The organism is Rhodococcus pseudokoreensis, from assembly GCF_017068395.1.
Classification (GTDB): domain Bacteria; phylum Actinomycetota; class Actinomycetes; order Mycobacteriales; family Mycobacteriaceae; genus Rhodococcus_F; species Rhodococcus_F pseudokoreensis.
This window is the reverse complement of sequence record NZ_CP070619.1, coordinates 1,371,379-1,485,363: the sequence shown is the minus strand read 5'-3', so window position 1 is coordinate 1,485,363 and position 113,985 is coordinate 1,371,379. Positions and strand designations below refer to the sequence as shown.

The following is a 113,985-nucleotide window of genomic DNA, read 5'->3' as shown; positions in this document are numbered from 1 at the left end:
TCACGACAAGTGTCTACCCAGAGCGGGCACGTCGGCGAGGGTCCGCAGCAAGTCGTTGAGATGAGTGCACGACGCCGTCCCCGAAATCAACGACGGTATCGTCCGCCGGGCATCGGATGCTGGTATACCGATAATGTTCTGCACGGCCGCGGCCGCCGCAGGACACTCGAGATAAGGCAAGACCCTCGGCGTGGCGATCGCTTCGATTATTTCGTCTGTGGCGGAATCGACTATCGCCCGTAAGTCGTATTCGTGAATCACAGTCTCTGTCCCGGTTCCGTCGGTGTGGCTGTCGCGGAACGACGCGTCGACCCTCCATCCTCGGATGTCTCTGATGACATCGGTTCGTCGTACCCGGCGAACTGCGTGGTGGTCCAACGACGGAACCTGATGCGATGCTGCTGCGTCCTGGTCCTCGAGCGCAGGTACGACAGGTCCGTGTGGAATCGGGATCGTCCCAGACCGAGCAAGCTCGAGATCGACGGTCCCGCCTCGGCGCCATCCCATGCATACGCCGATGCGGTCGAGGTTGGGTTGCTCGCGAACCTGGGCGTCCGTGACTGTAGTGGAATAGCCGGACACGATCAGGGCGACCGGAAGGTCGTCGAGCAGCTGAGCGGTGATCGAGCCGGGTTGTGCTACAGCGGATTCGGCAACTGCTTTCCGGAATCCTCGACGCAGACCTGTTCCCACGAGTCGATGGACCTCCGGCGACGAGTGCGGCACCACTACGGATACGACGATCCCGTCACGCTTCGACATCGTGATGGTGAACGACGCTTCGGAAATCATTTCATGACCGTCTCGACCAGTGAGGAGATCGCGTCCCCTGCACGTGAACTGAACGTGATCGGGCGGGTCTTGAACATGGAGGACGTCGATGCTCGTTGTGCGCCGAATCGAGCCCTCGGCTCGCGGTGGCAGCGCTGCCCGCGGGTGCCCCTCAGTAGCAATTCCGGTGGGCAGCATATTTACTCCTCGGTGGGGTAAGGCGTCGGACGGAGTCGATCGATCGACTGCTCGGTGGGTGTCGACCGTAGCGTCAGAGGGATGGGTCGATGACTGCCTTGATGACCGTTCCGGTGCGGATCGCGTCCAACGCCGCGCCTGCGTCGTCGATGGAGAATCGGTGGGTGACCAGGCTCGACAACGGCACGGTGTCCTGACACCGTGCGACCAGCTGCACGGTGCTGTAATAGTGCTTGGGTTTCGGGAATGTTGCCCCATTGATCTGGACATTCTTTGTGGTGAGCAGTCGAGGCGACACGGGGATCGTTCCCATCGCACCCCACAGCCCGAGGACGATGTAGCGGCCGTGCTGCCCGACGAGGTCGATACCTTCGGGGAAGGCATCGAGGATTCCCGCCGCCTCGACGACTACATCCGGCCCGGACGGCCCGGTCAGGGCATAGATGTCTTCGATGCGTTGCTCGGCGGACGACTCCGTGAGAGAAACTGTCGCTGTCGCGCCGAGGCCTCGTGCAGTCTCCAGGCGCTTCTCGTTTCCGTCGATCACGATGATCTCGCCGGCCCCGGACAATGATGCGACCAACACCGCCGACAGCCCCACCGGGCCTGCGCCCTGAATGACCACGGATTGGTTGTACCGCAACCCACCTGCCTGCTCGAACCCGCGCAGCGCTGTCGGCAATGCGCAACCTAAAGCGGCCAGGGCCTCCGGTTCGACATGATTGGGTACACGAAAGAAGGCCATCCCGGGCGGCAGCCAGGCGAAGTCTGCGTAACTGCCCCAGTTGGGTAGGTCTGCCTTCTCGAAGAACCGAGAATTCTCGCACGGAGTGTTGTCGAGAATTGTGCACGAATAACATCTGTGGCACAGAGCGATCGGCGCCCAGTACACCACATCACCCGCTTCAACCGGTACTCCGGCGTAATCCGTGGTGATGTCGACGCCGAGCTTCTCGATCCTGCCGACGCCCTCATGGCCGAGGACGATCGGGAACGGCATCACGCCGGCATCACCGGTAACGATGTGGGCGTCGCTGCCGCACACTCCGCCGACCACAACACGGACCAGCACCCCTGTCGGTGCGGGCTCGGGAACATTGACCTCCCAGGTCTCGATATTATTGGGGCCGACGAGGACAGCCGCTCGGGCGGTGGACATGATGGGCTCGCTTTCTCGCGGATAATGATTCAGAGGCGGCGCAGCGCAACGTCACCGTGATCGTCGACAAGATACGACCTCAATCGTGCGGTTCAGCAGTGGCGAAGCCGCCGTATCGGCCCTGGAAGAAGATGAGTGGTGACTCGGGAGTGTCGAGTTCGAGGTGGTGCACGCGGCCGACGACGATGTGGTGATCCCCCGCGTCGTGCACGTCGGTTATCTCGCAGTCGATCCACGCCAGGGAGCCCAGAATTCGGGGCATTCCCGATGGTGTCGGAGTCCAGTCGACGTCGGTGAACTTGTCGTCGCTCTTGCGGGACAGGTTGCGGCACACATGCTGTTGGTCCGCTCTCAGTACGTTCGCACAGAACCGCTTGGCGGCACGAATTTTCGGAAATGTGGACGACGACTTGCCCGGAAGAAAGCCCACCAGAGGCGGATCCAGCGAAACCGAGGTGAACGATCCCACTGCCATACCGACGGGGCGCCCCTCGATGTCTGCTGCTGTCACCGCAACCACTCCTGTAGGGAAGTGACCGAGGATGTCGCGGAACTGTCGAGGATCGATCACGCGGTCGTCGTCCAAGACCGACGAAGCCTTCGAGTTCATTGCGTGCTTTCCAATCGTCCTTTGATCGTCAACGCTGCGTCCGCACGCGGTGACTGTGAGGATGTGGATGCAACTTTGCCGTCGACCCACCGGGGTGTGATATGCGTCGCCTCTCTGCAGCTTGCCGGAACCGTCAGGCTTGTGTCAACCCCATTGTTGATAGAATCCACACTCATGTAGATGGAGTTGATGGGGTCCGGCTGTGATCACCACGGTGCTCGTTGCAGCGCAGACATATACACAACTCGGGAAACCGGCGGTCGCGATTTCCCGAGTTGTGCGATCATGGATTCCGTCTTGCGCCCGAGGCCGCCCTTCCCTCGAGGCCCGTTCTCGCAGTCGATCGCGCGGGTAGGGCGGGCCGAGCAGTCGTCAGCTGACGGCCACGGTTTCGTGAGCTCCCTCGACGGGGATGTGCGGAACAACTTCCGTCGCGAAAAGGCGGAGGGACTCCACCCAGGGTGCGGGGTCGTCCAGGGCGTCGTGGGTGTTGACGGCAATCTGGCCGTATCTGAAACCTGCCAGGTCGAAAGTCTTCTCGATCTTGGCGATAACCGTTTCGGGGCTTCCGCAGAGCCAGACGTGGTCTGCGAGGTAGTCCAAGTCGACATCATCGATATCGACCTTGTGATCGGCGTCGTCGATGAATCCCTGCAGAATCCGGTACTTCTGGTACACCGGCATCAAATACTTCTTCCAGGCATACCCGATCGCTCCGTTCTTTGCCTTTTCTTTCGCCTCTTCGTCTGTTCTGGCGACGAACACGTCGCGTGCGATCTTGAATTTGGATCCCTGCGCCGTGGCACCGACGGATTGGCACGCATCCGAGTACGTCTTCCACTGAGACCTGAGCAGCTCCGACCCGCCATAGAAGGAAATTGGGGTCCAGCCGCGTTCGCCGGCGAGTCGATGTGACGGTGAGTTCTTACTCAGACCGGTCACTGCGATCTCGAGGCCGTCTGCGCCACCATGAGGGGAATGGTCGGCGGTCAGGTGGTACTCCTCGCCTTCCCTGGTTTTGAACGAGCCGTGCGATGCGACGCTACCCGGGTCGATCTGGGCGTCGAGCCGCGATGCCTTGTAGTACTTGCCTTCGAAGTCGAACGGCTCCTGACGCCAGACCTTGTCCATCACCTCGAGCCCTTCCATCAGTCGCGGATGGGCTTCGGACAGGTCGCCTGGCTGGCCCCGAAGGACGGCCTCATTCTCCCACGAGCCGGCACCGACGCCGAGGAAGTAGCGGTCTTCGAGCAGCTGCGAGGTGTAGCCGACCTGTACGGCGAGGGTTGACGGGTTGTGTAGCGGCACGATGTGCGCCATAGGGGCGAAACGCATCCGCTTGGTGATCTGCGCAGCAGCGACGATCAGAAGCTCAGGATTGGGAATGTTCTCCCACGCCTGCATGCCGTGCTCCCCGACCATGAAGTCGCGGTAGCCGAACTTGTCGGCTGCAGCCGCAAGCAACAGTGAGTAATCGAAGGTTTCTTTGTCCTTGCGTCCCGGGCGCATGTAGGGGGTGTGAAAGATTCCGCATTCCATGTTTGTTCTCCTAGTATTTCGCCATCATGTGTGAGCATTTGCAGGGTGGGATCGAAAGGTCCGTGCTGTCTGGTGCGGCGCCTCCAAAGGCAAATATGGACCTCTTCTATTGAGCGAGCGTCAGCCTCGGTGACAACGCTGGTGGAGGCCATGCCGTCTGAAAATGTGTTTCGCCGACTCGGCCCGACGACAGGGTGGCTGTGGTGTGGGAAAGTTGTGCAGGAAGGGGGAGCGGTAGCCACAGTCGCGCACGATCTCGGCCAGATCGGCGCAGATGTCTGCTGTGCTCGCACGTCCGTCGTTGCGTCTCGCTACAATCACTGTGCCGTAGCCATTTTCGGCGACTGCATCCAGTGCTGCTGTGGCGACTCCTGTCGACAAGTGTGGTGCAGGATCAACCTCTCGCTCGAAACACACCAGGGGATTGGCGGTAGGAGGCGAGGAATCTATTGAGTACGCCACATACTCGACATCGGAAACATCGCTGCGATAGCCGACACAGTGAACGTGTCCGTACTCAGAATTCCGTATGACCGCGAACTGAGTTTGCAAGTGTAGTTCCGTCGTGCGCCGGTATTCGACGAGCTCCTCGATCGAGACAATTGCGACATCGTGCGCGTCGGCGAAACGCTCGGCTTCGGCAGTGTCGGCGATCAAGGTGGGATCGTCCTCGGAGACGAGTGCGGTGAATGCGCCGGCTCGATGAAGTCCTGCCGCAGCTGCCAGGTCAACAGCCGCTTCTGCCGGGCCTCGGCGGGCGAGCACACCCCCGGAGGCTGTTCGGGCAGGAAGGACATGTCCTGGTCTGGTGAATGCGTTGGCAGCTCTGGAGCTGTCGGCCAGTAACCGCAGGGTGTGTGCCCTGTCGGCTGCAGAAATGCCGGTACCGGGTGCGACGGCGTCGATGCTCACCGTGTATTCGGTATCTGCGTCCGTCTTGTCGGCGCCGACCATGGGGGCGAGTTCGAGGCGGTCACACCCGCTGCCGGTCAGCGCTGCGCATACGAGGCCTGAACCGTATCGCACCAGGAACGAGACGGATTCCACGGTCGACTTCTCGGCCGCAATCAGAAGGTGTGCGTCGTCGGTGGGGTTCGCGCCCGTGAGGACCACTGGCCGTCCCGCGTATAGCTCGGACGTTGCCCGCCGAACACGGGTGGTCGGAGAGTCCATCTTTGGCCTCGATTCTTGCGATGGCGTGTGCACTGTGATGAGCGTCGCAAAGATTCTGCGACGTGTCAACATCAACGTAGACATTGGCGTGACTTTGTCGGTATTAGCTTCTGCCCGTTGATGGTCGATACTGTTCGGGCGCTGCGTGAGGCATGAAAGGGCGGTGACCGGCGCGCCCCGTAGTGACACGAGGTGGCACGAGAGTCATTGGTGAGCAAGCGGATTGCCTAAACACTGCCCGCACCGCCGTTGTTTGTGGGCGAGAACGAGCGGCTTGCAACGCCGTCGGGCAAGAGGTATTCCGTTCGGGCGAAGCGGAATCCGAGTATCGACCGAGTGTCAGGGGCTCGATGTATTCAGGTGGACCCGATTCGAGCACATCTCGAAGGGTGGATAGTTGTCGAGGACGAAGGTCGAAGGTGGCTGCAGCGCAGCGTTGTTGACATGTTCAATGTCGAACGTGGATCGCGCCGAGCGAAATTGCAAGGACCGCAGCATGTTCAGCTCTTGGGCCTAGTACGAAGGGGGTGCGAGTCGATTCGAAGGAGCGGCCTGATCGTTGCCGCAGCGCGTTGGCGTCCCGGTTCGCGCTTCCGTATCCGCGACGTAGTGAACGTCCGCTTGTGAAGCATCGACCATCGACTGCCCGCTGGGCGCCCCCCATGCTTTCGGTCGCCCGCGAGCGTGGTCCGTGTGGCCCTGCGAGAAACATTCTCCCACTTCGTTGGCGCGTTCGACTCCTTTCGTCGGGCGCCTGGGTGACCTACCCACGGCGCGCTGATGGTCGTATGAACAGTAATAACGGTACCAGGTTCCGAAAAGATTTGGTGACCCAGCTCTCAACTGATTCCTGGACGCGGGTCGGTATGCTCGATTCACCATGACGAACCGCGGCAATGCACGAGGGCGTCCTCGTCGAAGTTCACGACTCGAGATTGAGCAGCGTGCAATCGAGTTGTTCCTGCGGGACGGCTATTCGAGTACCAGCATCGAGGCGATCGCAGTCGCCTGCGGCATCAGCAAGACGACCTATTTTCGCTATTACGGGTCCAAGTCCGAACTGGTCTGGTGGGTCTTCGACGAGTACATCCGCGCCACGGAGGATGCCCTGAACTCGGCGGACCTCCAACTTCCGGTAATGGCAGCGATCCGTCAGGCCGTGATGGAAGCCACCGGCGGGGTAGCTGATGACGAGGGCACCTGGATGAGGCGGTTCGAGCTACTCGACACCACTCCGGAGTTGAAAGACGGCGAAGCTGCCCACTGGCAAGCATGGGGGGAGGCAATCAGTCGCTATGTAGCCGCGAGAACAGGCTTGCGTGCAATCGACGTCGTGCCCTCTGCTGTCGGCGGCGCTTTGCAAGCGGCGTATCTCGCCGGCTTCCGGGAGAGTTCGGCAACTGGCGAGTCGTCCACACAAACACTGGCGCGGCTCGATGCGACGTTTGCACTGATCAGCCAGCCTCTGCAGGCCTGCATTGATCTCGAGCAAGCCCGCCCGGCACAAGTGGGGTAGGCGACCCCTTGTTGGGTCTACTACTGGACCGCAGGAAATCGAGGGCTCGGACGGAGTCGCCCCGCATTTGCGCATTCAACACCATAGTTGACACCCGGCTTTAGGTGGTCGTTCACCGCGCTGCCTGGCGGTGAGAAGTGCGCGTCATCGAACGCCAGATCTCGAGAACGGGCGGCTGAGTCGAGCGATTCTCGTAATTCGAAGTGCACGGGAATCTACGCGCGCGGGGCGGATTCGAATATGCAGATCTTCGTGGCGCGGATCTGCGCGACGCGAATCTGACCGAAGCGGACCTTAGCGGTGCAGACCTGAGTGGCGCCGACTTGACCGGCGCCCAACTCGGTGGAACGGGCCTCGCCGAGATCAATTCGAAGAGCACAGGCTGAGAGTCCTCACAAAAGGTTCGAGTAGGCGCGGGGGCTCCGTCCCTGACCGAGGAAGCTACGGTCCCACCACAGCCGACGCGTGGCTGTCAGGACGCCCGGACGAGTTCGGCACGCATCTGGGTGAACAGAAACAACCCTGGGCGTCGGGAGATCTGCTCGTACTCGCGTGCGACGTCGTCCATGAACGCGGGGACGGCGGCGTCGTCGAGGTGTGAGGTCCAGTCGGTGGATCCGACGGTGCACCACCGCACGAATTCTTCCCGGGAACCGAAGTCCCATTCGACGTCCCGCACGACGAGGTCGGTGGTGTCGAGTCCTGCTGTCTTCGCGAGTCCGCGGAATGTCGCGGGCTCGACGTGGATGTACGGCGCCGTGAAGTCGGTGAAGAACTCCGCCCAGCGTGGGCGCGCCGAGATGGTCATCATCACGTCTTCGACGCTGGTCCGTCGACCGGCGCACACCATCTGGACGATCACCCGGCCACCGCCCACCACGCTGCGGGCGATCGCGGCCAACGCCACCTGCAGGTCGGGAACCCAGTGCAGCGCGTTGAACGACACCGCGACGTCGAACTCGCCGTCGAACGGAAGGTCGCGAGCGTCCGCGCTGCGGAACTCGGCGCGGGCCCCGTCCGGCACCGCCCTCGATTCTGCCTTCGCGATCATCCGCGGGGAGGCGTCCACTCCGACCACCGCACCGCCGGGGAGTCGCTCGGCGATCCGGAGCGTGACGAACCCATCGCCGCACCCCACGTCCAGCACCCGTTCAGTGCCGGCGAGGTCGAGATCGGCGATCGACTGCTCCGCGACGGCACGCTGCAATGCGCCGACGTCGGCGTAGCCTTCACCGTCCCAGTCGACCACGACGGCCTGCGGTTTTCTCAGGCTCCCTGGTGGTGCGGGCTCGAGTGCGCGCCGCCCCCGGATCGCGCGATGGACGCGCGGACGCGGGCCGTGGCCTGCCAGATCTGGGTGCTGTCGTGCACGCTGATAACCGTAATGCCCTGTTCACGGGCATTTTGAATCGCCTGCGCGTCCTGGGGCGAGCCCACTCCGTCGAGGACGTCCTCGGTGACAATCGCGCAGAGCGCGGGGCCGTCCAGCTTCCGGACAGGCTCGAGTCCGTGGACGACCATCCACTGCTTGACCATCGCCCAGTGCGACACCTCTTTGTACCGGGTGGGGTTTCCGATGAAGAGAACCCGACGGGAGCGGCGGGCGCGAGCGATATCGATGTGCGTGACGGTAGCCATGGCGGAGGGTTCCTGTCCGTTGCGGGATTCCGTACTGTCAATCCCCACTCGCACCGGTTTCGTTACGCCCCCGCCCCAGGAAGTTCGACGATCCCGCATACGTGAGTGCGAAAGAGTGCTCGAACACGCTTTGCCACTCACGTATGCGGGGCCGTCAGCTCCCGAACGGGCTGCCCGACGAGCCTCCGCCGCCCGGCCCGGACGTGTCGGTGACGGTGACGGTGGTGGGGTCCTCTGTGCCGTTGGTCAGCGGCGGAGCGGTGCCCCACTGCTCGAAAGACGGAATGCTCGAGCAGGACCATTGCACCGTGTACTCGCCGGGCTCGACGGTGGCCCGCAGTTCGCCGTCGTCGCCCCCCATCACCACGGTAGGCCCGGCGATGGCGGCGGGAACGGTTCCGTCGCCGGGGAGGGTGTTCAGCACACACACCACGGCGCCAGGGACGTCGTACGCGACGTCCATGACTATCGCGTTGCCCTCGACGGCGATATTTACGGAGAGGTCTTCGGGTGCCGCGGATGCCGTGGGTGCGGCGAGTAGACCCACGCCGGTGACTGCGGCGGCAATTCCTACGGTTCGTGCGATCGTGACCTTCATCGGTGCATCCTTCCGGACTGCTCGGTTGCCGGTTTTGAATACGAGCCAGGAGCCACCCGGGAGTATCGCACCTCCAACCCCGATCCGCTGGGACGCGAAAGGTGGAACACTGCTGGTCTGGGAGTTCTCAGCGTGTCGATCCGGCACCCGGTGATAGAAGGAGACGGCGAAGTGCTCGGACGGAAGAACTACACGCAGGACGAGATCGACCACGCCGAGGCGTCCGTCGCGGAGCAACTCGCCGCGTACACGTCGCTGACGGGAGCGATCGCGGGCGAGGTCACGGGCAAGAAGGTCTTCGCCGCACTGGAGGACTTCGAGCCCCTGTTCTTCGGCAACATGATCCTCGCGCTGGACCGCTACTTCGTCCACCGGGTGCGGGCGGTGACGGGCAAGGACGCGAACCCGCTCAACGAAGTCGAGATCATTGCCGACTCGTTGATGAACAACGGCGGCGTCCTGCGCGGCATCAACGTCCTCGCGTACGTTCCCGCCAAGTCCGTTCTGAAGCTCGAGATCGGCGACCGGATCCGGGTGAGCGCCGACGACTTCACACGTTTGTCGGCAGCGTTCTTCGCGGAGCTGCGGTCGCGGTTCCTGGAATGAGCGTCTGGTTCACGTCCGACCTACACCTTCGGCACGCCCGACTGGTGGAGATCCGGGGCTTCGACGCGGAGATCGACGCGCACGACGAATCCATTCTCGACGCGATGGGCGCCGCCGTCGGGAGCGGGGATCAACTGTGGATACTCGGCGACATCACCGTCGGAGGTAAGGCCGCCGAGGACTGGGCGCTCCGCGCGCTGGACGAGTTCGCGCGGACACGGAACGTCGAACTGCATCTGATCCCCGGCAATCACGACTCGTGCCACCCGATGGCGAACCGCAACAGCCACCTCAGGCAGCGGGTCTTCCTGGACACATTCGCGTCGGTGCAGCTGTTCGCGCGACGGAAGGTCGCCGGCCGCACGGTGCTGCTGTCCCACTTCCCGTACACCGGCGACCACACCGATGAGGACCGGGGCGTGAAGTACCGCCTGCAGGACGGGGGAGACTGGTTGCTGCACGGGCACACTCACCAATCCGCCGTGCTGGACCCCGCCGTTCATCCGCGGCAGATCCACGTCGGCTGGGACAGCTGGCGCAGACCCGTCCACGTCGACGAGATCGCGGAGATCATCGAATCCGACTCGCCGTCTCGGTGAGCGGTGTGGCTTCGGCGCGATAGGTGCGCGGTGCCGATCCGTGCGTGGCCTTGAACAGCCGGGAGAAGTGGGCGGCGTCGGCGAAACCCCAGCGGGCACCGATGGCCGAGACGGGCAGTTCGCGGTACCGGGGGTCGGCGAGATCCCGACGGCACTGCTCGAGGCGGCGGCGCCGAATCCATCCGCTGACCGTGTCGCCCTCGGCCTCGAACATCTTCTGCAGGTGTCGCACCGAGATGTGATGGGCGGTCGCGATCGACTGCAGATCCAGTTCCCGGTCGGCGAGCCGCTCGTCGATGAACGCGGTGACCCGGGCCTGCAGTTCGTCCCCGCGCGACCGCGGAATCAGCCCGTCGGCGAGGTGGAGTTGCTCCGCGAACGCCGCCGCGACGAGGTCGAGGACGGCATCGCCGAGATGCAGCGCGACGGTGGGGGAGGCGTCGGCGATCTGCTCGCCGAGCCCGCGCAACAGGGGCGTGACGACGGCGCCGAGCCCCTGCCTGCCCGACACCCGGCGCGCGGTGAGCTGCGCGATGCCGTCGGGCGGAACGCGCAGGAGGTTCCGGGGGAACATCACGACCAGCATCCGGAACCGGTCGTCGAACGACAGCTGATACGGACGGGTCGTGTCGTAGATCGCGAAGTCGCCCGGGGTGAGCGCAGCTTCCCGACCGTCCTGGGCGAGGACGCAGCAGCCGCCCACCTGCAGTCCGAGCTTGAAGTAGTCCGGGTTGGCGGCGCGGATCGTCCGCGGCGTGCGCCGAATGACGTGCGGGGCGGCCGTGACCTCACTGATCCGGACCGCCCCGACCGTCGCGCCGCGCACCACGCCGCGGAAGTCGTCGTGGTCCGCCGACGTCATCTCGAGGGGGACGAACGCGTCGCTCACCGACTCGCGGAACTCGTCGAACGACACAAGACGCTGTTCCCCGGGACGGATGAGACTGCTCACGGCCATCACCTGCTCGACACGGCTAGCTGCGTTTGACGGCTTCGCGGGCGGCGGTGCCCGACGCCATCTTCTCCAGCAACCCGATCAGGACGACCCGTTCCGACGGTGTCAGCGTCTCGGTCCACGTCTGCTCGCGCTTGTTGTGCGCCGTGTACGTGCTGACGATGGCCTCGCGCCCGGCGTCCGTCAGTTCGAGATCGACGGCCCGCCGGTCGCCGGCGGACGGTCGCCGAGTCACGAGCCCGTCGCGCTCGAGCGTGTTCACCAGGGCCGACACCGCAGACCTGCTCATCCCCGACAGCGACGCCACCCGCTTGGCCTCGCACGGTCCGGCGAGCCACAACACGAACAGCACCCGGAACCCCGGCCAACTCCACCCGCTCGGCCGGTGGACCGTCGCCTCGAGGTCGTAGACGAGGGCGCTCGTCACCCGGTGCAGAGCGAGAACCAGCCGCATCGACACCGGATCGACCTCGGGCAACTCGTCCACGGTCTTGCCCACCGCGAAGTCCATGAAGGACAGGAAGTCCAAAGTGCTCTGGTCGGTCGTTTCCTCGGGCATGGGTTCAGAGTAGCGCCGAAACGGACATGGTCAAAGCCTTGATCAACCTGCACCCGTGAGTACTTACTAACGTCGGGCGGTTAACAAGCACTCACAGGCCGCGGGCGGCAGTACCGGCGTCGACGGGCAGGACGATGCCGCTGATGTGCGCGCTGCCCTCGGCGCCGAGGAACAGCACGACGCGGGTGATCTCGGCGGCGTCCAGCCACGGCACGGGCTGGGCGTGCAGGCTGCGGAACACCGGTTCCACATCCTCCGCGGCGGGTGCCTCCAGATCGGGACGCATCATCCGGTAGAGGGCGTCGTTGTGGATCATCGGTGTCGAGATATTGCCCGGCGCAATCGCATTCACGGTGATGCCGTGCGGGGCGAGATCGAGTGCGGCGCTCTTGGTGAGCCCGATGACGCCCCACTTCGACGCCGCGTACGCCGCCATGTTGGTGCTTCCGGCGCGGCCCAGCATCGATGAGATGGTGACGATCCGGCCGTATCCCCGCCGGATCATGCCGGGTGCCACCGCCCCTACCGTGTTGAAGACGCCGGTGAGGTTGGACCCGATCGCCTCCGACCACTGTTCCTGCGTGAGCGACTGCACCGGGGCGGCCACGGAGACGCCGGCATTCGCGACCGCGATGTCGATCCGCCCGAACTCGGACTCCGCCTCCGCGACGAGTGCGTCCATCGCGGCCCGGTCGGCGGTGTCCGCCTTGGCGGTGAGGCACCGGCGGCCGGCGGCGCGCACCAGTTCGGCGGTCTCGTCGAGGTCGGCGGCGGTGGCCAGGGGATAGTTCACCGCCGCGCTGTCCTCGCAGCGGTCGCACAGCACGATGTCTGCCCCGCGTTCCGCCAGCGCGACGGCGTGGCTGCGCCCCTGGCCGCGGGCGCCGCCGGTGATCAGGGCGACTCGCCCCTGGAAGTCGTTCATCGTCTTCTCTCCTGTCCGGGCGGATCAGCGCAGCTTGATGCTGCCGCCGTCCGCCATCAGTGTCTGGCCGGTCATGTATCGGGAATCGTCGGACGCGAGGAACACGGCGACGGGCGCGATGTCGGTCTCGGGGTCGCCGATGCGCTGCAGTGGAACCTTCGCGACGGACGCGGCGGCGCGGTCGGGGAACTGTTCCTGCCAGGCGAGGACGCCCTCGGTCGCGGCGAACGGGCAGATCACGTTGACCCGGATCTGATCGGCCGCCCATTCGTTGGCCGCCACCCGGCTCACCCCGCGAATCGCTTCCTTCGCGGCGGCGTAGGACGTCTGGGTGGGCATCCCGTCGAGTCCGGACCCGGACGCGAAGTTGATCACCGAACCCTTCGCCGCCTTCAACTGCTCGTAACAGGCCTGCATCAGGTGCACCACCGGATAGAACCCGGTCTGGAACGAGAGGTCGAACATCTCCTGGGTGTGGTCGATCAGCGACGCCTGACGCGACGCGTGGGCGTTGTTGACCAGCACGTCCACCGATCCGAACGCTGCGACGGCGGCGTCCCGGATCTGCTCGGCGGACTCGCGCCGGGAAATGTCGGCGTTCAGGAAACGGGCGGCCGGTCCGAGTTCCAGCTCGAGTTCCCGGCCGTGTTTGTCGTCGATGTCGACGAATAAGACGTTCGCGCCCTCGCGGACGAACACCGTCGTGACGGCCCGTCCGATGCCGCCGGCGCCGCCGGTCACGATCGCCGTCTTACCCTGCAGCCTCATCGTGCGCTCCTTCTGTGATCGCGGTTCAGGCACCGGCGAGGTCGCCGGTCGCGAGCGCGGCCTTCTCCAGTTCGGCGACGCTGAACGCCGCGTAGTTCTCGTACGGTCCGCGACCGGCGAAGTACGGTGTGAGGAGGCCGTCGAGCTCCTCGGGTGAGAATGCGGAACCCGCTGCGTCGAAGCGGTTCTCGACCTTCGGTGCCTCCATGAGCGCGACCATCTTGCCGTAGACGACGAACACCTGCCCGGTGATCTCGTCGGCGGCGGGGGAGGCCAGGTAGTGGACGAGGGTGGCGACCCGTTCGGGGGACAGCGGGTCGAGGTCCGCGTCGCCCGGGTTCGCGCCGAATGCGCCGGCGGTCATGGCCGTCCTGGCGCGCGGGCAGATCGCGTTGGCCCGGACCCCGTAGCGGGACAGGCCCTGCGCCGTCGACAGTGTGAGTGCGGTGATTCCGGCCTTCGCGGCCGAGTAGTTGGGCTGTCCCGCCGATCCGAACAGGAACGCCTCCGACGACGTGTTGACGACCCGCCCGTACACCGGACCGCCGGCGGCCTTGCTCGCCTCGCGCCAGTGCACGGCCGCGGCGCGGGACGTGGCGGCGTGGCCCTTGAGGTGGACGCGGATGACGTCGTCCCAGTCGGATTCGGTGAGGTTGAAAATCATCTTGTCGCGCAGGATTCCGGCGTTGTTGACGAGGATGTCCATCGATCCGAACGCGCGGACGGCCTCGTCGACGAGGCGTGCGCCCAGCGCCCAGTCGGAGACGTCACCGGTGACGGCGACGGCCCGGCCGCCGGCCGCCGTGATCTCCGAGGCGACCTCGTGTGCACCGTCGCCCATGTCGTTGACGACGACCGCGGCTCCGGCGGCCGCGAGTGCGAGGGCTTCGGCCCGGCCGAGGCCTGCGCCTGCGCCGGTGACGACGGCGGTGCGTCCGGTGAGGCTGAGTGATTCCGTCATGGGAACTCCTGATCCGCGAAGAGAAAATTAGATTTCATTCTAGTTGTATCGCATGAACTACTGATCAGTCACTATCTTGGCGCAATAACGTGAAGGAATGTTTTCTACTATTCGCGCCGATTCGCGTCGCCGGGCACCGGCTGCGGGCAGGTCCCGGTGAGTGGGAATTGTGGTCGGCGTCACTGGGCGCCGTGCCAGGTTGGGCGTGCTGATCCACTCGAATCCCCCGGAGCCACATATGCATAACATGCCCCTGTCCCCAGGTGAGGCGGAGCGCGCACCGCTCTCACGCGGGAAGTCGTTCGCCCTCCTGGCCCTGATCATCCTGCTGGTCGAGGTCATCCCGCTCGCCTACAACTTCGTCACCCCGGCGCTGCCGGAGATCGCGAAACACTTCGGCACCGCGAACGTCGGCTGGGTGATCACGATCGTCACGCTCGTGCTCGCCGCCTCGACTCCGCTCGTCGGCAAACTCGGCGACATCTACGGCAAGAAGCGGATGATGCTCGTGTCGGCCGCGGTATTCGGCGCCGGATCGCTCCTCGGTGCGCTGGCCCCCACATTCGAGCTGTTCCTCGTGGGCCGCGGCCTCCAGGGTGCGGGCATGGCGATCCTCGTGCTCGCCTACGGGCTGATCCGCGACATCCTGCCGCCGTCGATCATTCCCGTGGCGGTGGGATTCGTCGCCACGGGCATGGGCGCCAGCACCATCCTCGGCCCGATCATCGGCGGCTATCTCATCGATCACTTCGGCTACACCGGCGTGTTCTGGGCGCAACTTGTCCACGTGGCGGTCGTCGGCATCGCGGTCGCGGTCTTCGTGCCGGAGACCACCCTGCGTACCCGGTCGAAGCTCGACGTGCTCGGTGCGGTCATCCTCGGACTCGGCGCCTTCGTGCTGCTGTTCGGCATCGGCAAGGCCGCGACCTGGGGATACACGGATCCGCAGACAATTCTGTGCGTGGGCGGCGGTCTTGCCATTCTCGCCGCCTGGCTGGTCTACGAACGCACGCCGAAGGAACCGCTCATCGACCTGCAGATGCTCCGGCACGGCCCCGTCGCGAAAACCCTGGCGGCCAGCGGTTTCGTCCAGTTCGTCCTCGTGAGCCATTCGATGCTCATCCCGATGTTCGTGATGACCGATCCCGGCCTCGGTCTCGGCTACGGATTCGGTGTCACCGCCCTCGCCGTGGCCGTCTACACCGTCCCCACCGGCATCGTGTCGATGATCGCCGGTCCCGTCGGCGGGTACTTCACCCGGCGCATCGGCCCCGCGCCGGTTCTGGTGTTCGGCGGCGCCGCGCTGTCGCTCGGGTCGGTCCTGCTCGCCACCCTGCACGATTCGACCGCACAGATGATGTTCGGGCAGTTGGTGATCGGCCTCGGGCTCGGCTCCGCGACGGCGACGTTGCCGAACCTCATCATGCGCACCGTGCCCGCGCAGACGCAGGGGATCGCCGGCGGGATGCTGAACCTGTCGGGCTCGCTGGGCAGTGCGATCGGCAGCCAGATGATGATCGCCATCGTCGCGATCCCCGGCGTCGTGCTGGTGGGCCGCGCCGCGCAGTACTCGGAGAAGGGATTCGTCTACGCATTCTTCGCGCTGGCGGTCTCCGGTCTGCTGGCCGCGGTGATGGGACTTCTCCTCACCCGCAACAAGATCGAGCGCCCGGCCGCCGCGGCCGCACCCAAGTCGGAGATGGTCGCCTGACCGTCGCCCCCCGCACGAGGACGAGGCCCGCAGCACCTGCGGGCCTCGTTTCGGTGCAGCCGAAGCCGTGCTCAGTCGCGTACCCCCGCGGCCAGCAGGGTGCGCGCCTCCTCGCGACCGTCGAGGAGGCGATTGATCCGGCGGGTCACCTTCCATTCGCCGTCGATCTTGGCGAGCTCCCACCGGTTTGCGGTGATCCGGTGGACCCGGAACCCGGCGTCGTCGTGAATGATCAACTGCGACTTGCACGTCGCCACCGCGGTGTCGCCGTCGACGCGTACGTGCCCGGGCTCGAGCATGTGCGCGCAGCCTCCGCCGATCCAGCCCTGATGTGCCTGCGACTGCACCATCGCCGTGATGGCCGCATGCCCGCGCATCACCCCGGTGTCGACGTCGTACACGCCGTCCTCGGTCCACAGACGCGCGACGGCGTCGGCCGAGCCGCTGTCGATGGCGGGGCCGTAGGCGGTCATCAGTTCGAGGATGGCGAGCTTGTCCTCGAGCGTGGTGACGCGTTCGGCGAGAGTGCGGACGAGTTCTTCGGTGCCGGTCATGGGCGGATCCTGTCTTCGGTCGTGGTGCGGAAGGAGAGGCCGAGGGTGTCGCCCAGCTGCCGGAGGGCCTCCAGTTGCTCGCAGTAGTGGGCTGCGCTGGTGGACGCGAGGGTGGCGCTGACGACGGTGGTGCCGGCCTCGCGACGTTTTTCGAGGGAGCGCGCCACGGCGTCGGGGGAGCCGATCGGATCGAGCGGTGCGCCTGCGCTGAGGACCACCTCGAAATTCGCGGGGACGTCGACCCGGGCGAGGAGCGCGCACAACTCGTCGAGCGGCAGACCGAACGGCACCCAGCCGTCGCCGAGCGTCGTCGCGCGGCGCAGGGACCGCAGTGTCCGTCCCCCGATCCACAGCGGGACTCGCGGCTGGACGGCGTGCGGTTCGACGACGACGCCGTCGAAGTCGTAGAACGGGCCGTGGTACTCGGGCCGGGATTGCGAGAGGGACGCACGCAGCGCGGCGAGGGCGTCGTCGGCGCGGGCGCCCCGGTCGTCGAAACGCGCGCCGAGCAGGTCGAATTCCTCGCGCAGGCTGCCCACGCCCAGCCCCAGTACGAGCCGGCCGCCGCTGACGACGTCGAGCGTGCCGTAGCGCTTGGCGATCTCGAGGGGGTGGTGATAGCCGAGCACGAGAACCTGCGTGGCGAGGCGGATGGCCGTCGTGTGGGCGGCGAGGAAGCCGAGGGTCGCGAGCGGGTCCCAGTAGGTGCCGCCGCGGTCCACGGCGACGTCGGTGGGGACGGCGACGTGCTCGCTGCAGGTGAGGTGGTGGTAGCCGAGGCGGTCGGCGGTCCGGGCGATCGCGGTCAACTCCGCGATGCCGGCGCTGCGTTCCCAGTTCGCGCGGACGGCGGGGTGCGCGATGACGATGGGCGGCGCGATTCCTATGTGCATCAGTTCGTAACTCCGCTCTCGGGGTCGTCTGTCGTCACCGTTGTAGTGGAGGCGCCCCGTGGGGTGCGCGGGCATTCCCGGTGACCGGACGCGGCGGTTGTCCGATTCCTTCCCCGCGGCGGGCGCGGCTGTTATTATTTTAAGAATTCATTTCAGTTTTTGTCGGGCGCATGCGTGTGACCAGGATATTTGGAGGCGTCGATGACTGTCGTCGATTCGGATGATGCACTGTCGGTACCCGCTGCGAAGAAGGATCTGCCGCCGTCGATGGTGGAACGGATGACGCTGATCCTCGACGCGTTCGACGGCCGGACGTCGCGCCTGACGCTCGAAGAGGTGGCGTGCCGCACCCGGCTGCCGCGGTCCACCGTGCACCGCATCCTCGACCAGCTGGTCCGTCTCGACTGGGTCGACCACGCCAGCTTCGGCTACTGCCTCGGGCGGCGGGCGATGGGGCTCGGCGGCGGCGACAACGGGCACAGCCAGGTCCGGGCCGCGGCGGCCCCGCTGCTGCACGAGCTGCACATGCAGACCGGGATGGTGGTGCACCTGGCCGTGCTGGACGGCGCGGAGAGCGTGTACCTGGACAAGGTCGGCGGGCGGATGGCCGCGAGCCTGCCGTCCCGCGTGGGCGGGCGCGTGCCCGCCTACACGACGGCGGGCGGCAAGGCGATGCTCGCGTGGGTCGACCCGGAGCAGGTGGACGGCATGTACGGGCCGCGGCTCACCCGGAGCACGGACCGCACGATCACCGAACTGTCCACGCTGCATCAGGAGCTCAACCGGATCCGGCAGCGCCGCGGACTCGCCTTCGAGCGCGGGGAGGCGGTGCGCGGAATCGGGTGCGTCGGAGTCGCGGTCCGCAGTGCCGACGGGCCGGTGGCCGGCATCTCGCTGTGCGGAGACGCGCGCACCGTCCAACTCGAGCGCGTCGCCCCGCTCGTCGTCGACGCCGCCCGGGAGGTCACCCGGACGCTGCACCCCGAACTGGGAACGCCCCGTCGCGGCCGCCGGACCCCGGAGATCCCCGACAGCTCGTGGTCGACCGAGACCCTCGACCAGCTCCTCGCGGTGCAGTCGGGTCAGTGGCTCTAGTTCCTGTGAGTGGTTGACGAGTCCCTGGACTCGTTACGCGCGCACGGGCAGCGGAGCGGCACCGAGACCGAAACCGCCCCGGAAGAACACCATCGGGCGCTCCTCGCAGACCGATTCGAGTTCCCGGACGCGTCCGATCACGACGTCGTGATCGCCGGCGGTGTGCACCGACTGCACGTCCGCGTGCACGCGGACGAGGACCCCGGGCAGCGACGGCGTCGACCACCGCGACGGCTCCCACGCGAGCCCGTCGAACTTGGCACCCCGGCTCGAACCGAACCGGGCACAGAGGTCCGTCTGGTCCTCGCGCAGCACGTTGATCGTGAACCGCCCCGACCGCCGGATGCGCGGCCACGCCCGCCCGCGGTGATCGGCGCAGAACAGGATCAGCGGCGGCTCCAGCGACACCGACGCGAACGACTGGCACGTGAAGCCCACCGGGCCCTCCGCGTCGAGCCCCGTCACGACCGTCACGCCGCTGGCGAATTGTCCGAGGGCCCGGCGCATCTCGTCCGGTGACGGTGCGTCCGGGTGTGCCGCGGTTTTGCTTCCGGCCGGTTCGGTTGCCATCAGACCGCCTCCGATTGCTCTGCGTCGCCGACCGTTTCGGCGATCGACCCCGAGGCTAGGGGCGCCCCCGAGGTGTCACGAGATGCCGTCTCGGTCAGTGGAAGTCCCCGCCCCGACCGTGCCCGGGCGGGGCGGTGTCTCGCTGACCGGGATCGCTCCTGTCCGAGCCGGGAACACGCTGGCAACGTGATCGACCATGACGACTGACTCGAGTTACGAGGGCACCCTGAAGGAGCTGAAGACCGACCTCGGCGTGCTTCGCTACCACGAGGCCGGCGACGGCCCGCCGCTTCTGCTGCTGCACGGCTCCGGCCCCGGCGTGACGGGGTGGCGCAACTTCCGCGGCAACCTCGGCGTCTTCGCCGAGCACTTCCGCACCTTCATCCTGGAGTTCCCGGGATTCGGGGTCAGCGACGACTTCGGCGGTCACCCGATGCTCACCGCGGGCGACGCGGTGCTCCGCTTCCTCGACGGGCTCGGACTCGACGAGGTGGCGGTGCTCGGAAACTCGATGGGCGGCATCGTCGGCACCCAGTTCGCCATCGCACACCCCGAGCGGGTCGCCAAGTTGATCACCATCGGCGGCATCGGCAGGAACCTCTTCAGCCCCGGTCCCGGCGAGGGCATCAACCTCCTGATGGAATTCACGGACGACCCGACCCGGGAACGACTGATCGCGTGGCTGCACTCGATGGTGTTCGACCCCGCCATGGTCACCGAGGAACTGATCGAGGAACGCTGGACGCAGGCCACCGACCCCGAGACCCTCGCCAGCGCCCGCAAGATGTACAGCAAGGCCGCGTTCGAGGCCGGCGCCAAGGCGGCACTCGAGTCCGACGCGACCCCGTACTGGGCCCAACTGCACAAGGTGACGGCGCCGACGCTGCTCACGTGGGGTCGCGACGACCGGGTCAGCCCGCTGGACATGGCGATCATCCCGATGCGGTCGATCCCGCGGGCGGAACTGCACGTGTTCCCGAACTGCGGGCACTGGGCGATGATCGAGCAGAAGACGGCGTTCGAGAGTGCCGTCCTCGCCTTCCTCCTCCGCAAGGACGGCAGCGGACGATGAGCGGCACCGCAGAAAACTTCGACACCACAGTCGATTTCCTCGTCGTCGGCAGCGGTGGCGGCGGCATGGCCGCGGCGATCACCGCGGCCCACCGCGGGATCGACACCCTCGTCATCGACAAGGGCGCGACGTTCGGCGGATCCACCGCCATCTCCGGCGGCGGCATCTGGATACCCAACGCCCCGACGCTGCGCGCGAAGGGCGTCGTCGACTCCCGCGAGTCGATCCGCCGCTACCTCGACATCATCACCGAGGGCACCGTCGCCGCCGACCGCCTCGACGCGTTCGTCGACAAGGGTCCCGAGCTGATGGAACTCCTCGACCGCAGCCCGCACATGAAGCTGTACTGGGTGAAGGGCTACTCCGACTACCACCCGGAATACGAGGGCGGACGGCCGCTCGGACGCACCATCGAATGCATGCCCTTCGACACCCGGGCGCTGAAGGAGGACGAGCAGTTCCAGCGTCCCAACAGCATGAAAGGTCCGCTGGGCCTGTGGGTCACGTCCAAGGACTACCACGACCTCGCCATGGTCAAGCGCACCTGGAAGGGCCGCAAGGCGTCGCTGGTGGCGGCGTGGCGGGTGGCGTCCAACGTGGTCCGTCGACGCCACATGGCGACCGGTGGACGCGCACTGGTGGCGCGGATGCGGATGGTCCTCAAGGACGCCGGGGTGCCGCTGTGGCTGAAGACGTCGATGACGGAACTGATCGTCGACGGCACCGGAGCGGTCGTGGGGGTTCTCGCCGAGCGCGACGGACAGACGGTCCGGATCGGCGCCCGCCGCGGCGTGCTGCTCGCCACCGGTGGGTTCGACCACAACCAGGACATGCGAGCCAAGTACCTGCCCAGGCACGGCGTTCCGGACGTCAGCGCCGGCGCGCGGGAGAACACCGGCGACGGCATCGCCGCCGGTCAGAAGCTCGGCGCGGCGGTCGGCCTCATGGACGACGCCTGGTGGATGCCGTCGGTGCTGCACCCGATGGGCGCCGTGATCCCGCTCGTGTCGGAGCGGTGCATTCCACCGTCGGTCATCGTGAACGGCCGCGGTGAACGCTTCACCAACGAGTCGTCGCCGTACGTGAACTTCGTCCACGACCAACTCGACGGCGGACACGTCCCGGCGTGGTTCGTGATGGACAACAAGGCGAAGTCGCGGTACCCGTTCGCGCAGGTGCTGCCGGGTGTGCCGTTCCCGCAGGGGTTCTACGACTCCGGCGTCGTGCACAAGGCCGACACGCTGCGCGACCTGGCGGAGAAGATCGGGGTCAAAGCGGACACCCTCGTCGCGACCGTCGACCGGTTCAACGGTTTCGCCCGCACCGGTACGGACGAGGACTTCGGCCGTGGTGACAGCGCCTACGACCGGTACTACGGCGACCCGACGATGACGAACCCGTGCCTCGACGAGATCACGCAGGGGCCGTTCTACGCGATCCGCTGCGAGGCCGGCGACCTGGGCACGAAGGGTGGACTCGTCACCGACGCCGACGCCCGGGTGCTCCGCGAGGACGGTTCCGTCATCGACGGCCTGTACGCCACCGGCAACACGTCGGCGTCGGTGATGGGCAACGAATACGCCGGTGCCGGCGCGACCATCGGTCCCGCCATGGTGTTCGGCTACATCGCCGCGCAGCACGCCGCCCAGGTGAGTGGCAAAGAGTCCCGGAACACACGACAGCACTCACGTGCGGGGGAGGTGGCCTGATGCTGAGCGACGCGCAGCGACTGTCCGCCGCCCACCTCCTGCGGAACGCCGAACGCGACCGTGCGCCCGTCGACCCGCTCACCACCGTGTTCCCGGGCATCGACGTCGTCGACGCCTACGAGATCGCGCTGCTGAACATCCGGGAGCGGCTGGCGGCGGGGGAGACGGTATACGGCCACAAGGTCGGGCTGTCGTCCGAGGTCATGCAGAAGATGATGGGCGTCGACGAGCCCGACTACGGACACCTGCTGTCGAGCATGGTGTACGCCGAGGGGACGCCGATCGACACCGCGCAGTTCTGCTACCCGCGCATCGAGGTGGAGATCGGCTACGTCCTCGGCGAGACACTGCCGGGGGAGGGGTGCACCGAGGCGGATGTGCTCGCGGCCACCGAATACATCGTTCCCAGTATCGAATTGATCGACTCCCGCATCACGGACTGGAAGATCGGGCTCGCCGACACGATCGCCGACAACGCGTCGTCGGCCGGCGTGATCCTCGGCGCCGGACGCGTGGAACCGGCGCAGGTCGACATCGGCGCAATCTCCGCGGTGCTCTTCCAGAGCGAGAAGGAGATCGCGCGGGGCGAGGCGTCGGCGGTGCTCGGCAACCCCACGAAGGCCGTGGCCTGGCTGGCGCGGAAGGTCGCGAGCTTCGGGGTGCGGCTCGAGGCCGGGCACGTGATCCTGCCCGGGTCGTGCACCCGCGCGATCGACGCCCGCCCCGGCGACGTGTTCCGCGCCGACTTCAGTGACATCGGTTCCGTATCAGTAGAATTCAAGTAAGGCGATAATTGTGACCAAGGCTCTCGCCGCGATCGTCGGATCCGGCAACATCGGCACCGACCTGATGTACAAACTCCTCCGCTCCGAGATCATCGAGCCCCGCTGGATGATCGGCGTCGACCCCGACAGCGAGGGACTGAAGCGCGCCGCGGACCGGGGTGTGATCGCCAGCGCCGAGGGCGTCGACTGGCTGCTCGCCCAGGACGAGCGCCCCGACATCGTGTTCGAGGCCACGTCCGCCTACGTGCACCGGGTGAACGCCCCCCGCTACCGGGAACTCGGCATCCAGGCCGTCGACCTCACCCCCGCCGCGCTCGGACCGGCGGTCGTGCCCGCCGTCAACATGGGCGAGCACCGCACCGCACCGAACGTCAACCTCATCACCTGCGGCGGCCAGGCGACCATCCCCATGGTCCACGCCGTCTCCCGGATCACCGAGGTGGCGTACGCCGAGATCGTCGCCAGCGTGGCCTCGCCGTCCGCGGGGCCCGGCACCCGCGCGAACATCGACGAGTTCACGATCACCACGAGCCGCGGCATCGAGACGATCGGCGGGGCGAAGAAGGGCAAGGCGATCATCATCCTGAACCCGGCCGAACCGCCGATGTTCATGAAGGACACCGTGTTCTGCTCCATTCCCGCCGACGCCGACCGCGGCGCCATCACCGCGTCCATCCACGACGTCGCGGCGTCGGTGCAGGCGTACGTACCCGGCTACCGCCTGCGCGCCGAACCGCAATTCGACGACCCGACGCCGATCAGCGGAGGACTCGCCCGCGTCGGCATCTTCCTCGAGGTCGAGGGCGCCGGCGACTTCCTGCCGCCGTACTCCGGCAACCTCGACATCATGACCGCCGCCGCCACCAAGGTCGGCGAGAGCTTCGCGACGCAGATCCTCGGCGCCGGCGTCTGAGCGCGTCCGCCCCTCCACTCTTCGAAGGAATACCGATGCCTTACAGTGCCGAACTCGACATCCGGGTGACGGACTCGTCCCTGCGCGACGGCTCCCACGCCAAACGCCACCAGTTCACCGTCGACCACGTCCGCTCCATCGTCGGGGCGCTCGACGCCGCAGGGGTTCCGGTCATCGAGGTCACCCACGGTGACGGACTCGGCGGTTCCTCGTTCAACTACGGATTCAGCCACACCCCGGAACAGGAACTGATCAAGGCCGCGGTGCAGACGGCGGAACGGGCGAAGATCGCGTTCCTCATGCTCCCCGGACTGGGGGTCCAATCCGACATCCGCGAGGCCGCGGACAACGGCGCGAGCATCTGCCGCATCGCCACGCACTGCACCGAAGCCGACATCTCCGTGCAGCACTTCGGTCTCGCCCGCGACCTCGGGCTCGAGACCGTCGGCTTCCTGATGATGTCGCACAGCCAGTCACCGGAAGTGCTCGCGAAGCAGGCCCGGATCATGGCCGACGCCGGCTGCCAGTGCGTGTACGTCGTGGACTCGGCGGGCGCGCTGATCATGAACGCCGTCAGCGACCGCGTGTCCGCCATCGTCACCGAACTCGGCGACGACGCACAGGTCGGATTCCACGGCCACGAAAACCTCGGCCTCGGGGTCGCCAACTCCGTGCTCGCCGTCGAGGCGGGCGCCCTGCAGATCGACGGCTCCACCCGGCGCTTCGGCGCCGGCGCGGGAAACACCCCGGTCGAGGCGTTCGTCGCCGTCACCGAGAAACTCGGAATCCGCACCGGCATCGACACGCTGAAGATCATCGACGCCGCCGAGGACGTCGTCCGGCCCGTCATGGACGGCGACTGCCTGCTCGACCGGCTGTCGCTGACCATGGGCTACGCGGGCGTGTACTCCAGCTTCCTCAAGCACGCCGACTCCCATGCCCGCCGGTACGGCGTGTCCGGTGCGGAAATCCTCATCGAGGCCGGCAGGCGCAAGCTCGTCGGCGGTCAGGAGGACCAGCTGATCGAAATCGCCCTCGGCCTCGCGGACCGGCAGTCCGCGGAAGCCGCAGTCGCCGAGAAGAAGTCCGCCTAGGCGTTCCGCCGGGTACCGATACCAGAAAGCCGAGATCATCATGGGCCAGGTTCTTGACAGGATCGAACAGTACGCGGACGAGATCCGCGCGGAAGGCGCCGAGGGCGACAAGCTGATGCGGCTGTCGGACACCTCTGCGAAACGGCTGCGCGACTCCGGGGTGATGCGGATGCTGCAACCCAAGGAATACGGCGGCTACGAATCCCACCCCCGCGAGTTCGCGGAGACCGCGATGGGCATCGGCGCCATCGACGGAGCCGCGGGCTGGGTCAGCGGCATCGTCGGCGTCCACCCCTGGGAACTGGCGTTCTTCGACCGCACCGCGCAGGACGAGGTGTGGGGCGAGGACTCCGACATGTGGATGGCGTCGCCGTACGCCCCGATGGGGGTGGCCGTGCCCGTCGACGGCGGCTACGTCCTCAACGGACGGTGGTCGTTCTCCTCGGGCACCGACCACTGCGGGTGGGTCATGATCGGCGCCGCGGTCGGCGACCGGGACGGCAACCGGGTGATGCCCCCGAAGATCCTGCACGTGCTGCTCCCGCGGTCGGACTACGACATCGACCAGGACAGCTGGAACGTCGTCGGACTGCGTGGCACCGGATCCAAGGACCTGATCGTCAAGGACGCGTTCATCCCGCAATACCGGACGCTGCAGGCCGACAAGGTCTTCGACGGGTCTGCGCCGAAGGAGTTCGGCCGAACCCAGACGCTCTACAACTTCCCGTTCTCGTGCATCTTCCCGCTCGGCATCACGTCTTCGCTCATCGGCATCGCCGAGGGCGCGCTTGCCTGCCACCTGAACGCGCAACGCGAACGCGTCACCGTCTCCGGCACCCCGATCAAGGACGACCCGTACGTGCTGTTCGCGATCGGCGAGGCCGCCGCGGAGATCGCGGCGTCCCGCGCAGCGATCCTGGAGACGGTCGACCGGTTCTGGGACATGACCGAGAAGGGCCGGGAGGTGTCGTTCGAGCTGCGATCGATCGGTCGTCGCACCCAGACGGCCGCCGCCTGGCGGGCGGTGCGCGCCGTCGACGAGATCTTCGCGCGCTCCGGTGGCGGTGCGCTCCAACTGAAGACACCGATGCAGCGGTTCTGGCGGGACGCTCACGCCGGCCTCTCCCACGCGATCCACGTGCCGGGGTCGATCTTCCACTCTTCGGCCCTCACCCAGCTCGGCGGGGAACCCCAGGGCATCCACCGCTCGATGATCTAGGCGCTTCGCGCCCGTGCGTGGTTAACGAGTCCAGAGACTCGTCAACCACGCACGGGTGGCGGAGCCGCCCCCCAGGAAAGGACTTCACATGACCGACATCCGAGGGCTCGGCTACCTGCGGATCCAGACGAAGGACGTGCCACGCTGGCGTGAGCTGGTGGTGGACGGGCTGGGCATGGCCGAGGGGTCGGGCCCCGAGCCCGACGGCCTGTACCTGCGCGTGGACGAGCGGCGGTCGCGGCTGATCGTCCTGCCCGGCGACACGGACAAGGCGCTCGCCGTGGGGTGGGAGGTGCGCGACCAGTTCGCCCTCCAGCGCGTGCGCGAGCAGGTCGAGAAGTCCGGCGTCACGGTCGACGTCCTGTCCGAGGAGGAGTCGCGCTACCGCGACGCCGAGCAGGTGATCGCGTTCGACGATCCGTCCGGCACCCGGGTGGAGGTGTTCTTCGGGCCGGTGCTCGATCACAGTCCCGTCGTCACCCCGCACGGGGGCCGTTTCGTCACCGGCGCGCAGGGACTGGGCCACGTGGTCCTCCCGACGCCGGCGTTCGAGGAGGCCTACACGTTCTACACCGAGGTGCTGGGATTCCTGCCCCGCGGCGCGATCCGCCTCGGACCGGCCGACGCCCCCGGGCCGGCCCGCCGGGTGCGGTTCATGGGCGTCAACCAGCGCCATCACAGCCTCGCGTTGTGCCCCGCGCCGCACAGCGGCGAACCGGGGATGGTGCACCTGATGACGGAGGTCGACACCCTCGACGCCGTCGGCCAGGCACTCGACCGGCTCGGCAAACTCGGCTTCTCCATCTCGTCGACCCTCGGCAGGCACACCAACGACCGCATGGTGTCGTTCTACGTGCGCGCCCCCGGCGGCTGGGACCTCGAATTCGGCACGGAGGGCATGCTCGTCGACGAGACGCACTACACCGCCGAGGAGATCACCGCGGACAGTTACTGGGGCCACGACTGGTCGGGTTCCGAGCCGCTGGCGGCGTTCTCGTGACGGTCTCGCGCGCAAGCATCGGCGCAGTGGCCGCGCTCGTCCTCCTCGGTGGAAGTGCCTGTTCCAGTGCGGCATCCGAGACGATCACCGACACGTCGCCCCGGCCGGGTCAACTGCTGTCGGCCCGCCCCGTGACCGACGGTCCCGCGCTGCCGAGCGCCGCCAAGACCGAGGTGATCACCTACACATCGCAGGACGGCAACGGCGACCCGGTCGTGGTGTCGGGCACCGTGGCGATTCCCCGCACGCCGGCCCCCGAGGGCGGGTATCCGGTGATCAGCTGGGCGCACGGCACCACCGGCGTCGCGGACGCCTGCGCCCCGTCCGCGGATTTCGCGGGCGGCCCCGCCCACAGCTACCTCTCCGGGGTCAACGACTCCCTCGACGACTGGGTGGCGAAGGGGTACGCGGTGGTGAGCACGGACTACCAGGGTCTGGGCACGCCGGGTATCCATCCGTACATCAACGGTGACACGGAGGCGAACGCCGTCGTGGACATCGTCCGTGCCGCCCGCGACGTGGATCCGGCGGTCGGCTCGACCTGGTTCGTCATCGGGCACAGCCAGGGTGGGCAGGCGGCGCTGTTCACCGCCGCGCAGGCGGGGGAGCGCGCCCCGGAACTCGACCTCGGCGGCGCCGTGGCGATCGCCCCGGGCAACGGGCTCGACCAGACTCCGAACTACTTCCGCTCGGGTGTGCCGGGTATCGAAGCGGCCGAGGCGTTCCTCCCGCTGATCCTCCTCGGCGCGCAGGCCGCCGATCCCGCGATCGACCCGTCGGCGCTGCTGACGGAGCAGGCGCAGCCGCTGCTGACGGCGGCGCGGACCGGGTGCATCGACGACATCCGGAAGGTGCCGCCGGTGCCCGCGGGTCAGGTCTTCCGCCCCGACGCCGACCTCGGACCGCTGACGGAATACCTGGGCCGCCAGGAGCCGTCGAGGGTCCACGTGCAGGTCCCGACGCTGGTCGCGCAGAGTTCCGGCGACCTGGTGGTGAGCAAGCCGTCGACGGATCTGATGGTGAAGACGTTGCAGGACAACGGGAACGAACTCACGTATCGGACGTACGAGGGTGCGGACCATCGCGGGACGATCGGGGCGTCGCAGCAGGACGCGCAGGATTTCGTCGCCGGGATCCTCGCCCGCTGACGATGCCGGGGCAACACGACCATCAACAGTCTGTTGACAACAGACTGTTGATGGCGTGGAGTGGTCGGGTGACCACCGACGACCAGAAACACGCGGCCGAGCTGGATTCGGCACGCACGACGCTGAACCGGGCCGGCGCCGCGAGGCTCGCGCGGCGTCCGTGGGAGCATCCCGACCAGCCACGGTCGGACGGCGACCTCATCAGATTCGCGGCGTGGATGTCCCGGGATACGAACGGTCCGGACCCGGCGGTCCTCTCGGCCGCGCTGCGGCTGCTGTCTTCGGCTCGGGTCGAACTCGACCAGATCGAGGCCGGTCTGCTGTTCGCCGCCCGGGGCAGTGGGCTGACCTGGCCGGACATTGCCCAGGCGCTCGGCCTGGGTTCGGCTCAGGCCGCCCAGCAGCGCCTGAGCCGGGTCGTGTCCCGAGTCGGCGACCGCGACGCGGACGACTGAGCGGTGGCCGGGTGATGTCCCCTCTCCACCCGGAGGCAGCGCCGGGCGAGGTGCTGCTGGCCGGCATCGCGGCCGGCCCCGGCACGGCCGTCGGCCCTGCGCGGATCATCGGCGGCCCGGACGACTTCACCCGCTTCCGCCCGGGCGACGTCCTGGTCTGCCGTACGACGTCGCCGGCCTGGACCCCGCTGCTGGCCACAGCCTGTGCGGTGGTCACCGAGACCGGCGGGGTGTCGGCGCACGCCGCGATCGTCGCCCGCGAGTTCGGCATCCCCGCCGTCCTGGCCGCGCCGAAGGCCATGATCACCCTGACCGACGGCCTGCTGGTCCGCGTGGACGGCACTCGCGGGCACGTCGCTGTTCCGAACGCCGGGAGGATCTGATGGCCTACCGCACTCCGACGGACATCCTGGTGTTGCACGCCGTGCGGATCCTGGGCTACGCCGAGACCGCGCGTGTCGCCGCCCGATTCGACCTGCCCGTCGAGGCGACCGTCGAGCACCTGCTCGATGCCCAGGCCCGGGGGTGGACCACCCGCACCACGTTCGCCGAGGACAGCGGCTGGTCCCTGACCGACCTCGGGAAGGTGCACGGCGAGCGACTGCTCGCCGCCGACCTCGACCGGTGCGGGAGCCGGACCGTGGTGGTGCAGGTCCACCGGGAGTTCCTGCCGCACAACGTCGCCGTCGCGGACGCGTGCACCGCCTGGCAGTTGACCGAGCTGGGTATCGGCGAGGCCACCGTGACCCTCGACGAGACCACCACCCGCCTGGCGTCCGCGGCCCGGGCCCTGGCCGGTTTCGAGGCGCGCCTGGTCGCGGGCACGGACCGATTCGCCGGCTACCACCGGCGGTTTGCCGGCGCCGTCGAGCGGGCGCGCACCGATCCGGCCTGGATCACCGCGACCGACCGCGACTCCTGCCACCGCGTCTGGTTCGAGTTCCACGAGGACCTCATCGCTTCCCTCGGCCTGGTCCGGTGACACGGCCTAGTCTCGAACTCATGGGCCTGCGATTACGCGACACCGTCGGACGTCAGTTACGCGAGCTTCGCTACGAGCCGACGGCGAAGCGGATCCGCGCCGTGCTGAACGCGACCACGGTGGTCGACAGCGACCGTGCGGTTCTGGTCTGGGAACCCCGGCGCGTCGTTCCCACCTACGCGGTGCCGGAGGAGGACATCGCCGCGGAGGTGACGCCGGAGCCGGTGAGGCCTGTGCCGGCGGCGGAAGCAGCAGGCTTCGCGCTGCCGGACGTGACGTCGATGCCGGTGCTGGATCCGCGGGTGCCGTTCTCGGTGCACAGTGCGGAGGGCGAGCCCGTCGCGATCCGCATCGACGGCGCACGGAACGCCCTGGGGTTCCGGCCCGGTGACGCAGACCTGGCCGGGTACGTGGTTCTCGATTTCGACGGCTTCGACCGCTGGCTGGAGGAGGACGACGAGATCGTCGGCCATCCGCACGATCCGTTCCAGCGCATCGACGTTCGCCGCACGTCCCGCCACGTGCAGTTGAGGATGGGCGACACGGTCCTGGCCGACTCGCGGCGGGCGAGCATGCTGTTCGAAACGATGCTGCCGGTCCGTTACTACCTGCCGCCCGAAGACATCGTCGCGGAACTGCACCCGAGTGCGACGAAGACGTATTGCGCATACAAGGGCGAGGCCACCTATCGGTCGGCGGTCACCGGCGGCGGACTGCTTCACGACATCGCGTGGCGTTACGACAATCCACTCGTCGACGCGTCGGAAGTACGCGGACTCGTGGCCTTCTTCGACGAGCGGGTCGATCTGATCGTCGACGGTGTCGCCCGGCCTCGCCCCCTGACTCCCTGGTCCTAGTCCTCGGCGGCGTCCGCGCCGCCGAGCGCGATCTCGAGTGCCCGGGCCTCGTGGGCGTGCCCGAGCAACTCGTATCCGACGACGGTGACGACCGGTGCCAGCATCACCACGATCAGGCACCACGCCATCGACACGCCCTGCGCCGCCAGCACGAGTGCGAGCGCGATCGTAGCCGCGGTCAGGGCGAGGAGCAGGACGTGGAACGGATCGGGAACCCGCAGCAGATACGTGTACAGCAGGTACACGGCCGCGAGGTAGATCGCGACGGGGACGGCGACGGCGAGCACCGTCGCCGTCGCGCCGATGTGGGAGGCGTGTTCGATGTAGTACGCCGCCACGTGCAACCCGGCCCCCACGGCGGCCAGCGCGGCGAAGACCACGATGTGGCTGTACCCCCAGACGAACGAGCGGCGGCGATACACCGCGAGCACCTCGGCCGACGGCAGGATGTAGTACACCCACCACAGTCCGAACGTGAGTCCGATGCCCGCGACGGCGACGAGGATCGCGTCGAGCGACCACCCCTGGTGCTCGACGACGGCGGACAGTGAGGCCACCGTGCCGATCACACCCTCGCCGAGCGTGATGATCACGAGCAGACCGTGACGCTCGACGATGTGGTGTGCGTGCCAGGGTGTTCCGCCCTTGTACCGTTCGGCGATGACGGGGCTGCTCATCTCGACGAGGATGAGGACGACGCCGAGGCCGAACGCATACTCGACCGTGAGGGGTGCGATCGCCAGCGTCACCCAGCCGATCTGTGCGAAGACGAGCGCCGTGGCGTACGTCAGCGACGCCGAACGGTGGTCGGGGTCGTGCCTGGCCGCGCGCAACCACTGGAACACCATGGCGACGCGCATGACGATGTACCCGGACACCATGACGGTGTTGTCGAGTTCGACTCCGCGGTCGATGGACGCGAACATCTCCGGCATGCCGAGCGCCAGGACGACGACGCCGATCATCTGGATCATGGTGGTGACCCGGTAGATCCAGTCGTCGGTGTCGTATGCCGAGGCGAACCAGGAGAAGTTGATCCACGCCCAGATGATCGAGAACATCGCGAACGAGAAACCCGCCAACCCGGCGCCGACGTGTCCTTCGGCGACAAGGTGGGCGAACTGGTCGCCCGCGACACCGAACGCGACCACGAACGTCAGGTCGAACAGCAACTCCAACGGCGTTGCCACACGGTGTTCCTCGTCCGGGTCGCGTCCGACCATCTTCTGGACGCGGTGGGCGAGGCTCCTGCCGTTCGACGCCGATCGGTCGGGTGCGTTCACAGCCGTGCCGTTACGGCGTCGCCTGGTCTGCCTGCCCCACGAGGTCGGCGACGGCGCCGGGCTGGGACACCAGGACGGCGTGCGACGCGGGTACCTCCGTGATCTGCGCCCCCGCCCGGGTGGCCATGAACCGCTCGGACGCCGCCGGAATCACCTGATCGTTCTGAGCGACCATCGCCCAGCTGGGAGTCGACGCCCACGACGGCGGCCCGCTCGGTTCGAGGTTCGCCACCAGCGCCGCCGACCGCTGGTGCGCGAGCATGTCGGCGGCCGTGGCGTCCGACACGTCCGGCGCGAACACCCGATGGAAGTCGGCCGGGTTGATGTACCCGTCGAGGTTCCTGCCCGCGATTCCCGTGGGATCGTTCTCGACGACCTTCACCTGCAGCACCGGCGGCAGCAGCTGGCTGCCGGGGAAGCGGATCGGGTCGAGGTTCAGCATCACCGGCTCGCCCTGCGCCGGGGCGAATGCCGCCACGTAGACGAGCACCTCGACGTTCGGCGAGTGCACATTGGTGATGACGGCGCCGCCGTACGAGTGACCGACGAGCACCACCGGTCCCGGGATGTCCGCGAGCACCTTCTCGATGGCGGCGGAATCGTATGCCGGTCCGCGCAGCGGGTTGTCCGGGACGACGACTTCGTACCCGCGACCGCGCAGGTCCGCGGCCACCGCGTCCCAGCTGGTCGTGTCGGCGAACGCGCCGTGGACCAGCACCACCGTCGGCAGATCCTGGGCGAGGGCCGGTCCGGCCCCGACGGTGAGCGTGCCGGCCGCGGCGATCGCGCACGCCGCGACGGCGGTTCGTAGTCGAAGATGTCGCATCACTCGTCTCCCGGGTCGGGACGGAACACAATGGTCAGGGGCGAAGGGGACTGCGCGCCAGCAGCAGTCGTGCGACGAGAAGCAGTGTCGTACGACGGACGACGCCGTGGCCTGGCCCTTCGTCGCTGAGATTACTCGCCCGCCGCGCGGTCGGCATCATTTCGGCTAGCGTGAGCGGAGGGGGACATTCCGCTCGTCCGTGCACGCTCCGCCGTCGTCAGGAGGAACCCCGTGGATCTCGCATTGCGCGGCACCGTCGCCGTGGTCACCGGAGCCAGCAAGGGAATCGGGCTCGCCATCACCCGGGCGCTCGCCGCGGAAGGCGCCTTCGTAGTGGCGGGGGCGCGGTCGCCCGGCCCGGAACTGGAAGAACTCGTCCGCAGCGGAAACGTGGAGGCGGTGAGCGTCGACCTGTCGACCCAAACCGGCCCGGGCGAACTCGTCGCTGCCGCCGCTGCCCGTGGCAGTCTCGGCGTCGTCGTCAACAACGTCGGCGCCGCCCACCCGAGGCTGACCGGCTTCCTCGACGTGACCGACGACGACTGGATCACGACGATGAATCTCAACCTGATGTCGGCGGTGCGGACGATCCGGGCCGCGCTGCCCACGATGATCGCCGCGGGCCGGGGGAGCATCGTAACCACGAGTTCGGTCAACAGTTTCCTGCCCGATCCCACCGTCATCGACTACTGCGCGTCGAAGGCCGCTCTCACTAATTTCTCGAAAGCTCTGTCGAAAGAGGTGGGACCGTTGGGTATTCGAGTGAACACCGTCAGCCCCGGGCCTGTGTCGACCGGCCTGTGGCTCGGTGACGACGGGGTGGCCGCCACGGTGGCGCGTGCGGCGGGCGGCGAAGCGGAGGCGGTGGCGGAGAATGTCGCGAAACAGGCGGTCACGGGCCGGTTCACCCGCCCGGACGAGGTGGCGGATCTCGTCGTGTTCCTCGCGAGCGACCGGGCGGGCAACGTGACGGGGTCCGATTTCGTGATCGACGGCGGACTCGTCACCACGCTCTGACCGCCCGTAGGACTACCGGCGGCCCAGAAGTTTCCGCATGCCCTCGGCCGCACCGCGCACGAGTGCGTCGCGGGGGAAACCGCTGCGCTTCTGCGCCGCGTCGTAGTTGCCGCCCGCCACCCAGACCGGGCCGTCGGCGAGGTGTGCGAGACCTTCCCGGGCAACGTCTTCGGGCTCGGCGACGTTCATCCCGGGCAGGTCGAAGTTCAGGCCTGCCCGGACCATCGCCGGGGTGCGGGTGACGCCGAGAACGAGTTCGACCACGTGGACGCCGAACGGCGCCAGTTCGAGCCAGAGGCTTTCCGCGAAGATCCGGCCGAACGCCTTCGATGCGGCGTAGATGCTCTGGTCTTCCGACCCCAGATAGCCGGCCAGCGAACCGACCAGCATGATTCCGCCCCGGCCGCGGTCCTTCATCCTCGCGCCGAAGTGCTGCGACAGGTGCAGTTGAGAGGTGATGTTCAGGTCGATGACGCGCTGGAAACCGGCGAGGTCTCCGCTGACGAACTCGTGCCCGTAGCTGTTGGCCCCGGCGTTGAAGATCAGCAACCCGACCTCGACGTCGTCGGTGGCGGTGCGGATCCGGTCGAGGGCGTCCGGGTCGAGAAGGTCGAGCGCGAGGGTGCGCACCAGGACGCCGTGCGCGCGGACCTTGGCGGCGGTCTCCTCGAGCGGCCCGGGCTTGCGGGCGATCAGAACGAGGTTGATCCCCGCTCGGCCGAGTTCCTCGGCGAAGCTCGCGCCCACACCCTCGGAGCCGCCTGCGATCACGGCCCACGGTCCGTAGTGGTCGGTGTCGATCATGATGTGTCCCTTCGGAGATGGTGTCAGTGGACGACGACGGGAGTCGGTATCGGGTCGGGGTCGCGCACCGGCACGGCACCCGCCTGCGCGGCCCGGGTGATCGACGCGGTCAGCGCAGCGCACCCCTCCCGGGGAGCGCCGGGACGTCCCGGTCCGGAGCTGCCGATCTCACGGCACCGGCCGCGGGCCGTGTCGTCCCACTGAATGGACGTGTGCTCCCAGCTGTTCTTCTGGACCAGCACCCGCGCGCCGCACTCAGTGCACTGCAGCGGCCGCATCGTTTTCGCGCGCCTTTCGTGCGAGGTTCTCTTCCACTTCCCGCTTCCACGATTCCACCGGCCGGGTGGTGTCGAGTTCGAACTCGAACCGCTCGGTCATCTGCGGCGTCACCGCGGCGACGTCGACGTAGAACTGCTCGTACCACCGCCGCAGCTGGTAGACCGGACCGTCCTCCTCGCACAGCAGCGGATTCTCGATGCGGGTCTTGTTCTTCCAGATCTCGATGTCCTGTTCGAAGCCCTTCGCGATGAACGTGCCGAAATTCTTCGCCATCGCGGTGGCGGCGTCGCCCTCGAGTTCCTTCGACTTCTTGACGATGATGCCGTACTGCAGCACGAACTTGTGTGCGCTGACGGGGTAGTGGCAGTTGATCAGCACGGAGTCGACGTCGTGCGTCTCGTACTGGTACGTCAGGTCGTCGACCATGAACGACGGTCCGAAGTAGGTGGCGTCCGAGCGGCTTCCGATCATCTTCGGCTGACCCGACGCGTGCGGGCGCATGTCCTCACGGGCCTGCCCGCGCATGAACTGGCTGGCGACGTGGCCCTCGAAGACGTTCTTGAAGTAGGTGGGGAACGAGAAGTGCACGTAGAAGAAGTGCGCCATGTCGACGATGTTGTCGACCACCTCGCGGCAGTTGGTGTCGACGGTGGTGCGGTACCAGACCCAGTCCGTCCACTCGTCGTCGAGAGCACCGTCGATGCGGGGAATCGTGACGTCCGCGGGCGGCGGATTGCCTTCCGGATCGTTCCACACGAACAGCATCCCGTCCTGGTCCAGCGCGTGCCACGACCGGGTCCGCGCGAGCGGTGGCACCCGGCGGGCGTACGGAATCTTCTTGCACCGGCCGTTGCTTCCCCACCGCCAGTCGTGGAACGGGCACGCCACCTCGTCGCCCTTGACGGTGCCCTGGCTCAGATCGCCGCCCATGTGCCGGCAGTAGCCGTCGAGCACCGCGAGATCGCCGGCACTGTCGGCGAAGACGACGAGCTTGGTGCCGAACGCCTCGACGGAGTGCGGCTTGCCGTCCCGGAATGCCTCGGACAATCCGAGGCAGTGCCATCCACGGGCGAATCGGGTGGGCGCTGCGCCCGCGTCGATTTCGCGTACCTCGACTGTCTCGGACTGTTGGGTGGTCACGATGCGTCCCGTCCTCTCCTGGGCTTGTGCGGTGCCCTGCACGCTAAGTGAGCGTCGGCGGTCCGCATCGTGTGGTCCCACTGGACGGGACCGGTCGGAGGGCGGCGTTTCCCGTTGAGCGAGACGCATATCCACGCGCGGGTGCGATCGCCCTACCCTCCGACAGATGACGAACGAGGTCCTCAGATCGGTCCGCGGGCTGCTGCCGACGATCGCGGAGTGCGCGGACAAGGTCGACGAGTCGCGGCGGGTGTCCGAGCAGGTGATCCGTGAACTCGGCGACACCGGATTGTTCAAGATGCTGCAGCCCCGGCGGTACGGCGGCACCGAGAGCAATCCGGTCCACTTCTACGAGGTGGTGCGCGCCGTATCCGGGGTGTGCGGCTCGACGGGCTGGCTGGCGTCCGTGCTCGGCGTGCACCCGTGGCACCTGGCCCTGTTCGACGACCGGGCGCAACGCGACGTGTGGGGGCACGACGACTCGGTCCTCGTGTCGTCGGCCTACGCACCCGTCGGGCGGCTCGTCCCGGTCGACGGCGGCTACCGGTTGACGGGGGAGTGGGGCTTCTCCTCGGGCTGCGAGCACGCGTCGTGGGCGCTGCTCGGCGCGATGGTCGTCGGAACCGAGGGCCGCCCGGTCGATTTCATGACCGCACTGGTACCGCGGTCGGACTACCGCATCCACGACGTGTGGGACGTGGTGGGGATGCGCGGCACCGCCAGCAACGAGATCAGCGCCCGGGACGTGTTCGTGCCCGACTACCGGATCAAGAGGAACTACGAGACGGCGCAACTGCGCGGACCGGGGCAGAAGGTGAACCGGGGGCCGCTGTACCGGCTGCCGTTCGCCACGCTGTTCACGACCGCCGTCGCGGCGCCCGGGGTCGGCATCGTCGCGGGATGTTACGAGCGGTATCTGACGTTCATGCGGGAACGGGTGCGGCTCAGCCTCGGTGGCGGCCGATTCGTCGACGACCAGTTCGCCCAGGTCGCGGTCGCCCGGGCGGCGTCCGAGATCGATGCCGCAATCCTGCAGATGGATCGCAACGTGCGGGAACTGTGGGAGTTGGCCGAGGCCGGTGAGGAACTCCCCATGGGTCTGCGCCTGCGGTTGCGCCGCGATCAGGTCCGCGCCACCGAGCGGGCCCTCGAGGCGATCGACCTGCTGTTCAAGACCGCAGGCGGGAGTTCGCTGTTCCGCGGCAACGCGATCGAACGGTCGTGGCGCGACGCCCACGCGGGCAGCGCGCACGTGGCCAACGAGCCCGAACGCGCCCTCGCCCTGTTCGGCAGGGGTGCGTTCGGGCTCCCGGTGGAGGACAACCTCGTCTAGTCAGCTCCGCATGTGCTGAACTGCCCGGTAGGAGAACACCATTGCGGTGCCGAGCGGTACGCCGGGGCCGGGGTAGAACCGGCCGCTGAGCGATGCGCTGGTGTTGCCCGCCGCATACAGTCCGTCGATGGGGGTGCCGTCGCCGCGCAGGACGCGGGCGTCGGCGTCGGTCCGGACCCCGCCCTTGGTGCCGAGGTCGCTGAGCACGATGCGGGCCGCGTGGAACGGGCCCTGCGCCACCGGGCTCAGCGCCGGGTTGGGCGGGGCGTCCGCACCCGTGCCGGGCGGGCAGAAGAAGTTGTCGTACGGATCCTCTCCCCGGTGGAACGCCTCGTCGACGCCGTGCTTGGCGAAGTCGTTGAACTGTTCGACGGTGCGGCGCAGAGCGTCCGCGGGAACGCCGATCTTCTCCGCGAGTTCCTCGATCGTGTCGGCCGAGACCCAGGTGCCCGCCGCGTGATGCTGCTCGGCAGAGATCTGCGGAATGGAGATGGCAGGCAACACCGGCCCGCCCTCCTTCGAGTCGAAGACGAGGTAGGACCCGGCGCTGCCGTGCTCGATCATCGCGCGGCCGAACTGGTCGTAGGGCAGGGACTCGTTGAGGTACCGCTCGCCGGAACTGTCGACCAGAATTCCGCCGCGCACACCCACCATGAAAGCGCCCGAGCCGTCCGGAAGTTCGACGCCGGGGCACCACCACGCCTCGTCGAGCAGAGCGGTGTCCGCGCCGACCTCCACCGCCGCCTGCAGGAGGTCGCCGGTGTTCGCGCCGCGCGGACCCATGCTCCACTCCGCCCGGCCGGGCGTTCCGTTCTCGGTGCGCAGGGCCGCGCTGCCCTCGATGCCGCCCGCCGCGAGCAGCACGCCGCGCGTGGCCCGGATGCGGATCGTCTCACCGGCCGCGTCCGTCGCCAGGACTCCGACGACCCGGCCGTCCTCGACGATCAGCGAACGGGCCGCGGTCTCCGTGCGCAGTTCCGCGTGCCCGGTGCCGTACAGGGCCATGAGGAGGCGGCCGATCAGTGCGCGGCCCCCGTTCAGCGTTCCCTCGGGATGCGGTTCGCCGGCCCGGTCGACGTCGGCCTCCGGCCGGATGACCTCACGGAGTTCCCCGACCTCGTCGCCCGGCAGGTCGAGCGGGTTGATCGCGCGACCGTAGTCCATGCGGCCGGGCGCCTTGTAGTAGTCGGGGAATGCGCGCCACTCGAACTCGATGTGGGGATCGCGTTCGAGGAGTTCGACGACCTCGGGGGCGGTCGTGACATACGCCTCCTGCCGGTCGATCTCCTCGTCTCCCACCACCGCGCGCAGGTACGTGCGCGCCTTGTCCGTGGAGTCGCCGATCCCGGCACGCTCCTGCACGGCGGTGCCCGGCAGCCACACCGCGGCGCCCGAATACGCGGACGTGCCGCCGAACAGTGGGGTCTTCTCGAGGACGAGGGTGCGCAAACCCTGCGAAGCGGCCGTGTACGCGCCGGTCAGGGCGCCGCCCCCCGAACCGACCACCAGCACGTCGCACTCGGTTGTCCAGTCCTGCATCGTCGTTTCCTCCGTTGATGGTCCGTGGTGACTGGCGGTCCAGTCGTGGGGTTCACGCAATCGCATCCGGGCGGCGTGCGGCACGCGCGGTCCCACTCACCGGACGAAATTCGAAGGTTTGCCGATCCAGTGCGAGAATCGACACCGGATCCGGGGCTGTGTGCGGAGTGAAGGGGGACCGAGAGTGCCGAGAATCGCCGAGGTGCGGGACGCTGCCGAACCGAGTTCGGAGGAACAGCGGGCCCGCCACGTCCGCATGCTCGAGGCCGCCGTCGAACTGGCGACCGAGAAGGAACTCGCCCGCGTCCAGATGCACGAGGTGGCCAAACGTGCCGGCGTCGCGATCGGGACGCTGTACCGCTACTTTCCGTCGAAGACGCACCTGTTCGTCGCGGTGATGGTCGATCAGATCGACCGGATGGGTACCGGTTTCAAGAAGAGTGCGCCGCCCGGGGAATCGCCGCAGGACGCGGTATACAACGTGCTCGTCCGGGCCACCCGCGGTCTGCTGCGCAGGCCGGCGCTCTCCACGGCGATGATCCAGTCCACGAGCACCGCCAACGTCGCGTCCGTGCCGGACGCAGGGAAGGTCGACCGCGCGTTCCGGCAGATCATGCTGGACGCCGCCGGGATCGAACACCCGACGGAGGAAGACCTGACCGCGTTACGCCTGCTCGTGCAGTTGTGGTTCGGCGTGATCCAGTCCTGCCTCAACGGCCGGGTCACCATTCCCGACGCCGAATCCGACATCCGCAAGGCCTGCGACCTGCTGCTGGTCGGACTGTCGCACCGCTGACCGCTCGCCGGACCAGGGGCCGCCTCATCGGCGCTCCCGAAGTGAAATTCATTCCTGACCTCTGACGCGGGCCGGAAACTGTCTTTTGCAAGACGAAGGGCATTGCCGTCTCTCAATAAATAGAATAAATTCCAAAAATGGCCGGCGGACGTGTCCGCGGGCCAGAAGAACCCAAGTCAGAAGAACCCAAGGGAGCGGAACATGGGCAACGCCGTCATCGTCGACGCGGCACGGACACCGATCGGGCGCCGGCGCGGGGCGCTGTCCGGACTGCACCCGGCCGAACTGCTCGGCGCCGCGCAGCGGGGCGTCCTCGAACGGGCCGGTGTCGCCCCGGAGGACGTCGGGCAGATCGTCGGTGGATGCGTCACGCAGGCCGGCGAGCAGTCCAACAACGTGACCCGGCAGGCGTGGCTGCACGCCGGACTGCCGTACACGACGGCGGCCACGTCGATCGACTGCGCCTGCGGATCGTCCCAGCAGGCCGTGCACGTCGTGGCGGGTCTGATCGCGTCCGGCCAGATCTCCGCCGGAATCGGGTGCGGCGTCGAGGCGATGAGCCGGGTGTTCCTCGGCCAGGCCGCCACGCCGGAGACGGGCAACCCGTACCCCGGCGACTGGTCGATCGACATGGGCGACCAGTTCACGTCCGCCCAGCGGATCGCCGACCTGCGCGGGATCAAGCGTGGCGACGTCGACGCCCTCGGCCTCGAATCGCAACGACGCGCCGCACAGGCGTGGGCGGAAGGTCGATTCGACCGCGAGATCGTGCCGGTCACCGCCCCCGTCGTGGACAAGGCGGGCACACCCACCGGTGAATCCGCGGTCGTCACCCGGGACGGCGGGCTGCGGGAGACGACGGCCGACGCCCTGGCCGCACTGAAGCCGGTGATCGACGGCCACATCCACACCGCGGGCAGCTCGTCCCAGATCAGCGACGGCGCCGCCGCCGTCCTGCTCATGGACGAGGACCGTGCCCGCGAACTCGGACTCCGGCCGCGGGCGAGGATCGTCGCGTCCGGCATGGTCGGCTCCGACCCCTACTACCACCTCGACGGACCGATCGACTCGACGCGGATGGTCCTCGATCGCGCCGGAATGTCGCTGAGCGACATCGATCTCGTCGAGATCAACGAGGCGTTCGCGTCCGTCGTGCTGTCGTGGGCGCAGGTGCACGGCGCCGACCTGTCGAAGGTCAACGTCAACGGCGGCGCCATCGCCCTCGGGCATCCGGTGGGCTCCACCGGCGCCCGGCTGATCACCACCGCCCTGCACGAACTGGAACGCTCCGACAACGAAACCGCACTCGTCACGATGTGCGCCGGTGGCGCGCTGTCCACCGCCACCATCATCGAACGCATCTGAACCCCCGAATGATCGAGGCCGACATGACAATGGGATTGACCGAAGAAGAGCGCGACCTCCGCGACTCGGTGCGAGGCTGGGCCACGCGGACCGTGACCCCGGCCGTGCTCCGGGAGGCCGTCGAGGCCAAGACCGAGCAGCGACCGCTGTTCTGGAAGTCGTTGGCGGAACTGGGCGTACTGGGGCTGCACCTGCCGGAGGACGTGGGCGGTGCGGGCTGCGGGCTGGTGGAACTGGCCGTGGTCGCCGAGGAACTCGGCCGGGTCCTGCTGCCCGGGCCGTTCCTGCCGACCGTGCTGCTCGGCGCCGTCCTGCACGAATCCGGCCGCACGGGTGAGCTCTCCGGACTGGCCGACGGTGCGACCCTCGGCGCGGTGGCGCTGCAGCCGGGTTCACTGCGCCTCGTCCGGGACGGCGGAGCGGTGACGCTCGACGGCGAGTCGGGGTACGTCCTCGGCGGGCAGGTGGGCGACCTGTTCCTGCTCGCGGCCGCGGACGGCGACGACACCGTGTTCGTGGCGCTCACCCGCGACCGCCTCGACGTGACCGACCTCCCCAGCCACGACGTGGTGCGCCGCAACGCGACCGCGGCGGTGACCGGACTCGAGATCACCGAGGCCGACGTCGTGAAGATCGATGCGCAGCGCGTCCTCGACCTGGCCGCGACGTTGTTCGCCGCCGAGGCATCGGGCGTCGCCGACTGGGCCGTGACCACCGCCGCCGACTACGCCAGGGTGCGTCGGCAGTTCGGCCGTCCCATCGGCCAGTTCCAGGGCGTGAAGCACCGGGTGGCACGGATGCTCGGCCTCGCGGAGCAGGCCCGCGTCTGCGCGTGGGACGCCGCCCGCGCGATGAATTCCGAGACTGGTACGGCGGAGGCGTCACTCGCCGCCGCGGTCGCCGGCGCCACCGCGCTGGACGCGGCGTTCTCCGTCACCAAGGACTGCATCCAGGTGCTCGGGGGCATCGGCTACACCTGGGAACACGACGCGCACCTGTACCTGCGCCGGGCACAGTCGCTGCGGATCCTGCTGGGGTCCACCGCGTTCTGGCGGCGGCGCGTCGCCCGCGCGACGCTGGGTGGTGCCCGCCGGGTGCTCGGCATCGATCTGCCGCCGGAGGCGGCGGGCATCCGGGCAGGCGTCCGCGCGGAACTCGCGTCCGCCGCGGCACTGGGCGAGACGGAACGCAGAACGTACCTCGCCGAGAAGGGGTACACCGCACCACACCTGCCCGCACCGTGGGGCAGGGGCGCGGGCGCGGTGGAACAACTCGTGATCGCCGAGGAACTGCGCACGGCCGCGCTGAAGCCGCACGACATGATCATCGGCAACTGGGTGGTGCCCACACTCATCGCGCACGGCAGCGAAGACCAGTTGCAGCGCTTCGTCCCGCCGTCGCTGCGCGGCGACCTCGTCTGGTGCCAGCTGTTCTCCGAACCGGGCGCCGGATCGGACCTCGCAGGCCTGAACACCAGGGCCACGAAGGTCGACGGCGGCTGGATGCTGCAGGGGCAGAAGGTGTGGACGTCGATGGCCCGGACCGCGGACTGGGGGATCTGCCTCGCCCGCACCGACACGACGGTTCCCAAGCACAAGGGATTGTCGTACTTCCTGATCGACATGAAGGCCGGCGCGGGCCTGGACATCCGGCCGCTGCGCGAGATCACCGGCGAGGCCCTGTTCAACGAGGTGTTCCTCGACGACGTCTTCGTCCCCGACGAACTCCTGGTGGGCGAACCGGGCGACGGCTGGAAGCTGGCCCGCACCACCCTCGCCAACGAACGCGTGTCGCTGTCGCACGACTCGTCGCTGGGGTCCGGTGGTGAGGCACTGCTGACCTTGGCCGGTGCACTGCCCGGCGGCATCGACGACGAGCAGCTGACGGTGCTCGGCAAGGTCCTCTGCGACGCACAGTCCGGTGGGCTGATGGCCCTGCGCACCACATTGCGCTCGATGGCGGGCGGGCAACCAGGAGCCGAGTCGTCCATCGCGAAACTGCTCGGCGTCGAACACATCCAGCAGGTGTGGGAGGTGGCGATGGACTGGGCGGGACCGCAGGCCCTGCTCGGTGACCGGCCCCGCACGTCGGACACGCAGATGTTCCTGAACTCGCAGTGCCTGTCGATCGCCGGCGGCACCACCAACGTCCAGCTCAACATCATCGGCGAACGGTTGCTGGGTCTGCCCCGCGACCCGGAGCCCGGACAGGGAGCGGTGGCCTGACATGGCGATCGACGTGAAGGCGGCGCTGGCCGCGGACCCGGCAGTGCGCGAACTGTCGTGGACCGAGCGTGACGTGATGCTCTACCACCTCGGCCTCGGCGCCGGCGAGAACACCCGCGACCCGGCGGAACTGCGCTGGGTGTACGAGAAGAATCTGCGCGTGCTGCCGACGTTCGCGCTCGTCGCGGGGCAGGGCATCTCGGCGGGCGACGTGCCTGCGGCCGGGCTGAGCCTGCCTGGCATCGACATCGACCTGCGCAAGATCCTGCACGGCGGTCAGTCGCTCACCGTGCACGCGCCGATCCCCGCCGCGGGTAGCGCCCGGGTGTCCTCGCGGGTGGCCGACGTGTGGGACAAGGGCAAGGCCGCCGTCATCGTGCTCGAACAGACGGCCACCGACTCGGGCGGGAACCCGTTGTGGACCACGGGGATGCAGATCTGGGCCCGTGATGAGGGCGGGTTCGGCGGCTCCCCGGGACCCGAGTCGGTGGCCACGGTCCCCGAACGGGAGCCCGACAAGGTGCTGGTGTCCCGCACCGGGACGGCGCAGGCGCTGCTGTACCGGCTCAGCGGCGACCTCAACCCGCTGCACGCAGACCCCGCGTTCGCGGCCGCGGCCGGGTTCGAAAGGCCGATCCTGCACGGGCTCGCGTCGTACGGTGTGGTGTGCAAGGCCGTCGTCGACGGAATGCTGGACGGCGATCCCACCCGGCTGCGCCACTACGCGGTGCGGTTCGCGGGTTCGCTGTACCCCGGCGACACCGTCGAGACCGCGGTCTGGCAGGAGGGCGACCGGCTCACCCTCCGCGCGACGTGCCCCGACCGGGCCGGGCAGCCGGTGCTGACCCAGGCGACGATGGAGGTGACGGGATGAGCGTCGGAACGCACCCCACGTTCGAGAACAGCCCGCCGGGAACGGTGCTGACGTCGCCACCCGACGGTTCCGCCGTCGACAGGGCGACCGGGGCCGCCCGCCGAGTGGTCGACGCGTTGCTGCGCACCGACCGCGGCAACGCCAACCTCGAGCGCGTCGCGGAGGAGTTGAACAGCATCGCCGAACACCTCGAGGAACACGCGCCCGCCGTCGCGGAGCGGCTGATCGACATGTGGAACGGCGAGGGCGTCACCCGGCACGATCCCGTCACCGGACCCGAGAACGCGCTCGCGCCGCCCCTGGTCCTCGAGGGCCTGCCGGACGGATCGGTGAGGGGCACCGTCACCCTGACCATCCCGTACCAGGGGCCGCCCGGGCACGTCCACGGCGGAGTGTCCGCGCTCCTGCTCGACCACGTCCTCGGCGTCGCCAACGCGTGGGGTGGAAAGGCGGGCATGACAGCGCAGTTGAGCACCCGCTACCACCGCCCGACGCCGCTGTTCGAACCGCTCACCCTGACCGGGAAGCTGATGTCGGTCGACGGCCGCAAGATCACCACCGCCGGCGACATCCGGACCGCGGACGGCCAGGTGTGCGTCTCCGTCGAGGGACTGTTCGTCGACAAGAGCGTGCCCCGCCCACGATGACCCTCAGGAGCAGAACGTGACGTCACCGCAGCGTTTCGAGAACAAGGTCGTCTTCGTCACCGGCGCCGCCCGCGGGCAGGGCCGCGCCGAGGCCGTCCGGTTCGCGTCCGAGGGCGCCGACGTCATCGCGATCGACGCCTGCACCGAATTCGCGTCCACGCCCTATCCCGGCGCCACCCGGGACGACCTGGCCGAGACGGTCCGGCTCGTCGAGTCGACGGGCAGGCGGATCGTCGCGGCCACCGCCGACGTGCGCGACTTCGACGGCCTCTCGCGGGCCCTCGCCGACGGCATCGACCGCCTGGGCCGCCTCGACGTCGTGATCGCGAACGCGGGCATCTGCTCGGGGGCGTTGTCGTGGGAGATCACCGCCGAGCAGTGGCAGGAGACGGTCGACGTCAACCTCACGGGAACATTCCACACCGCGAAGGCGGCGATTCCGTACCTGATCGAACAGGGCGAGGGCGGCGCCGTCGTCTTCACCAGTTCGGTGTCCGGGTTGAAGGGCACCCCGTTCACCGGGCACTACGTCGCTACCAAGCACGGCATCACCGGGCTGGCCAAGACGATGGCGAACGAACTCGGTGAGCACCGCATCCGCGTCAACACCGTGCACCCGGCGGGGGTCGACACCGGCATGAAGATGCGCGACCTGCACCCGCTGATCGCGAAGTACGCGTCGACTCTCGGCTCGATCTACCAGAACACGCTGCCGTACACCATCACCCAGCCGGAGGACGTCGCCGCCGTCGTCGCCTGGGTGTGTTCCGACGAAGCGAAGTACATCACCGGGGCGCAGATCCCCGTCGATCTCGGCAACCTCATTCGCTGACGTTCGCCCGGTCTTCCCCGGCCCGAATGCCGCGGGGGTGCAGTTCGACTGCACCCCCGCGGCATTCGGCTGTCAGACGGTGATGTCGCGGCGGATCATCTTGCCGGTCGCGTTGCGGGGCAGCAGGTCCGTGCTGATCCGCCAGCGGGTCGGGACCTTGAAATACGACAGGCGATCAGCCGCGTAGTCCCGCAGTTCCGCCTCGGTGGTCGCGGCACCCGGTCGCAACACCACCACGGCGGCCACCTCCTGCCCCAGATCCTCGTGGGGTGCGCCGATGACCGCGCACTCGAGCACGTCGGGGTGCTCGTCGAGGCACTGCTCGATCTCGGTGGGGTACACGTTCTCGCCGCCGCGCAGGATCAGATCCGAGCGACGTCCGGTCAGCCGGAGCCGGCCGTTCTCGACGAGCCCGAAGTCGCCGGTCCGGAGCCACCGGCCCGGGGCGATCGCGGCGGCGGTGGCGGCCTCGTCCTCCCAGTAGCCGAGCATCACGAACGGGCTGCGCACACACACCTCACCCTCGACGCCGTCGGGCAGCCACTCCCCGAACGGGTCGCGGATCTCCATGCTCACGGTGATGATCGGGCGTCCCAGGGTGCCCGGGAACCGCTCGAGTTCGGGGGCGGTGGCGACGGCGATCGCGGTGCTGCACTCGGTCAGCCCGTAGCTGTCGACGAGCGCGTTGCGCGCGAACGGCACCTTCTCGCGCAGACGCTCCTTGAACGCGACCGACGACGGCGCGGAGGCCAGCGAGAACGACGTGAGCGACGACAGGTCGTACCTGTCGAGGTTGTCGTGCTCCACCAGGCGGGACGCCATGGTGGGCACCGCACCCCAGTTGGTGACGCGTTCCCGCTCGACGAGGCGGAGCACGGCGTCGACGTCGAATCCACCCTGGTGCATGACGACGGCGCCGCCCGTCGCCAGCCGCGGAATCACCAGATTGTGCAGGCTCGCGATGTGGAACAGGGGAGACGTCAGGAGGTATCGGAGCGGGCTCGGCACGGCCGGATCGACGGGCCGTCCGCTGAATTCGGCGACGACGGCGTCGCTGAAGCGGTGGTAGTCGACGACGGCCAGGATGTTGCGCTGCGAGTGCAGCGCTCCCTTGGGCCTGCCGCTCGTGCCGCTGGTGTACAGGATGGCGGCGGGGTCGTCCTCGTCGACGTCGGTGTGCGGCATGGGGGAGCCCGCGTAGCGCGCGAAGATTCCGGGCAGATCGTCCTCCATCGTGAGGACGGGAACAGCGGTGCCGACCGCGGCGAGCGTCGCGGCCCGCTTCGCGTCGGCGATCACCACGGTGGGCCGGCTGTGCGTCAGCCCGTACTCGACCTCCCGCGGAACCCACCAGCCGTTCAATCCGACGCTGATGGCGCCGAGCACCTGCGTGGCCCAGAACGCGACCACCCACTCGGGGGTGTTCGCCGCCAGGATCGCCACCCGATCGCCCTTCCGGACGCCGTGCTCCTCGCGCAGCGCCGTCGCCAGCGCGGCGACGGCGGCGGCGTGCTCGGTGTAGGACATCCGGCGGTCGGCGGTCACCAGGTAGTCGCGGTCGCCCCAGCGCAGTGAGGTGGTGAGGAGTTCGCCCACCGAGCGCCCGCGGTTCTTCATCACCGGCATCCGGGTGCCGAGTACCGGTTCCTCGACGAGTTCGAACCGGCCACCGGGTCCGGTGAGGCGGGACATCACCTGATCCAGGAGCAACTGTGGATCTGTAGGGGCAGTCATCGGGGCGACCTTTCGTCCTCGGGCACTCGTACCGACACAAGATGGCACGCCGTGACGGGCGCCCGGACGTGGTTACCACTCAGCGAGACTGCCACGATCCGTGACATCCCGGCGCCGTTACGTTCGACAGCGAATCGCAGCTGGAGGAACTCATATGACGATAGATCTCGACCCGCCCGCAGTGAAGGTCGATCCGCTCGCCCCGGCCCGGCTCGGGCCGATCACTTTGCGTAATCGCGTGATCAAGGCGGCGACGTACGAGGGGCTGACCCCGAAGGGTCTGGTCACCGACGAGCTCATCGACTTCCATCGGCAGCCCGCCGCCGGGGGCGTGGGCATGACGACGGTCGCGTACTGCGCGGTCGCCCCCGACGGCCGGACGTCGCCCGGCCAGATCCAATGGACCGACGAGACGATGCCGGGACTGCGGAAGCTGACCGACGCCATCCACGCCGAGGGTGCGGCGGTGTCTGCGCAGATCGGCCACGCGGGACCGGTCGCGGCCGCGAAGTACATCGGCTACCCGGCGCTGGGCCCGTCCCGCGCGTTCCGGATGACCACGCAGAACTTCTCCAAGCCGGCCACCGCGGCCGACATCACCCGGATCGTCGAGGCGCATGCCCACGCGGCCCGCCGTGCGGTGGACGCCGGTTTCGACGCCGTCGAGATCCATTTCGGCCACAACTACCTGATCAGCTCGTTTCTCAGCCCGAAGGTCAACAAGCGCACCGACGAGTACGGCGGGTCCCTCGCGAACCGCGCCCGGTTCGCGCTCGAGACCGCCCGGGCCGTGCGCGACGCGGTGGGCGACCGGATCGCGATCCTCGCGAAGCTGAACATGGACGACGGTGTGCCCGGCGGCTTCTGGGTGGACGAGGCCATCCAGGTGGCGCAGTGGCTCGAACAGGACGGGTCGCTCGACGCGCTCGAGCTCACCGCCGGTAGTTCGCTGCTGAATCCGATGTACCTGTTCAAGGGCGACGCGCCGCTCCGCGAATTCGCCGCCGCCATGCCGCAGCCGACGAAACTGGGAATCCGGTTGGTCGGCAAGCATTTCCTGAAGGAATACCCCTACCGCGACGTCTACCTCCTCGAGGACGCCCGGCAGATCAGGGCCGCCGTGAAGATGCCGCTCGTGCTGCTCGGCGGCATCACCGGCAAGGCGACCATGGACCTCGCGATGGAGGAGGGCTTCCAGTTCGTGGCGGTCGCACGGGCACTGCTGCGGGAACCCGACCTCGTCAACCGCATCGCGGAGGAGAACCACAACCCCGGATTGTGCATTCACTGCAACAAGTGCATGACGGCGATCTACGGTGGCACCCACTGCGTGCTCCGAGCGCAGTGAACGCGCAGGCCGTGTCGACAGGAGAGATGGCGTTGGAACGCACCACGATCGCCCGGATGCTGCTCGACCGCCTGGGTGACGGCAGACTGGGAGTCCGCACCCGGGAACAGGATTGGACCTGGGACGAGGTCGTGCACGAGAGCGCCGCCCGCGGGGCGATCGCGTCCTCGCTCCGCCGCGACGGCCCGTTCCACGTGGGCGTCCTGCTCGAGAACACCCCCGAGTTCCTGTTCTGGCTGGGCGGCGCGGCTCTCGCGGGCGCCACCGTCGTCGGCATCAACCCGACCCGTCGCGGGGCGGAACTCGAGGCCGAGATCCGGTACGTCGACTGCCAGCTGATCGTGACGGACACCGCGGGGAAGGCGCAGCTCGCGGGCCTCGACCTCGGGCTGTCCGAGGACCGGTTCCTGCTCGTCGACCAACCGGCCTACGCCGACCTCGTCGCGGCCCACGCCGTGGAGCGCCCGGTCGAGGATCCCGCACTCGACCCGTCGACACTGTTCCTGCTGCTGTTCACGTCCGGAACCACCGGCACGTCGAAGGCGGTGCGGTGCAGCCAGGGCCGCCTCGCCCGGCTGGCATACGCGAACATCGCCAAGTACGGGCACGTGCGCGAGGACGTCGACTACTGCTGCATGCCGCTGTTCCACGGCAACGCGCTGATGGCGCTGTGGGCACCCGCGCTCGCCATCGGCGCCACCGTCTGCCTGCCGCGGAAGTTCTCCGCGTCCGGATTTCTGCCCGACGTCCGGTTCTTCGGTGCCACGTTCTTCACCTACGTCGGCAAGGCGCTGGCGTACCTGATGGCCACCCCGGAACTACCCGACGACCGGGACAACACGCTGGTCCGCGGTTTCGGGACGGAGGCGTCCCCGGAGGACAAGACCGAATTCGTCCGCCGGTTCGGCGCCGAACTGTACGAGGGATACGGCTCGAGCGAGGGCGCCGGTTCGGTGACGCTCGACCCCGACGCCCCCGAGGGCGCGCTCGGCAGGCCCGCGAACGAGAACATCGTCATCGTCGACCCCGACACCCGCGCGGAGAAGGCCCGGGCACGGCTCGACGAGCACGGCCGGGTGCTCAACCCCGACGAGGCGATCGGCGAGATGATCGACAAGGCCGGCGCGGCACGGTTCGAGGGCTACTACAAGAACGAGGACGCGATCGCCGACCGGATCAGGCACGGCTGGTACTGGACGGGCGACCTCGGGTACGTCGACGAGGCCGGCTTCATCTACTTCGCGGGCCGGAAGGGCGACTGGATCCGGGTGGACGGCGAGAACACTTCGGCATTGATGGTGGAGCGGATCCTGCGCCGCCACCCGAAAGTGATCGCCACCGGCGTGTACGCCGTCCCCGACCCGAGGTCGGGTGATCAGGTGATGGCGGCGGTGGAGGTGTCGGATCCGGCCGATTTCGATCCGGCGGAGTTCGCCGCGTTCCTCGCCGGCCAGGACGACCTGGGCACGAAGGCGGCCCCGCGGTTCGTCCGGGTGTCGACGGACCTGCCGGTGACGGGATCGAACAAGGTGCTCAAGCGAACCCTGCAGGAGCAGTGCTGGCGGTGCGACGATCCGATCTTCCGGTGGGTGGGACGCGGTGTTCCCGAGTACCGCGAGATGACCGACAGTGAGAAGGCCGCGCTGGAGCAGGAGTTCCACACGCACGGCCGGCAACGATTCCTGCACGTGTGACGGTGAGGGTGACATGAAACTGGGTGTGGTGATTCCCGTCGAGCTGGGGCGGGCCGGTGAGCCCGAGTGGATACTCGAATTCGCCAGGGCCGCGGAATCACTCGGATTCGACGAGATTTCCGCCGTCGAGCACTCGGTCGTCATCGCGGACACGGAGAGCGAATACCCGTATTCGCCGACCGGGAAGTCGCACCTGCCCGACGACTGCAGCCTCCCGGACCCGCTGGAACTGCTGTCGTTCGTCGCGGGCGCCACGACGACGCTGGGTCTGGCGACCGGAGTGCTGGTGCTGCCCAACCATCACCCGGTGGTGCTGGCGAAACGCCTCGCCACCCTGGACCGGCTGTCGGCGGGACGCCTGCGCGTGTGCCTCGGTCTCGGCTGGATGCGGGAGGAGATCGAGGCGTGCGGCGGCGATTTCGACCGACGCGGCGCGGTGGCCGACGAGGCGATTGCGGTGATGCGGGCCCTGTGGTCGGGCACCGTCGCAGTCGACTTCGACGGCGACTTCTTCTCCTTCCGCGGCGCGCAGAGTTGGCCCAAGCCGCACCGGGATTCGGGCGTGCCGCTGTTCATCGGCGGTCACAGCCCGGCCGCCGCACGCCGCGCCGGGAGGCTCGGCGACGGGTTCCAGCCCCTCGGCCTCGCCGGCGACGACCTGGATCGGGCGGTTGCCCGGATGCGGGCCGCCGCGGCAGACGCGGGCCGCGACCCCGCCGACGTCGAACTGGTGCTGGGTGCCACGCTGCCCCGGCTGGACGAGGCGAAACTCGACCGGTCCCGGGACCTGGGCGCGGGCAGGCTCGTCCTGTCGGCATCCCGGCACGCGCAGTCGCTGGACCAGGTCGTCGACGAGATGGCCGCGTGCTCGGCCCGGCTGGGACTCACTCCGGCACGGTGACCGGCACGTCCTCGCTGAAGTCGACGATCAGTTCACGCCGGGCGAACCGCCAGCCGGAGTCGCCGAGCACGTAGCGGTCGTGGTAGCGCAGCGCGATCCGGTTGTCACGGAACCCGTTTCGGCCGGAGTAGACGTGGTGGGCGGTGCAGTACGTCTCACCCGACGCCGCCGACCCGTCCACGTCGAGCACCTGCTGGTGGACGACGTGCCGGGTGGCATGCAGATGCGTGACGGCGTCCACGACGGCGGACGCGAGCACGTCACTGCCGCGCAGTTCCGTCGGCGCGCCGGTGCCCGTCAACGTGGGCGGGAGGACGAACGTCGCGTCCGGGTCGAACAGCGCCGCGAGCGTCGCCGCCTCACGCCGGTCGACGGCCCGCGCATAACGGGCGGTGAGTTCGGTGAGAGCGAATTCGGTGGCCATTCCACCATTCCAGCGGACGTCCGGCATCGGCGACAGCCGCCTCCCGGTGACCGAGACACCGGCACCGGGGCGGGGGCGTGCTGGTTAGCGTCCAGAACACACGTGGCGACAGCCACGCACAGGCATGAGGAGATCGCCGATGGATCTGAGGGAATCGCCCGCGCAGCGGGAACTCCGGCGGGAATTGCGCGCCTACTTCGCGGCGCTGCTGCCGGAGGAGAAGCGCCGCGTCGCAGGTGAGGAGGGTGTCGGCGGCGAACACTTCCGCGACATCGTGCGCCTGCTGGGCAAGGACGGCTGGCTCGGTGTCGGCTGGCCGGTGGAGTACGGCGGGCAGGGACGGTCGATCGAAGACCAGTTCGTGTTCTTCGACGAGGTGCAGCGGGCCGGGTTGCCGTTCCCGTTCGTCACCGTCAACACCGTCGGGCCCACGCTGATGAAGTACGGCACCGAGGAGCAGAAGGCGCGGTTCCTGCCCGGCATCCTCGCCGGCGACATCGTGTTCGCCATCGGCTACACCGAACCGGAGGCAGGCACCGACCTCGCCTCGCTGCAGACCCGGGCCGTGCGCGACGGGGACTCGTGGATCGTGGACGGCAACAAGATCTTCACCAGCGGCGCCAACACCGCCGACTACGTGTGGCTGGCGTGCCGCACCGATGCGGATGCCCAGAAACACAGGGGCATCTCGATCCTCATCGTCCCCACCGACGACGCCGGCTTCAGCTGGTCGCCCATCCACACCGTGGGAGGACTGACGGTCACGTCGACCTACTACAGCGGGATCCGGGTCGGCGATCAGGACATCGTGGGCGACGTGCACGGCGGGTGGCAGCTGATCACCGCGCAACTCAACCACGAACGGATCGGGCTCGCGGCGCTCGGCGGCCGCACGCTCGGGCTGTGGCACCAGGTCCTCGACTGGGCGCGGCAGAACGGTGCGCTCGACCTTCCCTGGGTGCAGATGGACTTCGCCCGCACCCACGCCAAGCTCGAGGCGATGCGACTGCTGAACTGGAAGATGACCGCGGCGGTCGCACGGGACAGTTTGTCGGGCGCCGACGCCGGCGCCACCAAGACGTACGGCACCGAAACGCATGTGGACGTCTACCGCACGCTGCTCGGGATCCTCGGCGCCGCCGGACGGCTGCGCCCCGGCTCACCGGGAGCGGTCCTCGCAGGCCAGATCGAGCAGATCTCGCGACAGAGCGTGGTGAACACGTTCGGCGGCGGCGTCAACGAGGTGCTCCGCGACATGGTCGGCACCCTCGGCCTCGGACTGGTGCGCGAGAAGAGGGCGAAATGAGCGAACTCCTCACCCGGCTGCGCGCCTTCGAGGGCCGGACGATCGTCCCGGTCACCTGGGGGCCCGACCCGGTGAACACTCCCATGATCCGGCACTGGGCCGAGACGATGGGGGACACGAACCCCGTCTACCTCGACGACGACGCCGCGCGCGCCACCGGCCGCCCCGGTGCCGTCGCGCCCGCCCAGATGCTGCAGGTGTGGACGATGCGCACGTACGCCGACAAGATGTCCGGCGCCGACCCGTCACCCGTCTGGACGGAGTTGATCGCCACCCTCGACGAGGCCGGTTTCACGTCCGTCGTCGCCACGGACTCCGACCAGGAATTCTTCGCCGAACTGCGCCCCGGCGACCGGGTGAGCACGACCGAGGTGGTCGAGTCCGTCTCCGCGGAGAAGCAGACCGGTCTCGGCGCCGGACATTTCGTCACCACCCTCAAGACGTACCGCAACGGCGACGGCGAGATCGTCGGCACCCAGCGGTGGCGGACACTCCGCTTCCGGCCCGCCGAACGCCCGGCCTCGCGCGCCCTGCGCCCGCGGCCCGCACTCAACGAGGACAACGCCTCCTGGTTCGCGGCCGCCCGCGAGCACCGTCTGGTCATCCAGCGGTGCGCGGCCTGCGGGGTGCTGCGGCACCCGACCGGACCGATGTGCGGGGAGTGCCGGTCCACCGACTGGGACACCGTCGACGCGTCGGGACGGGGCACCGTCTACACGTTCGTCGTCAACCACCACCCGAAGATCGACGCCTTCGACTACCCCCTGATCGTCGCGGTGATCGAACTCGAGGAAGGCACCCGCCTGATCGCCAACATGACGGGCGTCGAACCGGCGGACGTGCACATCGGGATGCCGGTGGAACTGGACTGGATCGACGTCGACCCGGAACTCACGCTCCCCGCGTTCCGGCCCGCCACACGGGAGGAGAACTGATGGACTTCACATTCGGCGAGGAGCAGGAGGCGGTGCGCGGACTGGCCGCGGACGTGTTCGCCGCCAAGTCGCGACCCGAACGGATCAAGGAGGTCGAGTCGACCGCCGACCGGATCGACCGGGAACTGTGGCGCGAACTCGCCACCACCGGTCTGCTCGGCATCGCCCTGCCCGAGAACCTCGGGGGCGGCGGCGCCGGACTCGCGGAGCTGTACGTGCTGCTCGAGGAGCAGGGCCGGAACGTCGCCCCGGTTCCCCTGTGGCCGCACGTGCTCGGCGCGCTCGCGATCGCCGAGTTCGGGACGCCCGCCCAACGCGACGCCCTGGTTCCCACCGCTGCCGACGGCAGCGGGATCCTCACCGTCGCGCTCGAGGAGTTCGGGCCGCATGCCCCGGACGAACCGTCGACGACGGCGCGCGAGGTGGACGGCGGGTGGCAGGTGCACGGCGTCAAGGCCACGGTGCCGGCGGCGCATGTCGCCGACCGCCTCGTCGTCTCCGCGGCCACGGACAGTGGTCCGGCGCTGTTCCTGGTGCGCCCGGAATCCGCGGGAGTGACTGCGCAGCAGGCGGAGTCGACCACCCGCGAGATCTGCGCCAACGTCACGTTCGACGGCGCGCCGGCCGAGCCGCTCGGTCCTGCGGACGGCACCGCGGTGCGGTGGCTACTGGACCGGGCGGAACTCGCGGTCGCCGCCCTGCAACTGGGCGTGGGCGAAGGCGCGGTCCGGCAGGCCGTCACCTACCTCAACGGACGCACCCAGTTCGGCCGTCCGCTGGCGACGTTCCAGGCCGTCACCCATCAGCTCGCGGACTGCTACATCGACCTCGAGGCCATGCGGGTGACGCTCTGGCAGGCCGTCTGGCTGCTCGGGAGCGGGGAGGATCCGGGAACCGCCGTGCCGGTGGCGAAGTGGTGGGCCACCGACGGCGGTCAGCGGGTCGTCCACCGCACGCAGCACGTGCACGGCGGGATCGGCGTCGACACCGACTACCCGGTGCACCGGCACCTGCTGTGGGGCAAACAGCTCGCCGCCACACTCGGCGGCGCCTCCTCCGACCTGTCGCGTCTCGGCGCGCAACTGGCGGCCGGCGTCGAGGTGGTCGCATGACCGCGACCGTCGGCGCCACGACCTACGAGACCGCGCAGATCGGTGACCGGCTGCCGCAGCTGATGATTCCGCTGACCCGCACCCTGATCGTCGCCACCGCGCTCGCCACCCGCGACTTCCAGGACGTCCACCACGACCCGGCTCTCGCGGTGGCGCGGGGATCGAAGGACGTGTTCATGAACATCCTCACCACCAACGGGCTGGTGGGGCGGTTCGTCACCGACTGGGCCGGCCCGCACGCGTCGCTGCGCCGCATCGCGGTGCGGCTCGGCGCCCCCAACTACCCCGGCGACGAGATGACCCTGACCGGTGAGGTGGTCGCGAAGGACGACGGTCTCGTGACCGTGAAGATCCGCGGCGCCAACAGCCTCGGCGACCACGCCACCGGCACCGTCGTCGTCGCCCTGCCTGCACGAGAAGAACTGCCTGTACGAGGAGACCTGTGACCAGCCCCCTGTCGGGCGCCGCCGCGATCGTCGGCATCGGCGCCACCGAATTCTCCAAGCACTCGGGACGCAGCGAACTGCAACTGGCGTGCGAGGCGATCGTCGCCGCGCTCGCCGACGCGGGCATCGACCCGTCCGAGGTGGACGGACTGTCCACGTACACCGCCGAAACCAACGGTGAGGTCCTCGTCGCCCGCAACACGGGTATCGGTGAGCTGAAGTTCTTCTCCCGCATCGGCTACGGCGGCGGCGCCGCGTGCGCCACCGTCCAGCAGGCGGCCATGGCCGTGGCGACGGGCATCGCGGACGTCGTCGTCTGCTACCGCGCGTTCAACGAACGATCCGGTGTGCGTTACGGACTCGGGCAGCACGACCGCCCCATGGACAGCACCGCGGACCGCGCCGCCTACGCCTGGCTGACCCCGCAGGGACTGTCGACGCCCGCCCAGTGGGTGGCGATGTTCGCCCGCCGGTACATGCACCAATACGGCGCCACCAGCGAGGACTTCGGCCGGGTCGCGGTCGTCGCCCGCAAGCACGCCGCCGTCAACCCAGCTGCCTGGTTCCACGGGCGTCCCATCACGCTCGACGACCATCAGCAGTCGCGGTGGATCGCCGAACCGCTCCACCTGCTGGACTGCTGCCAGGAAACCGACGGCGGCCAGGCCCTCGTCGTGGTCTCCGCCGAACGCGCCAGGGATCTACGCACCACCCCGGCGATCATCAAGGCCGCCGCGCAGGGGTCCGGCAAGGACCAGCACATGATGGCGAGCTACTACCGGCCCGACATCACCGGAATACCCGAAATGGGCCTCGTCGGCAGGCAACTCTACGGCCAGAGCGGTCTCGCACCGGACGACATCTCGGCGGCGATCCTCTACGACCACTTCACCCCGCTCGTCCTACCGCAACTCGAGGAACTCGGGTTCTGCGACCCCGGCGACGCGAAGGACTTCATCCGGGACGGCAACCTCGAAATCGGCGGCCGCCTCCCGTCCAACACGCACGGCGGGCAGATCGGCGAGGCCTATCTGCACGGCGTCAACGGCATCGCGGAGGCGGTCCGCCTGATCCGCGGAACGTCGACGACACAACCGGACGGCATCGGCAACGTGCTGGTGACCGCGGGCACCGCCGTGCCCACCAGCGGCCTGATCCTGGGCAGAGAGGACTGATCATGACGACAACCGAGCGCACGACGGCAGGAGCGTGGCGGGGTGCGGACCTCGGCACCCGCACCGTGAGTTACGACGAGCGCGACGCCATTCTGTACGCACTGTCGGTGGGTGCGCGGGCCACCGAACTGGACCTCGTCTTCGAGGAGCGTCTGCGGGTGCTGCCCACCTTCGCTCTCACCCTCGCCCAGTGGGCGCCGGACGAACTCGGATCGCGGGGCGCCTTCGACACGCAGACGGCGCTGCACGGATCGCAGGAGCTGACGGTGCTCGCCCCCCTTCCGCGCCGCGGCGAGATCGCGTTGTCGGCGTCCGTCGGCGAGGTGTGGGACAAGGGTTCGGCGGCGGTGTTCGACGTGCGCGTCGAGTCCGAGTTCTTCGTCGCCACCTGGTCGCTGTTCGCGCCGGGCGCCGGCGGGTTCGGCGGCGATCGCGGTCCCGCGAAACCGTCACGGCCCGAGGGTGAACCGGCCGTGCAGCGCGTCCTGCACACCGCCGAGAACCAGGCGGCGCTGTACCGGCTGACCGGCGACCGGCACCACATCCACATCGATCCGGCGGCGGCCGAGCGGATCGGGCAGCCCCGGCCGATCATGCACGGCCTGTGCACCCTCGCCGCGAGCGCGCTGGAACTCGCGCGGGCGCTGGACGTGCACCCCGCCGACCTCGCCCGGCTCGAGGGACGGTTCGCCGCACCGGTGTACCCGGGCGACACGCCGTCGTTGCGGGCCTGGGGCGACGCGCGTGACGCGTCGTTCGAACTGGTCCGAGGCGACGCGCCGGTAATCGCAGGCGCCCGCGCCGAGTTCGGCTGACCGCACGTCCGGATTCCACCGCCGAATGTCACACCGGTGCAGAACAACCGGGGCGACATTCGGCGCGGACGTCAGGAATGGGTCGCGAGGTACCGCGCGGGGTATTCGCCGCCGCCGTGGACCGCGAGATCGGCGCCGTTGACGTACGACGCCTGCGCGCTCGCCAGGAACAGGCAGGCGTCCGCGATGTCGGACGGCACCGCCATCCGCCCCATCGGAAGGGTCCGGGTGACGGCGGCGCCGCCGTCCTCGCCGTAGACGGACGCCGCGCTCTCGGTGCGGATGAGTCCCGTGGTGATGTGGTTGATGCGGACCTTCGGAGCCCATTCGAGCGCAAGCGCTTTCGTCAGCACGAGCAGGCCGGCCTTCGCGGCACTGTACGCGGCGGTACCGGGTTGCGGATCGTGCGCGGAGACGCTGCCGATGTTGACGATCGCGCCACCGTCGGACTGCTGCTGCATCACCGCGTTCGCGGCCTGGGCGGCGGTGAACGGAGCCAGCAGATTCAGCGCGACGATCTTCTCGACGAAGCGCGGCGAGACGGTGGCGGCGTCGGCGTCGGGCGACCCACCCGCGTTGTTGACGAGAACGTCGAGGCGGCCGAATCGGGCGACGGCGTCGTCGATCAGTCCGGCGGCGTCGGCGTGATCGCGAACGTCGGTCGCGCGGAACGCGGCGGTGCGATCACCGTGTGCGGGCAGGGTGTCCGGCGCGGACCGGCCGCACACGAGCACGTTCGCACCCGCGGCGAGAAACGCTTCGGCGACGACGAAACCGATGCCCTTGGTGCCGCCCGTCACGACGACGGCGCGGCCACTGAAATCGAGAGGATGGGGATGTGTCACGGGGGAGACCTTCGGAGTGAGGAGCGCGGGGAGACCCGGCGCTCGGCGGTGATCAGCGAATACGCAAGACCAAGCAATTGCTTGGTTCGATAGTAGGGGAACGGGAGCGGACATGAACACACTCGACGGCAAGGTCGCACTGATCACGGGTGCGGGCCAGGGGATCGGGCAGGGAATCGCCCTCGCCCTCGCGCGGGAAGGGGCGGCGATCGCGGTCGCCGGACGCACGGAGTCGAAACTGCACGACACGTGCGAACGACTGTCCGCGATCGGCGCCCGCAGCGCACCGGTGGTGTGCGACGTCAGCAGGCGCGAGGACATCGCGTCCGCCGTCGAGCGGACCGTGGACGCGTTCGGCGGCGTCGACATCCTGGTCAACAACGCCAACGACTGCTCACCGGGGCCGATCCTGTCGGTGATCGACGAGGAGTACGAGCGGTCGTTCGCGACGGGACCGCTCGCGACGCTGCGGATGATGCAGTCGTGCCACCCGCACATGGTCGCGCGCGGCGGCGGCGTGATCGTCAACCTCGTCACGTCGGCGGCCGTCCGCTGGGACGCGAGCAACTACGGGGCGTACGGCTCGATCAAGGAGGGCATGCGTTCGCTGACCAGGTCGGCGGCCTGCGAGTGGGGCCGGGACGGGATCCGGGTGCTGTCCGTCGCCCCGCACGCGAAAAGTCCGGCGCTCGAACGGTGGATGGACCGGAACCCGGACGAGGCGGCAGAGTTCGTGGCGGGCATCCCCCTCGGGCGGGTCGGTGACGCCGAATCCGACATCGGGCGCGCCGTCGTGTTCCTCGTGAGCGACGACGCCGGCTACCTCACCGGGGCGACGATCCCGCTGGACGGCGGGCAGTCGCGGTGGGGGTGACGGCGACGATCCGGGTCCCGCCCAGCGGGAAGACCCGCGGCCGGCGCCGCCGGCCTGCAGTAGTTTCGGCAGGATCGAGTTACCGTAGCGAGAGGGCACCGTCGCGATGACGACCGTTGAAACACCACGCAGTTCGCGATCAGTAGTGGTCACCGTGGCCGCCGTCGTGGAGGAGACGTCCGACGCCCGTTCGCTGGTGTTCGACGTCCCCGACGAGCGCAGGCACGAATTCGCCTACAAGCCCGGGCAGTTCCTGACACTGCGTATCCCGAGCGACCGGACGGGGTCGGTCGCCCGGTGCTATTCGCTGGCCAGTTCGCCGTTCACCGACGACCTGCCGAAGGTGACGATCAAGCGCACCGCAGGCGGATACGGTTCGCACTGGTTGTGCGACAACGTCGGCGTCGGCGACCGCATCGAGGTGCTGCCGCCCGCCGGAGTGTTCACCCCCGCCAGCCTGGACGAAGACCTGATCCTGTTCGCCGCGGGCAGCGGAATCACCCCGGTGATGTCGATCCTCAAATCGGCGCTGAGCGAGGGGAACGGGAAAGTCGTTCTCGTGTACGCGAACCGGGACGAGAAGTCGGTGATCTTCGCCGACGAATTGCGGGACCTCGCCGCCCGCCACGAACACCGGCTGACCGTCGTGCACTGGCTCGAGAGCGTGCAGGGCCTGCCGACGCCGCGGCAGCTGGCGAACCTGTCGGACCGGTTCCGGGACCACCGGGCGTATATGTGCGGACCGCGTCCGTTCATGGAGGCGATCCACGAGTCGCTCGCACTCGCCGGCGTCCCCCGGGACCGCGTGCACGCCGAAGTGTTCACGTCACTGACGGGTGATCCGTTCGCCGAGATCGTCGTGGAAGCGCTGGAGGACACGGAACCGGGAACGGCGTCGACGGTCGAGGTGCAACTCGACGGCGAAGCGCACAACCTGAGCTGGCCGCGCCAGGCGACACTCGTCGACGTCATGCTCTCCAAGGGGCTCGACGTCCCGTACTCGTGCCGCGAAGGCGAATGTGGTTCCTGCGCATGCACGGTCGTCGAGGGCGAGGTGGATATGGACAACGCGTCGATCCTCGACCCCGAGGACATCGCGAGCGGCTACATCCTCGCGTGCCAGGCCCGCCCCGTCAGCGAGCACCTGCGGATCGAGTTCTGACCGGGTGGCTACTTCTCGGTCTGCGATGCCGCAGCGCGGGCATTCAGGTCCTCGAGGCGGATCGGGTACCGCGGCGGGTGATCGACGATCACCTGCCGGGTGACGGCGAGGTCGCGGCCGACGTGCAGTAGTTCGCCGGACTTCAGCGGCGTCCACCCGGGGTCCTCGTCCATCTGCTCACTCGCCACGACCACCGCCGGACGCTCGGAGAGATGTTCGGACCTGGCCCGGATCCGGCCGGGAGTGCTCGCGTGCTGGAGGTGGCGGCCACCGCTCGGACCGCCCGCGCGACGCTCGAGGAACAGCAGGTCGTGGGTGTCCGGGTAGCGCAGCGCCCACAATTCGCCGGGAGTGGTCAGCAGGATGTTGAGCGCGTAGATCGGCACGTTGTCGGCAAGCCACCGGGCAGCGGCGGTGATGCCGGCCGTGACGTCGCCGCCGCTCCTGCCGATGTGCCGCGTCACGAGCGTGAAGACCCGTTCCGAGTCGGTATCGCCGTGAACGCGAGCGAGATCGGAGCCCAGTTCCGCCTCGAGCTTCGGCAGGTCCTCGACCACGCCGTTGTGGGCGAACACGCGACCGTCCTGAGCGAACGGATGGGTGTTCTGCGGAAGCAGTTCACCGGTGGTCGCGAAACGGATGTGCGCGACGAACGTGGCCGAGTACCGGTGCTTCGCCTCCTGCGCGAACTCGGCGTCCTCGTACGCGGCGAGCGGTTGCTTCTCCACCAGCGGCGTCCCGTCCTCCGCGAACGTGCCGAGGCCGGTGCCGTCCGGTTCGCGGTGACTCTGCTGCGCCAGACTGTCCGGGGCGTCCAGCAGCCAGAACGACGCGCGAACGCGGTGCGGGGCGGCGGACAACCCGAACAATCGGCACATGACTTCCCTCTCGGATGGGACGGATCAGCGGTAGTCCGGGTTGGCGAAGTCGGGGCGGCACCCGGCGTCCCACTCCGACCGTTGATTTCCGTACACGGGGAACCCGCCTGCCGACTTCAACATCGCGGCGACGTGCATCAGGTTGTACGTCATGAACGTGGTGTTGCGGTTGGTGAAATCGTTCTCCGGGCCGCCCGACCCCTCGTCGAGATACGACGGTCCGGGCCCGGCTTCACCGATCCACCCCGCGTCGGCCTGCGGCGGGATCACGTATCCGAGGTGCTGGAGGCTGTAGAGGATGTTCATCGCGCAATGCTTGACCCCGTCCTCGTTGCCGGTGATCAGACACCCACCGGCCCGCCCGTAGTACGCGTACTGGCCGTGGTCGTTGAGCAGCGACGAGCACCCGTACAGCCGCTCGATCACCTGCTTGGTGACGGAACCGTTGTCGCCGAGCCAGATCGGGCCCGCCAGCACCAGGATGTCGGCGTCCAGCACACGCCGGAACAGTTGTGGCCATTCGTCGCTCGGCCACCCGTGCTCGGTCATGTCCGGGTAGACGCCGGTCGCGATGTCGTGGTCCACCGCCCGGAACTGGTCGACCGTGACGCCTTCCTTCTCCATCAGGCCGACGCTGCGGTCGATCAAGCCCTGGGTGTTGCTCACATCGGGTGACCGCTTGAGGGTGCAGTTGACGAACAAAGCGCGCAGACCACTGAACCGTGGCCCGTCCTGCGGCGATGGATCGGTCATCAGTCCACGATATGCCGCGGCGGTTCCTCTTCGTGGCGGAAGTGGCGAGACGTCTAGGCCCTAGCTCTCGATCGGCGTCGCCGTCTCCAGTGCCGCGGCCAGGAACTCCGCCGGAACCTCCGGACGGTCGGACGGCCACCGGCCCGCCACCCTGTCCTCGAGGAGCGCCGTCAGGGCGGGCACCACGCGCGGCCCGCCGTCGATCAGGTAGCGCACGAAGCCGATTCGCGCACACGTCGCGGCGATGGACGCCAGCACCGACTTCGCTTCGTCGACCCGGCCCGCCGCGACCAGGCACGCGACGAGCAGGCGATTGGCCTGCATGGCCGCCCTCGGCCTGCTCTCCTGTTCGACCCGGCGCACCCACTCCTCCGCGCGGCGGCACGCGACGTCCGGCTCGACCGCCAACTGCTTCCGGATCTCCGTGGCGTCGTCGAGCTGCGCGATGATCTCGGCGAAACCGAAATCGGGTTCCCGGGTGGGTTTCCCGGCAGTGGGCGGCGGCTGCGGCGAGGCGGGCAGTCCGAGCCGAACCCGTTCGTTCTCGACCCGGGCGCGCAGCCGGGGGAGTCCCAGCGCCGCCGCCGCGGACGCACCCTCGTCGAGGTGCCGGGCAGCGGACGCGACGTCGCCGCGTGCCGCCTTCAGCCGGGCGCCCGTGACGAACCTGGCGATCATGAAATCGACGATGCCGGCCTCGGGCCCGAGTTCGTAGCTCTCGTCGAGAAGTCGTTCGGCCTCGTCGAGATGACCCAGCTCGTACATCAACTCGCCCAGGAGCGCCCCCGCGAGACGTGCGGCGTGCGAGTGCGGGCCCACCCCTTTCGTCGCGGTCTGCACGGCCAGCCGGAAATTGTCCTCGGCCGCGGTGATGTCGAGTTGCTCCAGCGCGGCGATACCGGCGAAGCAGTAGCCGTACATCTTGCTGAACGGTCCGACGGTCCGCTGGTGATACCCGGTGGCCCACTCCTGCAGGCGGCGCGCCTCCACGAAATCGAACTGGGCGATCGCGACCGCGGAGGCGAGATTGGACCCCGCCGAGACCACCCACGGGCGCAGGGTTTCCGGCCGGGCCAGACATTCCGCGATGAGGTCGGGCACTCCGGCGATGCGATCGGACGACACCGCGATCACGGCGCGGACGATGTCGGCCTCCACCCGGATGTCCGCCTGCTCGGATTCGCTCAGCGCCGAAGACTCGAGCCTCGACGCGACGAGCGACAGCGCCTGCAGCGCCGGCGTCACCCGCTGGAGCAGGATGTTCGCCCACGCCACCGCGATCTGGATGCGCGGACTGGACTCGACCAGCGACTGCGGCAGCTTGTCGACGAGGCCGAGCAGCGCGACCATCCGCGAATGCTCCACCAGGTACATGCCCTGCTCCTCGACCACGGCGACGGCAACGTCGCGATCGCCCGCCGCCAGTGCGTGATCCACTGCGTCGCTGACGTAGTGGTGATCGGCGAACCAGTGCGCGGCCGCCCGGTGCAGATCCGCGACGCGCGACGGATGGTCGCGCTCGAGCCGCCGCCGGAGATACTCGGCGAACAGGTGGTGGTACTCGAACCACTCCCGGTCCTCGTCGAGGCTGCGCAGGAACAGGTCGCGTGATTCGACCTGCTCGAGCAGGGCCTGACCGCGGGGCACGTTCGCCAGCACGCACGCGAGTTCGCCGCACACGCGCTCGGTGATGGACGTGGCCAGCATGAAGTCGAGCAGCGCAGGCTCGAGTGTGCCGAGCACGTTCTCCGCCAGGTATTCGCCGATCGCGTGGTGGCGGCCCGACATGTGCCGGATGAGGTCGCCGGGATCGTCGCGATCGCGCAGCGACAGCGACGCCAGTTGCAGCGCCGCCACCCACCCGTCCGTGGTCTCCTCCAGCGCCTCCACGTCGGAGTCGTCGAGGTGCAGTCCGCCGAGGTCGACCAGGAACCGCTGCGACTCCGTGAGGTCGAAACGCAAAGCCACGGAGTCGATTTCGACGAGCTCGTCCCTCACCCGCATCTTGGCGAGTGGAAGTCCCGCCTGGCTTCGGCTGCTCACCACCATCTGCAGGTGGTGGCAGCCGTTCTCCAGGATGAAGTCCATCGCCGCGATCGTGTCCGGCGATGTGACACGGTGCCAGTCGTCGATCATCACCACCACGTGGCGCCTGCTGTCGTGGACCTGATTCACCAGCGACGTCAGCACGTACCGCTCCGCGTCGGCGCCGTTCTCGTCGAGCGCCTGCCCCAGTTCGTCGGCCAGTGTCGGCTCGGCCCGGCGGATCGCCTCGACGAGGTGGGACAGGAACCACACGACGTTGTTGTCGTCGTTGTCCACCGTCAACCAGGCGACGGCGGCGCCGTCCTCGATGAGGACGTCGCGCCACTGGGCCGCGACCGTGCTCTTCCCGAACCCGGCGGGGGCGTGGATCAGCGTCAACCGCCTCCGCTGGCCCAGCCGGAGCAGATCCAGGAGGCGCGTGCGCTCCACCAGGGAACGCATCGGGGTCGGCGGCCGGAACCGGGCGGCGGCGCTCGGCGGGGTGGCACCCGACCGCCGCCGGTAGCTGCGACTGCGCCCGGACTGCGTGGTCGGCACCGAGGTGTGCTCGGTGCGCGGGAACTCGTCGGCCGCGGCGGGGAGCGCCATCTCGTCGACGTCGAGACCGTGCCTGCGCTCGATGTCGCGGAGTTCCTGGCCGAATTCCGCTGCAGATTCCGGTCGGTCGGTCGGTTCCTCGGACATGGCCCGCTCGATGGCCGAGCACAGGTCGTCGGGAATGTCCTCACCCCGCAGGTCCGGAACGGGTTGCGTGGCGATGCGGAGGAATTGCGCGACGAGGCGCTCCCCGCTGCGCCGCTCGAACGCGGCGTGACCAGTGAGCAGACAGAACAGGGCGGCGCCCAGGCTGTACACGTCGGAGGATGCGGACGGCGCGTCGCCGCGCAGGACCTCCGGGGCCGTGAACGCCGGCGAACCGGTGATCATGCTCGACGTGGTCTCGAAGCCTCCCGAGACGCGCGCGATGCCGAAATCCGTGAGCTGCGGTTCGCCGTATCCGGTGAGCAGGATGTTCGCGGGCTTCACGTCGCGGTGCAGCGTGCCGAGCCGGTGCGCCGTCTCCAGGGCGCCCGCCAACTTCACGCCGACGCGCAGTGTTTCACTCCACGGCAGCGGCCCTTCACGGCGAATCCAGGCGTCCAGCGAGTTGCGTGAGTGATACGGCATCACGATGTACGGCCTGCCACTGCGCGTCACCCCGGACTGCAGGATGTCGACGACGTGCGGGTGCCCCGACAATTTTCCCATCGCACGCTGCTCGCGCAGGAAACGTTCCCGATCCTCGCCGTCCAGATCGGAGGACAGCACCTTGATCGCGACCGTGCGGTCGAGGGCCGTCTGCAGGCAGCGGTACACGACCCCGAACCCTCCCCGGCCGATCTCGCGGGCGTCGTCGAATCCTTCCGAAGACAGCTCCGCGACGATGTCGGTCACGACGATCCGCTTGGTAGCCTGCGGATCCGAGTCGGTCGGCCCGGAACTGCTTTCCGGGTGTCGTGGCACACTCAATGAAATCACCTTCTCGGTGCACTGACGCCAGCATATCGCGGACGTGCGACACGGAGAGCGGTGTTCGAGAACGAGTAGACCCGAGGAGAATTCGACGGTGACGGATACCGGCATTGCGACAGCGCGCACGACCCCGGCCGAGCGCACCCTGGCCCAGCTCCTCGACGCGCGAATCAGTTGCCGGGCATACTTGCCCGAGCAGGTGCCGCACGACGTGATCGAGAGGATCCTCGAGCTCGCCCAGCAGACGCCGTCGTGGTGCAACACGCAGCCGTGGCAGGTCGCGATCACCGAGGGGGAGGGCACCGAGCGGTTCCGCGCCGGGCTGGCAGAGTACGTCCGCACCCACCCGCAGGAGTCCGACTTCGAGTGGCCCCGCGAATACCTGGGCGAGCACAAACTGCGCCGCCGCGAGTGCGCCATGCAGCTGTACGCCAGCGTCGGGATCGCCCCCGGCGACCGGGCCGCGTCCGCCGAACAGACGATGAAGAACTTCGACCTGTTCGGGGCGCCGCACGTGGCGATCGTCACCACGCACGAAGCACTCGGCACCTACGGCGCCGTGGACTGCGGCCTGTACGTCGAGACGTTCCTGCTCGCCGCGCAGAGCCTCGGGGTGGCGACCATCCCGCAGGCCGCCGTCGCGGGAAGCTCGCGGTTCCTCCACGACTTCTTCGCGCTCGAGGAGGACCGCCGGGTGGTCTGCGCGATCTCGTTCGGGTACCCCGACACCGAGAACCCCGTCAACGGATTCCGCACCCACCGGGAACCCGTCGCCCACGTCGCGCAGTGGGTGTCCCGGTAACGTGCTCGACTCCGAAGTGTTCGACCGCGACGACCTGTTCTCCCGGCTGCGTCGCCGCCCCGACGTCGAAGCCCCCAACCTGACGGCCGTCGACGCCGCCGACCGGCTGATCCTCGACGAGGCCGCGGCCGCGCTGTCCGCCGCGCCTTCCGGGACGCTCACCGTGATCGGCGATCACTACGGCGCGCTCACCCTCGGCACCGCGGCGGCGCACGGTGCCACCGGAATCCGCGTGCACCAGGACCCGCTGACCGGCGAACTGGCGCTGGCCGCCAACGCCGAGACGGTCGGGCTCGCCGACCGCTACCGGTCGTACGCGCTCGGCGAGGAACTGCTCGCGGGGGCGACGGTCGTGCTGATGCAACTGCCGCGGAGCCTCGGCGAACTCACAGAGGTCGCCGAGGCGATCGCCCGCCACGCCGACCCGTCCGTCGTCGTCTACGCGGGCGGACGGAACAAGCACATCTCCACCGCCATGAACGACGTCCTCGGGCGGTCGTTCTCCGACGTCCGCGCCACCCTCGGCAGGCAGAAGTCCCGGGTGCTGATCGCGCGGGGACCGCGGGAGTCGGCGCAGCAGACCTACCCCGTCACCGATCACCTCACCGAGATCGGGCTGGACGTCGTCTCCTTCGGGGCGGCGTTCGCCGGACCCAAACTGGACATCGGGACCCGATACCTCCTCGACTTCCTGCCCCGGGTGAACCCCCGGGCCCAGGCGGCCGTGGACCTCGGCTGCGGAACCGGCATCCTCGCCGTCAGCCTCGCCCGGCTCCTCCCGGAGGTGTCGGTGATCGCGACGGACCAGTCGGCGGCGGCGGTGGCGTCGGCCGCCGCCACCGCCCGCGCCAACGGGCTCGACGGGCGGGTGTCCACCCTCCGCGACGACGCCATGTCCAGCCTCGCGACCGACAGCCAGGACGTCGTCCTGTGCAACCCGCCGTTCCACGTCGGCGCGGCCGTCCACACCGGCGGGGCGTCGAAGATGTTCGCCGAAGCCGGGCGTGTTCTCCGGCCCGGCGGCGAGTTGTGGACCGTGTACAACTCCCACCTCGGATACCGGGGCCGGTTGCAGCGGCTCGTCGGCCGAACCGACGTGGTCGGGCGGAATCCCAAATTCACGGTCACCCGGTCGGTGGCCTGACCGCCACGCCGACCGGCCTCGTCTGGCGAGTGTCCCCGCGGCACCGGTAGAGTCCGAATTGTCCGACCCGAAAGCGACGAACGGGAACTTGCGGTGGGTGCGGGACGTTCAACGTACAAGAAACCCGGATCCACCCGGCGAGCCACGAGAAGGGATGTGCACGGTGCGCACCACCAGTAACCCGGTGTTCCGCAACCTGCCCAAACAAGAGGGCAGCGGCGGATACGCCTCGTTCGGATCTACGACGGCCGGCGCCGCGCAGGTCACGCAGCAGTTCGGTCAGCCGCAGTACACGCAGGCCGAGCCCTACCGGACGGGTCCCGACCACCGTTCGATGACCATCGACGACGTCGTCACCAAGACGGGCGTCACGCTGGGCGTGCTCACGGTATCGGCGATCATCTCCTACTTCCTGGTGAGCAACGACGCGAACCTGGCGACCCCGCTCGTCATCGGTGGCGGCCTCGTCGGTCTCGTGCTGGTCCTCGTCGCCACGTTCGGCCGCAAGATGGACAACCCGGCCATCGTCCTCGCCTACGCCGTCGCGGAGGGCCTGTTCCTCGGCGCGCTGTCGTTCATGTTCACCGACGTCACCTTCGGCGGAGTCGGTGGTGCGGCGCTCATCGGGCAGGCCGTGCTCGGCACGTTCGGCGTGTTCTTCGGCATGCTCGTCGTCTACAAGACCGGCGCCATCCGGGTCACACCCCGCCTGACGCGGATGATCATCGGCGCCCTCATCGGTGTCGTCGTCCTCGCCCTCGGCAACCTGATCGCCAGCTTCTTCACCGAAGGCGGCCTCGGCCTCCGCGACGGCGGTCCCGTGGCGATCATCTTCAGCCTCGTCTGCATCGGCATCGCCGCATTCAGCTTCCTGCTGGACTTCGACGCCGCCGACCAACTGATCCGCGCCCAGGCGCCGGAGAAAGCAGCGTGGGGCGTCGCCTTCGGCCTCACCGTCACCCTGGTGTGGCTGTACGTCGAGATCCTGCGACTGCTGAGCTACTTCAACAGCGACTAGGCACGAACGCGCAGAAAGGCCCCGAGAGCTCACGCTCTCGGGGCCTTTTCGCGCTTCGCGCCCGTGAGTGGTTAACGAGCCTCTGCACTCGTCAACCACGCACAGGCGGCGTAGCCGCCTAACTCAGGCGCTCGAGGACCATCGCCATGCCCTGACCGCCACCGACGCACATCGTCTCGACGCCGAACGTCTTGTCCTGCTCGCGGAGGTTGTTGAGCAGGGTGTTGGTGATGCGGGCGCCGGTCATGCCGAACGGGTGGCCGAGGGCGATGGCGCCGCCGGAGATGTTCAGCTTGTCCTCGTCGATCTTCAGTTCGCGGGCGGACCCGAGGACCTGGACCGCGAACGCCTCGTTGATCTCGAACAGGTCGATGTCGGAGATGGACTTGCCCGCGATGGCGAGTGCCTTCTTGACGGCCTCGATCGGGCCGAGGCCCATGATCTCGGGCGACAGGCCGGACACACCGGTGGACACGATGCGGGCCAGCGGGGTCAGGCCGAGGGCCTTCGCCTTCGTGTCGGACATGATCACCAGCGCTGCGGCGCCGTCGTTGAGGGGGCACGCGTTGCCTGCGGTGACGGTGCCGTCGGGCCGGAACACCGGCTTGAGCTGGCTGATGCCCTCGTAGGTGGTGCCGGCGCGGGGGCCGTCGTCGGTGTTGACGACGGTGCCGTCGGGGAGGGTGACCGGGGTGATCTCCCGCTCGAAGAAGCCGTTCTTGATCGCTTCCTCCGCGCGGTTCTGCGAGCGGACGCCCCAGCGGTCCTGCTCCTCGCGGGTGATGCCGGTGGCCGAAGCGACGTTCTCGGCGGTCTGGCCCATGGCGATGTAGACGTCGGGAATCTGGTCGTTCTCACGCGGGTCGGTCCAGGCGACTCCGCCCTCGGCGAGCTTCGCGGTGCGCGCCTCGGCGTCGGCGAACCTGGTGTTCTTGGTGTTCGGCAGGCCGTCGGCGTTGCCGGTGACGAAGCTGGACACCGACTCGACACCGGCGGAGATGAACACGTCGCCCTCGCCGGCCTTGATCGCGTGCAGTGCCATCCGGGTGGTCTGCAGCGAGGACGAACAGTAGCGGTTGACGGTGACGCCGGGCAGGAAGTCGTAACCCAGTTCCACCGCGACGACGCGCGCGATGTTGAAGCCCGACTGCCCGGCGGGCTGGCCGCAGCCGAGGAGCAGGTCGTCGATCTCGGTGGGGTCGAGTTCGGGGACCTTCGCCAGCGCCGCGGCCACCATCTGCGTCGTCAGGTCATCCGGGCGGATGGTCTTGAGCGAGCCCTTCATGGCTCGGCCGATCGGTGAGCGTACTGCGGAGACGATGACTGCCTCGGGCATGAAAACTCCTTTGTCAACGGCGGGTGTCTGCACTGTGTTTCAGACCACCCGTTTTGTGGCCTTCCCGACAACTTACGTTGCCGGGCGGCACCGGGTGCGCCGCCATCTCACTCAGCGACCCGTCGCGTCCCGGGCGCGGACGCCTCCTCGATCGCGAGGAGTTCGTCGAGGCGGGCGGGTGTGCGTCGCCGGACGTCGTGTCGCCACAGAAAACGGTTCAGCGAGGCCGTTATCCGGGTCGACAGCTTGCGTGATTCCGCGGCCTCCGACACCTCCGGCAGATCGGGCAGGGGGCCGCCGTGCCACAGGCCCAGTGCCGTCGCGAGTACGGGCACGATCTGGATGGCCGCCAATTCGTAGCCCGCCGCCGACGGGTGGAAGTGGTCGGAGGAGAACATCCGGTCGGGCGCCGCCAGGAACTCGGGGGCCAGCAGGTCGGCGAGTGCCACCGGGTGGCCGCCCGCCGCGCTGGTCGCGGCCGCCTGCGCCCGGGCCAGTCGCAGCCCCCAGGTCCGGACCACGGTCCGCAGGGGCTGCGGAATCGCCGTCACCACCCCCAGGTCGGGGCACGTTCCGACGACGACGGCGCAGTCGTGGGCGCGGAGCCGTTCGACGGCCTCGCCGAGCCTGCGCGCCGACGCCCGGATGGAGTTCTTGCTCGTCACATCGTTGGCGCCGACCAGGATCACCGCGGCGTCCGGCGGCGGCCCGGCGACGAACATCGCGTCCACCTGCCCGCTGAGCCCGCGGGACGTGGCGCCGCCGATGGCCTTGGTGCTCAACCGGATCCGCTTGCCCGTCTCGTCGGCGAGGCGCCGCGCGATCTGCACGCCGGGCACCTCCTCCGCCGACAGGCAGCCCACCCCGGCGGCCGTGGAGTCGCCGAAGATCATCAGATGGACGTCGTACGGAGTGGTCCGCAGCCAGCGTTCGGGCCCCGCGGCGCCGGGGGAGTAGACGCCGTCGGCCTCCGGCGGCTTGGCGACGTTGTGGCCGATCACCCCGCGGGCCGCCGTCGCCTGCGACATCAGATACGAGTACGCCGCCCACGACAGCGTGCCTGCACTCGAACCTGCCACGACAGCCGCGGCGCCGGCCTTCACTCCGGACTGCCAGGTCCTCTTGGGCACTGGTCTCACCTTTCCGCTACCTGGTGCTCATCTCACGGGTTCCAGCGGACTGCGTCCGCACCAATCTAGTCGGATCGGGGCCCCCGTGCCGGACGTCTGTGAGCATCGGATCAGGGCATCTGGGAGCATGGAGGCATGCGCATCGCGGAACACGTCGTCGACCTGATCGGCAACACCCCTCTCGTCAAGCTCTCTTCCGTCATCGGTGAGAACCACGGGACCGTTGCAGCCAAGATCGAATACCTCAACCCGGGTGGAAGCTCGAAGGACCGCATCGCGGTCAAGATGATCGACGCCGCGGAGGCGTCGGGCGAGCTGAAACCGGGCGGGACCATCGTCGAACCCACGTCCGGCAACACCGGCATCGGCCTCGCGCTGGTGGCCCAGAAGCGCGGATACAAGTGCGTGTTCGTCTGCCCCGACAAGGTCAGCGAAGACAAGCGCAACGTCCTCAAGGCCTACGGCGCCGAGGTCGTGGTGTGCCCCACCGCGGTCGCGCCCGACCACCCGGACAGCTACTACACCGTCTCCGACCGGCTCGCCCGCGAACTGCCCGGCGGCTGGAAGCCCAACCAGTACTCCAACCCGGGCGGCCCGCAGAGCCATTACGAGACCACCGGCCCCGAGATCTGGGCCGACACCGACGGCAAGATCACCCACTTCGTCGCGGGCGTCGGCACCGGCGGCACCATCACCGGCACCGGCCGCTACCTCAAGGAGGTGTCCGGCGGCAAGGTCAAGGTCATCGGCGCCGACCCCGAGGGCTCCGTGTACTCGGGTGGCACCGGCCGTCCGTACCTGGTCGAGGGAGTGGGCGAGGACTTCTGGCCCAGCGCCTACGACCCGTCCATCCCCGACGAGATCATCGCCGTGTCCGACGCCGACTCCTTCGAGATGACCCGTCGCCTCGCCCGCGAGGAGGGCCTGCTGGTCGGTGGCTCCTGCGGCATGGCCGTCGTCGCCGCGCTCGAGGTCGCCAAGCGTGAGGGCCCCGACGCCGTCATCGTCGTTCTGCTGCCCGACGGTGGCCGCGGCTACCTGTCGAAGATCTTCAACGACAAGTGGATGGCGTCCTACGGATTCCTCCGCACCCCGCTCGACGGCAAGCCCGACGAGAAGACCGTCGGCGACGTGCTGCGCGGCAAGTCCGGCGAACTCCCGGACCTCGTCCACACCCACCCGTCCGAGACGCTGCGCGACGCCATCGAGATCCTCCGCGAGTACGGGGTGTCCCAGATGCCCGTCGTCGGTGCCGAGCCGCCCGTCATGGCCGGTGAGGTCGCGGGCAGCGTCACCGAGCGCGACCTGCTCAGCGCCGTGTTCGAGGGACGCGCACACCTGGCCGACCCGGTCGAGAAGCACATGAGCAAGCCGTTCCCGCTCATCGGTTCGGGCGAGCCCGTGTCGGCCGCCACCAAGGCGCTCGGCGACACCGACGCGCTGATGGTCGTCGACGACGGAAAGCCCGCGGGCGTCATCACCCGGCACGACCTTCTCGGTTTCCTCAGCGCCGGCTCCTAGCCGACACGTCGAGGGCACGACGCGAGAAGACTGGTCCCCGCTGCGGACGGAACGTACGGTGCACAGCGGGGCGCCGGTCCGGTGTCCGTGAGGGGGAGTTCACAGTGAGTGCTCGTCTGCGTCGTGTCCTGGTGGTCCCGGTGGCCCTGCTCGGGTTCGCCGTCGCCGGATGCGGGAACAGCATCGACGGTGCCGCCGTCGCACAGCCGGGATCGACGGACGTCGGATCGGTGTCCTCGGGCACGTCGCCTTCGGAGGCGTCCGCCGACTGCGCTGCGCTGACGAAGGCGCTCGGACGGCTCGTCTCGGACCGGCCGCATCTCACCGAGGCCGTCCTCCCCGGATCGACCGACCCGACCTGCTCGTGGTCCAAGGGGCCGACCAACGTGATGAGCACCCTCACCGCGTCGGTCCGGCCTCAGGTCACCGATCCCGCCGTCATCGTCGAGATGCGGAACGGGACGAACGTCGTCGCCGACCCCCGGTCCGCCGCGTTCGGCGGGGTGGTCCTCGACGTCGTGGCCATGGCCCTGCTCACACCGGAGCACAGCATCATCGTCAACGCGCTCGACCCCTCCGTCAGCGACGCGACCAAGCTCGACGTCGCCTTCGCCATCGCGGAGTATCTGGAGAATTAGGTCCCCACTAGGCTGGGGCCATGAGTGAGCAGCGCAGCAAAGCGGACAACATCAGCTGGCAGGGGTTCTCCACCAAGGCCGTGCACGCAGGATTCGACCCGGACCCGCAGACGGGCGCCGTCAACGTCCCCATCTACGCGAGTTCGACGTTCGCACAGGACGGCGTCGGCGGCATGCGGAACGGGTTCGAATACGCCCGCACCGGCAACCCCACCCGACGACCGCTCGAGGCCAACCTCGCCGCCCTGGAGTCGGGCACGTACGGTCGCGCGTTCGGCTCGGGCATGGCCGCCACCGACTGCCTGCTCCGTGCCGCGCTCCGCCCCGGTGACCACCTCGTCATCCCGAACGACGCCTACGGCGGAACGTTCCGCCTGATCGACAAGGTCTTCACCCAGTGGGGCATCGAGTACACGCCTGCCGCGGTGTCCGACGTGGACGCGGTCCGGGCGGCCATCCGGCCGAACACCAAGCTCGTGTGGGTCGAGACGCCCACCAACCCCCTCCTCAACATCGGTGACATCGAGGGACTGTCCGACATCGCGCACGAAGCCGGCGCGAAGATCGTCGTCGACAACACGTTCGCGTCGCCGTACCTGCAGCAGCCGCTGCAACTCGGCGCCGACGTCGCGCTGCACTCGACCACCAAGTACATCGGCGGGCACTCCGACGTCGTCGGCGGCGCACTCGTCACCAACGACGAAGAACTCGACACGGCGTTCGCGTTCCTGCAGAACGGTGCCGGCGCGGTCCCGGGACCGTTCGACGCGTTCCTCACCCTCCGCGGTATCAAGACCCTGTCGCTGCGCATGGAGCGGCACAGCGACAACGCCGAGAAGGTCGTCGAACTGCTCAGCGGGCACTCCGCGGTGTCGCAGGTCATTTACCCCGGGCTCGAGTCGCACCCCGGCCACAAGGTCGCGGAGAAGCAGATGCGCCGCTTCGGCGGCATGATCTCGGTCCGCCTCGCCGGCGGCAAGCAGGCTGCGCTGGACTTCTGCTCGCGCACCGAGATCTTCACACTCGCCGAGTCGCTCGGCGGCGTCGAATCGCTCATCGAGCACCCGGGCGCCATGACCCACGCATCGACCGCCGGTTCGCTCCTCGAGGTGCCGGACGACCTGGTGCGCCTGTCCGTCGGCATCGAGGACGCCGCCGATCTGGTGGGCGACATCGAGCAGGCGCTGAAGTAGGCGGCTTCGCCGCCCGTGCGTGGTTAGGGAGTCTCTGCACTCGGTAACCACGCACGGGGCGCGGAGCGCCCTATGCTGGCCCGCGTGGAGCCTGTCACGCTGGATCAGATCAGAGCGGCTCGTAAGCTGCTGGACCCCGTCATGCGCCGGACGCCGGTGATCGCGTCCCGGGCGCTGTCGGAACGATGCGGGCACGTCGTGTCGCTGAAGTGTGAAAATCTGCAGCGCACAGGATCTTTCAAACCTCGTGGTGCATACAACCGGATCGCGAACCTGTCGGTCGCGGAACGGGCCGGCGGGGTCGTGGCGGCCAGTGCCGGCAATCACGCGCAGGGCGTGGCCTGGGCGGCCACCGAACTGGGCATCGCGTCCACCGTCTTCATGCCCACCGGTGCACCCCTGCCGAAACTCGTCGCCACCAAGGCGTACGGCGCGACCGTCCACCTCACCGGCGACACGGTGGACGACGCGCTCGTCGCCGCGAAAGCGTACGCCGACGAGACCGGCGCCGTCCTCATCCATCCCTTCGACCACATCGACGTCGTCGCCGGGCAGGGGACCGTCGGACTCGAGATCCTCGAGCAGGAACCCGACGTCGGCACCATCGTCGTCCCGACCGGCGGGGGTGGCCTGATCGCGGGCATCGCCGCCGCGGTGAAGGCCACGCGGCCCGACGTGCGGATCGTCGGCGTCCAGGCCGAGCAGGCGGCAGCCTGGCCGCGGTCGCTGGCGGAGGGTCGCCCGATTCCGCTGGAGACCATGTCGACCATGGCAGACGGTATCGCGGTCGGCCGCCCCGGCGACGTGCCGTTCGCTCACGTCGGCTCCCAGGTCGACGCCATCGTCACGGTCAGTGAGGACGCACTGTCGCGGGCGCTGCTCCTGTGCCTCGAGCGCGCGAAGCTCATCGTGGAGCCCGCGGGCGCGGCGGCGGTCGCCGCGTTGATCAGCTGCTCCACCGAAGAGCTGGGACTCACCGGCAAGGTGTGCGCGGTGCTGTCCGGCGGCAACATCGACCCGTTGCTGCTCACCCACGTCGTCAATCACGGTCTCCGCGCGGCCGGCCGGTATCTCGGTGTGCACGTGACCATTCCGGACCGACCGGGTGGTCTGGTCAGTCTCCTCGGCGTGATCAGCGGCAACGGCGCCAGCGTCGTCGACGTCGTCCACTCCCGCACCGGCGGCGCGCTCGCGCTCGACGAGGTGGAGGTGTTCCTCACCGTCGAGACCCGCGGCCCCGGGCACCGGCAGGATCTCCTCGAGGCCCTCCGCGACGCCCGGTACGCGGTCCGACTGCAGGAATAAGGCCGGACCTAGCTCGGCCACCCGCCCAGGGTGATCACCCGGAACTCCTGATCGACCAGCCGGGCCGGCAACTCCAGGTTGGTGAGCCAGTCGACCGCGCCGCCGCCCATCCCGACCGCCGCCGTGCTCGACGCGTGCGCCGTGGTGCAGGACCCGGCGACCACCGACACGGTCCGCCACAACGACACGGAGTCGGGGTGCAGGGGCTTGACGGTGCTGGCGGTCGCGACGGCCGCACCGGACGGGATCGACACCTGGCAGGTGGGATCGCCCGGCAGATCCTGGACCTGGACCTGCCAGCCGCCCGGCGGTGTGGTCCCGGCCGTGGCGATGTCGCCGCCGAGCGCGACCAGGACGCCGCACCCGAGCAACTCCGCCGTCGTCGACGCGCAGTGGTCGGCGGAACTCGCCCGCGCGGTGGCCGTCAGGTCGAGTTCCACCCCGGCGGGGAGCGTGACCTCGGTGCCGTCGACGGTGATCGACCGCCACGAGTGGGGTGCGGGCGCCGACACCGTGGGGTCGAGGGCGCCGTCGGTGGTGCGCGCCGCGGCAAGGGCGTCGGTGAGGAACCGCGCGAACATCGGGGTCACCGTGTTCGGGCCCTCGTCGAGCCCGCGGATCTCGGCGTCGGCGCGGTCCCGGTTGACGGCGGCGTCGGCGGCCGCGAGGTAACCGCGGATCAGGTTCGACGCCGAGCTCAGGGCGTCGGGGTCGGTGACGACGATCCGTGCGTGCACACCCCAGGTGGACCATTCCGTTGCGCTACGTGCGCTGGTCATGTGGTGGTTCTCCGGTTGCGGGATCTCAGGAACCGCTGGACACGGCGTCCGGTGCGCCGAATCCGGCCGAGACGAGGGGCGCCGCCACCGTCGAATCGGGGGTCGCAGGATCCGCGGCCGCCGCCATACCGCCACCGGCGACCAGTCCGGCGATTCCGGCTGCCGCCAACACGCGGCGAACGGGAAGCAGGCGGGAAATCCGTCGGTCTTCACTCATGCCGACCAGCTTCCCCGACGAACCTTAGAACAACCTGGGAAGAATCTGACTCTCCGCGCCGAGTGCGCAGTCGTGCCCGACAGCCACCGCTGTGACGGAGTCGTCACTACGATCGGATCCGTGATCGCGGACCATGACGAACTGCTCGATGCCGCTCTGGGTGTGCTGCGGGAGCGCGGCCCCCTGTCCGACCGGGAGCTGACAGTCGCGCTTGCGGATTCGGGCTGGGGAGGTGTCGACGACCTGATCGACTACGTGGAGGAGTTCGACGCGCCGCTTCTCGGAACTCTTCCCGACGACCGACGGGTGGCGCTCGACGTTCTGCTCGCGGGCCGCGTCCTCACGCACCGCCTCACCGCGGAGGAGATCGCGGCCGACGTCGTGGAGCCGGACGATTTCGGCGCACTCATGCACCTCGCATCCGGGGAGCCTGACGTCGACGGCTTCGAGGTCGTGTTCTTCGAGGACGAGGCCGACGAACTCGCCGCGAGAGGAGGCGTCGGCGCGAGCTGGTCGGACGAGGAGGTGCTCGTCCTTCCCCGGGGCACTCTCGCGCAGTGTTCTCCCGGGGATCTTCTGGCGGTGATCGCCTCGGACAGCGGGGTGCGCCTCGACTTCGTCGGCGAGCCGGTTGCGGACGCTCCCGAGCTTGCGCAGCGGCTCACTCGTCGGCTGGGCGAGAGCCCGGTGCTCGATCTCGAGGAGGAGGTCTGGCACCTCCTGGTCGACGATCCGGCGGCGTTCACCGCGCCGGCGCTGCCGTTGGCGGACATAGTCGAGGCCGCCGGCCTCGACAGGTCCGGGCAACTCGTCGCGGTTCGCGGATTCGATTTCGAGGCCTACGCCCGGGACCTGATGATCGGCGTGTACGCCGACGAACTCGGGGTGCCGATGGATGCGGCGGTGGCCGTCGCCGCGCTGGTGTCGCTGGTCACGGCGCTCGAGGAAGACGAGAACCAGGACATCCAGGCGAGGTTCTTCGACAAGCCGGAGCTCTACGCGGCCCTCGCCGATCCGGCTGTCATGGAAGTCGCCGCGCAGGAGTTGTTCGACTTGGACGTCGAGCCCGAGGTGCTCCTGCTCGCCGCGCAGCGGCTCCTCGTGTCGGGACCGCGCGAAGTGAAAGCCGCCGCGTCGTGGATCGCCGGCCGGGCCACCGAGATGGAGGGCTTCCCGAAACAGGCCGAAGAACACTACGAACACGCTCTCGTCCTGGATGGAGCGTTCGATCTCGCTCTCTTCGACCTCGCCCGTTTCGCCTCGGACCGCGGCGATGCCGTCCGCGGGCTGTCATTGCTGAACCGGATGGCCGGCGGGGATGCAGAGCCGCTGCACGCGGTGCTCGAATACTTTCAGCCGACGCCGCGGCCGGGGCTGGGGCGTAACCATCCCTGCTGGTGCGGGTCGGGAAGGAAGTACAAGACGTGCCACCTCGGCAAGGGTGACCATGCCCTGTCCGAGCGGGCCGGGTGGCTGTACCAGAAGGCGAAGTTGCACGCGCAGGAACTCGGCTGGCGCGATCAGATCGTCGAGTACGCCGAGATCCGTTCCGAGAACTGGGTGGGCGACGCGGCGCTGTTCCAAGCGTTGGAGGACCCTCTGGTCGCCGACGTCGCACTCTTCGAGGGCGGTGCGTTCGCCGACTTCGTCGAGTGCCGCGGCGACCTGCTGCCCCCGGACGAGTTCGCGCTCGCGCGGCAGTGGCAGGAAGTCGAACGGTCGCTGCACGAGGTGGAGGAGGTCCGGCCGGGTGCGGGTCTGACACTGCGGGACCTGCGCACCGGCGACCGGCGCGACATCAGGGAAGTCACCGGAAGCCACCAATTGCACGCCGGGAATCTGATCTGTGCGCGCGTCGTCCCGGCGGGCGACACGTGGCAGATCTTCGGGGGAATCGAACCGATCTCGCAGGCTCGGCGCGCGTCACTCCTCGCGGCGTTGGACGACGAGACCACGGATCCGGCGTACCTGGTCGAGATCCTCAGCGAGCGATTCGTGCCGGTGACTGGGTGATCGAGTCGGCAGGATTCGCCGGGTGCCGCTATCCCGCAGGTCACGGTAGGAAACGGATCAATCCCGCAGAATCGCCTCGGATCTGCTGTGCCCCGTCGTAACGTGAACTCACTCGGTTAGGTGCACCGAGGAGGAGGAGCGCACGTATGTCAGTTGATGCAGCGGCGATCATCGTGGCGATCACCACCGCAGCGGGGGCCATCGTTCAGGGAGCGGACATACCGCAGCCGGTGAAAGATCAGGCAGCAGAAGCAATTCAGGTGGTCGAGCAGGCCTCACCCGACGTTCAGAAACAGGTAAACGACGCAATATCGACCCTCCCGGATCCGGCCCGTGCGCAGGCCGAGCAGATGGTGGCGCAGGCCTCGGATGTCGTGAAGCAGGCAACCGACCCCTACATTCCGCCGCCGCCTGCCCTGGAGGCGGCGCCGCCGCCTGCCCCGGTTCCGCCGCTGGCCCTGCCGGACACCCCGCTCGACCAGCCGCCCGTGATGAGTGCCCCCGACGTCGGAACCGCGATCGGGGGCCTCGCCGCTCTGCCGGGCGTGCCGGCGCTCATCAGCGGACTCGGATCGCTGATCCCGTCCGTGCCCGCCGGGTTTCCGGGTGTCTCGCTCGCGCCCGTCGGCGCCATCGCCGTCTTCGCGCCGTGGATCCGCAAGGCCGGATCGCTGTGCGAGGGCATCAAGCCGCCGACGCTGGCGGCCCTGTACTCGGTCGAGAACGGGTTCCGGTACGGCGCGACGTCGCCGGTGTCCCGGGCGGGTGCCCGCGGCCCCGGTCAGTTCATGCCCGACACCTGGGCCAAGTACGGCAAGGACGCGGACGGCGACGGCAAGGTCGATATCAACGGCGTCGCCGACCCGATGATGGCGTCCGGTCAGATGCTGTGCGACCTGTTCGGGCAGATCGACGGGTGGAAGAAGGAGGGCGTGGTCAAGGGCGACACCCTCGACCTCACGATCGCCGCCTACAACGCCGGTGGAGGTGCCGTCCGGACCGCCGGGGGCATGCCCGCCGGCAAGTTCGACTACGAGCACGAAACGCAGCCGTACGTCGCACGCATCCGATCGCTCGAGGAATCGTTCGCGCGGATGCTGTCGCCGTTCTTCTACGGTGCGGCCGCCGGTGACACGAGCCGCGTCGTGGAGGCGGCCATGCGGTTCATCGGCCTGCCGTACGTGTGGGGCGGCGGCAACATCAACGGACCGTCCGGCGGCGGATTCGACTGCTCGGGGCTGACCTCGTTCGCCGTGTACGCCGCCACCGGCATCGCACTGCCCCGCACGTCGGAAACGCAGTGGAATGTCGGTGTGGAGGTGCCGCTGTCGGAAGCCAGGCCCGGGGACCTGCTGTTCGGAAACTGGCAGTCGGGTGGGCCGGGTCACGTGGCGATCTACGTCGGAAACGGACAGATGCTGCACGCCCCGACGACGGGAGACGTGGTGCGCATCGGACCCGTGTTCGCCGACATGAAGGCCCGCCGGGTCTTCTGATCACATCCGCAGGGCTCTATGCAGAAAACTCCGGCCCGGGCACTGGGCCCGGACCGGAGTTTTCGGCGGTTGATCCGAGATCAGCTGTGGTACGGCTCCGCGCTGACGAGCGTCACCTTCATGCTGCTGCCGTTGGGCAGCGTGTATTCGCGGGTCTCGCCGACCTTCGCCTCGAGCAGTGCGCCACCCAGCGGGGAGTTGGGCGAGTACACCTCGAGCTTGTTGTCGCGTGCACCCTCTTCGCGGGTCGCGATCAGGAACGTCTCGGTGTCCTTCTCGTCGCCGTCGTAGTAGACCTTCACCACGGAACCGGGCAGTGCGACACCGGACTGGGTGGGGGCCTCGCCGACCTTCGCGCTGTTCAGCAGTTCCTGGAGCTGACGGATGCGCGCTTCCTGCTGACCCTGCTCTTCGCGGGCCGCGTGGTAGCCACCGTTCTCCTTCAGATCGCCCTCTTCGCGACGCTCGTTGATCTCGGCGGCGATGACCGGACGATTGGCAATGAGCTGGTCGAGTTCGCTCTTGAGCCTGTCATGTGACTCCTGGGTCAGCCAGGTCACCTGGGTCTCGGTCATCTCGATCACTCCCTCGTAGTTGGAGCCGCCGGGCTCCCTCGACAGACCACTGCAACAGCAGTGATCAACGGCTCGGCGGATTCGACGGCCGGGGCCGTTCGTGTTCCGCCTTGCCGCCAATGCAGCAATACACGGTTCCAAACGGAACCGTGTACCAGGCGATTCTAGCACGATCGGGGAGCGCAAACCCCGAATAACCCGAACGGTCGCTCGGCTGCGCGGGTGTCAGCCGCCGGTCAGATAGGCCGGAACGTCCAGGCTGCAGCCGTAGATGTCGCCCATCGCAGGGGGGCGCGACGTGTAGACGGGAGCGGTGACTTTCACCGTCTGGCTGTCGCCGCCGGCGATGTACACCTCGCGCCGGCCGGTCTCGGAACCGTCCTTGGAGCGGGAGCGGACGATGCATACCGCGGCGCGGGACGGATCCTCCCGGGTGACCGTGAACGTGATGTCGAGCTGTGACTCACTCACCAGATCGAACGACGTGGCTTCACTGTCGATCTCGGAGACGGCGAACTTGTTGTATGCGACGAACGCCACGATCACGCCGACGACGACGACCGCCGCGGAGAGCGCCCACACGAGCCAGCGCTTCGGGCGCGCAGGCTTTGCCGCGGCTGTGTATCGGCCCGGGGGAAGCGTTCTCGTCATCTCTCAACTCTCGTACCGCTCCGGTTCCACGTAACTCACAGCACTCGAGCGGGGGCACGGCTGCAAGCGGAACTCTCGGGTGGAACTATAGAGGACGTGCGTCGGTGCGCCGTCAGCGATGGCGGAGGCGAGAGCGCGCGACACGGACAAGCCGGCAACGGCTACTGGCGAAGTTGAGGTGAACGAATACGTGAGCGGATTCCGGCTCATGGCCGTCCATGCGCATCCCGACGACGAGTCGAGCAAGGGTGCGGCGACAACGGCCCGTTACGCCGCAGAGGGCAACGAAGTGAAGGTCGTGACGTTGACCGGTGGTGAACGCGGCGACATCCTCAACCCCGCGATGGACGTGCCCGGGGTGCGTGACCGCATCCACGAGGTGCGCATCGAGGAGATGGCCGAGGCCGCCCGCATCCTCGGAGTCCAGCACCAGTGGCTGGGATTCGTGGACTCCGGACTGCCGGAGGGCGACCCGAAGCCGCCGCTGCCGGAGGGTTGCTTCGCGCTCGTTCCGCTCGAGGAGTCGACCGAGGCGCTGGTGCGCGTCATCCGCGAGTTCCGTCCGCACGTCATGACCACGTACGACGAGAACGGCGGCTACCCGCACCCCGATCACATCCGCTGCCACGAGGTGTCGATGGCCGCCTACGAGGCCGCCGCCGACCCGGAGCAGTTCCCCGACGCCGGGGAGCCGTGGAAGGTGCAGAAGGTCTACTACTCGCACGGCTTCATCCGGAAGCGCCTCCTGCAGTTCCAGGAGGAGTACGACCGCCGCGGCGAAGAATTCCCGATGGCCGAGTGGCTCAAGAAGTGGAAGACCGAGCAGGGTGACCTGATGGCGCGCGTCACCACCCAGATCACGTGTGGCGATTATTTCCCGCAGCGTGACGACGCGTTGCGCGCCCACGCGACGCAGATCGACCCGAACGGCTCGTTCTTTGCGGTTCCGCTCGAGATCCAGCAGAAGATCTGGCCGACCGAGGAATTCGAGCTCGCCAAGACGCGGGTCACGACCTCCATCCCGGAGAGCGATCTGTTCGCGGGCATCCACGAGGACGGACAGCAGTGAATGCGTTGACGGTGAACATCGTGGCCGGCGCGGTGGACATCCTGGCGCAGACGCCGAGCACCCCGTCCGGTCCCGAGTTCGGCAAGGCGTCGCCCATCGGCCTCGTCGTCATTCTCGCGCTGCTCGCGGGCGTGGTGCTGCTGGTGCGGTCGATGAACAAGAAGCTCAAGAACCTGCCCGAGACGTTCGAGCCGGAACACCCCGAACCGGACCAGGAAGTGGACGAGGGCACCGACCGCGGCGCGATCCACGGCGGCGGCGCGGGCAAGACCGAACCGCCGAAGCCCACGGACACTCCGCCGAACCTGCAGAAGTAGTCGAACAGGAGCTGGACATGGACCCACGCGAACACAACACGCTCGGTGGGTCCACGAGCCCCTATCTGCGGCAGCACGCCGACAACCCGGTGCACTGGCAACAGTGGGGTCCCGAGGCGACCGAGTGGGCGCGGGAACGGGACGTCCCGATCCTGCTGTCGATCGGATACTCGGCATGCCACTGGTGCCACGTCATGGCCCACGAGTCCTTCGAGGACGAGTCGGTGGCGTCACTGATGAACGAGCATTTCGTGTGCGTCAAGGTCGACCGTGAGGAGCGTCCCGACCTCGACGCCGTATACATGAACGCCACGGTCGCGATGACCGGCCAGGGCGGCTGGCCGATGACGTGTTTCCTCACCCCGGACGGGGCCCCGTTCTACTGCGGCACCTACTATCCGGCCGAACCGCGCGGCGGGATGCCGTCGTTCACCCAGCTGCTGGGGGCCATCGCCGACACGTGGCGGGACCGCCGCGGCGACGTCGACGACGCGGCCGCCTCGGTGGTCGCGGAACTGCGGCGCGGAGCCGGCGGCGTCCCCGAGGGTGACGTCCGGGTGACCGCGGCCCTGCTGGACGCTGCCGCCGGGACCGTGCTGCGCGACGAGGACGCCGAACGCGGCGGGTTCGGGGGAGCCCCCAAGTTCCCGCCGTCCGCGCTGATGGAAGGCCTGCTGCGCACGTACGAGCGGTCCGGTGACGCCGACGTACTCGGCGTTGTGACGCGGACGGCGTCGGCGATGGCGCGCGGCGGCATCTTCGACCAGCTCGGCGGCGGTTTCGCCCGCTATTCGGTCGACGCCGCGTGGGTGGTGCCGCACTTCGAGAAGATGCTCTACGACAACGCCCAGCTGCTGCGCGCCTACGCGCACCTGGGCAGGCGCACGGGCTCGGATCTGGCCGTCCGCGTCACCGAGGAGACCGTCGAGTTCCTGCTGCGCGACCTGCGCACGGAAAACGGTTCGTTCGCGTCCGCCCTCGACGCCGACACCGAGGGCGTCGAGGGGCTCACGTACGTGTGGACCCCGGAACAGCTCGCCGAGGTCCTCGGGCCGGACGACGGCGAGTGGGCGGCCCGGGTGTTCGCGGTGACCTCGGACGGGACGTTCGAGGCCGGCGCGTCGGTGCTGCAACTCCCGCGCGACCCGGACGACTGGGACCGTTGGCACCGGATCCGGGACACACTGCTCGCCCGTCGCGCGACGCGGCCGCAGCCGGGCCGCGACGACAAGGTGGTCACCGCCTGGAACGGCCTCGCGATCACCGCACTGGCCGAGGCCGGCGCCGGTCTCGGCAGACCGGATTGGGTGGACGCCGCCGCCGTGTGTGCGCGCGCGGTGCTGGACCTGCACGTCGTGGACGGTCGCCTGCGGCGGGCGTCCCTGGGAACGTCGGTGGGCGAGTCGGCCGGGGTGCTCGAGGACTACGCGTGCCTGGCGACGGGGCTGCTCGCGTTGTATCAGGCGACCGGCGGCACCGAATGGCTGGCGCACGCGCAGTCGCTGCTCGACCGCGCACTGATCCATTTCGCCGACGACGAGCGTCCCGGCAGCTGGTTCGACACCGCCGACGACGCCGAAACCCTCGTGACCCGTCCCCGCGACCCGGTCGACGGTGCGACGCCGTCCGGGGCGTCGTGCCTGGCGGAGGCGCTGCTCACCGCGGCCGCGGTGGCCGACGCGGACGCCTCGGGCCGGTACGCGGCCGCGGCCGCCGCATCATTCGACCGGGTGGCGCTACTGCTGGAGCGCGCGCCGCGATCGGCCGGGCACTGGCTCGCGGTGGCCGAGGCCTCGGTGCGCGGCCCGATCCAGGTGGCGGTGGCCACCGACGGCGATTCCGCGCTGCTGCGGGAGGCGCGCAGACTCGCTCCCGGCGGTGCCGTCGTGGTCGGCGGCGAACCGGACTCGTCGCCGCTGCTCGCCGACCGGCCGCTGGTCGGCGGTGCGTCGGCGGCGTACGTGTGCCGCGGGTTCGTGTGCGACCGCCCGGTCTCGACGACCGAGGATCTCGCCGCCGCGTTGAGCCGGTAGTCCGGCCTACCGGAACACCACCAGCCACACGGCGATGTAGTGGCACAGCGCCGCGATGACGGTGGCGGCGTGGAAGAACTCGTGATGCCCGAACGTGGTGGGCCACGGATTGGGCCACTTGGTGGCGTAGAGGATCGCCCCGACCGAGTACAGGATGCCGCCGATCAGCAACAGCAGCATCGGGAGGACCCCGACCTCGTGCGTCAGTTCGGGTGCCACCGGGACGATGGCCCAGCCGAGCAGCAGGTACAGCGGCACCCCGACCCAGCGCGGCGCCGTCGGCCACAGCATCTTCAGCGCGACCCCGGCGAGTGCCCCCGCCCACACGACTATCAGCAGCGTCCGGCCCGTGTCGGGCGGCAGCCCCAGCACCGCGAACGGGGTGTAACTGCCCGCGATGAACAGGAAGATCATCGAATGGTCCGCGCGCTTCATCCATGTGCGGGCCGCGACGGTGTTCCAGTGGATGCGGTGGTAGGTGGCGCTGACCCCGAACACACCGCACACCGTGAGGCTGTAGACGGCGGTGGCGAGCGCCGCTTCCCCGGACACCTGGGTGCCCGACAGCGTGACGAGGACGAGGCCGGCGATGACGGAGACGCCGAACGCCCACAGGTGGATCCACCCTCGCAGTCGGGGCTTGACGGGTAGTTCGTCGAGGCCGAAAGCGGTCACTGAACACCTCTTCTCACTGTGCGTGGCGCTAACCTACGCAACCGTAGGTTAGCTTGTGGTGAGAGCGTACCCGTCGGTAGCAGGAAGTCGTGCGCTGTGTGACGGCCGTCGCGGATCACCTACGGCCGCGGCGTAGTCTTGCCTGTCATGGTGATCTCCAGGTGAGTGCGCGAGGACTGCTGTACAGCATCTACGAGCGTCGGCTACTGAAGCGGCTCGACGGTCTACAGCACCCCCGGCACATAGCCGTGATGTGCGACGGCAACCGGCGGTGGGCCCGGGAGAACGGCTTCGAGGACGTCAGCCACGGCCACCGCATGGGCGCCCTCAAGATCTCCGAGATGCTCGGCTGGTGCGACGCCGCGGGCATCGAGATGGCCACCATCTACCTGCTGTCCACCGAGAACCTGCGCCGCGACCCCGAGGAACTCGACACCCTGCTCGAGATAATCACCGACGTCGTCGAGGAGATCTCCGGACCGGACAAGAACTGGAGCGTCAAGATCGTCGGCGCCCTCGACCTCCTGCCCGCCGAACAGTCTCGTCGTCTGCGGGACGCGGCCGCCGGAACCGAGGGTCGCACCGGCACCCACGTCAACGTCGCGATCGGCTACGGCGGGCGCCAGGAGATCGCCGACGCCGTGCAGTCGCTGCTCAGCGAGAAACTCCTCGCCGGACTGGCGGGCGACGAACTCGTGAAATCGATCACCATCGACGGCATCGACGGCCACCTCTACACATCCGGCCAGCCCGACCCCGACCTCGTGATCCGCACGTCGGGGGAGCAGCGGCTGTCGGGGTTCCTGCTGTGGCAGAGCGCGTACTCCGAGATCTGGTTCACGGAGGCGTACTGGCCGGAGTTCCGCCGCGTCGACTTCCTGCGGGCGCTGCGCGACTACGCCGCCCGGCACCGCCGCTTCGGCGTCTGACGTGAGCGGCGAAGCGTGCCGGAACACACTTCGCCACTCACCTACAGCTTGCGCAGGCGCAGCCGGTTGATCGAATGATTGGCATCTTTGCGGAGCACGAGCGTCGCGCGCGGCCGCGTCGGCAGGATGTTCTCCACCAGATTCGGCCGGTTGATGTTGTGCCAGATCTCCTGCGCGGCAGACGTCGCGTCCCGGTCGGACAGTCCGGCGTAGTGGTGGAAATGCGCGTCGGGGTCGGAGAACGACGTCTTCCGGAGCGCGAGAAATCGCTGGATGTACCAGTTCTCGATGTCCTCGATCCGGCCGTCGACGTAGATCGAGAAGTCGAACAGGTCCGACACCATCAGCCGGGGCCCGGTCTGCAGCACGTTGAGACCCTCGATGATGAGGATGTCCGGCTGCCGGATCAGATGGTACTGACCGGGGATGATGTCATACGAGATGTGCGAATAGACCGGTGCGGCCACTTCTTCGGCCCCCGACTTCACCTCGGTGACGAAGCGCAGCAGCTTGCGGCGGTCGTAACTCTCGGGAAAGCCCTTGCGGTGCATGATTCCGCGGCGGTTCAACTCGGCCGTCGGGTACAGGAAGCCGTCCGTCGTCACCAGGTCGACCCGCGGATGGTGCTCCCAGCGCGCGAGGAGCGCCTGCAGGACACGCGCCGTGGTGGACTTGCCGACCGCCACGCTGCCTGCGACGCCGATCACGAACGGCACCTGCTGGTCGGGATGCTTTTCGCCGAGGAACGTCGCGGTCGCGGCGAACAGTCTCTGCCGGGCCGCCACCTGCAGGTGGATGAGACGCGACAGCGGCAGGTAGACCTCCGCGACCTCTTCGAGGTCGATCTGCTCGCCGAGACCCCGCAGTCCGTACAGCTCTTCCTCGGTGAGGACGAGCGGCGTCGACTTACGCAGTGTGCGCCACTGTTTCCGGTCGAATTCGACGTACGGACTGGACTCGCTCGTCCGCGCCATCAGTTCCGCTCACACTCGGGTACACGGGGGAGTGAGCGGTCCATGCCCAGAATCTCTGCCGTCGTCGTCGCGCTGGCGAGTAGCGGTTGCATAGTCGGATTGTGCTTGGTGCCACAGGCTGCGCTGTCGGCGGGTCAGGCAGACGTGTCTGCGACTAAGGTCGGACGGCATGGAATCCGATTCGTTCGTTCGCGAATACTTGCTGCTCGGGCTGGGTTTCGACCGGCTGGAGGAAGGATTCGTCGACGCGTACACCGGCGATCCCGCGCTGCGCAGGCAGGTGGAGAACGCCCCGAAGCCCGATCCGCGGGTCCTCGCCCGCACGGCGGCGAACCTCCGCGCGGAGTTGCCGTCGACGGGACTGTCCGAGGAACGGACCCGATTCCTCGACGTCCACCTGCGCGCCCTCGAATGCTCGGGGCGCAAATTCGCGGGTGACGACGTCGGCTTCGTCGACGAGGTCGAGGCGTACTTCGACGTCCGCATCGAACGCGGCGACGAGGAGCAGTACCGGGAGGCGCACCGGAAGATGGACGCCGTGCTGCCCGGCCCGGGACCGCTGGCCGAGCGCATCAGGGTCCACCGGGCGAAGGACGCGATTCCCGCCGACCGGTTGCAGGAATGCGTCGACGCCTTCTCGAGCGCCCTGCGCGACCTGGTGCGGCAGCACTACGCGCTGCCCGAGTCCGAGGTGGTGGAGTACGAGGTGGTGGGCGACAAGCCGTGGTCCGGGTTCAACTACTACCTCGGCGACTACCGCTCGAAGGTCGCGATCAACTCCGACCTCGAGCAGCACATGGCGAACCTGCCGCGGCTGATCGCGCACGAGTCGTACCCCGGTCACCACACCGAGCACTGCCGGAAGGAAGCCGGACTCGTCGGCGCGGGACAACTCGAGCAGACGCTGTTCGTCGTCAACACCCCGCAGTGCCTGATGGCCGAGGGCCTCGCCGACCTCGCGCTCGAAGCGATCGTCGGGTCCGACTGGGGGCTGTGGGCGCAGGAAATCTACGCCGACCTCGGGCTGCGATTCGACGGTGAGCAGGCGCAACGCCTGTCCGGGGCGTCCGGACAGCTGCTCGGGGTGCGGCAGGACGCGGCAATGATGCTGCACGACGAGGGCCGCAGCCACGACGACGTCGCGGCGTTCCTGCAGCGGTGGAGTCTGTCGACCCCCGAGCGGGCCCGGCAGTCGCTGCGCTTCCTGTCCTCACCGCTGTGGCGGGCGTACACCAGCACCTACGTGGAGGGGTACCGACTGCTCGGCGGCTGGCTGGCGGAGGTGCCGGTCGGCGCCGAGCGGTCGGAACGGTTCCGCCGCCTGCTCGACGAGCCGCTCGTTCCCAGCGTCCTGCGTGCCGGTGAGGGATACCTCACCGCGGGCGGTTAGGAAGTCCTCACGGGTAGTTCGTAGACTGGGAGCATTCGTTTCCGCATCCAGCTTGGAGATTCCTCGATGACCGCTGTGCCCGGTACCGACGTCAACACGGCCCCCCTCGCCGAACTCGACCCCGAAGTCGCCCAGGCCATGGCAGGTGAGCTGGCCCGTCAGCGCGACACGCTGGAGATGATCGCGTCGGAGAACTTCGTTCCCCGCGCCGTCCTCCAGGCTCAGGGCAGCGTCCTCACCAACAAGTACGCCGAAGGGTACCCGGGACGCCGGTACTACGGCGGCTGCGAGCACGTCGACATCGTCGAGGACCTCGCCCGCACCCGGGCGAAGGAACTGTTCGGCGCCGACTTCGCGAACGTCCAGCCGCACTCCGGCGCGCAGGCCAACGCAGCGGTCCTGATGGCCCTGATGAACCCGGGTGAGAAGCTCCTCGGTCTCGACCTGGCGCACGGCGGTCACCTCACGCACGGCATGAAGCTGAACTTCTCCGGCAAGCTCTACGACGTCGAGTCGTACGGGGTCAGCAAGGAAGACCACCGCATCGACATGGACGAGGTCCGCAAGATCGCCGTCGCCGCGCAGCCGAAGGTCATCGTCGCCGGCTGGTCCGCGTACCCGCGGCACGAGGACTTCGCCGCGTTCCGGTCCATCGCCGACGAGGTCGGCGCGTACCTGTGGGTCGACATGGCGCACTTCGCCGGCCTGGTCGCGGCCGGGCTCCACCCGTCGCCCGTGCCCTACGCCGACGTCGTGTCCAGCACAGTCCACAAGACGCTCGGCGGACCCCGTTCCGGTCTGATCCTCGCCAAGCAGGAGTGGGCGAAGAAGCTCAACTCCGCCGTGTTCCCCGGCCAGCAGGGCGGGCCGCTGATGCATGCCATCGCCGCCAAGGCCGTCTCCCTGAAGATCGCGGGCACCGAGGAGTTCAAGGACCGTCAGCAGCGCACCCTCAGCGGCGCGAAGATCCTCGCCGAGCGCCTGACCGGCTCGGACGTCGTGGACAAGGGCGTCAGCGTCCTCACCGGCGGCACCGACGTGCACCTCGTGCTCGTCGACCTGCGCAACTCGCAGCTCGACGGCCAGCAGGGTGAGGACCTCCTCCACGAGGTCGGCATCACCGTCAACCGCAACGCCGTGCCGTTCGACCCGCGCCCGCCGATGGTCACGTCCGGCCTCCGGATCGGCACCGCCGCGCTCGCGTCCCGCGGATTCGGCGACGAGCAGTTCACCGAGGTCGCCGACATCATCGGCACCGCGCTCGCCGGTGCGTCCGACGTCGAGACGCTGAAGGCCCGCGTGTCGAAGCTCGCCGCCGACTTCCCGCTGTACGAGGGTCTCGAGGACTGGCGCCTGATCTAGGCGGCTCCGCCGCCCGTGCGTGGTTGACGAGTGCAGAGACTCGTCAACCACGCACGGGCGCGAAGCGCCTTCTCCGTGTAACCAGTTGTTCACCGACACGCCCGCCGCTCGGTCAGCCGATCGGCGTGTTTGGCAGTACCGTCGGGGGTAACAGGCAGCGGGGAAGTTGCTTGTACGGGAGGTCCTGATCGTGGCTGACACACTCAGTGCGAGGGGGCCGGCGCCCGGCCCTCGTGTGGTGACACACCAGGGACGGACCGGTCCAGCGAACCGAGTTTGCGCGGGTGCCGCGCAGACCTAGGAGCCAACGTGACTGCTTCACGCTCCGTCTCAGCCCGCGCCGGACAGTCGTCCGTCGCCCCCAGGAAATCGTCGGATTCTGCACTTCGTACGTTCGTACTCGATACCTCCGTACTGCTGTCCGACCCCTGGGCCGTCACCAGGTTCGCCGAGCACCGCGTGGTGCTTCCCCTCGTCGTGATCAGCGAGCTCGAAGGGAAGCGGCATCACCACGAGTTGGGATGGTTCGCAAGAGAATCGCTGCGTATGCTCGACGACCTTCGTCTCGAGTACGGTCGACTCGACCAGCCCGTGCCGATCGGCACGGACGGCGGCACCCTGCAGGTCGAGCTGAATCACACCGATCCGTCGCTTCTGCCGGTCGGATTCCGCACGGACAGCAACGATTCGAGGATCCTGGCCTGCGCGCTGAACCTCGAGGCCGAGGGCGGTGACGTCGTCCTGGTCAGCAAGGACATCCCGCTGCGGGTGAAGGCCGGTGCGGTGGGTCTTCCCGCCGACGAATACCACGCCCACGACGTCGTTCCGTCGGGATGGACGGGTATGACCGAGTTGGACGTGGCGTCCTCGTCGATCGACGAACTGTTCTCCGAAGGCGTCGTCGACCTGGAGGAGGCCCGGGAGCTTCCGTGCCACACGGGTATTCGGCTGCTGGGTGGTTCGTCGAGTGCGCTTGGCCGGGTGAACGCCGACAAGCGGGTGCAGCTGGTGCGGGGGGAGCGGGAGGCGTTCGGCCTGCACGGACGTTCGGCCGAGCAGCGGATCGCCCTCGACATCCTGCTCGACGACAGCGTGGGCATCGTGTCGCTCGGCGGCAAGGCGGGCACCGGCAAGTCGGCGCTGGCGTTGACGGCGGGGCTGGAGGCGGTCCTGGAGCGTCGCACTCAGCGGAAAGTCGTTGTCTTCCGGCCGCTCTACGCGGTCGGCGGCCAGGAGCTCGGCTATCTGCCGGGCAGTGAGAGCGAGAAGATGGGTCCGTGGGCCCAGGCGGTCTTCGACACTCTCGACGGACTGGCCAGCACCGAGGTGATGGACGAGGTGATCAGCCGCGGCATGCTGGAAGTGCTGCCGCTCACGCATATTCGCGGACGGTCACTGCACGATTCGTTCGTGATCGTGGACGAGGCGCAGTCGCTGGAACGCAACGTGCTGCTCACGGTGCTGTCCCGGCTGGGCACCGGGTCCCGGGTGATCCTCACGCACGACGTCGCGCAGCGCGACAACCTGAGGGTCGGACGTCACGACGGCGTGGCCGCGGTGATCGAAAAGCTCAAGGGGCATCCGCTGTTCGCGCACATCACGTTGACGCGCAGTGAGCGTTCGCCGATTGCGGCGCTGGTGACGGAGATGCTGGAGGAGTTCGGGCCGACGCCGTAGGCGCCTTCCCCGCAGTGTGATCCGCCCGATGTCACCTCGATCCGAATCAACCGAGGTGACATCGGGCGGACACGTCAGAATGCGCGCACGATGCCTTTGAGGGTGCCCCAGAGGACATCCCGGTTGCTGAAGTAGTCGCGCCAGACGGCGATCTTGCCATCCCTCATCTCGAACGTGCCGCACACCCAGAATTCGCTGCGCAGCCGCTTGTAGATCAGGACGTCGGTGCGTTCGGTCAGCACGGCCGTTCCGTCGTCGGCGATGTGGTGCAGGCGCACGTCGAATCCGAAACCGGGACGGCTCATTCCGCGGAAGATCCGCATGACGGCGCCGATGCCGCGGATCTTCGGCAGCGACACGTTGTGCCACACGATGTCGTCGTGGAGATACTGTTGCGCGGCGTCCGGGTCGCCGGCGACGAGGGCGTCCAGGAATGCCCGGACCACCCGGACATTGGCAGTCTCCGTGCGATCGGTTCCCGTCGGTGCATGCGAGTTGGTGCTCATGATCTTCTCCCCGTCGATTGTGTCGGCTCAGCGGACGAATGTCCCGTTGTCTTCCGTGTCGTAGTACTCGAGTGTGACGTCGTTGCCGGCGAACGTGGCCTTGGAAATGGTCCCGGGCGGAGCGTTCTCCCCGCTGAGCGTGAACGTGAAGGTGTCGCCGTCCCAGTGTGTCAGGGGGTACGTCTGCCCGGCGGGCCCGAGCCCGAGCGTCAGCGCGCCGTTGCTCTCGGTGACGACGGCGGGGCCCCAGTACGCGTTGTTGTACGTGCCCGAGTAGGTCGGCAGCGGCTGCGCTGGTGCCGCGTTCGCGGGGGCCGTCTGGCCGACGAGGCTGCCCTCGGGGTCGGACATCGGCGAGATGGCCTGCCGGTACAACGATCTCCAGTCCTCGCGGATCTCCCCGAACTGGACGAGGTCGGCGAACTCGGCGGTCAGGGTTTCGGGAATTCCGACGGGCGAGCCGTTGGTGAGGGCGACGATCGCGACGTCGGCGGACGGTATCGCGACGAAGTTCGTCGCCACCCCGAGCTGGAATCCGCCGGAATGGCTGAGGGAGACCCGGCCTGCCGGGGTGGTCGAGACGTTGAACCCGTAACCGTACGACCCCGGACGGCTGTCCATCGAACGCGGCGGACTGGACACGATCTGAGGACTGACGGCCGGTTGCAGCGCCTCCGAGGAGATGATCTCCTTGCCCTCGAACGTCCCGTCGGCCAGCAGCATTGCCAGCCATTTGCCCATGTCGTTGACGGACGAGCTCACCCCGCCTGCGGGTGACTGCGCGTCGGGGTTGCGTACCGCATCGGCGACGTACTTGCCGTCGACGAGTTGGTGCGCGACGGCGCGGTCGCTGCGGGCCTCGTAGTCGGCGAACCGCGAACTCGTGGACGACATCCCCAGCGGCCCGTAGATCGCCTGCTCGGAGAGCGTCGCCCAATCCGTCCCCGATGCCGCCGCGACGGCCTCGGCCGCCGCGGTGAGACCGAAGTTGGTGTACTCGTAGGTGATCCGGAACGGGTTCAACGGATCGAGCCGGAGTTTGTCGAGCACCTGCTGCTGGTTGTACCCCAGGTCCTCGAGGTGGTCGCCGGCGTGATCGGGCAATCCCGACCGGTGTGAGTACAGATCGCCCACCGTGACGTGCTCCGTGACCCACGGGTCGGCGAGGGCGAAACCGGGCAGCTTGGACACCACAGGAGTGTCCCAGCCGATGACGCCGGCATCGACCTGACGGGCCACCACCGTCGACCCCACCGGCTTCGACATCGACGCCAGCTGGAACACGGTGTCGGCGTCCACCTTCTGATCGGTGCCCGCCTCACGCACCCCGAATCCCTTCGCGTAGACGGTCTGCCCGCCGTGGACGACGGCGACCGCCATGCCCGGCAGTCCGGAGCTCTCCATCAACTCGTTCGCCAGGTCGTCGAGGCGGCCCACGGCGTCGTCGATCTGGCCGTCGGGAATGTCGACGCCCGCGACGGCGGCCGGGTTGGGCGGCCCGGAGGACTCCGAGGTGGGATTCGCACCGGACGAGTCGGCGGACCCGGCGTCGTCCGTGTCGGAGCCGCACCCGGTCACGATTGACCCGCCGAGGGCGAGCGCCGAGAGAAGTATCGTCAGGTTCCGAAGTCTGCGCATTGGTGATCCTCTGCTCGGGCCCGGGGCAGCTGTGAACTGTCAGCCTAACGACTGCAAGCCCATGACCTGCCTGTTTTCGTCACAACGCCGGTGTTGTTCACGTCGAATCCACCGGTGGTCGACCCGGCGACGAGTCGCGGACGCTACGGTGTGCGGATGCCGATTGAAAAAGACGACTCGCAGCTGCTCAGTGAGCTGGCCCCGGTGGTGGACGAAAACCTCACACGCCACATCGCCGAGGCGGACGGCTGGCAGCCGCATGATCTGGTTCCCTGGGACCAGGGCAAGAACTTCGCGTTCATGGGTGGAACGGATTGGTCGGCAGATCAGTCGACCCTGAGCGACGTCGAGGCGCTCGCGCTGACGGTGGGCGTGCTGGTGGCCGACAACGTGCCCGCGTACCACCGCGAGATCGCCAAGCACCTCGCCCTCGTGGGCCCGTGGTGGCGCTGGGTCGGCCGCTGGACCGCCGAGGAGAACCGGCACTCCATCGTGCTCCGCAACTACCTGATGGTGACGCGTGCCGTCGATCCCGTCGCCCTCGAGCGCGCCCGGATGGACGAGATGGTCCGCGGTTACGCGATGCCGCCGATGCATCTGATCGAGATGCTCGCGAACTCCGCGCTCGAGGAGAAGGCCGCGGCCGTGCGTCATCACAACACGGCCGCACTCGGTGAGGACGCGCTGGTTGCCGTCATCGCCGAGCGGCTGGCCGCCGACGACGAACTGCAGTCGCTGTTCTACCGGAACATCGTCGAGGCGGCGTTCGAGCTGGTGCCCGACCAGACGATGCGCGCCATCGCCTCGCGGATCGCCGCGTTCGACGTGCCGAGCGTGGCACTGCCCGGCGGAACCGACAGCACCGCGGTGCTCGCGGAGGCCGGCATCTACGACCCCGCCCAGCAGGGGGAGAAGGTGTTCGCCCCGCTGCTCCGCTCGTGGAACATCGCCGGACGCACCGACCTCGGCGCCGAGGGCGAGAAGGCCCGCGACGAACTGTCCGCGCTGCTGTAGGACTTCGACGCGAGAGGGCCCGCACTCGAACCGAGTGCGGGCTCTCTTTCGTCGGCAGGGTCAGTCCTTCACCTTCGCCATCGCCAGCACGTCGAGACGCTTGTCGAGTTCTTCCTCGGTCAGCTTGTCGCCGATCAGACCGCGGTCGACGACGGTCTCGCGGATGGTCTTCTTCTCCTTCAGCGCCTGCTTCGCGACCGCCGCGGCCTCTTCGTACCCGATCGCGGAGTTCAGCGGCGTCACGATGGACGGCGACGACTCCGCGAGCGTCTCGAGATGCTCGATGTTCGCGACGAGCCCCACCACGCACCGGTCGGCGAACAGCCGCGACACGTTGGCCAGCAACGTCAACGATTCGAGCAGGTTTCGCGCCATCATCGGGATGTACACGTTGAGCTCGAAGGCGCCCGCCGCACCGCCCCAGGCGACCGCGGCGTCGTTACCGACCACCTGTGCGGCGACCTGGGTGGCGGCCTCCGGGAGAACCGGATTGACCTTGCCGGGCATGATCGAACTGCCGGGCTGCAGGTCGGGGAGACGGATCTCGCCGAGACCGGTGAGCGGACCCGACCCCATCCAGCGGATGTCGTTGGCGATCTTGGTCAGGGACACCGCGATCGTGCGCAGCGCACCGGACGCCTCCACCAGGCCGTCACGCGCGGCCTGCGCCTCGAAGCTGTTCTTCGCCGGGGTCAGGGCGTCGACACCCGTCGCCTTGACCAGTTCGGCGACGACCTTCGGGCCGAATCCGTCGGGGGCGTTGAGTCCCGTCCCGACCGCGGTGCCGCCGATGGGCAGCTCACCGAGCCGCGGAAGAACGGCCACCACCCGTTCCATCCCCGCCTCCATCTGACGGGCGTACCCGCCGAACTCCTGACCGAGGGTCACCGGGACGGCGTCCATGAGGTGGGTGCGGCCCGACTTCACGACGGTCTTCCACTCGGTGGACTTGTCGAGCAGGGCCAGGCGCAGGTGGTCGAGAGCGGGCAGCAGGTCCTTCACCGCAGACTCGGTCGCCGCGACGTGCGTCGCGGTGGGGAAGGTGTCGTTGGACGACTGCGACATGTTCACGTCGTCGTTGGGGTGGACGACCACACCGTTCGCCGCGGCGATCGACGCGATCACCTCGTTGGCGTTCATGTTGGAACTGGTGCCCGAACCGGTCTGGAAGACGTCGATGGGGAACTGGTCGTCGTGCTTGCCCTCGGCGATCTCACCCGCCGCGGCGATGATCGCGTCCGCCTTCTCGGCGTCGAGGAGGCCGAGATCCTTGTTGACCTGCGCGCAGGCCGCCTTCAGCAGACCCATCGCGCGTATCTGGGTGCGCTCGAGACCTCGACCGCTGATCGGGAAGTTCTCGACGGCGCGCTGAGTCTGCGCGCGCCACAGCGCATCCACGGGCACCCGCACCTCGCCCATGGTGTCGTGTTCGATCCGGTACTGCTGCTCGTTGCTCTCGGTCATGCGTCAAACATGCCACTTTCGAGCGCGTCGTGGGGGTGCTCCCCGTGCGCCTTTCCGGTTGCTGCTGCTACCGGAAAGGCGCACGAGCCCGAAGGGCCTAGAACGTCGGCGGGACGGCGCCGTCCTCGCCCGTGAAGTCCACGGACGAGTACTCGCGCAGCTTCTCCAGACGGTGGTACGCGTCGATCATGCGGACGGTGCCCGACTTCGACCGCATCACGATCGACTGCGTCGAGGCGCCGCCACCGTAGTAGCGGACACCGCGCAGCAGGTCGCCGTCCGTGACACCGGTGGCGCAGAAGAAGACGTTCTCACCGGACACGAGATCCTCGGTGGTCAGCACGCGGTCCAGGTCGTGGCCTGCGTCGATGGCCTTCTGGCGTTCCGCGTCGTCGGTCGGGGCCAGCCGGCCCTGCAGCGAACCACCCATACAGCGCATGGCGGCGGCGGCGATGATGCCCTCGGGCGTGCCACCGGTGCCGAGCAGGATGTCGGTGCCCGACTCCGGACGCGCGGCGGCGATCGCACCCGCGACGTCGCCGTCGGAGATGAGGCGGATCCGGGCGCCGGTGTCCCGGACCTCTTCGATCAGCCGGGCGTGCCGGGGACGGTCGAGGATGCAGACCGTGACGTCGGAGGGCGACGCCTTGCGGACCTTCGCGACCCGCTTGATGTTCTCGGCGACGGGCGCTGTGATGTCGATGACATCGGCTGCGTCGGGTCCGACGGCGATCTTCTCCATGTAGAACACGGCGGACGGGTCGAACATCGCGCCGCGCTCGGCGACCGCGAGAACGGAGATGGCGTTCGGCATGCCCTTGGACATCAGGGTGGTGCCGTCCACCGGGTCGACGGCGAAGTCGCAGTCCGGTCCGTCGCCGTTGCCGACCTCTTCGCCGTTGAACAGCATCGGGGCTTCGTCCTTCTCGCCCTCGCCGATGACGACGACGCCGCGCATCGAGACCGAGCTCACGAGCTGGCGCATGGCGTCGACGGCGGCGCCGTCGCCACCCTCCTTGTCGCCACGGCCGACCCAGCGACCGGCAGCCATCGCACCAGCCTCGGTGACTCGGACCAATTCCAGAGCAAGATTTCGGTCCGGGGCCTCGCGGCGACTCGAAGTGGTGCTAGCCGTCATGGGCAGTGCCTCCTGGTGCAGTCACGGTCGACGTTGTACGTCGACGCTGTGTCGGTGGCCGTCGGCCGCCGATTGTCGAGTGGATCTCGCAGCTGATTCTCCCAGAAAGATGTGTGACGTGCGCTGCTGGGGCGCGAATCACGGGACCGAGAATCGTTGTTCCGGGACCGACCCTGGATACTGGTGGGCGTGGCATCTGATAAACCCCGCATCCTGCACAACAACCGCGACATGGTGTGGTCGCTCGTACCCCTTGTCCTGTTCTGTGTGCTGATCGCGGGTATCGCCAGCCAGTGCACGTTCAGCCCGGGCGGACCCACGAGCGGCCCGATTCCCAGCTTCGACGTGGACGCGGCGCTGAAGTACGACGCGCAGGACCTGCCGTTCCCGGTGCGCAAGCCGGAGACGCCGGAGGGCTGGACGCCCAACTCGGGCAGCCGCAGCATCGTCAGCGGCGACGGCGGCGGCGATTCGAGCACCGTCGGATTCATCACCGAGGCCGGCCGCTACATCCAGCTGACGCAGAGCAACGCCGTCGAGACGGTGCTGGTGCCGTTCGTCGCGGGTGGTCCGCGCACGGCGACGGGCACCGAGGACGTCGCAGGTCACAGCTGGATCGTGTACGGCGGGGAGGGTGTCGAACCGATCTGGGTGTCCGACTTCGGCGACGTCCGGCTGCTCGTCACGGGTAGCGCATCACCCGAGGCGTTCGAGCAGCTCACCACCGCGGCGGCCGACGCCCCGATCCTCGCCGCCTGACGACGGGGGCGCGGATCAGTCCTCGTCCTCGGCCTGGGCGAGGGCTGTCTCCACGCGCTTGCGGGCCCCGGCGAGGTGCTCCTCGCAGCGTTTGGCCAGCGCCTCGCCGCGCTCCCACAGCGCGAGTGACGCGTCGAGGTCGAGGCCACCCTGTTCGAGCACCTTGACCACGTCGACGAGTTCGTCGCGCGCTGCCTCGTAACCGAGCTCCGCGATGTCGGCGTCGTTTCCGGTGGGGTTGCTCATGTTCCTACTTGTCCTTTCCCATCACCGCGGCGCGGATTGCGCCGTCGGCGACTCGAACGCGAATCTGGGTGCCCGGCGGGGCGTCGTCGACCGAACGCAGAACCTCCGGGTCGCCGTCCGGCACGATCCGCTGGACCACGGAGTAGCCGCGGGCCAGGGTCGCGGCGGGGCCGAGGGTCGTCAGCCGTGCCCGCAGGTGCTCGATCGTGGTGCTCTCCGCGGCGATCGCCCGGCTGATGTCGCGTCGCCCGGCCTCCCGCAGTCGCTCGATCTCGTCCGACCGGTCGTCGAGTGCGCGCAACGGGTCCGCGAGGACCGGCCTGCTGCGCAACTGGGAGATCAGATGCGACTCGCGCTGCACCCAGTTGCGCAGGGCGGCCGCGCTCCGCGACCGCAGTTCGCCGACGAGTGCCTGCTCGGCGACGGCGTCCGGCACCACCCGCTTGGCGGCGTCCGTCGGTGTCGCGGCCCGCAGGTCGGCGACGTGGTCGCTGAGCGGACTGTCCGGTTCGTGGCCGATGGCGCTGACCACCGGGGTGCGGCACGCGACGATCGCCCGGCACAGCGTCTCGTCGGAGAACGGCAGCAGATCCTCCACGCTGCCGCCGCCGCGCGCGAGGATGATCACGTCGACGTGCGGGTCGGCGTCCAGTTCCTTCAACGCGTCGAGGATCTGCGGGACGGCGGTCGCGCCCTGCACCGGAGTGTTGCGCACCTCGAAGCGCACGGCGGGCCAGCGGCGCTGCGCCACGCTGAGGACGTCGTGCTCGGCGGCGCTGGCACGTCCCGTGATCAACCCGATGGTGCCGGGCAGGAACGGCAGCGGACGCTTCAGCCGCGGGTCGAACAGGCCCTCGGCGGCCAGCAGCGCGCGCAACCGCTCGATCCTGGCCAGGAGCTCGCCGATCCCGATCGCGCGGATCTCCGTGACCCGCAACGAGACCGAACCGCGGCCGGTGTAGAACGACAACTTGCCGAACATCACCACCCGGCTGCCTTCGGTGAGCGGAACGGGCGAGCTTTGCAGCAACTGCGGGGAGCAAGTCACCGACAGCGACATGTCGACGGAGGGATCACGTAACACCAGAAACGCCGTCCGGGTGCCCGGACGCGCGTTGATCTGGGTGATCTGTCCCTCCACCCAGACACTCCCGAGCCGGTCGATCCACTGTGCGACCTTGGCCGACACGGTGCGGACCGGCCACGGCTGCTCGGCGGTACTCGGTCCGGTACTGGCTGCGCGGGGCTGTGCGGAGGTCACTTGGCCTTGGCGGTGGTGATGCGGTTGGTCAGCATGGTCTGGAACGGCGCGCGGGCCAGGGTCGCGTTCTCGTAGTCCAGCAGCGTCGTCAGGTCCTCGACCGACAGGTTGCGCAGACGCGCCCGCAACTGGGCGAGGGTCAGCGTGCCGTAGTCGAGGACGACGACGATCTCGGGTTCGGCCACGGCGGGCCGGACGGTGGCGGGCTTCTTGCTCGCCGTTTTCGTGGTGGCGGCGCCGTTGGTGGCGGCGGGTGCTGCCTTCGGGGCCGAGACCTTCTCGGGTGTTCTCTCGTCCTGCGGGCTCAGCGAGTACAGCGCGAACCGGCCGGGTCCGGCTGACCGCTCCTCGGTGGCACCGTCGACGCCGGGCGCCGGATCGGTGTCCTCGTCGAAGACGGCCCACGCGGGCTGCTCGTCGTCGTGGGTCCAGTTGATGAGTGCGAAGGCCTGGTCGCCCTTGATGGCCAGCGCCGTCATGGACTGCTGCACGCGCATGGTGGTCTGCAGCACCTGACTGACCGCGGTCATGGGCAGGGTCGCCGCGGTGGTCGGCAGTTTCCTGGCCTCTTCGACGGCCGTCACGGCGATTCCAGCGGCGACACGCGCCACGAACGGGGGACGAATCATTCCCACAGCCTGCCTGACAACGGCACGTTTGGGTAGCCGACGGGCCCACAGCGTCGACTACTTGGGTGCGACGATGCGCACACTACCCCGCCGAGGCCCCGCGAAAGTGTCGTCCGTCCGGGGTGACCCGTAGTCTGGAGCCATGTCTTCGGCTGTTCCACTCAATGTGGGTATCACACGTTCTGCAGATTCGGGAGCGTCGCGTGCCGACGGCGGGAAGCGCGTACTGCTCGCAGAGCCCCGCGGCTACTGCGCCGGCGTGGACCGCGCCGTCGAGACGGTGGAGAAGGCGCTCGAGAAGCACGGCGCCCCCATCTACGTGCGTAAGGAGATCGTCCACAACCGGCACGTCGTCGAGACGCTCAGCGATCAGGGTGTGGTCTTCGTCGACGAGACCGACGAGGTTCCGGAGGGTGCGCTGCTCGTGTTCTCCGCCCACGGCGTGTCACCGGCGGTCCACGAATCGGCCGCCGCACGCAATCTGCGCACCATCGACGCCACGTGCCCGCTGGTCACGAAGGTCCACCAGGAAGCCAAGCGATTCGCCCGCGACGACTTCGACATCCTCCTCATCGGCCACGAGGGCCACGAGGAAGTGGAGGGCACGGCCGGCGAGGCCCCCGATCACGTGCAACTCGTGGACGGCCCCGATTCCGTCGACGCCGTGACGGTCCGCGACGAATCGAAGGTCATCTGGTTGTCGCAGACCACGCTGAGCGTCGACGAGACGATGCAGACGGTCGCGCGCCTGCGGGAGCGTTTCCCGAGTCTGCAGGACCCGCCGAGCGACGACATCTGCTACGCCACCCAGAACCGTCAGGTGGCGGTCAAGGCGATGGCCCCCGAATGCGATCTCGTCATCGTCGTCGGATCCCGCAACTCCTCCAACTCGGTTCGCCTCGTCGAGGTCGCGCTGGGTGCGGGCGCGAAGGCGTCGTACCTGGTCGATTACGCCCGCGAAGTGGATCCGGCCTGGCTCGACGGCGTCCGGACCGTGGGGATCACGTCGGGCGCGTCCGTACCGGAAATCCTGGTGCGGGGTGTGATCGATCTGCTCGACGAGCACGGATTCCACGACGTCCAGTCGGTCACCACGGCCAACGAGACGCTGGTGTTCGCACTGCCGCGCGAGCTTCGCGCCGCGCGGACCTGATCGGCCCGCTCCCGGCGCCGTCCTCGCTCTAGCGGGGCTGCTCCGACTCGAACGGCGGCTCGTACCGGTCGCGGTAACGCACCTGCGGAATGGGGTGGGCAGGCACGTCGTTGTCGGGCCGTGGCATGGTCCGCGGCGGTACCGATCGCGGCGCCTGCGTGGTCCGCGGCTTTGCCGAACGGGGCGCCTGCGCTGCCCGGTCGACCATCGGTGGTGGGGGAGCCGTGCGCCCGCCCGACGAGGACGAGCGGCGGGGCGGCGGAGTGGCTGCCCGTCGCGACGACCGGGGGTGCTCCCGTGCAGCGTCCCTCGCGGTGTCCCTGTCCCGCGCCCGACGCGGCGGCGGGGACTGCTCCGACCCTTCGGCGGTGCGCCGGGGGCGGGCGGCGCGCGGCGTCCGCTGCTCCTTCTGCGCACGTCGACGCTCCGAGGTCCGGGCGGGGCCGGTCTTGCGCTGTTGCAGCAGGAAGAGGCGGAGCCCACCGATCAGCAGCGTCACCACGGTGGCGGCAAGCATCACCGGGAATCGGTTGACCAGCGGATACGCGACGTTGATCGCCAGGTCTTTCAGTGCGGTGCTGTTCTCCTCCGCGATCAGGCTCTGCCCGAGCGGCACCGCCACGAACAGGATCAGCGGCGGCTGGACGATCGCGGTGAACAGCGCCCGGTTGCCGGCAGCCGCCACGGCGAGGACACAGCCGAGGAAGTAGAAGGTGGAGAACGCCGCCGTGAGTTCGGTGCCACGAGCCGCATCGACAGCGAATCCGACAAAACTGACTCCGACGGCCAGGAGAATGACACCCCACCAGGGGAGACCGGGGACCGTAGGGACAATCGACCGCCTGTCGAGCGGCACCCCAGAGCGAGCACGTTGGGTTGCAGACACACAACGACAGTAGCGGCAACTTGTCGAGTAGCTCCGTTGGCGTGACCGGTGGAGCCCGAGAGATCCTCGAGATTTGTGCATCGCGACCACGAATCTACGGCGCTGACCTCGGTGAGGTCGTCGTCGAACACGTCGAGGTCGTGGAGCTTGCGGGCGGTGACTGTGACCCGGGACTCGATGTGGCGATGTGGCTCATGGTGCACCCGCCCACCGACAGCCCATTCGGCCGGACGCCACGCGGGCGAGGTGTTCGAGGTTGTCGGCACGGTGCTCTACGGTCTCGGGACATGAGGATCCTGCACACTTCGGACTGGCACATCGGACGCACGTTCCACGGGGTGGACCTGCTCACCGACCAGGCCCGTGTGCTCGATGCGATCGCCGCTCTCGTCGCCGAGCACGGTGTGGACGTCGTCGTCGTTCCCGGCGACGTGTACGACCGGTCGATTCCCAGCGCGGACGCCGTCACCGTGTGCAACCGCGGATTCGAAGCCATCCGGGACGCGGGCGCGGTCATCGTCGCCACGTCCGGCAACCACGATTCCGCAGCGCGGCTCGGCGCGGGTGCCGCGTTCTCCCGCGCGGGTGGGCTGCACCTCATGACGACGGTCTCCGGGATCAGCGCGCCCGTCGTGCTCGAGGACGCGCACGGACCCGTCGCGTTCTACGGCATCCCGTATCTCGAGCCCGAGATCACCCGCGCGCAACTCGACGTGCCTGACGCCCGGTCGCACGCCGAGATCCTCGACGCCGCGATGGGCCGTGTCCGCACCGACCTGGACGCGCGCCGTGAAAACGCGCCGCGCACCCGGTCGGTGGTGCTGGCCCACGCGTTCGTGGTCGGGGCGGAGGCCGCCGGGTCGGAGCGGTCGATTTCCGTCGGCGGCGTCGAGACCGTGTCGGCGTCCGCTTTCGGCGGGGTCGACTACGTCGCGCTCGGCCACCTCCACTCGCCGCAGACCCTCACCGGGAACATCCGGTACTCGGGTTCGCCGCTGCCGTACTCGTTCGGTGAGCGCACCCACGGCAAGGCCGTCTTCCTCGTGGACCTCGACGCCGACGGACTGCACTCCGTCGAGCGGGTCGATCTGCCGGTGGTCCGCGGTCTGAAGCAGCTGACGGGGACGGTGCAGCAGTTGCTCGAGGACGACGCGTACCGCGACGCCGAGGACTGCTACGTGTCGGCGGTGCTCACCGACCCGGAACGTCCGGTCGACGCCATGCGCGCGCTGCAGACCCGGTTCCCGTTCGCCGTCCACCTCGAATGGCAGCGCCCGGACGGTGCCGACGATCTGCGCTACCGCGACAAGGTGCACGGACGCAGTGATCTGCAGATCACCCGCAGCTTCCTCACCGATCTGCGCAGCGCACCGTCGACGAGCGAGATCCGGCTGGTCGAGGCCGCCCTCGGTTACGCCGACCGGGCCGGCGAGGACACCGCCGAGGTCGTCGCGCTGGAACAGACGGCATGAGGCTGCATCGACTGGAGGTCGAAGCCTTCGGGCCGTTCGCAGGATCCGTGGAAGTCGACTTCGACCGGCTCGGTGCGGACGGGCTGTTTCTGCTGCACGGTCATACCGGGGCCGGCAAGACGACGGTCCTCGACGCGGTGGCGTTCGCGCTGTACGGCACCGTGCCCGGGGTGCGGAAGGACGGCAAGCGCCTCCTGTCCGACCACGCTCCCGCCGGATCCGTTCCGACGGTGACACTCGAGGCGACGATCGCCGGCCGGCATCTGCGGCTCGTCCGCAGCCCGGAGTTCGAGCGGCCCAAGCGTCGCGGGTCGGGGACGATCAAGGAGAACGCGAAGGCCACGCTGACCTGGCTCGACGGTCACGGCGAGAACCTGTCCCGGATCCCCGACATCGCCGACGAGGTCGGGCGGCTGATGGGCATGAGCGCCGACCAGTTCTTCCAGGTGGTGCTGCTGCCGCAGGGCGAGTTCGCGAAGTTCCTGCGCGCCGACACCGAGGAGCGCGGCCAGCTGCTGGAGCGGCTGTTCGACACCACGCGATTCGAGACGGTGGAGGAGTGGTTCCTCGACCGCAGGCGCACCAGCGCCCACGAACTCGACGAGCACCAGCGGTCCGTCGACCTGCTGCTCGCGAGAGTCGCGACTGCCGCCGGGATCGAGGGCGGCGCCGACGCCGATCCGGTGACCTGGGCCCACAAGCTCGAGGACGAGGCGCGCGCAACCCGCGACCTGGCAGCGGACGACCTGCACAAAGCGAAGGGCCGGGCGATGGTGGCCCGTGATGCGCTCACGGAGGCGCGCCGCGTCCTCGAACTGCAGACCCGCCGGCGGCGAGCCCAGACGGAACTCGACACCCACGCAGCGGGTGCCGGTCAGCGGGCCGTCCTCGTCGCCGAACTGGCCGATGCGCGCCGGGCAGAACCGGTCGCGACGGTGGCGCGCGACGCCGACGCCGCCCGGGCCAAAGCCGCGGCCGCAGCGCGGAACGTCGGGGCGATCACCGACCGACTGCGCGCGAGCGTGGGCGGCGCCGACCTCGTTGCGGAGTTGTCCTGGCCGCCGACCGTCGACGAACGCGAGCACATCCGGGCCGGAATCCGCACCTGGCGTGACGAGATCGTGCGGCTCGACGGCGCACTCGCCGAATCCGTTGCCGCCGACCGGCTCACCGTCGAGGTGGAACGGCTGCGCGCGCGGCAGGTCGAACTCACCGAGGCCGGTGACGCGCTGTCCCGGGAGCGGAAACAACTACCACTCGCCCAGCGGGAAGCGGAGAAGGCGCTCGACTCGGCGGAGAAGGCCCGCGCCGCACTGCCCGGCCTCGTCGACACCCGGGACCGGGCAGCCGACGCGGCCTCCGCGGCGGCGGATCTGCGCACCCGCCGCGTCGAGCGGGATCGCCTCGAACGCGCGGTGCACGAGGCCCGGGAGCAGCACCAGGACGCGCGGGAACACTGGCTCGACCTGATGCAACGCCGGATTACGGGCATGGCCGCCGAACTGGCGGGCACGCTCGAGGACGGTGTCCCGTGCCAGGTGTGTGGTTCACCCGAGCACCCGCGGCCCGCGGAACCGTCCGAGCTGTCGGTCACGAAGGCCGGCGAGGACCAGGCACGCGCGGCGGAGCAGAAAGCCGCGGCGGCGCTGACGACCGCGACCGAGAAACTCGGCGCGGCCGAGCGCGCGATCGACGTGCTCGTGCAGCGCGGCGGCGACGGTGACGCGGACGAACTCGCGCAGGCACTCTCGGCCGCGGAGTCGGCGGTGCGGGAGGCGACTGCGCTCGGGGATCAGGTGGAGCGCCGATCCGCGATCCTCACCGAACTGCGGGACCGCGAGAGCCGGCTGCAGGAACGGTCGCGGGACGTCGGCGCCGATGCCGCCACGGTGGCCGAGCGAATCGCGGCGAGCACGACGCAACTCGGGGAGATCCGGGCCCGGGTGAGTCAGGCGGCGGGCGACGACCCGAGCGTCGAGGATCGTCGCGCGCGACTCGACGCGCTCGCCGAGGCGGCATCGGAACTGCTGGACGCGCGGGACGCGGGCGCCGGTGCCGAGTCGGCGGCCCGTGAACTCGCGGCCAAGGCTCAGGCGCTCGCCGGGGACGCCGGTTTCGGCGGCATCGGCGACGCCGTGGCCGCGGTCCGGACGGCCGCTCGCCGGAATGAGATCGAGGCCGCCCTCACGGCGGCGCGGGACGCCGAGGTGGGGGCGCGCAGAGTGCTCGACGATCCCGAGGTCGCCGCTGTCGCCGACGCGGAACCCGTGGATTTGGCGGCCGTCCGGCACGCGCACGACGCGGCGGCGGAGGTCGTGGACGTCGCCGTCGCGGCGGCGTCCGACGCCGAGCGCCGACTGCTCGACCTGGAACGGTACGTCGGTCAGCTCGACAAGACCGCCGAGACGATTGCCCCGATGCAGGCCGCGCACGAGGAGTTGGCCGCGCTCGCCGAGGTGATCGCGGGCCGTGGCCAGAACGCGAGGAAGATGTCGCTGCGGTCGTATGTGCTCGCGGCCCGGCTGGAAGAGGTCGCGGTGTCGGCGTCCGTGCGGCTCGGCCGCATGTCGGCCGGGCGCTACGAGTTCGTCCACAGCGACGAGGCCGGCCCGCGAGGCCGCCGCGGCGGCCTGGGGCTGGATATCCGCGACGACTACACCGGGGTGGTGCGTTCGGCCAAGACCCTGTCCGGTGGTGAGTCGTTCCTTGCGTCGCTGTCGCTGGCGCTCGGTCTCGCCGATGTGGTGGCGGCCGAGTCGGGTGGCGTCGTGCTCGACACGATGTTCATCGACGAGGGATTCGGCACCCTCGACGCGGACACCCTCGACTTGGTGATGGGTGTTCTCGACGAGCTGCGTGACGGCGGCCGGGTGGTGGGGGTCGTCAGTCACGTCGACGAGATGCGTCAGCGGATCCCGAGCAGGCTGCACGTGATCCGCGGACGCACCGGCTCGACCGTGGAGGTCGTGGCCGGTTGACCGCCGGTCAGTCCGGCTTCGACGCGACGGCGGTCTCGTCGACGGTGACGCCCTCCCGTTCGGCGTCGTCGAGGTCTTCGTTCGCGGCGACGGCGTCGGGGATGTTGCTCTCGGCGCTGTGCTCGTCGATCTGCTCGCCGATGTAGCGCACCACCACGGCGGCGACGGCGGCGGCGGGCACCGCGAGGAAGGCGCCGACGATTCCGAACACGGAGCCACCGGCGGTGACGGCGAGGAGGACCACGACGGCGTGCAGTTTCATGCTCTTGCTCTGGAGAACGGGCTGCAGCACGTTGCCCTCGATCTGCTGCACCACGATGATGATGATCAGCACGATCACCGCGGTGGTGAGACCATTGGCGACCAGTGCGACCAGCACGGCGAGTGCGCCGGCGACGAACGCACCGACGATCGGGATGAAGCCACCGATGAACGTCAGGATCGCGAGGACCGGTGCGAGTGGCACACCCAGAATCACCAGCCCGGCCCCGATGAAGACGGCGTCGATGAGGCTGACCAGAGCCTGAGTGCGGATGAATCCACCGAGCGTGTCCCACATGCGGCCCAGCACCACTTCGAGGTGACGGCCCGCGCGGCCGCCGCTGACGGAATGCAGCCAGGGGATGAACCGGGGGCCGTCCTTGATGAAGAAGAACGACAGCACCAGCACGAGGCCGAGCGTGATCAGCAGCGAGCTGGCGGTGCTGACACCGGTGAACACCCCGGACGCGATGACCGTTCCACTCTCCTGGACCTTCACGATGATCGTGTGGATGCCCTGGTCGATCTGGTCGTCCTGCAGGTTGATCGGCGGACCCTTCAACCAGTCCTGCACCTGGTTGATGCCCTGGGTGGCTTTGTTGGCCAGCTCGGGGGCCTGACTGACGACGGACGGCACGATGCCGGCGATGATCCCGGCGACGACGGCGATGAACACGACGAGCGTTGTCGCGGCGGCCGCCGCCGGGGGGATCCGCCGCTTCGTCATCGCGCGTGTCGGCGGCCACAGCACCGTGCACACCACGATCGCCAGCAGCACGGGGAGGACGATCACCCACAGCTTCTCGATGATCCATCCGAACAGCAACGCGCCCAGCGAGATTGCCACGAGGACCAGCGACCACTTGGCCAGCCACATCGCACCCACCCCGATGAGGTGCCCGCGGTCCGGTTTCGTGATCGTGCTCCCGGACGGTGCCGTGGCTTCCTTCTCCGTCACAGATGGTCCTCCCTGCCGTGTCTGCTCAGCCGATCAGTACTGACAGTACTGGGGAACGCCGGGACGGCACGGTGTGGTCAGCAGCAGCGGGCGCCGGGGTTGGCGTCGGCGTCCGCGTAGCGCGCTTTCCAGTAATCGCGCTCGCTCGGCACCTCGGCGTCCGGGTGGTGGCGGCGAAGGTGCTCGACGTACCTGCTGTAGTCGTGGTCGCCCATCAGCGCCCCCGTCCACCACCAGGCGGTCCGGACGGCCCCGACGACCTTATTCATCATGATGATGTGCCCTGTCCGTGTGAGTGTGTGCCGCGCCGGGTGCGCGGACCGCGCCCGAGGCGATGAGTTCGTTCCATTCCTTGTCGAGGTCCTTCTCGGCGGCGGTGGGGACGAACCCGGCCGGTGCGAAGATCTTCGACGGCTCCTCGGGTGCTTCGGTGGTCGGCAGTCCGCCCGCCCGGAACGCCTTGACGCACACGACCGCTCCGGCCGCCATGACGACGAGGACGAGGCCGGCGAACACGATCGACAGGGTGCCCTGGATGAACGTGTTGCGGATGACGGCGTCGATGGCCTCGGAGGTCTTGGCGGATCCGAAACTGGTTTTGCCTGCTTCCTTCGCCTCCTTGAACGCGGCGTGCTGGGACCAGTAGCCGACGGAGGTGTTGCCGGAGAAGATCTTCTGCCAGGACGCGGTCATGGTGACGATCAGATCCCAGACGAGGGGAACACCGGGAATCCAGGCCCACTTGAAGAGGCCCTTCTTCATGACGATGGCGAGAACCACCATCAGGGCTATCGCGGCGAGCAACTGGTTCGCGATGCCGAACAGCGGGAACAGGGTGTTGATTCCGCCGAGCGGGTCGGTGACGCCCATCAGGAGGATGGCGCCCCACAGTCCGACGACGGCGAGCGAGCACACCCAGGCTCCGATGCGCCACGACGGATCCTTGAACTTGCGGGCGGCGCCACCGAAGTTGCCGAGCGAGTCCGACAGCATGAACCGGGCGACCCGGGTGCCGGCGTCGACGGTGGTGAGGATGAACAGCGCCTCGAACATGATCGCGAAGTGGTACCAGAACGACTTGAGGGCGGCGCCGCCGAGGAACTGGCTGAGCACTTCCGACATGCCGAACGCGAGCGTCGGGGCACCGCCGGTGCGCGAGATGATCGACTCCTCGTCGACGCCCGCCGCGGCCTGCGCGAGGGTGTCCGCGGAGATGTTCGGGCTGGACAGTCCGAGGCTGTTCACATACGCCGCGGCCGTCTCGGGGGTTCCGCCGGTGAGGGTCGCCGGCGCATTGAGCGCGAAGTACAGGTGCTGGTCGATGATGCACGCGGTGACGAGCGCCATGATCGCGACGAACGACTCGGTGAGCATGCCCCCGTATCCGATCAGCCGCATCTGCTTTTCCTTCGCCAGCAGTTTGGGCGTCGTGCCGGAGGAGATGAGGGCGTGGAAGCCGGACAGCGCGCCGCACGCGATCGTGATGAACAGGAACGGGAACAGTGAGCCCGCGAAGGCGGGGCCGTTGCCCTGGATGGCGAACGTCGTGACGTCGGGCATCTTGATGGTGGGCTGCGCGATCAGAATGCCGATGGCCAGCAGGAGGATCGTGCCGATCTTCATGAACGTCGACAGATAGTCGCGCGGCGCCAGCAGCAGCCACACGGGCAGGACGGAAGCGGCGAAACCGTAGGCGATCATCAGCCAGGCGATGGTCACCTTCGACAGCGTGAACCAGTCGGCGCCCCAGCCGGTGTCGGCCACCCAGCCGCCGGACACGATGGCGAGGAGCAGCAGCACGACGCCGATCAGCGACACTTCCGCGACCTTGCCCGGGCGCAGGTACCGCAGGTAGACGCCCATGAAGAGGGCGATCGGGATGGTCATGGCGATGGAGAAGACACCCCACGGGCTTTCCGCCAGCGCGTTGACGACGACGAGGGCGAGCACCGCGATGAGGATGATCATGATGACGAAGACGCCGATCATGGCGGCGATGCCGCCGACGACGCCCAGTTCGTCGCGGGCCATCTGGCCGAGGCTGCGGCCGCGGCGTTTCGTCGAGATCCACAGGACGAGGAAGTCTTGGACGGCGCCGGCGAAGACGACGCCGATGATGATCCACAGCGTGCCGGGCAGGTAGCCCATCTGGGCGGCGAGGACGGGGCCGACGAGGGGGCCTGCGCCGGCGATGGCGGCGAAGTGGTGCCCGAACAGCACCCGCCGATCCGTCGGCATGTAGTCCTTGCCGTTTTCGAGGATCTCGGCGGGGGTGGCCCGATCGTCACGGGGCTGGACGAGTTTGCGCTCGATCAGCCGCGCGTAGAAGCGGTAGGCGATCAGGTAGGTGCAGACGGCGGCCACCACGAACCAGACGGCGTTGATGTTCTCGCCGCGGACGAACGCGATCATCACCCAGGCGATGCCGCCGAGAAGGCCGAGGACGGCGAACGTGATCCGCGCCGCCGGTGAGATCGGGGTGCGGTCCACGACGCCGACGGGCGGCAGATCCGGATCCGTTTTCAGGTACTCGACCTCGGATTCGGGGGCGGCTCTCAGGGCCATCGCGAACTCCTTCCCGGCGTCCCCGTCGTCATTGTGTGCCAGGGGCGACGCCGTCGACAAGAGCCACATCTTTTGTGGCCCCCGTCACCCTATTGCTCCGACGTTCCGTTCGACGAAAAAACGACGTCAGAAGCGAGTCGAGTCGGCATCGATCCAGTCGGTGAGCCAATCCGACGGGGGGTCGTCGAGTAGTTCGCCGGGCATCAGCCACTCGTACAGTTCCGCGTAGGTGCGGGTGGTGACGCCGTCGATCCGGCGGTTGAGCATCGCCGGTGTCAGTTGGTCGAAGCTGTCGAGGCCCATCGACGCCACCATCTGCTGGGCGCCTGCCACCGTCGACTTCTGGAACCGGAACACCCTGGCCGCCTTGTCGGGGACGTCGAGTGCGCGGGTCCGCGCCGGGTCCTGGGTGGTCACCCCGACGGGGCAGCGGTTGGTGTGACACATCTGCGCCTGGATGCACCCGACGGCGAACATCATCGCGCGGGCGGCCAGGGTGAAATCGGCGCCCTGGATGATCCGTTTGACGATGTCGGATGCGCTGGCGACCTTCCCGGACGCGCCGATCTTGACGCGGTTCCGCAACCCGGTGCCGGTGAGCGCGTTGTGCACCAGCATCAGCCCCTCGGTGAGGGGCATGCCCATGTTGTCCTCGAATTCCACTGGACCCGCACCGGTTCCACCCTCGGAGCCGTCGACGATGACGAAGTCCGGGGTGACGTCGCGTTCGAGCATCGCCTTGCAGATGCCGAGGAATTCGATGCGCGATCCGACGCACAACTTGAACCCGACGGGTTTGCCGCCGGACAGCTTCCGCAGGGTGACGATGAAGTCGATGAGCCCGTTCGGGGTGGAGAACGCGGTGTGCGAGGGCGGGGAGATCACCGTCTTCCCGACCGGCACGCCGCGCGTCTCGGCGATCTCCCGCGACACCTTCGCACCGGGCAGCACCCCGCCGAGCCCGGGTTTCGCGCCCTGCGACAGTTTGATGGAGATCGCCTTCACCTGGTCGAGTGCCGCGTGCTCGGCGAACTGGGCGGGGTCGAACCGGCCGTCCTCCGTCCGGCAGCCGAAGTAACCGGACGCGATCTCCCAGATCAGGTCGCCGCCATGCTTGCGGTGGTAGGGACTGATGGCGCCCTCGCCGGTGTCGTGCGCGAACCCGCCGCGCGCGGCCCCGGCGTTGAGGGCTTCGATGGCGTTGGCGGAGAGCGAGCCGAAACTCATCGCCGACACGTTGAGAAGCGCGATGTCGTAGGGCTGTTCGCAGTCCGGTCCGCCGAGGCGGACGGTCGGCGGTTCGGGCGGGGCCGTCCGGGCGCGCAGCGAATGGACCATGAACTCGTAGCCGACGGCGTGGACGTCCCGCTCGGTGCCGAACGGCTCCTCGGCGAGCGTGCCCTTGGCGCGCTCGTAGACGAGGTCGCGGGTGTCGCGGTCGAAGGGTGTTCCATCCGTGGACGATTCGATGAAGTACTGCTGGATCTCGGGGCGGATCTTCTCGAGCAGGAACCGCGCATGCCCCAGCACCGGGTAGTTCCGCAGAATGCTGTGCCGCCGTTGCACCAGGTCCCACGTGCCCAGAGCAGCGGTCGCGAGCAGCAGGAGGGCGGCGAACCACCATCCCGTGGCCACAGCGACGGTCAGGGCGAGAGCGCCCAGGCCGAGGATCCATATCGCGAGGACGATCAACCATCGGGTCACGTGCTGAGACTAGAACCTCACGTGAGTGCCGACGCGTACTCCGGCGCACTTTCCCACTCACGTGGGGAGAGGATGGGATAGTGGAGGCATCAGGTCAGCTGCCACGACAGGGGGATGTCATGTCGGAGTCACCGAACAATCCGGAATCGCCCAGCAAACCGGTGCCGCCGAAGCCGGGCGACACGGGCGCCTACGGCTACCAGTACCCGACGCAGCAGCAACAGCCGCCGTCGCAGCCCTACCCGGGACAGTACGGCCCGCCGCCGCTGCCGCCGTCGAACGCCGGGTGGGCGGTGGCCGCCGTCCTCTTCTTCTGGCCGCTCGCGTTCGCCGCGTTCAACCACGTCCACGACGTCTACCCGAAGTGGGCGATGGGCGACTACCAGGGCGCCCAGTACGCGTCCGACCGCGCCAAGTCGCTCGGCAAGATCGCCCTGTGGATCTGGGTGGCGCTGATCGTCGTCTTCGTCATCGGGTACGCCATCCTGATCATCGCCCTCGTCGCGAACAGCAATACCAACAGCTGGTGAGGGCGATGGTCGTTGATCCGGCGCCGACGCCGTAGAATCCAACGACCGTGAGCCTTACCCTCGGAATCGTCGGACTGCCCAACGTCGGCAAGTCCACCTTGTTCAACGCGCTGACCAACAACGACGTGCTGGCCGCGAACTACCCGTTCGCGACCATCGAACCCAACGTCGGCCTGGTCGAACTGCCCGACCCGCGGCTGTCCGAGCTCGCCCGGATCTTCGGTTCCGAGCGCATCCTGCCCGCCACGGTGTCGTTCGTCGACATCGCCGGCATCGTCAAGGGCGCCTCCGAGGGCGCCGGCCTCGGCAACAAGTTCCTCGCCAACATCCGCGAGGCCGACGCCATCTGCCAGGTCGTTCGCGTGTTCCACGACGACGACGTCGTGCACGTCGACGGCCGCGTCGACCCGGCGTCCGACATCGAGGTGATCGAGACCGAGCTCGTCATCGCCGACATGCAGACGCTGGAGAAGGCCCTGCCGCGGCTGGAGAAGGAAGCGAAGAAGAACAAGGAGCTCAAGCCCCTCCACGAGGAGGCGCTGAAGGCGCAGGAAGTCCTCGACTCGGGCAAGACCCTGTTCAGCGCGAAGGACAAGCTGGACTTCGCGCTGCTGCGCGAACTGAGCCTGCTCACCACCAAGCCGTTCCTGTACGTGTTCAACGCCGACGAGGCAGTGCTCACCGACGAAGCGAAGGTCGCCGAACTGCGCGCCTCCGTCGCCCCCGCCGACGCCGTGTTCCTCGACGCCAAGGTTGAGCAGGAACTCCTCGAGCTGGACGAAGAGGACCGGCAGGAGATGCTCGACTCCATCGGCCAGTCCGAACCCGGCCTGCACGCCCTCGCCCGCACCGGCTTCCACACCCTCGGCCTGCAGACCTACCTCACCGCAGGTCCCAAGGAATCCCGCGCCTGGACCATCCACAAGGGCGACACCGCCCCGCAGGCCGCCGGCGTCATCCACACCGACTTCGAACGCGGCTTCATCAAGGCCGAGATCGTCTCCTTCGACGACCTCGTCGCCGCCGG

At 68.6% G+C, this 113,985-nt stretch carries 108 protein-coding genes (1 of these 108 only partly in view); 60 read left to right on the top strand and 48 right to left on the bottom strand.

The window, feature by feature from the left end; genetic code table 11:
• The 5 genes from JWS13_RS12305 to JWS13_RS12285 all read right to left on the bottom strand — a co-directional run bounded on the left by JWS13_RS12305 (window position 1) and on the right by JWS13_RS12285 (window position 5,450).
• Window positions 1-762, bottom strand: a complete 762-nt coding sequence (locus tag JWS13_RS12305) for a DUF2889 domain-containing protein (protein ID WP_206005774.1) — start codon at window positions 760-762, stop codon at window positions 1-3.
• A 280-nt stretch (window positions 763-1,042) separates the two neighbouring features.
• Window positions 1,043-2,128 (bottom strand): zinc-binding dehydrogenase, encoded by a 1,086-nt coding sequence (locus JWS13_RS12300; RefSeq protein ID WP_206005773.1) that lies wholly within the window; start codon window positions 2,126-2,128, stop codon window positions 1,043-1,045.
• Between the two features lie 79 nt (window positions 2,129-2,207).
• Window positions 2,208-2,738: a flavin reductase family protein gene (locus JWS13_RS12295; protein ID WP_206005772.1), complete on the bottom strand. Its 531-nt coding sequence runs from the start codon at window positions 2,736-2,738 to the stop codon at window positions 2,208-2,210.
• 372 nt (window positions 2,739-3,110) lie between these two features.
• Window positions 3,111-4,277, bottom strand: a complete 1,167-nt coding sequence (locus tag JWS13_RS12290) for an LLM class flavin-dependent oxidoreductase (RefSeq protein WP_206005771.1) — start codon at window positions 4,275-4,277, stop codon at window positions 3,111-3,113.
• 120 nt (window positions 4,278-4,397) lie between these two features.
• A complete protein-coding gene (locus JWS13_RS12285; RefSeq protein ID WP_206005770.1) occupies window positions 4,398-5,450 on the bottom strand; it encodes a 3,4-dihydroxy-2-butanone-4-phosphate synthase in 1,053 nt (350 codons plus the stop codon).
• A gap of 880 nt (window positions 5,451-6,330) precedes the next feature.
• On the opposite strand from JWS13_RS12285, the gene JWS13_RS12280 reads away from it, so the two are divergent.
• On the top strand, window positions 6,331-6,966 hold the full coding sequence (locus tag JWS13_RS12280) for an acyl-CoA-like ligand-binding transcription factor (RefSeq protein WP_206005769.1): 636 nt from the start codon (window positions 6,331-6,333) through the stop codon (window positions 6,964-6,966).
• Between the two features lie 203 nt (window positions 6,967-7,169).
• Entirely contained in the window at window positions 7,170-7,352 is a 183-nt protein-coding gene (locus JWS13_RS45980; RefSeq protein ID WP_206005768.1) for a pentapeptide repeat-containing protein, read from the top strand.
• 86 nt (window positions 7,353-7,438) lie between these two features.
• Here JWS13_RS45980 and JWS13_RS12270 read toward each other — a convergent pair whose 3' ends face one another.
• The 3 genes from JWS13_RS12270 to JWS13_RS12260 form a co-directional block, all read right to left on the bottom strand.
• Window positions 7,439-8,215 carry a class I SAM-dependent methyltransferase gene (locus JWS13_RS12270; RefSeq protein ID WP_206005767.1) on the bottom strand — a complete coding sequence of 259 codons (777 nt, stop codon included), beginning with the start codon at window positions 8,213-8,215 and terminating at the stop codon, window positions 7,439-7,441.
• 17 nt (window positions 8,216-8,232) lie between these two features.
• Window positions 8,233-8,604: a hypothetical protein gene (locus JWS13_RS12265; protein WP_087560264.1), complete on the bottom strand. Its 372-nt coding sequence runs from the start codon at window positions 8,602-8,604 to the stop codon at window positions 8,233-8,235.
• Window positions 8,605-8,758: 154 nt separating this feature from the next.
• Window positions 8,759-9,202, bottom strand: a complete 444-nt coding sequence (locus tag JWS13_RS12260) for a hypothetical protein (protein WP_206005766.1) — start codon at window positions 9,200-9,202, stop codon at window positions 8,759-8,761.
• 171 nt (window positions 9,203-9,373) lie between these two features.
• Between JWS13_RS12260 and JWS13_RS12255 the strand changes: the two genes are divergently transcribed.
• Together JWS13_RS12255 and JWS13_RS12250 are read left to right on the top strand one after the other, a co-directional pair.
• A complete protein-coding gene (locus JWS13_RS12255) occupies window positions 9,374-9,808 on the top strand; it encodes a hypothetical protein (RefSeq protein WP_124389507.1) in 435 nt (144 codons plus the stop codon).
• The gene (locus JWS13_RS12250) at window positions 9,805-10,407 is read left to right on the top strand and encodes a metallophosphoesterase (RefSeq protein ID WP_206005765.1); all 603 of its coding nucleotides are present in this window, start codon (window positions 9,805-9,807) and stop codon (window positions 10,405-10,407) included. Before JWS13_RS12255 ends, JWS13_RS12250 begins: the two co-directional genes overlap by 4 nt.
• Here the strand turns inward: JWS13_RS12250 and JWS13_RS12245 are convergent.
• The 5 genes from JWS13_RS12245 to JWS13_RS12225 all read right to left on the bottom strand — a co-directional run bounded on the left by JWS13_RS12245 (window position 10,379) and on the right by JWS13_RS12225 (window position 14,575).
• On the bottom strand, window positions 10,379-11,365 hold the full coding sequence (locus tag JWS13_RS12245; protein ID WP_206005764.1) for an AraC-like ligand-binding domain-containing protein: 987 nt from the start codon (window positions 11,363-11,365) through the stop codon (window positions 10,379-10,381). The two genes, JWS13_RS12250 and JWS13_RS12245, sit on opposite strands and share 29 nt — an antisense overlap.
• A 16-nt stretch (window positions 11,366-11,381) precedes the next feature.
• Window positions 11,382-11,921 (bottom strand): MarR family winged helix-turn-helix transcriptional regulator, encoded by a 540-nt coding sequence (locus JWS13_RS12240; protein ID WP_206005763.1) that lies wholly within the window; start codon window positions 11,919-11,921, stop codon window positions 11,382-11,384.
• A gap of 91 nt (window positions 11,922-12,012) precedes the next feature.
• Window positions 12,013-12,846 (bottom strand): mycofactocin-coupled SDR family oxidoreductase, encoded by an 834-nt coding sequence (locus JWS13_RS12235; RefSeq protein ID WP_206005762.1) that lies wholly within the window; start codon window positions 12,844-12,846, stop codon window positions 12,013-12,015.
• Window positions 12,847-12,870: 24 nt separating this feature from the next.
• On the bottom strand, window positions 12,871-13,614 hold the full coding sequence (locus JWS13_RS12230; RefSeq protein ID WP_206005761.1) for an SDR family NAD(P)-dependent oxidoreductase: 744 nt from the start codon (window positions 13,612-13,614) through the stop codon (window positions 12,871-12,873).
• A 25-nt stretch (window positions 13,615-13,639) separates the two neighbouring features.
• Window positions 13,640-14,575 (bottom strand): 3-oxoacyl-ACP reductase, encoded by a 936-nt coding sequence (locus JWS13_RS12225; RefSeq protein WP_206005760.1) that lies wholly within the window; start codon window positions 14,573-14,575, stop codon window positions 13,640-13,642.
• Window positions 14,576-14,822: 247 nt separating this feature from the next.
• Here JWS13_RS12225 and JWS13_RS12220 point away from each other — a divergent pair, with 247 nt between their 5' ends.
• On the top strand, window positions 14,823-16,286 hold the full coding sequence (locus tag JWS13_RS12220) for an MFS transporter (protein WP_206005759.1): 1,464 nt from the start codon (window positions 14,823-14,825) through the stop codon (window positions 16,284-16,286).
• Window positions 16,287-16,357: 71 nt separating this feature from the next.
• On the opposite strand, the gene JWS13_RS12215 is transcribed toward JWS13_RS12220, so the two are convergent.
• Entirely contained in the window at window positions 16,358-16,840 is a 483-nt protein-coding gene (locus JWS13_RS12215; RefSeq protein WP_206005758.1) for a nuclear transport factor 2 family protein, read from the bottom strand.
• Window positions 16,837-17,733 (bottom strand): LLM class F420-dependent oxidoreductase, encoded by an 897-nt coding sequence (locus JWS13_RS12210; RefSeq protein ID WP_206005757.1) that lies wholly within the window; start codon window positions 17,731-17,733, stop codon window positions 16,837-16,839. Before JWS13_RS12210 ends, JWS13_RS12215 begins: the two co-directional genes overlap by 4 nt.
• 201 nt (window positions 17,734-17,934) lie before the next feature.
• Here JWS13_RS12210 and JWS13_RS12205 point away from each other — a divergent pair, with 201 nt between their 5' ends.
• Entirely contained in the window at window positions 17,935-18,828 is an 894-nt protein-coding gene (locus JWS13_RS12205; RefSeq protein WP_087560217.1) for an IclR family transcriptional regulator, read from the top strand.
• Between the two features lie 33 nt (window positions 18,829-18,861).
• On the opposite strand, the gene JWS13_RS12200 is transcribed toward JWS13_RS12205, so the two are convergent.
• Window positions 18,862-19,398, bottom strand: coding sequence for a flavin reductase family protein (locus JWS13_RS12200; RefSeq protein ID WP_206005756.1), 537 nt, complete (start codon window positions 19,396-19,398; stop codon window positions 18,862-18,864).
• Window positions 19,399-19,594: 196 nt separating this feature from the next.
• On the opposite strand from JWS13_RS12200, the gene JWS13_RS12195 reads away from it, so the two are divergent.
• The 12 genes from JWS13_RS12195 to JWS13_RS12140 all read left to right on the top strand — a co-directional run bounded on the left by JWS13_RS12195 (window position 19,595) and on the right by JWS13_RS12140 (window position 30,632).
• The gene (locus tag JWS13_RS12195; RefSeq protein WP_206005755.1) at window positions 19,595-20,470 is read left to right on the top strand and encodes an alpha/beta fold hydrolase; all 876 of its coding nucleotides are present in this window, start codon (window positions 19,595-19,597) and stop codon (window positions 20,468-20,470) included.
• Entirely contained in the window at window positions 20,467-22,179 is a 1,713-nt protein-coding gene (locus tag JWS13_RS12190; protein WP_206005754.1) for an FAD-binding protein, read from the top strand. The genes JWS13_RS12195 and JWS13_RS12190 overlap by 4 nt, the downstream gene beginning before the upstream one ends.
• Window positions 22,179-22,964: a 2-keto-4-pentenoate hydratase gene (locus JWS13_RS12185; RefSeq protein ID WP_206005753.1), complete on the top strand. Its 786-nt coding sequence runs from the start codon at window positions 22,179-22,181 to the stop codon at window positions 22,962-22,964. Before JWS13_RS12190 ends, JWS13_RS12185 begins: the two co-directional genes overlap by 1 nt.
• A 7-nt stretch (window positions 22,965-22,971) precedes the next feature.
• On the top strand, window positions 22,972-23,877 hold the full coding sequence (locus JWS13_RS12180; protein ID WP_206011573.1) for an acetaldehyde dehydrogenase (acetylating): 906 nt from the start codon (window positions 22,972-22,974) through the stop codon (window positions 23,875-23,877).
• A 35-nt stretch (window positions 23,878-23,912) separates the two neighbouring features.
• The gene (dmpG, locus tag JWS13_RS12175) at window positions 23,913-24,971 is read left to right on the top strand and encodes a 4-hydroxy-2-oxovalerate aldolase (protein WP_206005752.1); all 1,059 of its coding nucleotides are present in this window, start codon (window positions 23,913-23,915) and stop codon (window positions 24,969-24,971) included.
• Between the two features lie 40 nt (window positions 24,972-25,011).
• Window positions 25,012-26,190, top strand: a complete 1,179-nt coding sequence (locus JWS13_RS12170) for an acyl-CoA dehydrogenase family protein (RefSeq protein WP_206005751.1) — start codon at window positions 25,012-25,014, stop codon at window positions 26,188-26,190.
• 88 nt (window positions 26,191-26,278) lie between these two features.
• Window positions 26,279-27,190, top strand: a complete 912-nt coding sequence (bphC, locus tag JWS13_RS12165) for a biphenyl-2,3-diol 1,2-dioxygenase (protein WP_206005750.1) — start codon at window positions 26,279-26,281, stop codon at window positions 27,188-27,190.
• Window positions 27,187-28,338: an alpha/beta hydrolase family protein gene (locus JWS13_RS12160; RefSeq protein WP_206005749.1), complete on the top strand. Its 1,152-nt coding sequence runs from the start codon at window positions 27,187-27,189 to the stop codon at window positions 28,336-28,338. The genes bphC and JWS13_RS12160 overlap by 4 nt, the downstream gene beginning before the upstream one ends.
• Before the next feature lie 68 nt (window positions 28,339-28,406).
• A complete protein-coding gene (locus JWS13_RS12155) occupies window positions 28,407-28,793 on the top strand; it encodes a hypothetical protein (RefSeq protein ID WP_206005748.1) in 387 nt (128 codons plus the stop codon).
• Window positions 28,794-28,807: 14 nt separating this feature from the next.
• A complete protein-coding gene (locus tag JWS13_RS12150) occupies window positions 28,808-29,176 on the top strand; it encodes a PEP-utilizing enzyme (protein WP_241032156.1) in 369 nt (122 codons plus the stop codon).
• A complete protein-coding gene (locus tag JWS13_RS12145; RefSeq protein WP_206005747.1) occupies window positions 29,176-29,775 on the top strand; it encodes a hypothetical protein in 600 nt (199 codons plus the stop codon). The genes JWS13_RS12150 and JWS13_RS12145 overlap by 1 nt, the downstream gene beginning before the upstream one ends.
• Before the next feature lie 20 nt (window positions 29,776-29,795).
• The gene (locus JWS13_RS12140) at window positions 29,796-30,632 is read left to right on the top strand and encodes a DUF427 domain-containing protein (RefSeq protein WP_206005746.1); all 837 of its coding nucleotides are present in this window, start codon (window positions 29,796-29,798) and stop codon (window positions 30,630-30,632) included.
• Here the strand turns inward: JWS13_RS12140 and JWS13_RS12135 are convergent.
• Together JWS13_RS12135 and JWS13_RS12130 are read right to left on the bottom strand one after the other, a co-directional pair.
• A complete protein-coding gene (locus JWS13_RS12135; protein ID WP_206011572.1) occupies window positions 30,629-31,855 on the bottom strand; it encodes a low temperature requirement protein A in 1,227 nt (408 codons plus the stop codon). The two genes, JWS13_RS12140 and JWS13_RS12135, sit on opposite strands and share 4 nt — an antisense overlap.
• Before the next feature lie 70 nt (window positions 31,856-31,925).
• Window positions 31,926-32,741, bottom strand: coding sequence for an alpha/beta hydrolase (locus JWS13_RS12130; RefSeq protein WP_206005745.1), 816 nt, complete (start codon window positions 32,739-32,741; stop codon window positions 31,926-31,928).
• Window positions 32,742-32,972: 231 nt separating this feature from the next.
• Here JWS13_RS12130 and JWS13_RS12125 point away from each other — a divergent pair, with 231 nt between their 5' ends.
• On the top strand, window positions 32,973-33,758 hold the full coding sequence (locus tag JWS13_RS12125) for an SDR family NAD(P)-dependent oxidoreductase (RefSeq protein WP_206005744.1): 786 nt from the start codon (window positions 32,973-32,975) through the stop codon (window positions 33,756-33,758).
• Window positions 33,759-33,770: 12 nt separating this feature from the next.
• On the opposite strand, the gene JWS13_RS12120 is transcribed toward JWS13_RS12125, so the two are convergent.
• From JWS13_RS12120 to JWS13_RS12110, 3 genes are read right to left on the bottom strand one after another with little or no spacing between them, the layout of a single operon-like run.
• Complete coding sequence (locus JWS13_RS12120) at window positions 33,771-34,562, bottom strand: SDR family NAD(P)-dependent oxidoreductase (protein ID WP_206005743.1); 792 nt, start codon at window positions 34,560-34,562, stop codon at window positions 33,771-33,773.
• A gap of 23 nt (window positions 34,563-34,585) precedes the next feature.
• The gene (locus tag JWS13_RS12115; protein WP_206005742.1) at window positions 34,586-34,840 is read right to left on the bottom strand and encodes a hypothetical protein; all 255 of its coding nucleotides are present in this window, start codon (window positions 34,838-34,840) and stop codon (window positions 34,586-34,588) included.
• Window positions 34,818-35,981 (bottom strand): 3-ketosteroid-9-alpha-monooxygenase, oxygenase component, encoded by a 1,164-nt coding sequence (locus JWS13_RS12110; RefSeq protein ID WP_206005741.1) that lies wholly within the window; start codon window positions 35,979-35,981, stop codon window positions 34,818-34,820. Before JWS13_RS12110 ends, JWS13_RS12115 begins: the two co-directional genes overlap by 23 nt.
• Before the next feature lie 166 nt (window positions 35,982-36,147).
• On the opposite strand from JWS13_RS12110, the gene hsaA reads away from it, so the two are divergent.
• Window positions 36,148-37,314: a 3-hydroxy-9,10-secoandrosta-1,3,5(10)-triene-9,17-dione monooxygenase oxygenase subunit gene (gene hsaA / locus JWS13_RS12105; RefSeq protein WP_206005740.1), complete on the top strand. Its 1,167-nt coding sequence runs from the start codon at window positions 36,148-36,150 to the stop codon at window positions 37,312-37,314.
• Here hsaA and JWS13_RS12100 read toward each other — a convergent pair whose 3' ends face one another.
• Entirely contained in the window at window positions 37,315-38,853 is a 1,539-nt protein-coding gene (locus JWS13_RS12100) for an FAD-dependent oxidoreductase (RefSeq protein WP_206005739.1), read from the bottom strand.
• Between the two features lie 184 nt (window positions 38,854-39,037).
• On the opposite strand from JWS13_RS12100, the gene JWS13_RS12095 reads away from it, so the two are divergent.
• The 6 genes from JWS13_RS12095 (at window position 39,038) to JWS13_RS12070 (ending at window position 45,592) form a co-directional block, all read left to right on the top strand.
• A complete protein-coding gene (locus JWS13_RS12095; protein WP_192581691.1) occupies window positions 39,038-39,649 on the top strand; it encodes a TetR/AcrR family transcriptional regulator in 612 nt (203 codons plus the stop codon).
• 201 nt (window positions 39,650-39,850) lie between these two features.
• On the top strand, window positions 39,851-41,014 hold the full coding sequence (locus JWS13_RS12090) for a steroid 3-ketoacyl-CoA thiolase (protein WP_206005738.1): 1,164 nt from the start codon (window positions 39,851-39,853) through the stop codon (window positions 41,012-41,014).
• Window positions 41,015-41,037: 23 nt separating this feature from the next.
• Window positions 41,038-43,239, top strand: a complete 2,202-nt coding sequence (locus JWS13_RS12085; protein WP_206005737.1) for an acyl-CoA dehydrogenase family protein — start codon at window positions 41,038-41,040, stop codon at window positions 43,237-43,239.
• Between the two features lies 1 nt (window position 43,240).
• Window positions 43,241-44,113 carry a MaoC/PaaZ C-terminal domain-containing protein gene (locus tag JWS13_RS12080; protein WP_206005736.1) on the top strand — a complete coding sequence of 291 codons (873 nt, stop codon included), beginning with the start codon at window positions 43,241-43,243 and terminating at the stop codon, window positions 44,111-44,113.
• On the top strand, window positions 44,110-44,760 hold the full coding sequence (locus tag JWS13_RS12075) for a PaaI family thioesterase (protein WP_206005735.1): 651 nt from the start codon (window positions 44,110-44,112) through the stop codon (window positions 44,758-44,760). Before JWS13_RS12080 ends, JWS13_RS12075 begins: the two co-directional genes overlap by 4 nt.
• A 16-nt stretch (window positions 44,761-44,776) precedes the next feature.
• Window positions 44,777-45,592: a mycofactocin-coupled SDR family oxidoreductase gene (locus JWS13_RS12070; RefSeq protein ID WP_206005734.1), complete on the top strand. Its 816-nt coding sequence runs from the start codon at window positions 44,777-44,779 to the stop codon at window positions 45,590-45,592.
• A 72-nt stretch (window positions 45,593-45,664) separates the two neighbouring features.
• Here JWS13_RS12070 and casG read toward each other — a convergent pair whose 3' ends face one another.
• On the bottom strand, window positions 45,665-47,326 hold the full coding sequence (gene casG, locus JWS13_RS12065) for a steroid-24-oyl-CoA synthetase (protein ID WP_206005733.1): 1,662 nt from the start codon (window positions 47,324-47,326) through the stop codon (window positions 45,665-45,667).
• 154 nt (window positions 47,327-47,480) lie between these two features.
• Here casG and JWS13_RS12060 point away from each other — a divergent pair, with 154 nt between their 5' ends.
• From JWS13_RS12060 to JWS13_RS12050, 3 genes are read left to right on the top strand one after another with little or no spacing between them, the layout of a single operon-like run.
• Window positions 47,481-48,674, top strand: coding sequence for an NADH:flavin oxidoreductase (locus JWS13_RS12060; protein WP_206005732.1), 1,194 nt, complete (start codon window positions 47,481-47,483; stop codon window positions 48,672-48,674).
• Between the two features lie 26 nt (window positions 48,675-48,700).
• Complete coding sequence (gene casI / locus JWS13_RS12055) at window positions 48,701-50,368, top strand: steroid-22-oyl-CoA synthetase (RefSeq protein WP_206005731.1); 1,668 nt, start codon at window positions 48,701-48,703, stop codon at window positions 50,366-50,368.
• A 13-nt stretch (window positions 50,369-50,381) separates the two neighbouring features.
• A complete protein-coding gene (locus tag JWS13_RS12050; RefSeq protein WP_206005730.1) occupies window positions 50,382-51,269 on the top strand; it encodes an LLM class F420-dependent oxidoreductase in 888 nt (295 codons plus the stop codon).
• Here JWS13_RS12050 and JWS13_RS12045 read toward each other — a convergent pair.
• A complete protein-coding gene (locus tag JWS13_RS12045; protein WP_206005729.1) occupies window positions 51,253-51,693 on the bottom strand; it encodes a nuclear transport factor 2 family protein in 441 nt (146 codons plus the stop codon). The genes JWS13_RS12050 and JWS13_RS12045 overlap by 17 nt on opposite strands.
• A gap of 139 nt (window positions 51,694-51,832) precedes the next feature.
• On the opposite strand from JWS13_RS12045, the gene JWS13_RS12040 reads away from it, so the two are divergent.
• Genes JWS13_RS12040 through JWS13_RS12015 form a run of 6 tightly spaced genes read left to right on the top strand, consistent with a single transcriptional unit; the run spans window position 51,833 to window position 57,482 of the window.
• Window positions 51,833-52,999, top strand: coding sequence for an acyl-CoA dehydrogenase family protein (locus JWS13_RS12040; protein WP_206005728.1), 1,167 nt, complete (start codon window positions 51,833-51,835; stop codon window positions 52,997-52,999).
• Complete coding sequence (locus JWS13_RS12035) at window positions 52,996-53,934, top strand: bifunctional MaoC family dehydratase N-terminal/OB-fold nucleic acid binding domain-containing protein (protein ID WP_206005727.1); 939 nt, start codon at window positions 52,996-52,998, stop codon at window positions 53,932-53,934. The genes JWS13_RS12040 and JWS13_RS12035 overlap by 4 nt, the downstream gene beginning before the upstream one ends.
• Complete coding sequence (locus JWS13_RS12030; protein ID WP_206005726.1) at window positions 53,934-55,046, top strand: acyl-CoA dehydrogenase family protein; 1,113 nt, start codon at window positions 53,934-53,936, stop codon at window positions 55,044-55,046. Before JWS13_RS12035 ends, JWS13_RS12030 begins: the two co-directional genes overlap by 1 nt.
• The gene (locus tag JWS13_RS12025; RefSeq protein WP_206005725.1) at window positions 55,043-55,492 is read left to right on the top strand and encodes a MaoC family dehydratase; all 450 of its coding nucleotides are present in this window, start codon (window positions 55,043-55,045) and stop codon (window positions 55,490-55,492) included. The genes JWS13_RS12030 and JWS13_RS12025 overlap by 4 nt, the downstream gene beginning before the upstream one ends.
• Window positions 55,489-56,667: a lipid-transfer protein gene (locus JWS13_RS12020; RefSeq protein ID WP_206005724.1), complete on the top strand. Its 1,179-nt coding sequence runs from the start codon at window positions 55,489-55,491 to the stop codon at window positions 56,665-56,667. The genes JWS13_RS12025 and JWS13_RS12020 overlap by 4 nt, the downstream gene beginning before the upstream one ends.
• Window positions 56,668-56,669: 2 nt before the next feature.
• Window positions 56,670-57,482 (top strand): MaoC/PaaZ C-terminal domain-containing protein, encoded by an 813-nt coding sequence (locus JWS13_RS12015; protein ID WP_206005723.1) that lies wholly within the window; start codon window positions 56,670-56,672, stop codon window positions 57,480-57,482.
• A gap of 71 nt (window positions 57,483-57,553) precedes the next feature.
• Here the strand turns inward: JWS13_RS12015 and JWS13_RS12010 are convergent, their stop codons facing one another.
• Window positions 57,554-58,327 carry an SDR family oxidoreductase gene (locus JWS13_RS12010; protein ID WP_206005722.1) on the bottom strand — a complete coding sequence of 258 codons (774 nt, stop codon included), beginning with the start codon at window positions 58,325-58,327 and terminating at the stop codon, window positions 57,554-57,556.
• A 112-nt stretch (window positions 58,328-58,439) separates the two neighbouring features.
• Between JWS13_RS12010 and JWS13_RS12005 the strand changes: the two genes are divergently transcribed.
• Together JWS13_RS12005 and JWS13_RS12000 are read left to right on the top strand one after the other, a co-directional pair.
• Complete coding sequence (locus tag JWS13_RS12005) at window positions 58,440-59,201, top strand: SDR family NAD(P)-dependent oxidoreductase (RefSeq protein ID WP_124389404.1); 762 nt, start codon at window positions 58,440-58,442, stop codon at window positions 59,199-59,201.
• A 106-nt stretch (window positions 59,202-59,307) separates the two neighbouring features.
• Window positions 59,308-60,363 carry a ferredoxin--NADP reductase gene (locus JWS13_RS12000; protein WP_206005721.1) on the top strand — a complete coding sequence of 352 codons (1,056 nt, stop codon included), beginning with the start codon at window positions 59,308-59,310 and terminating at the stop codon, window positions 60,361-60,363.
• 8 nt (window positions 60,364-60,371) lie between these two features.
• On the opposite strand, the gene JWS13_RS11995 is transcribed toward JWS13_RS12000, so the two are convergent.
• Genes JWS13_RS11995 through JWS13_RS11985 form a run of 3 tightly spaced genes read right to left on the bottom strand, consistent with a single transcriptional unit; the run spans window position 60,372 to window position 65,543 of the window.
• Window positions 60,372-61,241, bottom strand: coding sequence for a class II glutamine amidotransferase (locus JWS13_RS11995; RefSeq protein WP_206005720.1), 870 nt, complete (start codon window positions 61,239-61,241; stop codon window positions 60,372-60,374).
• 24 nt (window positions 61,242-61,265) lie between these two features.
• Window positions 61,266-61,994 (bottom strand): flavodoxin family protein, encoded by a 729-nt coding sequence (locus JWS13_RS11990; protein ID WP_206005719.1) that lies wholly within the window; start codon window positions 61,992-61,994, stop codon window positions 61,266-61,268.
• 60 nt (window positions 61,995-62,054) lie between these two features.
• Window positions 62,055-65,543, bottom strand: a complete 3,489-nt coding sequence (locus tag JWS13_RS11985) for a serine/threonine-protein kinase (RefSeq protein WP_206011571.1) — start codon at window positions 65,541-65,543, stop codon at window positions 62,055-62,057.
• Window positions 65,544-65,646: 103 nt separating this feature from the next.
• Here JWS13_RS11985 and JWS13_RS11980 point away from each other — a divergent pair, with 103 nt between their 5' ends.
• The 3 genes from JWS13_RS11980 to JWS13_RS11970 all read left to right on the top strand — a co-directional run bounded on the left by JWS13_RS11980 (window position 65,647) and on the right by JWS13_RS11970 (window position 68,516).
• Window positions 65,647-66,354: a nitroreductase gene (locus JWS13_RS11980; protein WP_206005718.1), complete on the top strand. Its 708-nt coding sequence runs from the start codon at window positions 65,647-65,649 to the stop codon at window positions 66,352-66,354.
• A 1-nt stretch (window position 66,355) separates the two neighbouring features.
• The gene (locus JWS13_RS11975; RefSeq protein ID WP_206005717.1) at window positions 66,356-67,498 is read left to right on the top strand and encodes a class I SAM-dependent methyltransferase; all 1,143 of its coding nucleotides are present in this window, start codon (window positions 66,356-66,358) and stop codon (window positions 67,496-67,498) included.
• Between the two features lie 163 nt (window positions 67,499-67,661).
• The gene (locus JWS13_RS11970) at window positions 67,662-68,516 is read left to right on the top strand and encodes a Bax inhibitor-1/YccA family protein (protein WP_206005716.1); all 855 of its coding nucleotides are present in this window, start codon (window positions 67,662-67,664) and stop codon (window positions 68,514-68,516) included.
• Between the two features lie 118 nt (window positions 68,517-68,634).
• Here the strand turns inward: JWS13_RS11970 and JWS13_RS11965 are convergent, their stop codons facing one another.
• Together JWS13_RS11965 and JWS13_RS11960 are read right to left on the bottom strand one after the other, a co-directional pair.
• The gene (locus tag JWS13_RS11965; RefSeq protein ID WP_206005715.1) at window positions 68,635-69,852 is read right to left on the bottom strand and encodes an acetyl-CoA C-acetyltransferase; all 1,218 of its coding nucleotides are present in this window, start codon (window positions 69,850-69,852) and stop codon (window positions 68,635-68,637) included.
• A 107-nt stretch (window positions 69,853-69,959) separates the two neighbouring features.
• On the bottom strand, window positions 69,960-70,982 hold the full coding sequence (locus JWS13_RS11960; RefSeq protein ID WP_206005714.1) for an SGNH/GDSL hydrolase family protein: 1,023 nt from the start codon (window positions 70,980-70,982) through the stop codon (window positions 69,960-69,962).
• A gap of 135 nt (window positions 70,983-71,117) precedes the next feature.
• Between JWS13_RS11960 and JWS13_RS11955 the strand changes: the two genes are divergently transcribed.
• From JWS13_RS11955 to ilvA, 4 genes are all read left to right on the top strand, one after another.
• Window positions 71,118-72,503, top strand: a complete 1,386-nt coding sequence (locus tag JWS13_RS11955; RefSeq protein ID WP_124389412.1) for a cystathionine beta-synthase — start codon at window positions 71,118-71,120, stop codon at window positions 72,501-72,503.
• 104 nt (window positions 72,504-72,607) lie between these two features.
• Window positions 72,608-73,141 (top strand): hypothetical protein, encoded by a 534-nt coding sequence (locus JWS13_RS11950; RefSeq protein ID WP_206005713.1) that lies wholly within the window; start codon window positions 72,608-72,610, stop codon window positions 73,139-73,141.
• A gap of 20 nt (window positions 73,142-73,161) precedes the next feature.
• Window positions 73,162-74,334, top strand: coding sequence for a cystathionine gamma-synthase (locus JWS13_RS11945; protein WP_206005712.1), 1,173 nt, complete (start codon window positions 73,162-73,164; stop codon window positions 74,332-74,334).
• A 72-nt stretch (window positions 74,335-74,406) separates the two neighbouring features.
• Window positions 74,407-75,639, top strand: a complete 1,233-nt coding sequence (ilvA, locus tag JWS13_RS11940) for a threonine ammonia-lyase (RefSeq protein ID WP_206005711.1) — start codon at window positions 74,407-74,409, stop codon at window positions 75,637-75,639.
• Between the two features lie 8 nt (window positions 75,640-75,647).
• On the opposite strand, the gene JWS13_RS11935 is transcribed toward ilvA, so the two are convergent.
• Window positions 75,648-76,418, bottom strand: a complete 771-nt coding sequence (locus JWS13_RS11935) for an FAD:protein FMN transferase (RefSeq protein ID WP_206005710.1) — start codon at window positions 76,416-76,418, stop codon at window positions 75,648-75,650.
• A gap of 25 nt (window positions 76,419-76,443) precedes the next feature.
• Entirely contained in the window at window positions 76,444-76,635 is a 192-nt protein-coding gene (locus JWS13_RS11930) for a hypothetical protein (RefSeq protein ID WP_009479096.1), read from the bottom strand.
• A gap of 120 nt (window positions 76,636-76,755) precedes the next feature.
• Between JWS13_RS11930 and JWS13_RS11925 the strand changes: the two genes are divergently transcribed.
• Both JWS13_RS11925 and JWS13_RS11920 read left to right on the top strand, forming a co-directional pair.
• Window positions 76,756-78,648: a YecA family protein gene (locus JWS13_RS11925; protein ID WP_206005709.1), complete on the top strand. Its 1,893-nt coding sequence runs from the start codon at window positions 76,756-76,758 to the stop codon at window positions 78,646-78,648.
• 146 nt (window positions 78,649-78,794) lie between these two features.
• A complete protein-coding gene (locus JWS13_RS11920) occupies window positions 78,795-80,144 on the top strand; it encodes a bifunctional lytic transglycosylase/C40 family peptidase (RefSeq protein ID WP_206005708.1) in 1,350 nt (449 codons plus the stop codon).
• A gap of 80 nt (window positions 80,145-80,224) precedes the next feature.
• Here JWS13_RS11920 and greA read toward each other — a convergent pair whose 3' ends face one another.
• A complete protein-coding gene (gene greA / locus JWS13_RS11915) occupies window positions 80,225-80,719 on the bottom strand; it encodes a transcription elongation factor GreA (RefSeq protein WP_005238978.1) in 495 nt (164 codons plus the stop codon).
• Window positions 80,720-80,944: 225 nt separating this feature from the next.
• On the bottom strand, window positions 80,945-81,370 hold the full coding sequence (locus JWS13_RS11910; RefSeq protein ID WP_206005707.1) for a DUF4307 domain-containing protein: 426 nt from the start codon (window positions 81,368-81,370) through the stop codon (window positions 80,945-80,947).
• Window positions 81,371-81,560: 190 nt separating this feature from the next.
• Between JWS13_RS11910 and mca the strand changes: the two genes are divergently transcribed.
• From mca to JWS13_RS11895, 3 genes are read left to right on the top strand one after another with little or no spacing between them, the layout of a single operon-like run.
• Window positions 81,561-82,439 (top strand): mycothiol conjugate amidase Mca, encoded by an 879-nt coding sequence (mca, locus tag JWS13_RS11905; RefSeq protein ID WP_087555983.1) that lies wholly within the window; start codon window positions 81,561-81,563, stop codon window positions 82,437-82,439.
• On the top strand, window positions 82,436-82,756 hold the full coding sequence (locus JWS13_RS11900; protein ID WP_206005706.1) for a hypothetical protein: 321 nt from the start codon (window positions 82,436-82,438) through the stop codon (window positions 82,754-82,756). The genes mca and JWS13_RS11900 overlap by 4 nt, the downstream gene beginning before the upstream one ends.
• A 17-nt stretch (window positions 82,757-82,773) precedes the next feature.
• The gene (locus tag JWS13_RS11895) at window positions 82,774-84,789 is read left to right on the top strand and encodes a thioredoxin domain-containing protein (protein ID WP_206005705.1); all 2,016 of its coding nucleotides are present in this window, start codon (window positions 82,774-82,776) and stop codon (window positions 84,787-84,789) included.
• A 6-nt stretch (window positions 84,790-84,795) separates the two neighbouring features.
• Here the strand turns inward: JWS13_RS11895 and trhA are convergent, their stop codons facing one another.
• Window positions 84,796-85,464 carry a PAQR family membrane homeostasis protein TrhA gene (gene trhA / locus JWS13_RS11890; protein WP_124389422.1) on the bottom strand — a complete coding sequence of 223 codons (669 nt, stop codon included), beginning with the start codon at window positions 85,462-85,464 and terminating at the stop codon, window positions 84,796-84,798.
• A 161-nt stretch (window positions 85,465-85,625) separates the two neighbouring features.
• Here trhA and JWS13_RS11885 point away from each other — a divergent pair, with 161 nt between their 5' ends.
• The gene (locus JWS13_RS11885) at window positions 85,626-86,393 is read left to right on the top strand and encodes an isoprenyl transferase (RefSeq protein ID WP_124389423.1); all 768 of its coding nucleotides are present in this window, start codon (window positions 85,626-85,628) and stop codon (window positions 86,391-86,393) included.
• A 41-nt stretch (window positions 86,394-86,434) separates the two neighbouring features.
• On the opposite strand, the gene coaA is transcribed toward JWS13_RS11885, so the two are convergent.
• Entirely contained in the window at window positions 86,435-87,367 is a 933-nt protein-coding gene (coaA, locus tag JWS13_RS11880) for a type I pantothenate kinase (protein ID WP_124389424.1), read from the bottom strand.
• Window positions 87,368-87,536: 169 nt separating this feature from the next.
• On the opposite strand from coaA, the gene JWS13_RS11875 reads away from it, so the two are divergent.
• From JWS13_RS11875 to JWS13_RS11865, 3 genes are all read left to right on the top strand, one after another.
• Window positions 87,537-88,757 (top strand): DUF885 domain-containing protein, encoded by a 1,221-nt coding sequence (locus tag JWS13_RS11875; protein ID WP_206005704.1) that lies wholly within the window; start codon window positions 87,537-87,539, stop codon window positions 88,755-88,757.
• Between the two features lie 66 nt (window positions 88,758-88,823).
• Window positions 88,824-90,119, top strand: coding sequence for a serine hydroxymethyltransferase (gene glyA, locus JWS13_RS11870; RefSeq protein ID WP_206005703.1), 1,296 nt, complete (start codon window positions 88,824-88,826; stop codon window positions 90,117-90,119).
• Between the two features lie 309 nt (window positions 90,120-90,428).
• Entirely contained in the window at window positions 90,429-91,796 is a 1,368-nt protein-coding gene (locus tag JWS13_RS11865; RefSeq protein WP_160103132.1) for a PhoH family protein, read from the top strand.
• Window positions 91,797-91,870: 74 nt separating this feature from the next.
• Here JWS13_RS11865 and JWS13_RS11860 read toward each other — a convergent pair whose 3' ends face one another.
• Both JWS13_RS11860 and JWS13_RS11855 read right to left on the bottom strand, forming a co-directional pair.
• Entirely contained in the window at window positions 91,871-92,302 is a 432-nt protein-coding gene (locus tag JWS13_RS11860; RefSeq protein WP_124389428.1) for a limonene-1,2-epoxide hydrolase family protein, read from the bottom strand.
• A gap of 27 nt (window positions 92,303-92,329) precedes the next feature.
• Window positions 92,330-93,940 carry a serine hydrolase gene (locus tag JWS13_RS11855; RefSeq protein WP_206005702.1) on the bottom strand — a complete coding sequence of 537 codons (1,611 nt, stop codon included), beginning with the start codon at window positions 93,938-93,940 and terminating at the stop codon, window positions 92,330-92,332.
• Window positions 93,941-94,096: 156 nt separating this feature from the next.
• Between JWS13_RS11855 and JWS13_RS11850 the strand changes: the two genes are divergently transcribed.
• Window positions 94,097-94,954, top strand: coding sequence for an acyl-ACP desaturase (locus tag JWS13_RS11850; RefSeq protein WP_124389430.1), 858 nt, complete (start codon window positions 94,097-94,099; stop codon window positions 94,952-94,954).
• A gap of 60 nt (window positions 94,955-95,014) precedes the next feature.
• Here JWS13_RS11850 and JWS13_RS11845 read toward each other — a convergent pair whose 3' ends face one another.
• A complete protein-coding gene (locus tag JWS13_RS11845; protein WP_206005701.1) occupies window positions 95,015-96,418 on the bottom strand; it encodes a class II fumarate hydratase in 1,404 nt (467 codons plus the stop codon).
• A gap of 97 nt (window positions 96,419-96,515) precedes the next feature.
• Window positions 96,516-97,556, bottom strand: a complete 1,041-nt coding sequence (gene glpX, locus JWS13_RS11840; protein WP_037231517.1) for a class II fructose-bisphosphatase — start codon at window positions 97,554-97,556, stop codon at window positions 96,516-96,518.
• Between the two features lie 189 nt (window positions 97,557-97,745).
• Between glpX and JWS13_RS11835 the strand changes: the two genes are divergently transcribed.
• Window positions 97,746-98,315, top strand: a complete 570-nt coding sequence (locus JWS13_RS11835; RefSeq protein WP_009479114.1) for a DUF4245 domain-containing protein — start codon at window positions 97,746-97,748, stop codon at window positions 98,313-98,315.
• A gap of 15 nt (window positions 98,316-98,330) precedes the next feature.
• Here JWS13_RS11835 and JWS13_RS11830 read toward each other — a convergent pair whose 3' ends face one another.
• From JWS13_RS11830 to JWS13_RS11820, 3 genes are read right to left on the bottom strand one after another with little or no spacing between them, the layout of a single operon-like run.
• On the bottom strand, window positions 98,331-98,561 hold the full coding sequence (locus JWS13_RS11830) for an exodeoxyribonuclease VII small subunit (protein WP_206005700.1): 231 nt from the start codon (window positions 98,559-98,561) through the stop codon (window positions 98,331-98,333).
• A gap of 4 nt (window positions 98,562-98,565) precedes the next feature.
• Window positions 98,566-99,822, bottom strand: a complete 1,257-nt coding sequence (gene xseA, locus JWS13_RS11825) for an exodeoxyribonuclease VII large subunit (protein ID WP_206005699.1) — start codon at window positions 99,820-99,822, stop codon at window positions 98,566-98,568.
• Window positions 99,819-100,451: a lipid droplet-associated protein gene (locus tag JWS13_RS11820; protein ID WP_206005698.1), complete on the bottom strand. Its 633-nt coding sequence runs from the start codon at window positions 100,449-100,451 to the stop codon at window positions 99,819-99,821. Before JWS13_RS11820 ends, xseA begins: the two co-directional genes overlap by 4 nt.
• Before the next feature lie 142 nt (window positions 100,452-100,593).
• On the opposite strand from JWS13_RS11820, the gene JWS13_RS11815 reads away from it, so the two are divergent.
• Entirely contained in the window at window positions 100,594-101,604 is a 1,011-nt protein-coding gene (locus JWS13_RS11815) for a 4-hydroxy-3-methylbut-2-enyl diphosphate reductase (protein WP_087556506.1), read from the top strand.
• 28 nt (window positions 101,605-101,632) lie between these two features.
• On the opposite strand, the gene JWS13_RS11810 is transcribed toward JWS13_RS11815, so the two are convergent.
• Window positions 101,633-102,490 carry a DUF6542 domain-containing protein gene (locus tag JWS13_RS11810; RefSeq protein ID WP_206005697.1) on the bottom strand — a complete coding sequence of 286 codons (858 nt, stop codon included), beginning with the start codon at window positions 102,488-102,490 and terminating at the stop codon, window positions 101,633-101,635.
• A gap of 287 nt (window positions 102,491-102,777) precedes the next feature.
• On the opposite strand from JWS13_RS11810, the gene JWS13_RS11805 reads away from it, so the two are divergent.
• Both JWS13_RS11805 and JWS13_RS11800 read left to right on the top strand, forming a co-directional pair.
• Window positions 102,778-103,962, top strand: coding sequence for an exonuclease SbcCD subunit D (locus JWS13_RS11805; protein ID WP_206005696.1), 1,185 nt, complete (start codon window positions 102,778-102,780; stop codon window positions 103,960-103,962).
• On the top strand, window positions 103,959-106,940 hold the full coding sequence (locus JWS13_RS11800) for an AAA family ATPase (protein WP_206005695.1): 2,982 nt from the start codon (window positions 103,959-103,961) through the stop codon (window positions 106,938-106,940). The genes JWS13_RS11805 and JWS13_RS11800 overlap by 4 nt, the downstream gene beginning before the upstream one ends.
• 7 nt (window positions 106,941-106,947) lie before the next feature.
• Here JWS13_RS11800 and JWS13_RS11795 read toward each other — a convergent pair whose 3' ends face one another.
• The 4 genes from JWS13_RS11795 to JWS13_RS11780 form a co-directional block, all read right to left on the bottom strand.
• Entirely contained in the window at window positions 106,948-108,159 is a 1,212-nt protein-coding gene (locus tag JWS13_RS11795; RefSeq protein ID WP_124389438.1) for an AI-2E family transporter, read from the bottom strand.
• Window positions 108,160-108,236: 77 nt separating this feature from the next.
• On the bottom strand, window positions 108,237-108,428 hold the full coding sequence (locus JWS13_RS11790) for a YbdD/YjiX family protein (protein ID WP_124389513.1): 192 nt from the start codon (window positions 108,426-108,428) through the stop codon (window positions 108,237-108,239).
• Entirely contained in the window at window positions 108,421-110,724 is a 2,304-nt protein-coding gene (locus tag JWS13_RS11785) for a carbon starvation CstA family protein (RefSeq protein WP_206005694.1), read from the bottom strand. Before JWS13_RS11785 ends, JWS13_RS11790 begins: the two co-directional genes overlap by 8 nt.
• A gap of 126 nt (window positions 110,725-110,850) precedes the next feature.
• Entirely contained in the window at window positions 110,851-112,428 is a 1,578-nt protein-coding gene (locus tag JWS13_RS11780) for an FMN-binding glutamate synthase family protein (protein WP_206005693.1), read from the bottom strand.
• A gap of 119 nt (window positions 112,429-112,547) precedes the next feature.
• Between JWS13_RS11780 and JWS13_RS11775 the strand changes: the two genes are divergently transcribed.
• Window positions 112,548-112,958 carry a CD225/dispanin family protein gene (locus JWS13_RS11775; RefSeq protein ID WP_206005692.1) on the top strand — a complete coding sequence of 137 codons (411 nt, stop codon included), beginning with the start codon at window positions 112,548-112,550 and terminating at the stop codon, window positions 112,956-112,958.
• A 47-nt stretch (window positions 112,959-113,005) separates the two neighbouring features.
• A protein-coding gene (ychF, locus tag JWS13_RS11770; protein WP_206005691.1) for a redox-regulated ATPase YchF crosses the window boundary here: on the top strand, window positions 113,006-113,985 show its 5' portion. The gene runs 100 nt beyond the window's last position; only the first 980 of its 1,080 coding nucleotides appear in the window; the start codon lies at window positions 113,006-113,008; the stop codon falls past the right edge of the window.

Bases quoted from the DNA above. Each gene is read 5' to 3' on its own strand.
- JWS13_RS12305 (WP_206005774.1), bottom strand. From the start codon at position 762: ATGTCGAAGCGTGACGGGATCGTCGTATCCGTAGTGGTGCCGCACTCG.
- JWS13_RS12300 (WP_206005773.1), bottom strand. From the start codon at position 2,128: ATGTCCACCGCCCGAGCGGCTGTCCTCGTCGGCCCCAATAATATCGAG.
- JWS13_RS12295 (WP_206005772.1), bottom strand. From the start codon at position 2,738: ATGAACTCGAAGGCTTCGTCGGTCTTGGACGACGACCGCGTGATCGAT.
- JWS13_RS12290 (WP_206005771.1), bottom strand. From the start codon at position 4,277: ATGGAATGCGGAATCTTTCACACCCCCTACATGCGCCCGGGACGCAAG.
- JWS13_RS12285 (WP_206005770.1), bottom strand. From the start codon at position 5,450: ATGGACTCTCCGACCACCCGTGTTCGGCGGGCAACGTCCGAGCTATAC.
- JWS13_RS12280 (WP_206005769.1), top strand. From the start codon at position 6,331: ATGACGAACCGCGGCAATGCACGAGGGCGTCCTCGTCGAAGTTCACGA.
- JWS13_RS12265 (WP_087560264.1), bottom strand. From the start codon at position 8,604: ATGGCTACCGTCACGCACATCGATATCGCTCGCGCCCGCCGCTCCCGT.
- JWS13_RS12260 (WP_206005766.1), bottom strand. From the start codon at position 9,202: ATGAAGGTCACGATCGCACGAACCGTAGGAATTGCCGCCGCAGTCACC.
- JWS13_RS12250 (WP_206005765.1), top strand. From the start codon at position 9,805: ATGAGCGTCTGGTTCACGTCCGACCTACACCTTCGGCACGCCCGACTG.
- JWS13_RS12245 (WP_206005764.1), bottom strand. From the start codon at position 11,365: ATGGCCGTGAGCAGTCTCATCCGTCCCGGGGAACAGCGTCTTGTGTCG.
- JWS13_RS12240 (WP_206005763.1), bottom strand. From the start codon at position 11,921: ATGCCCGAGGAAACGACCGACCAGAGCACTTTGGACTTCCTGTCCTTC.
- JWS13_RS12235 (WP_206005762.1), bottom strand. From the start codon at position 12,846: ATGAACGACTTCCAGGGGCGAGTCGCCCTGATCACCGGCGGCGCCCGC.
- JWS13_RS12230 (WP_206005761.1), bottom strand. From the start codon at position 13,614: ATGAGGCTGCAGGGTAAGACGGCGATCGTGACCGGCGGCGCCGGCGGC.
- JWS13_RS12225 (WP_206005760.1), bottom strand. From the start codon at position 14,575: ATGACGGAATCACTCAGCCTCACCGGACGCACCGCCGTCGTCACCGGC.
- JWS13_RS12220 (WP_206005759.1), top strand. From the start codon at position 14,823: ATGCCCCTGTCCCCAGGTGAGGCGGAGCGCGCACCGCTCTCACGCGGG.
- JWS13_RS12215 (WP_206005758.1), bottom strand. From the start codon at position 16,840: ATGACCGGCACCGAAGAACTCGTCCGCACTCTCGCCGAACGCGTCACC.
- JWS13_RS12210 (WP_206005757.1), bottom strand. From the start codon at position 17,733: ATGCACATAGGAATCGCGCCGCCCATCGTCATCGCGCACCCCGCCGTC.
- JWS13_RS12205 (WP_087560217.1), top strand. From the start codon at position 17,935: ATGACTGTCGTCGATTCGGATGATGCACTGTCGGTACCCGCTGCGAAG.
- JWS13_RS12200 (WP_206005756.1), bottom strand. From the start codon at position 19,398: ATGGCAACCGAACCGGCCGGAAGCAAAACCGCGGCACACCCGGACGCA.
- JWS13_RS12195 (WP_206005755.1), top strand. From the start codon at position 19,595: ATGACGACTGACTCGAGTTACGAGGGCACCCTGAAGGAGCTGAAGACC.
- JWS13_RS12190 (WP_206005754.1), top strand. From the start codon at position 20,467: ATGAGCGGCACCGCAGAAAACTTCGACACCACAGTCGATTTCCTCGTC.
- JWS13_RS12185 (WP_206005753.1), top strand. From the start codon at position 22,179: ATGCTGAGCGACGCGCAGCGACTGTCCGCCGCCCACCTCCTGCGGAAC.
- dmpG (WP_206005752.1), top strand. From the start codon at position 23,913: ATGCCTTACAGTGCCGAACTCGACATCCGGGTGACGGACTCGTCCCTG.
- JWS13_RS12170 (WP_206005751.1), top strand. From the start codon at position 25,012: ATGGGCCAGGTTCTTGACAGGATCGAACAGTACGCGGACGAGATCCGC.
- bphC (WP_206005750.1), top strand. From the start codon at position 26,279: ATGACCGACATCCGAGGGCTCGGCTACCTGCGGATCCAGACGAAGGAC.
- JWS13_RS12150 (WP_241032156.1), top strand. From the start codon at position 28,808: ATGTCCCCTCTCCACCCGGAGGCAGCGCCGGGCGAGGTGCTGCTGGCC.
- JWS13_RS12145 (WP_206005747.1), top strand. From the start codon at position 29,176: ATGGCCTACCGCACTCCGACGGACATCCTGGTGTTGCACGCCGTGCGG.
- JWS13_RS12140 (WP_206005746.1), top strand. From the start codon at position 29,796: ATGGGCCTGCGATTACGCGACACCGTCGGACGTCAGTTACGCGAGCTT.
- JWS13_RS12135 (WP_206011572.1), bottom strand. From the start codon at position 31,855: ATGGTCGGACGCGACCCGGACGAGGAACACCGTGTGGCAACGCCGTTG.
- JWS13_RS12130 (WP_206005745.1), bottom strand. From the start codon at position 32,741: ATGCGACATCTTCGACTACGAACCGCCGTCGCGGCGTGCGCGATCGCC.
- JWS13_RS12120 (WP_206005743.1), bottom strand. From the start codon at position 34,562: ATGATCGACACCGACCACTACGGACCGTGGGCCGTGATCGCAGGCGGC.
- JWS13_RS12115 (WP_206005742.1), bottom strand. From the start codon at position 34,840: ATGCGGCCGCTGCAGTGCACTGAGTGCGGCGCGCGGGTGCTGGTCCAG.
- hsaA (WP_206005740.1), top strand. From the start codon at position 36,148: ATGACGAACGAGGTCCTCAGATCGGTCCGCGGGCTGCTGCCGACGATC.
- JWS13_RS12100 (WP_206005739.1), bottom strand. From the start codon at position 38,853: ATGCAGGACTGGACAACCGAGTGCGACGTGCTGGTGGTCGGTTCGGGG.
- JWS13_RS12090 (WP_206005738.1), top strand. From the start codon at position 39,851: ATGGGCAACGCCGTCATCGTCGACGCGGCACGGACACCGATCGGGCGC.
- JWS13_RS12085 (WP_206005737.1), top strand. From the start codon at position 41,038: ATGACAATGGGATTGACCGAAGAAGAGCGCGACCTCCGCGACTCGGTG.
- JWS13_RS12080 (WP_206005736.1), top strand. From the start codon at position 43,241: ATGGCGATCGACGTGAAGGCGGCGCTGGCCGCGGACCCGGCAGTGCGC.
- JWS13_RS12075 (WP_206005735.1), top strand. From the start codon at position 44,110: ATGAGCGTCGGAACGCACCCCACGTTCGAGAACAGCCCGCCGGGAACG.
- casG (WP_206005733.1), bottom strand. From the start codon at position 47,326: ATGACTGCCCCTACAGATCCACAGTTGCTCCTGGATCAGGTGATGTCC.
- JWS13_RS12060 (WP_206005732.1), top strand. From the start codon at position 47,481: ATGACGATAGATCTCGACCCGCCCGCAGTGAAGGTCGATCCGCTCGCC.
- casI (WP_206005731.1), top strand. From the start codon at position 48,701: ATGGCGTTGGAACGCACCACGATCGCCCGGATGCTGCTCGACCGCCTG.
- JWS13_RS12050 (WP_206005730.1), top strand. From the start codon at position 50,382: ATGAAACTGGGTGTGGTGATTCCCGTCGAGCTGGGGCGGGCCGGTGAG.
- JWS13_RS12045 (WP_206005729.1), bottom strand. From the start codon at position 51,693: ATGGCCACCGAATTCGCTCTCACCGAACTCACCGCCCGTTATGCGCGG.
- JWS13_RS12040 (WP_206005728.1), top strand. From the start codon at position 51,833: ATGGATCTGAGGGAATCGCCCGCGCAGCGGGAACTCCGGCGGGAATTG.
- JWS13_RS12035 (WP_206005727.1), top strand. From the start codon at position 52,996: ATGAGCGAACTCCTCACCCGGCTGCGCGCCTTCGAGGGCCGGACGATC.
- JWS13_RS12030 (WP_206005726.1), top strand. From the start codon at position 53,934: ATGGACTTCACATTCGGCGAGGAGCAGGAGGCGGTGCGCGGACTGGCC.
- JWS13_RS12025 (WP_206005725.1), top strand. From the start codon at position 55,043: ATGACCGCGACCGTCGGCGCCACGACCTACGAGACCGCGCAGATCGGT.
- JWS13_RS12015 (WP_206005723.1), top strand. From the start codon at position 56,670: ATGACGACAACCGAGCGCACGACGGCAGGAGCGTGGCGGGGTGCGGAC.
- JWS13_RS12005 (WP_124389404.1), top strand. From the start codon at position 58,440: ATGAACACACTCGACGGCAAGGTCGCACTGATCACGGGTGCGGGCCAG.
- JWS13_RS12000 (WP_206005721.1), top strand. From the start codon at position 59,308: ATGACGACCGTTGAAACACCACGCAGTTCGCGATCAGTAGTGGTCACC.
- JWS13_RS11995 (WP_206005720.1), bottom strand. From the start codon at position 61,241: ATGTGCCGATTGTTCGGGTTGTCCGCCGCCCCGCACCGCGTTCGCGCG.
- JWS13_RS11990 (WP_206005719.1), bottom strand. From the start codon at position 61,994: ATGACCGATCCATCGCCGCAGGACGGGCCACGGTTCAGTGGTCTGCGC.
- JWS13_RS11965 (WP_206005715.1), bottom strand. From the start codon at position 69,852: ATGCCCGAGGCAGTCATCGTCTCCGCAGTACGCTCACCGATCGGCCGA.
- JWS13_RS11955 (WP_124389412.1), top strand. From the start codon at position 71,118: ATGCGCATCGCGGAACACGTCGTCGACCTGATCGGCAACACCCCTCTC.
- JWS13_RS11945 (WP_206005712.1), top strand. From the start codon at position 73,162: ATGAGTGAGCAGCGCAGCAAAGCGGACAACATCAGCTGGCAGGGGTTC.
- ilvA (WP_206005711.1), top strand. From the start codon at position 74,407: ATGCTGGCCCGCGTGGAGCCTGTCACGCTGGATCAGATCAGAGCGGCT.
- JWS13_RS11935 (WP_206005710.1), bottom strand. From the start codon at position 76,418: ATGACCAGCGCACGTAGCGCAACGGAATGGTCCACCTGGGGTGTGCAC.
- JWS13_RS11930 (WP_009479096.1), bottom strand. From the start codon at position 76,635: ATGAGTGAAGACCGACGGATTTCCCGCCTGCTTCCCGTTCGCCGCGTG.
- JWS13_RS11920 (WP_206005708.1), top strand. From the start codon at position 78,795: ATGTCAGTTGATGCAGCGGCGATCATCGTGGCGATCACCACCGCAGCG.
- greA (WP_005238978.1), bottom strand. From the start codon at position 80,719: ATGACCGAGACCCAGGTGACCTGGCTGACCCAGGAGTCACATGACAGG.
- JWS13_RS11910 (WP_206005707.1), bottom strand. From the start codon at position 81,370: ATGACGAGAACGCTTCCCCCGGGCCGATACACAGCCGCGGCAAAGCCT.
- JWS13_RS11895 (WP_206005705.1), top strand. From the start codon at position 82,774: ATGGACCCACGCGAACACAACACGCTCGGTGGGTCCACGAGCCCCTAT.
- coaA (WP_124389424.1), bottom strand. From the start codon at position 87,367: ATGGCGCGGACGAGCGAGTCCAGTCCGTACGTCGAATTCGACCGGAAA.
- JWS13_RS11875 (WP_206005704.1), top strand. From the start codon at position 87,537: ATGGAATCCGATTCGTTCGTTCGCGAATACTTGCTGCTCGGGCTGGGT.
- glyA (WP_206005703.1), top strand. From the start codon at position 88,824: ATGACCGCTGTGCCCGGTACCGACGTCAACACGGCCCCCCTCGCCGAA.
- JWS13_RS11860 (WP_124389428.1), bottom strand. From the start codon at position 92,302: ATGAGCACCAACTCGCATGCACCGACGGGAACCGATCGCACGGAGACT.
- JWS13_RS11855 (WP_206005702.1), bottom strand. From the start codon at position 93,940: ATGCGCAGACTTCGGAACCTGACGATACTTCTCTCGGCGCTCGCCCTC.
- JWS13_RS11850 (WP_124389430.1), top strand. From the start codon at position 94,097: ATGCCGATTGAAAAAGACGACTCGCAGCTGCTCAGTGAGCTGGCCCCG.
- JWS13_RS11845 (WP_206005701.1), bottom strand. From the start codon at position 96,418: ATGACCGAGAGCAACGAGCAGCAGTACCGGATCGAACACGACACCATG.
- glpX (WP_037231517.1), bottom strand. From the start codon at position 97,556: ATGACGGCTAGCACCACTTCGAGTCGCCGCGAGGCCCCGGACCGAAAT.
- JWS13_RS11830 (WP_206005700.1), bottom strand. From the start codon at position 98,561: ATGAGCAACCCCACCGGAAACGACGCCGACATCGCGGAGCTCGGTTAC.
- JWS13_RS11820 (WP_206005698.1), bottom strand. From the start codon at position 100,451: ATGATTCGTCCCCCGTTCGTGGCGCGTGTCGCCGCTGGAATCGCCGTG.
- JWS13_RS11815 (WP_087556506.1), top strand. From the start codon at position 100,594: ATGTCTTCGGCTGTTCCACTCAATGTGGGTATCACACGTTCTGCAGAT.
- JWS13_RS11805 (WP_206005696.1), top strand. From the start codon at position 102,778: ATGAGGATCCTGCACACTTCGGACTGGCACATCGGACGCACGTTCCAC.
- JWS13_RS11800 (WP_206005695.1), top strand. From the start codon at position 103,959: ATGAGGCTGCATCGACTGGAGGTCGAAGCCTTCGGGCCGTTCGCAGGA.
- JWS13_RS11790 (WP_124389513.1), bottom strand. From the start codon at position 108,428: ATGAATAAGGTCGTCGGGGCCGTCCGGACCGCCTGGTGGTGGACGGGG.
- JWS13_RS11785 (WP_206005694.1), bottom strand. From the start codon at position 110,724: ATGGCCCTGAGAGCCGCCCCCGAATCCGAGGTCGAGTACCTGAAAACG.
- JWS13_RS11775 (WP_206005692.1), top strand. From the start codon at position 112,548: ATGTCGGAGTCACCGAACAATCCGGAATCGCCCAGCAAACCGGTGCCG.